We start from the raw sequence: 110755 nt of genomic DNA, 5'->3' as shown, positions 1-110755 counted from the left end.
GAACACGCACCGAGCGCTGGGTGACGGCGAAGACGTCGGTCATCTCGGCGGGCAGGTCGCCGGCGATGACGTCCTGGTAGTGCTCGGGCATGATGCGCAGCTCCGGCTCGTCCTCGTACTCGGTGGTGATGGTGGTGTCCGGGCCCATCTTGGCGCCGGGGAAGCAAGAGGCGTTCTCCAGAGCGCTCTCGCCCTCGTCGGGCTGGAAGGCGACGACGTAGACCAGGGCCTCGACGTTGGAGGCGGCGCGGGCGGCGCGGGTGATGATCGCGCCGGCGTAGGAGTGGCCGACCAGGACGACTGGGCCGTCCACGGACTTCGCGACGGTGGCGGTGGCGGTGTACCGGGCGTCGGACTCCAGGCCGCGCAGCGGGTTCGACACGGCGAGGGCGGTGTAGCCCTGTGCCTGGAGCTTGGCGACGCGGGACGCGCCGAGCACCGTGATGCGCAGGCCTGCGCCGCTTCGCCGCAACGGCTCTTCACTGCCCCGCAGTACGAGGCCCGCTTCCGACGTGAGCAGCGCGCAGCGGCTGTGCAGCCGTCGCTACCGCGCCCTGACCATGCCGGATTCCCACGCCCAGGCGGCGATCTCGACCCGGTTACGGGCGTCGATCTTCTGCTGGATGCTGGCCAGGTGGGTCTTCACGGTGGACAGGGACACCACCAGTTGCGCGCAGATCTCCTGGTTGGTGCGGCCCACCGCGACCAACCGGGCCACGTCCAGTTCCCGCTGGGTCAGCGGGCAGGCGACATCCGGCTCGGGTCGTGTGGAGGACAGTTCCCTCAACAGCCGGACGGTGACGGCCGGGGAGACCAGCGCATCCCCCCGGGCGGCGGCCCGCACCGCCTCGATCAGCAGACTGGGCGGAGCGTCCTTCAGCAGGAAGCCGCACGCCCCGTTGCGCAACGCGGTGTGCACGTAGTCGTCCTGGTCGAAAGTGGTGATCACGACCACCCGCATAGGGGTGTGGGCCCCGGGTCCTGCCAGCACTCGGGTGACGTCCAGGCCGTCCAATTTGGGCATCCTGATGTCGACCAGGCACACGTCCGGCCGCAGCCGGCGGGCGAGTTCCACGCAGGCGGCGCCGTCGGCGGCCTCGCCGACCACTTCGATACCGGGCTGGGCGTCGAGGATCAGCCGGAAGCCCATGCGGACCATTTCCTGGTCGTCCGCGATCAGTACGCGGATCGCCGTATCGCTCACGCCGGTGATCCTGCCACGGCGGCCAGCCCCGGGAAGTCGGCGGTCACGCGCCAACCACCGTCGTCGGTCGGTACGGCGGTCAGCGCGCCTTCCACCGCTTCGACGCGTTCGCGCAGACCGACCAGTCCGAAGCCGCCGCGTCCGCCGACCGGGACGGCATGGCGTGCGGCCGACGCCGTGTTGTGCACCTCGACCCGCAGCCGCGACCCGTCGACGTCGACCCGTACGGCCACCGCGGCGTCGGGCGCGTGCCGGCGCACGTTGGTCAGGGCCTCCTGCACGACCCGGTGTACGGAGGTCTCCACCTCGGGGGCGAGCCGCACCTCGCGGGCCGCCGCGGCCACGTGCAGCTGGACGTCCGCGTGGTCCGCGCCGAACGCGGAGACCAGACGGGCGAGTTCGCTCCACACCTGCCCCGGCCGGATGCTGTCGCGGTCGTCCTCGCGCAGGACCCGCACCAGACGGCGCATCGAGTCCAGCGCCTCCGACCCGGACCGGGTGATGTTCTCCAGCAGCGGCCCGACCTGTTCCGGTGCCGTGTGCTGGAGGGTGAGCGCCGCGTTCGCCTGAACGATGATGCCGGTGACGTGGTGCGCGACGAAGTCGTGCAGGTCGTGGGCGAGTTCCAGACGCTGGCCCTGGCGCACAGCGGCGATGTCGCGGGCCCGCTGCTCCTCCAACAGCCGCGCGCGCAGCCCCCAGGCGAGAGCCAGGCCGACGGCGAGCGTCATCAGCAGGGACCAGCCGATGGCGACCTGGCTGTTCGTCGTCGCCCAGCGCAGCGGGATCGCGATGACCGCGACGGCGAGTCCGGCCGTGACGGCCGTCGCCGTTCCCGGACGGGGTACCGTGCGCACCGCGCGGGACAGCAGCACCAGCAGGACGACGCCCTCCAGCAAGCCCCAGGTGCCGGCGCCGTCCGACCCCGCGAACACGCCGATCCACACCGTGAGGACCAGGGAGCCACCGGCGGCGAGCGCGCCACGCGCTTGCGTGCTCGGCCGACGGCCGGGCCACAGCAGCGCCGCGCAGGCAAGCGGACCGGACACGATCGGCAGCCAGCTCGTCCAACGGTAATGGGGCGCCCGGCCGGCGAACACGTCCAGCAGTCCCACCGCGAGGAAAAGGGTCCAACCGGCGGCGATCAGCACGCGGCGGAACAGCGGAGTCTCGGAGTACACGGCCGCCAGGATACGGAAGCGGCGCTTCCCCTCGCTCTCGGCCGAATGGCCGATCTCCGGCCCTCACAACCGGCCGTCCGGCCGAGCCCACCCGGTGCCGTACGCCCCGATCGTGGACGGCATGCACCCGATGATCACCGTTGCCTCCGGGGAGTCCACCCGATGAACACCACCTCCGCCGTCCTGACCGGCACCGGACTGTTCAAGTCCTACGGCATGGCCCGCGCCTTGGCCGGCGTCGACATCGACGTGACGTCCGACCAGTCGCTGGCCGTCATGGGGCCGTCCGGCTCCGGCAAGTCCACCCTGCTGCACTGCCTGGCCGGCATCGAGCGGCCCGACTCCGGGGAGGTGCTCCTGGACAGCAAGCGGATCGACCAGCTTCGCGAACCCGCCCGCAGCGAGCTGCGCCGCACCGCGTTCGGCTTCGTCTTCCAGTCCGGCCAGCTGTTGCCGGAACTGCCCGCCGACGAGAACGTGGCTCTGCCACTGATGCTCGGCGGCACGCCGCGCCGGGCGGCCGTCGAGCAAGCCCGGCAGTGGTTCGGTCCTCTGGGCCTCACGGGCCTGGAGGACCGGCGCCCCGGGCAGCTGTCCGGAGGCCAGGCGCAGCGGGTGGCCATCGCACGGGCCCTGGTGGGGCGTCCGAAGGTGATCTTCGCCGATGAGCCGACCGGCGCGTTGGACCAGGCCACCGGCATGGAGGTGATCCGCTTGCTGGTGGAGGTCAGCCGCAGCCAGGGCGCTGCCTTGGTGGTCGTCACCCACGACGCGAACGTGGCCCGCTGGTGCGATCGCACGGTGGAGGTCCGAGATGGCCGGCTGGCCGGAGATCAAGGTGCGGCTCAGGCCGGGACCGACGCGAAGGCGGGGTTCCGGCGATGAGGGCTCTGGACCGCACCACATGGGCGCTGGCCTGGCGGCTCACCCGGGCCGGTGGCCGCACCGGCCTGCTCGCGACGGGGCTCGCGGTCGCGGCGGCGGCCGTGTCCACCGCCCTGCTGCTGCTCTGCGTCGCGATGAACCTGGGCTTCCAGCACCGCGAGGACCGTACCGACTGGCGCAACCCGGTGAAGTCCTCCCGCCCGGTAGCTGTCCAGGCGACGGGAACGACCTTCCATCGGGGCGAGCCGGTGACTGTCGTAGACGTCGCGCCGCTGCCCGGACGCACCGCCCCCACTCCGCCCGGCCTCGCCCGCTTCCCCGCTCCCGGCGAGCTCTGGGTCTCCCCCGCGCTCGGCGCCCTACTCGACCGGCTGCCCGCCGACCGCCACCCGGTCCCTGGCACGCCCACCGGAACACTGGGCCGCGCGGCGCTCGCGCACCCCGACGAACTCGTCGCCGTGATCGGACACCGCTCCACCGACCCGGAAGTCACCGCCCCTCGCGAGCCCGATCCGCGCCGGACAGGCGACGTCGCCTCCCCCACCCGCATCGCATCCTTCACCGGCGCGCCCCTGAAGGGCGGCATGAGGGGCATGTACACGCTTCTTGCCCGGCTCGCCACCATCCTCGTGGTCGTACCGCTGCTGGTACTGGGGGCTTCCGCCGCGCGGCTGTCGGTCTCCCGCCGTGACCAACGCCTCGCCGCGCTGCGCCTGATCGGCGCCACTCCGGGCCGTACAGCCGGAATGACGGCTGCCGAGGCCCTGCTCACCGGAACGGCCGGGGCGCTGTTCGGTGCCGTGGGATACGCCGTGCTGCTGCTCGCGGCGGCGAGCCTGCCCATCGCGGGCGGCTCCTGGTACCCGGCCGACCTCTGGATCGGCGGCCCGCTGCTGCTGGCAATGTTGGGCGGGGTGGTCGTGCTGGTCGTGGTCAGCGCGCTCGCCGGTCTCCGTCAGGTGGTCGTCGGCCCGCTGGGCGTGGCACGCCGCTCCCGCAGCCGTGGAGCGAGCGCCGTGCGGGCTCTCGTCTTCGTGGCCGTCGTCGGCGTGTACGGCTGGATCACCAAGAAGCACGGGAGCAACGGCGTCGTCGCGCTGTCCGCGTTTGCCGCGGTCTTCCTCGCGCTGGCCGTGATCGGGCCGTGGGCTGTCCGGCTGCTCGGCAGGATCGTCACCACTGTGGCCAAGCGGCCGGCGACACTGCTTGCCGGCCGCCGCCTCCTGGACGATCCGAAGGCCGCCTGGCGGATCGTCTCCGGACTCACCCTGGCCGGTTTCGTCGCCGGATTCTTCGCCCTGCTCACCATGGACAGCACTCTCCCGTTCGGACGACCCGACCGGCTCGCCCTCGCCGTCCCGGAACACCACGTCACGCAGGTGCGGACCCTGGCCGCACAGCGCTTGCACGCCGCCGGGGTGACCGCGGTGATGGGTGTGGACGACGACCCGGTGGCCCAGGGCTCCGTCGACAGCCGTCAGGTCACCGCCACCGTCTTCGGCGGCCCTACCGCATTGGACCGCGCCCGCACCGCGCTGACCGGCCTGCTACCCGACCAGTACCCCGTCACCAGCACCGACGTGAACTGGTCCGAGAACCGGTTCACCCGGGACTTCGACACCATCACCCAAGTGGTACTCGTGGTGACCTTCACGGTCGCCATCACCTCGGCCGGGATCACCGCAGCCGCCGCAGTCCTGGACCGCCGCCGCACCTACGCCCTGCTGCACCTGGCCGGAACCCCACTGCGCGTCCTGGACGCCGCCCGCAACCGCGAGATGCTCATCCCGGTCACCGTGCTGGCCGGCGGGGCCGTCGCGGCCGGGCTGCTGTGCGGGGGTTCGATGATGGTGGCCGGCGGCGACTCGTCGTTCGACGCACACGGCGCGATCGTTCTCGCGGTGTGTTGCGCCGCCGGGGTCGGCGGGATCCTGGCGGCCGGCGGGCTGAGCCGCCCCCTGCTGCGGGCGGCTACCCGGCAGGCGGGTGCTCGGGGCGAGTGACGCGGTGAGGGCCGGTCCGATGCGGACCGGCCTCGTCCACGCACCCGGATCGTTGACAACGCTCCACCTGTCCTCCCCCCGGACAGGTGGAGAACGCACCGTCAGCGATGGAGGACGCAGCTGATCCTCACGCCGGAAAGGGGAGTTCACAGACTCTTGACCGATTGCGATCACGCGTCCACAGTCAGGTCGCCAGGCAGTTCCACCGGCGCCGGTCAGCTGGTGGGTCTTCTCCGGCCGAAAGGAATGTCACGTGGCAGCACCCGCTCCGCATGGTGTGCCGAGCAGCCCCGAAGCCAGTTCGATACCGCCCGCGCTGGCCGAGCCGCTACGGAACGATCTCGAGGCCGTTGCGGACGAGGTGGTGCAGGCGATACTCGAGCACGTTCCCGAGTATGCCGGGCCCTCCACACGGAAACTCCGAGCCGTCGCCGTCGAGGCGCTGACACACTTCGTCGACCTGATCGCCGACCCCCAGAGTCAAGGTGACGCCGTCTCCGCGAGGTACCGATCATTGGGACGGGCCATGGCCGAAGGGGACCGCAGCCTGGATGCACTGCAGTCCGCGCTGCGTGTAGGGGGGATGCAGGCCTGGCGCCGACTGAGCCGCACGGCGGAGGGGCTGGGGCTGGGCTCGGCGGTGGTTTCCGCTCTTGGCGACCTGGCGTTGCACACAGCGCACGAAGTGGCGGAGGCGGCAGCCCGGGGATATGCCGAGGAACAACTGCGCAGCTCCGACCAGTTGGAGCGAAACCGACGCCGTCTGATCGGCCTGCTGCTGGGCGACGGTCCGGTGTCACCGGAAGCCGTGCACGACGTGGCGCACGCCGCACGCTGGCCGGTCCCCCGGCAGGTCGCGGTGGTCGCACTCGCGTCGTCGCCGGACATACGGGAGGAGACGTGGCCACTGACCGCCTCTGACATCCTGGTGGACATGGAGTCCCGGCCACGCCGCATGCTGGTGCCGGATCCGCACAACCAGAGCCACCTTGCCGGGCGGGCTGTCGCACTGGCCGTACGCGACCGCCCGGCCGCGATCGGCCCCACGGTGTCCCTGACCCAGGCGGCACGGTCCTTGCTGTGGGCCACGCGCGCGCTCGGGCTGATGGGCCGTGGGATTCTGCCCCGGCAGGGAGTCGTGCGCTGTGTGGACCACCTGTCGACGCTACTGCTGCACAGCGACGAGCCACTGCTCGGCGAACTGCGGTCGCATGTGCTCGCTCCGTTGGACACAGTCTCGGCAGGACAGCGCTCACGGCACGCCGAGACGCTGCTGGCGTGGCTGCTCAGCGGCAGCAACGTGCCTGACGTGGCCGCCCGTCTCCACCTCCACCCGCAAACGGTCCGCTACCGCCTGCGCCGGCTCAAGCAGCTCTTCGGTGACGCGCTGGACGAACCGGACACCCGCCTCGACCTCATCCTGGCCCTGCGCGCCGAATCACTACGTGAGCCGGACTCGTCCGGTCGGTGAGTCCCGAGTCGGTCTCTGTCCCTTGCCGCGTATCGCGGTTTCCGCACGCCTTCGTCCCTAAGAACTCCGAACAAAAGTGGAGCTCTTAGGCATGTCCGAAAGTGGCGGTGTCGTTGGTCTGTTCGTGATGCGTCGTCATGAGCTGACCGATGAGCCGTGGGCGGTGATCGAGTGCTTGCTCCGCCTCGGATGGGCCGGCCGGTGCGGGATCGCCGCCGGGTGGTCAACCGCATCCTGTGGAAACTTTCGACCGGGGCGGTCTGGCGGGACCTGACCAAGCGTTATGGGCCGTGGAAGACGGTCTACGAACACTTCCGTCGCCGGTGGTCGGACGGCACCTGAGACCGGCTCTTGCCCCAGGTCCAGCAGCACTGCGCTTCCGTGGGCGCCGTGGACTGGACGGTCGTGTGTGTCGACTCCACGGCTGTGCGGGCCCACCAGCATGCCGCGGGGCCCGAAGAGGTGCCTCTATGGCCTTCGTCAAGCTGTAGCCGGGGTGGGCTATCGACGGCTTCGTCCAGGCGTACCTCAGGATGCGGGACGTTGCCCAGGCGAACCCCAACGACGCCGGGCGCAAGGCCCTCGCCGACACGTCGACCATGTGCGTCGGCGAGGCACTCATCCACCACGGTTTCGCCCGAACAGCGCGTGGACGACCAGCGGGAAGTCCGTCGCCGAGATCATCGCCGCCGCACCGTCCGCCCAGGCCGTCCTCGACGAGCAGCGCATCGGGACGCTCACGTCGGCCGGCCCGGCCCGGGTGGCCACCGGCATCCAGGACGACGTCCTTCCGCACGTCCAGGCCCGCCAACTGGCCGTGGATTGCTGCCGCAAGGGCGGCAGCGTCACCTACACAGCCGTCAACCTGCCCAACCTCGGCGACAAGCTCCTCACCGACCACCTCGCTCCGCTCATCACCGGCCAGGGACCGCGATCTCCTGGCTCACCGATCGCATGGAGGGCAGACCGACCACGTCCAACTGCTCGACGACGCCCTTCCAGCACTGATGCTGATCGAGCCATCCAGCGGCCCTCGCCATACGTAAACAGCCAAGCCGCCCGCCTGCGGAAAGATGCACGCGGCGGGCGGCCAACCGGCTTGAATGAGATCGGTGCACAAGTGATCGACTACCTCGTCAGCCGGAAACCTCCAGGGCCGGATGCGTCCGCATCAACGGCCGGGGTGCAGGCCGAGCCAGCCCGGCGACGGCGCACCGCTCACCTCTCCCACGTAAAGGGTGAGTTGCTGCTTGAAGCACTCGACGAGGGCACGGTCGGCCATGAAGTGCTCGAAGCCGCCGAGGTGGGCGTTGGGGTAGTCCCAGATGTGCCGGTAGCCCGTGGGTGGGGGCACGTCGGTGCGGACGGACCACATATAGAAGTCGGACTGAGTCTGCTTCGACAGCCACCAGTTCAGGTACAGCTTGGCTGCGGCCGGGTGCTCGGCGTCCTTGAAGATGGCTGCGCGCTGGGCCCAGGCCATGAACGGGTCGCGCTCGGGGAGCACGAAGCGGGTCTTCATACCGTCGGCCGGGGTGAGCATGCCGTCCGTGCCGAGTGCGACGGCGGCGGTGCCGGCCTCGACCCGGTCGGCGGGTTCCTGCGTGCCTCGTACCCAGGCCACGTCCTGGGCGGCGAACCGGCGCAGCCAGTCCCAGCCGTACTTGTCGATGATGAGCTTGTAGAGGTACAGCACCGCGTCGTCGTCGTTCGGGAAGGTGGAGACGATCTTCCCTTTGAGACGCCGGTCCAGGAGGTCGCGAGCAGTGGTCGGCACCTGCTTGGCGCCTACCTTGTCGATGTTGTAGATGGTGGAGAAGGCATCGACGAAGATGCCGGTCCACGCGCCGTCGGGGTCCTTGAAGGCAGGGTGGACGCGGGAGAAGCCGGCAGGCCTGTAGGGCAGCAGGACACCATCGTGCTTCCAGCGGGGGAAGTCCTGAAGGGTCTGCAGCTGGACGACGTCGGGTACGAGGGTGCCGGTGGTGAGCTGGTTGTCGATGCGGGCGTCGTGCAACTTGCTGTAGTCCACGACGATGTTGAGTGTGATGCCGGGGAACGCCTTCTCGAAGGTGGCCTTGTTGCCGTCCTGCTGGGTGGCGGTGTCCCCGCCGGCGTACACGGTGAGCGTGCCGCCCTCCGCCTTCGCCTCGCGGTACAGCTGGTCCAGGCTCTTGTTCTCCTCACGCGTGCCGGCCCGGCGGCCTGAGGTCTGCTGGGTCGTCGCGAAACCGCTCGCTCCTCCGAGTGCGAGAGCGGCGGAGGCGACCGAACCTCCCACCAGTACCTGACGTCGTGCCATCGGCATTGCCATGTTCCTTTCTGAGACGGTGCTGCGAACGGGGGGCAGTCGGCTGCATCGGCAAGCACGAGACGAGCGGCGACCAGGGAAGCTCAGGGCTGCCCCGCTGCCCGCGTGCTCTGCCGGTCAGTACGCGAGAGTGATGCGGCGACGAATGGCGGTGCTCTTCTCGGCCTCGTCGACGAGGGCTACGGCGTAGTCCTCGGCGCTGATGAAACTGGTGCCGTCATCGGCGGTCAGCAGGTCGTCGCCGCCGAGGCGGAAGGTGCCGGTGCGCTCTCCGGGGGCGATCTCGTCGGCCGGGGACACGTAGGTCCAGTCGAGATCGGTCGCCTCGGCGCGCAGCAGGCGCAGCACCTCGCGTTGGGCCAGCGACTCGGCCTTGTGCATCGCCGGGAAGTCCGGGGTGTCGACCCGGTCCCGGCCTGAGGCCGTCTTCAGGCTGCCTGCGCCGCCGACGACCACCAGGCGGCGAACGGCAGCGGTGCGCAGCCCATCGGTGAGGGACCGGTATGTCGCCAGCAGCGGGGTGGCCGGGTCGGAGCCGTCGCGGGGCGGGGAGACAGCGGATATGACGACGTCGTGTCCGGCGGCGGCCCGGGCCACCTCGTCCGCCACGGAGGCGTCGAGGGCGAGGGCCGCGAGCTCCGGGCGGCCGGGCAGCGCGTGCGCGCTGCCCGAGCGGGTGGCGGCGGTGACCTCGTGGCCGCGGCTGAGCGCCTCCGCAGCGATGCGGGAGCCGATCATGCCGGTGGCGCCGATCAGGAGGATCTTCACAGGTGACTCCGTAGATGCTTGTGCGTTTCGTATTCGTTGAGTGGTCAGCGCTGGACGGAGAACGTGGCCTTCGCCTGCTCCACCGACTCCTGCAGCACGCGCACCTGCCCGGCGGCGCCCTTGTATGCGCCGGTGCTTCCCGAGATGGCGAACCTCTCGTCGAAGACGGGGCCGGTGGTGGACAGCCTGACCGTGCGGGACGTGGTGATCTTTCCGTCGGGCAGCTCGTAGACGAAGGTCAGCAGTTCGGAGGTGCGCGGCTTGGCGTCGGTGGATACGCCGACGAAGCTGCTGGTGCCGAGTTCGCCGCCTGCGGGGGTGGTGAGGTCGCCGGTGCCGATGAGCTGGTCGCCGAGGGCGGGGGCGACGTCGACCATGTTGATCGCGGTGCCCCTCTCGATGGCCCTGATGGTGAGCGCGAGGTGCGGGTGCGAGGCCGGGGCGGCGTCCGCGAGGTGCGGGTGCGAGGCCGGGGCGGCGTCCGCGGCGGCGGGGCCCAGGGCCAGGCCGACGGCGAACACACCGGCCATGGCGACGACAGCGAAGACGGAGAGGAGGGGCTTGCGCATGATCGGCTCCGCAGAGGTGGCTGCACACAAGGGAGATTTATCTGCTGGCGCAGACAATATATTGCAACGGCAGCTTCTTCTGTGCGTGACTATCTGCCACCCTGGGGAGGTGAACGAGGAACTGCTGAACGATGACGACGTAACGCTCTACGGGCTGTTCGTCGAGGCCTACACCCGCCTCAAGCCGCTGGTGCACAGCGATCTGGGTTTGCCGGAGACCTGGTTCGAGGTGTTGCTGCGGCTGGGGCGAACCCCCGAACGCCGCCTCCGCATGACCGAGTTGGCTGAGGCCGTGTCCTTCAGCTCGGGCGGCTTCACGCGGCTCGCCGACCGCATGGCGAAGGAGGGGCTGATCCGCCGCGACCCCGACCCGGTCGATCGACGGGCCGCACTCGCCGTACTGACCGACAAGGGCGCCGAGGCGCTGGACCGCGCCATGAACAAGCACGTGACCCAGCTGCGCACGCACGTCTCCGGGCCGCTCTCTCTTGAGGATCGCCAGCACCTGGAGCGCGCTCTGCGCACTCTGCGCGACGCCTCGAGCCCTGCGGGGCCGCTGGAAGAAGGATCTCGCTGACCCGTCACCTGCTTGAGACGACGGGCCTCGTGCAGTGGACAAGCGCGACGAGGCGCCTTCGTCCTGCGCATCGGAGAGGCCACTGATCGGCTGCAGCAGGTTGACGCTAAGGGCTGTCCCCAATCCCTGGTGGATCAGCGTGCGGCGTCAGATGCGGTGCATCGCAAGGCGGAGGGACCTCCGCCTACTGGATGTATGCGGACGTTCCGACAACGCGGCGAGGTGCCGTAGCTGTCGACGCCCGCCAGGGATTACGGGACAGCCCTTAGACGCGTTCGAACTTCCAAGTGACGCTGGTGGCGTCAGCCTTGAGGACGGTGACCGGTATGGAGAGGTCCTTGCCGTCACCTTCTCTTGCAGTGCAGATCACCTTGACGCCGGCCACCGCCTTGAGATCCGGGCACTTCACGACGGACGTGTCACCGCCGATCCACGGCAGCGGACTGTACTTCGACGAGGTACGGCCTGCGACGATGTCTCCGCTGAGCGCCTTGTGGCCGTCCACGGTCACGGTGGTGGACGTGTCGAGCCCAGTGGTCGACTCCGTACCGCTCACGGCACAGGTGAGGGCCCCGCCGCCCACAGCCACCGCTGCCACCGCGACGCCGGCGACGATCAAAGGTTTGTGTTCCATGGAGTGCTCCTGGTGAGGACAGACGGTTGCGGCACCCAATCTCGCCCCGCACAAGGGGAGCCGGCCTCGGCCGAACGGCCGGTTGCAACGGCTCACCGCACGCATTCCTCGGCCGGATGGCCGACCACTGAAACCGAAGGGCGTGTGGCCGGCGAGCTCACGGCCGCGCCGCCACCCGCCCGTTCGGGTGAGCGTCACGTGGGCCGACCAGCGCATGCCGGTCGGCCCCCATGTTCACGCCCACCTCTTGGAGGTCAGGCGGTGTTGAGGGTGAGCCCGTAGTGCCTCAGGGCGTCGTCCAGGGGCTGGAAGTGGGAAGATCCAGGAGCGTTGACGCTCCCGTTGCAGCGCTGGCTCGAGGGGCCTCCGGAAGTCATGCCCTGGGCCTGATCGCCCGAGATGTAGGCGCCGCCACTGTCACATCCTTGCGTGCACACCGAGGAGCTGGCCAGGCCGGTGACAACAGTGTTCGGCCCGCCGTCGGGTGCGGCCCTGCCACCCCCCACCTCCGGCCCCGACCCGGAGACCTGGAACCGTCGCGCGGCGGCCGCGTGCGCGCGCCGCATCCGTTCCCGGTCACCGCGCTCCGTCGGCGCGGTGAACACCGCCTCGTGTACCGCCGGTTCCACCGTCACACCCCCTCCGTCACGGCACCGGCCTCAAGGCGCCCAACGGGGCGGGGCAGGAGCGCGTCACGCCCAGGCCACTGGAACACCAGACGGCAGTGCTCCTTGTCCAGGACATCCCCGGCGGGCAGCAGATCGTCGGGCGTCCCGGCCGGGTGGACGGTCAGGCCGGGATCGGCGTGCTTGTCGTTGTCGTCGGCGCGCACGTGGCGGTCCCAGGCCCGGACCGTGGCCGCGAGCTGCTCGGCGAGCTCGGGGCCCTGCTCGCCGAAGGCGTGGGCAACCCACTCCCACTGCTTGTCCTCGGGGCGTTCGCCGTGCTGGGTCTGGACGGGGATGAGGTAGGCGAGCGAGGCGTCGCCGACGATCGCGGGGGCGTCACGGTCCTTCCCGATGACGGTCACCCCTTCGGCCGGGGCCTGGTGAGCGGCCAGCCTGCAGAAGGCAGCCGGCAGGGTGGTGGCCGCGTACAGCTGCAGGGAGCCGAAGTAGGAGTTCGCCCCCATCGTCACGCCGGTGGCGAGCTCGTGCCGCGGCCCGCGCAGCGCCTCCTCCAGGCCCGTCGTGTCGGCGGCGGCGCCGTGCTCGAAGCGGAGCGTCAGCCCGCCGTCGAGAAGGGAGGCGACCGGGATGGTGCGGGCCTGCCGTCCCTGGTCGCGGACGAATCCGCAGTAGGTGAAGTGACGAGCGTGCAGTACCTGGCCGCGCCGCTCGAAGGTGACTGCCCTGCTGTAGCCGCCGATCTCCAGCGGCAGGACCAGGCGTCCGCCTTCGGCCAGCTGCCGGCGCCAGGCCGGGGCGATGTCCCAGCAGCTGTAGGTGATCACGCCGGCGTCGAAGCCGCCGCGGGGCACGCGATGGGCGGGTGCGCCGAGGGCGGCGTCGGCTTCGACCACGGTGACCCGTCCGCTGCCGGCCTCCGTGAGGAAGGCGCGGGTGCGGCGCACGACCCACGGGTCGATGTCGACCGTGACCACACCGCCGTCGGGGGCGGTGACGTGAGCGATCAGCTCCGCGTTGTAGCCGCCGGAACCCGCCTCGAACACGATCGCGCCCCGCTTGAGGTGGAGGTGCTCGATCATGTCGGCCTGGAGCCAGGCCGCGGACACCGAGCTGATCGCCGTCCCGGTCTCGTCGCGGCGGGTGATGACGGCGCGGTCGCCGCCGTCGTACGCGTCCCCGAGGTTCGCCTCCGGGGCGAAGCGGTGGCGGGGCACGGTCCGCAGCGCCTGCTGGACCGGCTCGGACCGGGCCCAGCCGCCGTCGATCACCGCCTGGGCCATCGTCCGGCGCAGCCGGACCGCCTCGGCCGGCTCACCCGGCACGGGCGGCCGCTCGGCAGCGAGGGGGTAGGAGATCACAGACGGCAGGTCCCGGATGACGCCGGGCCATACGGCATCCAGCGCGGCCGCGGCGGGGACGAAGATGTCGCCGACACGGGCGAGAGCGTGCGGGTCGAAGAACTCCCAGCGGTCGAACTTGTCCTCCTCCGGGTCGGCCACGGTGCCCGTCCACGCGGTGATGCGGACGACGGCGGTGAGCCGAGGGATGCCGTGGCTGTCGTCGATCAGCATCGTCACGACGTGCGCGTCCGCCTCCTCGGCGAGCAGGCCGGTCTCTTCGGCGAGTTCGCGGACGGCCGCGGCGGCGAAGCCCTCCGGGCCGCGGGTCTTGCCGCCGGGCAGTTCGAGCACGCCGCGTCGGGAGCGGCCGAGCAGGACCCGGCCGGCGTCGTCGGTGACGACCGCGAGGGCGCCGGTCAGCGCGTGGGCGGTGGTCGGCCGCTTCTCGACAGCCCTCGTGTCGGCGTGGCAGAGGCCGCGCAGGACCAGGACGGCCAAGCCGTCCGCGTCCAGCCGCTCCACCGTCTCCCATCCAGCGGCGAGCACGGCCATCTCGTCCTCGTCCAAGGCGATGCCGCGCCGCTCCTCGGGCGTGGTCTCCGCCACCGGCGTGATGACGACGAGAGCGCCGCCGTCGCGCAGCCGCTCACCCAGCCCGTGAAGGACGCGCCCCCTGTCCTGCACGAACGGGTACATCAGGCGCATGACCACCAGGTCGTACCCCTCTTCGTGCAGCGGAGCGGGGTCGTCGCGCTCGATGTCGAGGTGCAGCCAGCGCACGCCCTCGACGTCGGGGTGCTCCTCGCGGGCCCGGGCGATCGCACTGTCGGCGAAGTCGCACGCGTCCACGGTGTAGCCGAGCGATGCGAGGCAGGCGGCCAGCTCCCCGGTGCCGCAGCCCACGTCGAGCGCCCGCCCGCCTCCCTCGGGGGCGGGGGTGTACTCGGCGAGCAGGGCCCGCTCGCGCTCCCCGACCTGCCGGAATCCCCTTCCGTCGCTGTAGTGCTTCTCCCACTGGTCACGGGCGGTGTACGTCAACGTGCTGCTCCTCGTACGTAGGTGTGTGGTCGTCAGGGGCGTTGTACGGCGCGGAGCCGGGCCAGGGTGCGCCGGCCGTGCTCCACGAGCTCGGGGTCGCCGTGGGCTGTGCCGTAGGAGATGCCGGAGACGGAATCCAGGACAGACAGGGCCGCAAGCCGGGCCTCCTCCTCAGGGGTGAAGGGGCGGCCGTAGCCGTCCATCGTGGCCCGCAGAAGGTCGGGGCGGCCGTGCCAGGCATCGGACAGCCGCACGAAGTCCCTGATCGCCGGGCCTTCCTCCGACCGCTCGAAATCGATCACGTAGAGGGCATCGGCGGCTTCGTCCCATCGCAGGTTGCGCAGCTGAAGATCTCCATGTGTGGGGACCGCCTCCAGGGCGGGCAAGCCGGCGGCCTTCTCGGCAGTGGCGCGGATGAAGTCCTCGTCCCCAGGCGCAAGGTAGGCGCGGGCGCCGTCCAGGTGCCGCTCCAGCTTCCCGAGGGGCAGGGAGCCGGCGGCCGGGCGCGGTGGGGCGCTGGAGTGGATGGCGGCTGTGAGCTGCCCGATGCGGTGGAAAATGCGCTGCTGGTGCTCGGGCGGGTGGACGGCGCCGTGCAGGGACCGGCCTCCCACCGCGGAGAGTACGACGGCTCGCAGCCGCTCGTCAGCGGCCACCAGCCGGGGCGCGGCCGCGCCGAGGGAGGGCACCCAGCCTCGGAGCGCGCCGACTTCGCGCTGATGGAAACGGTCATTCTGGTGGATCTTGATGTACCAGATGCCGCCCTCGGCACCGTGCGCCCGCCAGACGCGGCTCTCCTCGCGAGCGCAAGAGACGTCCGTCCACGCGGTGATCCGCCCTACCGCCTGCTCGGCGAAGGCGCGCACCTCCTCGGGGACGGTGCTGGGGCTGCCGGGGTCGGGGACCAGGACCGTTCGGTCGGCGTCCGGGACGTAGGCGATCGGGTCGCCGGGCTCCTGGAAGTGCACGGCCATCCGCGCACCGGCCCGGTAGGCGTCCAGTCCGGCCCGGCAGTACGCGACCATAGGCTCCGGCAGGTTGTCCAACACGAACCACCCCATGGCGTCGCACACCCGAGGTTCCATGACCTGCGGGATGCCCTGCCAGCGCTTCACCTCGAAGAACACCCCGAGGCGGGCGTCGCCGGCGGGGGAACGGTGATGCACGGTGACGGCTGCGCGGACGTCGGCAGGATCGACGACGACGCCGGCCTCTTCCCGGGTCTCGCGCACCAGTGCCGTGACCATGTCCTCCCACGGGCCGTCCAGGTGACCACTGACCAGATGCCAGCATCCCGCCGCGTACACGTCGCCGGCTCGGCGGGACAGCAGCACCTCGGGGTGCCCGGCCGCGCCGTCGCGCAGGGCGATCAGGTGGACGTCGAGCGGCTCGGTGTGCCGCTGGTTGCCAGTCACACGGCACCTCCGGGCCGGCGGGCGAGCAGCACCGTGAACTCTGCGTCCTCCTGCAGGACGCCGCCGTGCGCATGGCCCCGGAGGAGGCCGAGCGCCTCGGCCTCGAACTCCTGGTGCCGGCCGGCGAACAGGGCGGGGCGGGCACAGCTCGTGGTGCGCAGGTAGCGGACGACGTCCTCGGGTGTCCAGGCGCGGGCGACGGGGAAGCGGTACCCAGCCACGTCGCTGAACGCCGAGCCGGCGAGGTCGTCCTCGTAGGAGCGGCCCGGCCCGGCGTACGTGCCGCGGGTGCCCGCGCGACGCTCCTGTCCGAGGTAGGTCTGGATCAACTCCCGAAGCGCGGCGGTCCATTGTGATGCGTGGGTCCACAGGCTGCCGTCTCCCATGATCGCCACGACGGCGTTCGGCGCGGCCACCCGATCGGCCATGTCGAGGACCTCGGAGCGGGCCATCCAGTGGAAGGACCGGCAACTGGAGATCAAGGTGGGTGCTCGGCCAGGTGCGCTGGGGGTGAAGGTGTGCGCTTCGCCGGTGAAGGCGCTCACCGAGCAGGGTCCGCGGACCGGTTCGAGGGCGGTGAGGGCCCTCTCGGGCATGTGCCGGTTCACGTCGACCAGGTGGACGTGAACCAGTCGGGGCAGGACGGGCAGCAGCGCGCGGGGCACCTGGGCGGTGCCGGTTCCCAGATCGAGCTGGACGGGGCCGGGTACAGCGTGCTGGGTGGCGGCCAAGAGGTGGATCGCGGCGTCGGGCAGGCCGGGACGGTAGCGGCCGTAGTCGGCGGCCTCGGACCCGAACAGGGCCTCGTCCGAGACCGCTGCGGAGGCCGGCTGGTGGGGGCGGGTCATCGTGAATCTCCGGGAGTGCGTGGGAGTTGCCAGGCCAGGGCGCTATTCGGGCTGGCGGCGCGCTGGACGTCGTCGGTGCCGAGGTGGATCCGGTAGGCGGCCGGTTCACCGGCCGCCCGCCAACGGGCGGCGGTGTCCTGGATCTCCGCCCAGACGTCCCGGGGGCCGCAGGTCGCAACGTCCCACTGGCGGGGGCCGGCGGCCCGCACGCGCATCCACGACCCGCACTCGGGCGCGCCGATCGCAAGGTCCTCGGCCCCGAAGTGGCGCACCAGCCCGGGGTGCAGGGCGTCGAGGGCCAGCCACATGCCGCGCGCCGTGTCCGCCGGCGGCGCGACCTGGGTGCGCTGCGTCGGCCCGTCGGCCGTGGTGATCGTGTCGCGGAAGGAGGCGGTCAGGAACAGCCGGTCGAAGCCGGCAGCGGCGCGGTGTCCGACCTCGACCGCGCGCAACTCCGCCTCCACGGTCCCGTCCGGTCGTTTGTCGATCACGACCAGGCCCGGCCATGACGGCGACGACGTCCCGAGCGTCATCAGGGCGCGGCCGCCCGGCGCCAGCTGTTCCACCAGGGCAGTCGGGACGCGGCGGACGGCGAAGGTGACGAAGACCCGGTCGTACGGGCCGGTGTCGGGCCGGCCTGTGGTTCCGTCCCCGGTCGCCGCGGTCGGCTGGTAGCCGAGTGCAGACAGGCGCTCCCGTGCGGCTGCGGTGACGTGCGGGTCGATGTCGACGGTGACGACCCGGTCGTGGCCGCACACGAAGGACGCCACCGCCGCGGTCACCCCGGCGCCGGTCCCGACGTCCAGCACGCGCTGCCCGGGTCGCAGGTCCAGGAGCTGGAGCAGGTCCGCGGTCATGCCCATCGCGCTCGACATCGCAGTCATGGCGCCGCCGCGCCGCGACCCGGTCGTACGGCCGAGGATCGGTTCGCCGTCGTGCTGGATCGCGACGCTGTCCCCGCTGTGCAGCCGCTCCAGCAGCTCGTCCCGGTCCGCCGGGCGGGTCCAGTCCAGCAGATCCCAGCGCGGCGGAGTCTCGTCCGGGGCGCTGCGTCGCACGTACGCCTGGGGCATAAGGACCTGGCGCGGCAGTGCGAGCAGGGCCTCGCGCACCGGCCCGGGGCGCAGCTCACCGCTCTCCTCGAGCCGGGCGACCATCGCCGCCCGGGCGTCCGCGGCCCCGGGGGTGTCGCCGGCGGGCGGGTGCTGCGGGGGCAGGAAGGGCGCGGCGGACTGGGCGTGTTCGCTGCGTCCGGTGCAGTCCAGGGGCTCGAAGGGGGCGGGCACGGCAGGCGTCACCGCGGTGTCGTTCGGCACCTTGTTCATGTGGTGTCTCCTCCGGGCGGGCGGTGGTGACGGTCGTCTTCCGTACGTGCGGGTGCGGCAACGGCCGGCGGGGCCGTCCGCGGTACGGGCGGCGACGGCACGGGATCGCCGCTCGTCCGGGGCGCGGCGGGCGGCTGGTCCGGCATGTGCCGCAGCGCGCGCAGCGGAGAGCTGGCGAGGACCACGAGGGGGACGAGCAGCAAGACGGTCCCGGCGGTCAGGGTGGGCCGCACCCCGATCCACGTGCCCAGGCCGCCGGCGAACAGAGCGGCCACGGGGCGGGCGACGGCCGTCAGCCACGTGCTCACGGCCTGCATCCGCGCCTGCATCCCGGCCGTGGTGATGATCTGACGAATCGACCGCTGGGTAGTGCCTGCGGAGCCGGCGCAGGCGAGCTGCAGGAACAGCGCCGCTCCGATCGTGATCTGCCAGCGAAGGCCGGGAGAGGCGAGCAGCAGCGGGAGCTGGGTCAGCGGGGTGACCGCGAGCGCGGTCAGCATCATCGGCCCCGGCCCCCACCGGTGGGCGAGCGCCGGGGCGGTCAGTGCCCCGGCGGCCGCGCCCAGGGCGCCCAGGCCAAGAAGCACACCGAAGGCGGTCGCGCTCACCGCGAGCGTCCGCAGCAGGTACAGGGCCCACAGGGTGTTGAGCAGCCCGAGCGCGAGGGAGGTGCTGGCGTTGACCAGTGTCAGGGTCCGCAGCCGTTCATCGCCGTGCACGTAGCGCAGGCCCTCGCCGATCTCCTCTCGCAACCGGCGGGCCTTCGGGCGATGCGGGGCGGGTTCGCGGGCCTGGATGCGGGCGGTGCATCCGGCGCTGATCAGGAAGGAGACGACGTCGCCGAGCAGGGCCCGGGCGGGGCCGAGCACCGCGGTCAGCGCGGCGCCGAGGTGGCTTCCGGCGGTCGCGGCGATCGCGAACAGCGCGCCCACCCGACTGTTGCTCCGCTGGATCAAGGACCGGTCGACGAGGCTGGGAAGGAGGCTGATGGCCGCCGCGTCGTGCAGCACGCTCGCCGCTCCCTGCACCATGGCGACGATCATGAGTTGCGTCAGGGTCAGCGTGCCCAGCGCGGCCGCCACCGGCACCGTGGTGAGCACGGCGGCGCTGACCAGGTCACCGGTGATCATCTGCCGGCGCTTGGAGTACCGGTCGGCGAGCGCGCCGGCGTGCAGGGCGAGCAGCGCGGGAGGGAGCTGTCCGAGGAATGTCAGCCACGCGACCTGGGCGGTTGTGGCGTCCAGGTGGAGCACGGCCAGCACTGGCAGCGCCATTTGGGTGATCGAGCTTCCGGCCACGCTCGCGGTCTGGCCGGTCAGGTACCGGCGGAAGTCGCGGTGCCGCCACAGCGAGTCACCGGAGGGCGCGGGTGTGGCGGGGGGCTCAGCGCAGGACGTCACGGAGCACCTCCTCGGCTTCGTCCAGGCGCTCCCACAGCACGTCCGCGGCCTCGTGCCGGGCGCTCCCGTACGCCTCCAGCGCCGGGGTGACCGAGGCAGGGTCGTCCAGTGGCTCGGACAGGGGATAGACCGAGCAGGCCAGGTACCCGGCGGCGACGCGCGGCACGGCAAGGAGATCCTCGGCCGCCAGCTCCGGGTTCGCCGCACGGTAGGCGTCAACGGCGCGGGCCAGACCGGGAATCCATTCGTCCGGGCGGGCCAGCACGGTGCGCGGGTCCAGCACGATCCGGCCGAGCTCCCACGCGGCGCTGCGATGCCCCGGGGGCCGGAAGTCGATCACCGCGGCGACCGCCTCGCCGCGCAGCAACAGGTTGGGGGACGCGAGGTCCCCGTGCACGATCTGCGCCGTCAGCGTGGCCGGCAGCTTCTCCAGGCGGGCCGCCACCTCGGGAAGGGCGGCAAGACGCCGCGCCGCGGTGCGGTGCGCCCAGGCGGCGAAGCCTTCCGGGGCAGGCGGCACGGCGGCCCACCGTGCGAGGAGTTCCTCCAGCCGCCGCCCGGCCCGCGCGACATCGCACACCTCGCGGGCCGCCACCGGACGCGGCGGTCCGACAGGGTGGCGGGCCAAGGCCCGGTGCAGTCGGCCGACGGCCCCACCGACCGCATCCCACCGGCCGCCGGACAGCCCGCCCTCGGCCGTCTCCGCCCCCGCGACGTACTCCGTCACGGACACCGACAGCCCGCCGGCCGATGCGATCACCTCGCCCGTCACCGTCCGCCGCACGGCTGGCACCGGAACCCCGCCCGCCCTGGCCGCCTCGCCCAGGGCCAAGGCCTGCCGCTCGTCGTCCGTGTCGGTCCCACGGGGGTACGCCTTCACGAACCACCGCCGGCCCCCGCGGTCCTCGGCGACGTAGTTGCGGGTCGCCGTTCCCGCCGGACCCTCGCTGACCGCAGTCGGCGTGATCCGGTACAGCAGCGCCAGGATCCCGGCCACGACCATGACGTCGGACTCGCAGCTCATCCCCGCACCCCCGACAGTGCCGGCCTGCGGACGGACGGGGCTCGCCGCCCGTTCCCGACAGGTGTGCTCACCCTGCTCACCAGCCCGACTGGGAGTAGAGGCGACCTTCAGAGATCGCGGCGACGGCCGTTCGGGTGTAGGGGACGATCCGGTCCGGCAGATCATGCCGCGGCCACCACTTCCAGGCCAGGCACTTGTCGGGCTCAAGGACCTTCGGTTCCCCCTCCCACCGGCGGGCCTTGAAGACCAGTTGCATCAACGGAAGCGCGCCGAGGGTGTCGACGACGTGGACGACGTGCGCCAGTTCCACGTCCATGGGGTCGATGACGAGACCGGCCTCCTCCCTCGCCTCGCGGACCAGGCAGGCGAGGGCGGACTCCTGCTCACACCGACCGGCGAGGTAGTGCCAGGTGCCGCCCGCGTACTTCGAATCGGGGTGACGCAGCCCGAGAAGCACCCGGCCTTCGGCGTCTTCGAGGTGGAGGTGGACTCCGATGCCGTTCAGAACCGTCCGGCTGCCCCCGTCCCACACGGCGGGAACCACGTCCTGCTTGTCGTCCGGAGGGTTCTCGACCGTGTGCCGGCGGATCAGGTCCCGCGTGGCGGGGCTCAGGCGCAGCCGGTCCAGGTCACCGGGGGCGAACCACCGCAACAGCACACCCTCGTGCAGCCGGAGCCGGTCGGGGTTCCCGCGCCAGCGGCCGGTGAAGACCCGGACGGGGACGCTGAGGCCGTCGATGCTGGTGGCGGCCTCCACTGCGTAGGGCTTCAGGTCCTCGAGGCGGAGATCGGGCACCTCCTCGGACAGTTCCCGCAGCAGCGTGCCCTCCAGGCTCTGGTCATCGTGCGAGCGGCCGCCTCCGAGGAGGGCGAACGCCCCCGACTGCCAAATGACGCCGGGCTTGTGGTCGCGCAGATGGAGCAGGTAGCGGCCGTGCCCGTCGTGGATGAGCGCGGAAGCGTTCACCGGCTCGGGCCGGCCGTCCAGCCGTGCCGCGAGGAGTTTCGCGCGCAGTGTCGGCGAGGTGACCTCCGTCTGCGGGAGCCACCGAGCGCCGGACACCTCCTCGGCCTTGAGCGCGATCGCGGGCGGCTCCTCGCCGGCGAGGTAGAAGACGTAGCGGAAGTCGTAGTGGCGGTGGGCCAGTTCCCCTTTCGCCGGGTTGGCGTCGACGTCGTGGACGTCGATGTCGATCGGAGACCCGAGCAGTTGCCGGGTCAGGCACAGGGAGCCCGGCACGATCCCGGCTTCCTCCGACACCTCGCGCAGCGCCGCGGCGAGCAGTGTGCGGTCGCGAGGCTCGATGTGACCGCCGGGGGTGAGCACGAGGCCACCGGTGGCCCGGTGCCGGATGTGCAGGACCCGGCCCTGCCGGTCGATGACGACCGCGCTGCACGTGACGTGCGCGGGCAGGGTCGTCCGGGCGGTCGCGTCGTCGGGCCTGTCCAGCGCGGCAAGCAGTCCGGCCAGGCCGTCACGCTCGCCGGGGTGGCGGCCGAGGTACGTCTCGACGGTCTTACGGATCGAGGTGGAGCTGGGGGGCATGAGCGTCGTCTCGCCTTCGACGTAGGGGGCGGGTGCTGCGGGGCCAGGTCGGGGTCGCGTGGCTGGGTCAGCTCGCCGTCTCGTGATCGGGCGCTTGGCACCGCGGGAGTTGGGCGCGGCCTTCGGCAGGCACCCGACCCCAGCGCACCCTCGTACGACCGACGCCAATGAGTTCCCTCTCGTGGACGTGGTGGTGGCGTCGCCGTGTTCAACGACGCCGAGCGATTTCGAGCACCTGTTCCTTCCGGACGGGTTGTGCACCCCGTGATTCAGCGGGTTTCCGAAGGTGCACGGTGCACCGACCCTTGCAGCGCAAGGGCACGCGGCTCGGGGAGAGTTGGCCGAAACGCCGACGTTCGGGCGTTGCGGCGGTCGGCTGTCGGCTGTCGGCTGTCTTCGCCGCCGCCGGCGGCCTGTGGCCCTCCTCGCCGCCGCTGCCCGATGACGAGGCCGCGCGACGCCGCCGGCTGGCCGTGTCGTTCTCCATCGTCGTCAGGACGACGTTCCTCGACGACTTGTTGCAGCAGGCCTCCGCGTCCGGGGTCCGGCAGGTCGTGCTGCTGGGTGCCGGCATGGACAGTCGGGCCTTCCGGATGGACTGGCCCGAGGGCACCCGGCTCTTCGAGGTCGACACCGCCGCTCCACTGGACTTCAAGGCTTCGGTGCTGCGCCAAGAGCGGGCCGTCGCACGCTGCGAGCGGATCACCGTCGCGGTGGATCCGCGGGAGGACTGGCCAAGCGCGCTGGTCGCCGCAGGGCACGACCCGGCGGTGCCGACCGTGTGGATCGCCGAAGGACTGCTGATCCATCTGCCCGAGGACGCGGTGGAACTGCTGCTGGCCCGGATCAACGCGCAGTCGGCGGCAGGCAGTTGGATGGGGCTGACGTTGGGCTCGCGCGGCGTGATCGAGCGCTTCGGCGTGGACGTCGTGCAGGCAGGCGCTGACTTCGAGGTCTCCTGGACACAACGGCTACTACCGCGGACTCAAGCACGGCCTGGGCCTGGACCACTTCGAAGGCCGGTCCTGGCCCGGCTGGCACCACCACGTCACCCTCGTGACCGCCGCCCACGCCTTCCTCACCGAACAGCGCCTTGCCCCAAAAGCACCCGCACCGGTCTGGTGCTGGACCGGTGTCTGCAACACCTGCCACCAACTCCTGCCCGGCGGGTCACACTCAAGGCCAAGATCCAGACAGACCTGACGGAGTCCTACTGGGGCCTGTTGCGAAAGCGGATCAAGGCCGTGGATGATTCCGGAGTCTGACATTGGGGGGCGACATGCGATTCACCGATGGCCCGAGCGTGCACTGTGATGTTCATGTCGAGGCAGACGTGCCGCGGGTCTGGGAGCTGGTGACCGACATTCGGCTGCCTGCTCTGCTCAGTCCGGAGCTGCAGCGCGTCGCTTGGCTCGATGGCGCGGAAGGGCCTTCGGTTGGTGCCTGCTTCGAGGGCTACAACTATCATCAGCAACTCGGCGAGTGGCGAACCGTCTCCCGTGTGGTCGAGCTGGACGAACAGCGGGTGTTCGCCTGGGTCGTCACGGATGTGGACGGCCGATACGGAGAACCGACGTTGGATCCGGCGAAATCCATGGCGTCCTGGTGTTACGAACTCGAGGCCGAGGGCGGCGGGACCCAGCTTCGGCAGTCGGCTCTCATCGGGCCGGGCCGCAGTGGAGTCACGCTCGCACTCGAGCGCTGGCCGAACCGGATGGAGGAGATCATCACCTTCCGGAAGAAGGAACTGCGCGCCGGAATGGAGGCCACCCTTCGCGGCATCAAGGCGCTTGCTGAGAGCGGCAGTTGAAGATCTGTTGCGGCTCGAGATCCCTTCGATCGTGCGGATGGAGGGGTTCATCGCCTGCCCGCTCAGCAGGACGTACCGCTTCTTCTTCACGACGGTCAGGTTGCGGGTGGCGGGGTCGGTCTCCGGGAAGCGGATCTTCGCCTGGGCTGTTTCGTAGGTCTGCTGCTTGCGGGTCAGGTCGCCGATCACGATGACGTCGGGGTCGCGGTCGGCGACGGTCTCCCAGCTGATCTGGGGCCATTCGTCGTGGGTGTCGGCGAAGGCGTTCTTCGCGTCGACCGCGCGGGTGATGACACCGGGCGCGCCGCAGCAGCCGGCGAGGTAGGGCGACTGGGAGTTGGTGAACCAGTACGAGCAGTAGCGACGTGGGGTCGTCGGTGGTTCCGCGGAGCTGGCATGCGGCCTGGGCAGGGCCGAGGACACAGGTCATGCCGTTGCCGTGGAAGGTCCACCGCGTTCTTGAAGAACTTGCCGCGCAGCAGCCAAAGCCCCTTGTCGGCCTGGTGGGTCACGCGCGGCGAGGCAGCAAGGCGAACGCGCTCTCCGCGATCGAGGTCAGGCGGTCGGGACTGTGGCCGTACGCGCCTACGACATCGGTCCCGCGGATGATGGTCAGCAGAAGGTACGCGAGGTCGTCGGGATCCGCGTCGGGGTCGATGTCGCCGTTGCGCTGCGCCGCTCGCACACAATCGGCCACCGCCGTCGCGACCACGGAGAAGCAGTCGTTGGCCAGGCGTTTCACCTCGGGGTCGGAGGCGCCGATCTCCAGGGCCATCTTGGCGGCGAAGCAGGCCGCCGCCGTCCGGTCAGAGGCGGGGGGTACGTCGGCGGCGAGTGGCACGCCGTGGACGGCGCGGAGCAGGTATGCGTGCAGTCGTTCCATGGCGCCCTCGTCCGGTCCGGCGAGCGCCTGCCGCGGACCCTGCCCCAGTCGGGCGAAGTAGCCGGCCATCGCCTGCAGCAGCACGCCGTGCTTGCCGTCGAACGCGCCGTAGAGGCTGCCGCGGCCCAGGCCGGTGGCGGCGCTGATGTCGTCGACGCTCGTGCCGTTGTAGCCCGAGGCGCGGAACTGCCGCTCGGCGGCATGGAGGACGTGGTCGCGGTCGAAGCTTCGTGGTCGGGCCATACAAAGAAGGTAAAGCCGACCCACCCTTCTTGACAACTCAGTACAGAACTGCCTAAGTTCCGGACTGTTCAGTAAACAACCAATCCTGGGCTTGCCGGACAGGCTCGGTCCGGGCTTGCAGGACCGGTGCGGACCGTGTCGACCTGCGCACAGGCGACCCCGCACAGCGCCCGGCGAAGTCATGACCACAACCGAAGGAACCACCATGCAGACAGCTCCCCCAGTGGCCCTCGTGACGGGCGCCTCCTCCGGGATCGGGCGGGCGGCGGCGCTCGCCCTCGTGGGCGCCGGCTTCGCGGTGGTCGGCACGAGCCGCAACGCGGCGAACGCCGAGCCGCTCGCCGGGGTGACGTTCCTCGATCTCGACGTGACCGGCGACGAGTCCGTCCGCTCCCTGGTCGAGGAGGTGATCGAGCGGTTCGGCCGGATCGACGTCCTGGTCAACAACGCAGGCGTGGGCGCGGTCGGCGCCGGCGAGGAGAGCTCGATCAACCAGGCCAAGGAGGTCTTCGACGTCAACGTCTTCGGCGTGATGCGGATGGCGAACGCAGTGATACCCCACATGCGCGCCCAAGGCAGTGGCCGCGTGGTCAACGTCTCCTCGGTACTCGGCCTGATCCCGGCCCCCTTCATGACTGTCTACGCCGCCACCAAGCATGCGGTCGAGGGTTACTCCGAGTCCGTCGACCACGAGCTTCGCGAGCACGGCGTTCGGATGCTGCTGGTCGAGCCGGCTTACACAAGCACGAGTTTCGAGGCGAGCAGCATGGCACCCGACTCGCCCCTGCCGATCTACGCCGCACAGCGGGAGGTCTCCCGAGACGTGCTGGCCACGGCCGTGCGCAACGCCGACGCCCCGGACGTCGTCGCGAGGGTGATCGTCGCGGCCGCCACCGAATCCAAGCCCAAGCTCCGGTACACCGCCGGCTCGATGGCCAAACGCGTCAGCGTCCTGCGCCGGATCGTGCCCTCGCGCGCCTTCGACAGACAGATCCGCAAGCTCAACCGACTGGCCGGCTGATCTCGCAGTACGGGGCGGCGCCCAAGGAGACGCACATGTCCAAAACCAGAGACACCGAAGCCAGCATGAGCATCTCTCGTCCGACCGCCTTCCTTGCCGAGCTCGGCCGCCGCGGCCGTCACGTCGTCGCACCCTGGCTTCGCGGTTGCGCGCCGCCCCCGACCGCGGGGCCGTTCGGCTTCGCACCCCTCACCAGCGACGTGCTCGCACTGAGGGCGATGCGCCGCCTGTCTCAGCCGATCGCGGTGCCCCTGCTGCAGCTTTACGGTGCCGACGGCGGCTGCTTCCTGTCCCCGCAGGTCGACGACCGACATCGGTTCGCCGCCCCGCACGCGCTGGAGGTCGTCCCCGACGTCGGTCACTTCCTGCACATCGAGGCCCCCGAGGCGATCGCGGAACGGATCACGGCATGGGCCGAGTACGGGATCACTCGACCCTCACGGCGAGACGCGGTCTTCTGCTGTTCGCCTCGGCGAGGACTTCGCTGACATCTGCGGGCCCGAAACCATCGAGCGGTTCGGGCCGTTGCCCGGCGACATGCTCACAGAACGGGCGCCGTGGCGGTGGGTGATGTACGTGACCGTCGCCTTCGCGGCCCCCGCCCTGATCGGTGCATCGCTGCTGCCCACCAAGCCCGTGATCACCAAAGAAGCCCAGGCCCTTCAATCCCGGCATCGTCGTGGTGAGCGAGGGCCGACCTGCCGTACTTGACAACTCAGTACAGAACCGCCTAGGTTCCTGACTGTTCAGTACACAATGGTCCTGAGCTCACCGGACAGGGTGCGTGCACGCCTGGCCCGATGGAGAGCAACCCATGCCGTTGCACTCCTCCGCGCCGCCCGGCATGGCGACGCCTTCCAGGCCCGGCAAGGCCCGGTCTGATCCTCGCGATCCTGGCGACGGCGAGCTTCATCGCCGGACTGGATCTGTACATCACGCACGTCGGGCTGTCCTCGGCGCGGGGCACTTCCTGCACCTCGAACAGCCCAAGACGGTCGCCGACCACATCCTGGGCTTCCTGAACAGCTGGCCCCCTCCCATCACCCAGAACTCGAAGGGTTGACCGAACCATGACTGACAAGGAAAGGCAGGAGGCCATGGCTGTGACGACTCCTCCGTACGCGAGCGACGCACTGGCCGAGGGGACCGTCGACGCGGTGGTGATCGGCGGGGGCGCCGCGGGGCTGAACGGTGCACTGATCCTGGCCCGCTCCCGCCGCTCGGTCGTCGTGATCGACAGCGGCTCCCCGCGCAACGCGCCCGCGGAGGCCGTGCACGGCCTCATCGCCCTGGACGGCACCCCGCCGCCCGAGATCCTTCGACGGGGCCGGGAGCAGGTGCGCCAGTACGGCGGACGCGTCGTGTTCGGCGAGGTGGTCTCGGCTGAGCCCGCCGCCCCGTCGGCGGACGGGGACCTGCGGTTCACCGTCACCCTGGCCGACGGCCGCCGCATCACCGCCCGCCGCATCCTGGTGGCCACCGGCCTCACGGATGTGCTGCCGCAGGTGCCCGGGCTCGCCGAGCACTGGGGGCACAGTGTGGTGCACTGCCCGTACTGCCACGGCTGGGAGGTGCGCGATGAGCCCGTCGGCATCCTCGCCACCGGCGCGGCCTCCATCGGCCACGCGTATCTGTTCCGTCAGCTGACCGGAGACCTGACCTACTTCACCCACGGCACCGACCTGGACGAGGAGAGCCGCGCCCGCTTCGCCGCCCGCGGCATCCGCGTCATCGACACCCCGGTCACCGAGGTCGTCGACGACGAGGACGGTGCCCTCGCCGGAGTGCGCCTGGCCGACGGCCAGGTCGTGGCCCGCCGCGTCCTGGCCGTCGGCCCGCGGATGCAGGCCCGAACCCGGGGCCTGGAAGGTCTGGGCCTGCCGGTGCAGGACCTGCCGAACATGGGCCGCGGTTTCGCCTCCGGCATCGCCGGCGCCACCGAGGTGCCGGGCGTGTGGGTGGCCGGCAACGTCACCGATCCGGTCGCTCAGGTCGGGGCCTCCGCGGCGGCCGGCGCACTGGCCGGCGCCGACATCAACAAGATGCTGGCCATCGCGGACACCGACGCGGCCCTCCAGGAGATCGCCGAGACAAGCTCCAATGCGGCCACACGATGATCTCGAAGCCCTGAGATCTCAGCCCGTCGCCCGCTCGCCTCACGGGCGATCAAGTGATTCCACTCGTCCGCCCCGTCCCCCTCAGGAGCTACTGATGCCCTTCCTTGCGAACACCCCCGTGGAAAAAATGCCCGGGCCTTACGCGCGGCGCTGGTGGGCGCTGCTCGTGCTGTGTCTGAGCCTGCTGATCACGGTGATGGCGAACACGTCGCTGATCGTCGCCGCCCCCGACATGACCACCGACCTGGGCCTGAGCAGCAGTGATCTGCAGTGGGTCGTCGACAGCTACACCGTTCCGTACGCGGCGCTGATGCTGGTGCTGGGCGCGATCGGCGACAAGTACAGCCGACGTGGCGCGCTGGTGCTGGGTCTGCTGATCTTCGCCGGCGGTTCGGTGATGGGGAGCATGGTCGACGAGACCTCGCTGGTCATCCCGGCCCGCGCGATCATGGGTGTCGGTGCCGCGGTCGTGATGCCGGCCACGCTGTCCCTGGTGGTCGCGACCTTCCCCCGGAGCGAGCGAGCCAAGGCCATCACCGCCTGGGCCGCGACCTCCGGGGTGGCGGTGGCCGTCGGCCCGCTGGTCTCCGGCTGGCTGCTCGAGGACCACGCCTGGGGCTCGACCTTCCTGATCAACGTGCCCATCGCGCTCGTCGCCGTGTTCGGCGCGCTCGCCCTGGTACCGCCGTCCAAGGCGGAGGGCATGGGCCGGATCGACTACGTCGGTGGTCTGCTGTCGATCGTCTCCGTCGGCTCCCTGATCTACGCCGCCATCGAGGGCCCGCACTCCGGCTGGGGCGTCGGCCCCGTCACCGCCGCCGTGGTCGCCGGTGTCGGCCTGGTCGCCTTCGTCGCCTGGGAGCTGCGGCACCCGCACCCGATGCTGAACGTCCGGATGTTCGCGCTGCGGCCCTTCACCGGCTCGATGCTCGCGGTGCTGTTCTTCTTCTTCGGTATGTTCGCCGTGATCTACTACGCGACGCAGTTCCTGCAGTTCGTCCTCGGCTACGGCGCCCTGGACACGGGTGTACGGCTGCTGCCGCTGGGCGGTGCGGTGTTCCTCGGGTCCGCGGTGACCGGGATGCTCACCCCGAAGCTGGGGGTGAAGGTGATGGTCGTGACCGGCATGACCGTCGGCACGGCGGGCATGTTCCTGCTCACCCAGATCGACAAGGGGTCGACGTACGGGGACTTCCTGGCGCCGCTGATGATGCTGGGCCTCGCGCTCGGACTGAGCATCTCCCCGGCAACCGACACGATCATGGGCTCCTTCCCCGAGTCCGAGCTGGGCGTCGGCGGCGGTGTCAACGACACCGCGCTGGAGCTGGGCGGGGCGCTGGGCATCGCGGTGCTGGGCTCGCTGCTGGGCACGGCCTACCGGGACGAGCTGACCGACCTGGTGGGCAACCGGCTCCCGGCGGAGGCGATGGAGACCGCCAAGGACTCGGTCGGCGCCGGCCTGGCCGTCGCGCAGCGGGTCGCGCAGGATCCCTCCGCCGGGCCCCAGCAGGCCCAGGCCGCCGTGGACGCCGTCCACCAGGCCTTCGCCCACGGCGTCGCCCAGACCAGCCTCATCGGCGGGATCGTCATGGCCGCCGGAACACTGATCGTCCTCGCGGTCCTGCCGGGCCGGCGCGGGTTCGCGAAGAAGGACGCCGAGCCGGGGGCCGCGACGGCGGCGAGCGAGCCGGCGACCGCGCGGGAGCACACCGGGTCCACCCGCTAGATCGCCGACATGGCGTCCACCGGATCGCCGGGGACGCGTCCGCCGGAGCGACGGGCACCGCCCCGCCGGATCGCCCGCCAGGCGCGTCGGCCAGGAGCCCGGCGACGCGAGACGCGCAGGGCGCGGGCGTGGTCCACGGCCACGCGGATCCTCAGCCGGAACACCTCACCGTCCTCGGCCCTTGGGGCCGCCCCGGGGCTGTGCCAACGGTCCGCCCCGAGCTCGCCGCAGGTCAGAGGGGGGAATGCTGTGCACCACCAGCAGACGAAAAGTGCACTGGGGACCCCACCACTCGATCAGCTGCCCAGGCAACCTCGGTTGCAACGGAGCCCCGGGCCTTCTCACCCATGTGACCTAGAGGACCACGCATGCCCACACAGATCATGTGACCGACTGCGAGTCGATCACGCCGGACGGCGGGTCCGACTCTGCTCCGGCGGTCAGCGGTCGAGCAGGTCGCGGAATCCGGTGATCAGGGCCCGCAGCCCGAGGTCGAAGGCCAGCGTGGCGCGGCTGCGGTCGGCGGGGGCCTGGTCGAGTACGGCGCTGAGGTGCGGAGCCGTGTCGCGAGCGACGTCGGAGACCATCACGGGCGGCGCCACCAGATCGAGGGCGGAGCCGAGAACGAAGCTCTCCAGTGCGGTGATCAGCGGCATGACCTCCTTCGCGGCGAAGCCGGCGTCCAGCAGCAGCTCAGCGACCTTCTCGTACATCGCGTGCATGAAGGGTTCGGCGAGCGGGGCGGTGGCGAGCAGGGGGACCGCCCCTGGGTGGGCGGCGAAGGCGGCGAGGTAGGAACGGGCCCATCCCTCCAGGGCCTTGTCCCAGGGCTGTGACCAGTCCTGGTCGTCTCCGGTGGTCACGGCCAGTTCCTCGCGCATCAGCGAGATGATGTCTTCGCGGCCGGCGACGTGGTGGTAGAGCGCGGAGGGGGCGACTCCCAGGGCTTTGGCCAGGGCCGGGATGGAGAGGGCGCCCTTCTCGTCGGCCAGGCGCAGTGCCGCGGCACCGATGCGCCCGCGGTCCAGCAGGGGTGTACGCGGCCGTCCCACGGTGGCTCCTCGTCTTCGTGCGCCATGACCCAGAAATTACCGAATGGCATTCAGTAAAACTCTTCCCAGTCGGCTGAGCGGCGCCTACATTACCGGAAACCGAATGCCTTTCAGTTAGGCAGTCGGCCGAAGGAAGGGCACCGCCACACGTCATGCACGCCGACATCGTCTTCACCGGAGGGACCGTCCGGACGGGGGCCGCAGATGACCCCGTCCACGAGGCCCTTGCCGTCACCGGCGGCCGCATCACCGCCCTCGGCGCGCAGGCGCTGTCCGCCCGGGGACCGCGTACCGCCGTCGTCGACCTGGCCGGCGGAGCCCTGCTGCCGTCGTTCGGCGACGGACATGTACACCCGGTGATGGGAGGTCTGGGGCTGGCCGGCGTTCCGGTCCGGGGCCGGACGAGCGTCGAGGCGATCGTCGAGGCCGTACGAGACTGGGCCGCCGAACACCCGGAGACGGAGTGGATCACCGGTGACGGCTTCGACCCGTGGCTCGCCCTCGACGGCCGGTTCGACGCCCGGTGGCTGGACGCCGCCGTACCCGACCGTCCCGTCGTCCTGCGCACCATGGACCACCACACCGCCTGGGTGAACAGCGAGGCTCTGCGCCGGGCCGGTCACACCGCCACGACCCCGGATCCGGCGGGCGGGGAGATCCTGCGCAGGGACGGATCCTCCGAGCCGCTGGGCACCCTGCGCGAGTTCGGGGCCCTCGGCCCGGTACTCGCCCTGATTCCCACGGCGTCCCACGAGGTACAGGTAGCGGCACTGCGCGAAGCCGCCGCCCGGTTCGCCGCAGCCGGCGTGACCTGGGTTCAGGACGCCTGGGTCGAACCGCACCAGGCCGACGTCTGGGTCACCGCCGCGACCACCGAGCCGGGGCTTCCCCTACGAGCCGACCTCGCCTTCATCCTGGAACCCGACGGCTGGCGCGAGCGCATCCTCCGGTTCACGGCGGACCGGGACAAGGTGGAGAGCTCCGCACCCGGGCTGCTGACCGCGCGGACCGTGAAGTTCTTCGCCGACGGCGTCATCGAGTCCGGCACCGCCGCCCTCCTCGAGCCCTACACCGACTGCCCGCACTCGCACGGCATCGCCAACTGGGACCCCCGGGAGCTGGCCGAGGCCGTCACCGCCGTCGACGCCCTCGGCTTCCGCGCGCACCTCCACGCCATCGGCGACGGCGGAGTCCGGGGCGCCCTGGACGCGATCGAGGCCGCTGCCCGCGCCAACGGCGCCCGCGACCGCCGTCCGGTCATCGCCCACGCCCAGCTGATCCACCCCGCCGACCTGGCCCGGTTCGCCGCACTCGGCGTGGTCGCCAACCTCCAGCCGCTGTGGGCCCAGCCCGACCCTCTGATGACCGAGCTGACCCTGCCGAGGATCGGCCCGGAACGCGGCGGGCGGCAGTACCAGATCGCCGCCCTGCTCGCCTCCGGCGCACGGCTCTCGTTCGGCAGCGACTGGCCGGTCACCGCCCATGAACCACTGCGGGGCATCGCCACCGCCGTGACCCGTCAGACGCCCGGGGGTGTTCCCGAGGGCGGCTGGTTCCCCGAGGAGCGGATCGACGTCGACACCGCTCTCGCCGCCTACTCCGCAGGATGCGCCTACCAGGCGTTCGAGGAGGAGGAATGGGGCGCGCTGCGTCCCGGAATGCGCGCTGACCTGGTGCATCTCGCCGCCGACCCGGCCGGGACCGCCCCGGGTGACCTCGCGCATCTCCCCGTCCTGGGTACCTGGCTCGCCGGCCGGCGTACTCACGATGTCGCCACCCCCCGCAGCACGCGTGCCGGGAGACGATAGACGTACGTCGTTTCACGACCGGTCCGCGTCTCCCGGACGTTCCACCCGCTCCCCGACCACCCACACCACGCGGAGACCTCCATGGCCGAGCCCCTCGTCCCCATCGCTCCCCAGCAGCTCCCACCGGCCGCAGACGCCGATCAGGGCCACCTTCAGCGCGGCAGACTCGGCGTCGCCGACGTCGTCTTCTTCGTCGTCGCCGCGGCCGCCCCGCTCACGGTGATGGCCGGCGTCGCTCCTCTCGCCATCCTCTTCGGCGGCATCGGCGCCCCGGTCGCCTACCTCGCCATCGGCGTGCTGCTGGTCCTCTTCGCGGTCGGCTTCACCGCGATGACGCCGTACATCCGCAACGCCGGCGCCTTCTACTCGTACATAGCCCGAGGCCTCGGACGTCCGGCAGGACTGGGGGCGGCGCTGCTCGCTGTCTTCTCGTACAACTCCCTCCAGATCGGCATGTTCGGCGCCTTCGGCTTTTTCGCCTCCACCACCGCGAACGACCTCCTCGGCGTCGACCTGCCCTGGCCGGTGTACGCCTTCGCCGGGATCGCGGTCGTCTGGTTCCTGGGCTTTCGCTCCATCAACCTCGGCGCCAAGGTCCTGGCCGCCCTGCTGATCGCGGAGACCGCCATCCTGGTGCTGCTCGCCGGCTCGGTCCTGGTCAAGGGCGGCGCGAGCGGGCTGAGCTTCGACTCCTTCGCCCCCTCGAACGTGTTCGTCTCCGGGATGAGCGGGCCGCTCGGCCTCGCCGTCGCCGCGTTCATCGGCTTCGAGGCCACCGCCATCTACCGCGAGGAGGCCCGCGAACCCGACCGCACCGTGCCCCGCGCCACCTACCTCGCGATCGGCTTCCTCGGCCTCTTCTACGCCTTCATCGCCTGGATCATCGTGCAGGCGTTCGGCAGCGACCAGGCCGTCGCCGTCGCCGCGAAGAACCCGGCGGAGATGTTCTTCACCGCCATGACCCAGTACGTCGGCGGCTGGGCGACCGACGTCCAGCGCGTCCTGATCGTCACCAGCGTGCTCGCCGCCCTCCTCGCCTTCCACAACGCCATCACCCGCTACGTCTACGCTCTTTCCGTCGAGAGTGTCGGCCCCGCGGCGCTGGGCCGGGTGCACTCTCGGCACGGCTCGCCGTGGGTGGCCGGCATCGCCCAGAGCGTCCTGGCGGTCGTGGTGGTCGCCGTCTTCGCCGTCATCGGCGTCGACCCCTACACCAAGTTCTTCCTGTGGGTGAACACTCCCGGTGTGGTCGGCGTCCTCGTCCTGCAGGCGCTGGCAGCCTTCGCGGTGGTCGCCTTCTTCCGCCGCAACCGCGCCGAGCACGGTGAGGGACGCCTGCGCACCCTCCTCGCGCCCGCCGCGGCCGGCGTCCTTCTCACCGCTGTCACCGTGCTGGTCTGCAAGCGCCTGGACCTGTTCACCGGTGCCGGCCCGACCGTCAACTGGTCACTGGTCGCGCTCACCCCGGCGGTGTTCCTGGCCGGCATGGGTCTGGCCGCACGCATCCGCCGCACCCGGCCCGACGTCTACACCAAGCTCGCCACGACCGACGTCGACGCTGCCTGATTCCCCGGTGCCCGGCGGTGCCGCCTCCCGGCCCGAGTCGCTGGGCGCGGTACCGCCCCGCGCCGGTACACCCGACCACGAGACGGTCCACGCAGAAGGTGCACGACCATGCCCCTCGGCCGCAGCAGGAAGGGGCGGGGGTCAGAGGGTGGGTTCGGCGGCGTAGGTGAAGGATCCGGTGGCGGTGCCGCCGGGGGTGGTGACGGTGATGTCGAAGGTCCCTTCCTGGCCGCTGGGCGGGGAGGTGGCGAGGAGCGTGGTGTCGGAGACGGTGGTGAAGGCGGCAGGAGCGCCGTTGAAGGTGACCTGGTCGGCTGCGGCCAGCCCGGTGCCGGTGATGGTGACTTCGGTGCCGCCGGCGGTGGGTCCCGTGCTGGGGCTGACGCCGGTGACGGTGGGTGTGCCGAGGTAGGTGTAGAGCAGGCCCTCGGCGCGGCCGCCGGGGGTGATCACGGTGATGGTGACGCCGCCCGACACCGGGGCCCCGACTCCGGCCGGTGTCCTGACGTCCAGTTCCGTGTCCGAGACCTTCTGGATGACGGCTCGGCGGGGCCCGAAGTACACGTCGATGGCTCCGGCCAGGTTGCGGCCGGTGATGATGATCTCCTGGTCGCTGCCGGCGACGGGGCCTGCGGCGGGGCTGATGCCGGTGAGGGCGGGGACGGGGCGGTAGTAGAAGGTGCCGAGGGTTCCGGTGCCGCCCGGGGTGGTGACCGTCACGGGGACGGCGCCGCTTCCTGCGGGGGCGGTGACGGTCAGCGAGGTGTCCGTGTTGGCGGTGACGGTGGCCGGAGCGGTGCCGAAGCGGACGGAGCTCGCGTTGGCCAGGTGGTGGCCGGTGATCGTCACCCGGGTGCCGCCGGCCGTGGATCCCTGGTCGGGGATCACGGTCGTCGCCATGACGCCCACGCTGCCCGAAGCGTTGTCGGTCACGTAGGCGTAGGTCCCGCTCGGGGTGAACGCGATGCAGGTGGGGCCGTCGCCCACGTCGATGTTCTCCACGACCGTGTGGGTGGCGGTGTCGATCACGCTCACCGTGTCCGGCTCGAAGTTCGCCACGAAGGCGTGGGCGCCGTCGGGACTCACCGTCACCAGGCGCGGCTGGGAGCTGACGCCGACGGTCGCCGTCACCGTGTTCGTAGCGGTGTCGATGACGCTCACCGTGGAGTCGCCGACGTTGGTGACGTAGACGTGAGCCCCGTCGGGCGCGGCGTTGACCAGGATGGGGTTGGGGCCGACGGGGACAGTGCCGGTCACGGTGTCGGTGGCGGTGTCGATCACGCTGACCGTGTTGGAGAAGAGAGACGCGACGTACACCCGCGTCCCGTCCGGCGTGACGGCCAGACCGATCGGCGCGCCTGCGACCGGGACGGTGCCGGTGACGGTGTTGGTGGCGGTGTCGACCACACTCACCAGGTTCGCGTTCTGCACGGACACATAGGCGTGGGCGCCGTCCGGGGTCACCCCCACCACCGACGCCCCCGCCCCGACGGCGATGTTCGCGACGATGGTGTTCGAGGAGGTGTCGATCACGCTGAGCAGACCGTCGGTGTTGACGGTCACGTACACCCGCGTGCCGTCCGGGCCGGCCGCCAGGAAGACCGGGTCTGCGCCGGTGGGGATGGTGTGGGTGACGGTGTCGGTGGCAGTGTCGATCACACTCACCGTGTTCGAGGCCCGGTTGGCCACGTAGGCGCGGGTCCCGTCGGGCGTGAGAGCGATGCCCTGGGGCCCGCTCCCGACCGGAATCGTGGTTCCTGACCCGAACACGGCAGCACTGAGTACGAGACCGCGCGCCTTGGCAGGCTGTGAAGGTAGCGACGTCGAGGTGACCATGACACTCCCTGAGGCAGGCGGGAGAGTTCCTCCCGCACGGAAATGTCTGCTCCACCGGATGGGCCAACCGTGAGCAGCGCCCGGCCGGACCGGGCGGTGAGTTGTACACGCGTACAGGCGAAATACCCATACGGAGATGCACTTCAACGTGTGCGAAAAATGTCAGATTTTCTGACGTCCATTCAATCGTGTATGGGGAGCCGGCCCTTCGGGGAACCGGTGCGCCGTGTCGATGCCGTGCAGGTGCGGGTCTTCATTCGCCCGCAGGGTGGCGGGTGTCAGGGGCGGTGACCACCCCAGGGCTCCTGGTCGACGAAGCGGCCCGCGGGCTGGGCGAAGGATGGCGGCGTAGCGGCTCGGTCGCGGCACGAGATCAGATGTTCTCTTGGCGTCCCGGCCACGTAGTGCCCCGCGTTGCCGTGAGCCGGCGAGCGCCCGCGGGCATCGACTTCGGCATGGTGCACCGCATGGGGCGCGGCACGAAGGCCGACCTCTCTCCTGTATCCGCACTGAGAGAAAAGTCCTTCACGCAGAGGGGAGTTGAGTAGGCGTACTCATTCCCCGCGCCCGGTGCGCGGCCAGTATGGGTGCACGGCGCCGTCGAGAGCGCCGGTGTGATCCAGCTGAGCTTGGCAGGGGAATCTTTCATGTCACGTCGCGTCGTTTTGTCCGTGGCTGCCGGGGTCGTCGTCCTCCTAGGTGCCGGTGCCTTCGCCCTCGCCTACGCCGGGGACCAGCCTCCGGCGCTGGCGCACAGCACGGCCCGCTACGCCGCTCCCGACGGCGACCGCGACGGCTCGTTGACCTTCACCACTGACGTCACGACGTCCTCCGACGTCAAGAGCGTGAAGGTGCTGGCCTGGCCGGCGAACTCGTCCTTCGCGAAGAAGGGACTGACTGCCAAGGACATGACCGCCGCCGAGTCGGCCGTCTGCAAGCCGTCGGGCGGGGACACCGAGCGGTGCACCTATAAGGTCGCCGTCACCAGCGCCGATGCCGACGGGTCCCCGCAGGGTCTGTGGCACGTGGCCGTCCTGGCCACCGGAAAGGACGGCGGCACGACGCTGGACACCAAGGCGGCCGACTTCACGGTGGTGTGACCCAGACGTGCGGGTGAGTGGCGATCGCTCCGCGCCCCTCGAAGAACCTTCTTGAGGGGCCGTCATACCCTGGATGCCGTCACAAGCCATTCTCAGGAATTCCGTACCGGCGGCGTTGGTGACAGCCCTGCCCGCGCCATCGTTGAGGATCTCGCCGATCGCGACGCGCAGCTCCTCGCCGGAGGCCTTCTTCATGCCGATGGTGAGGAAGTCACCGTTGGCGCTGCGCACCACCGCCTTGTCGCCGGCGGTCGAGACGACAGGGGTGGCGACCCGGAGATCTCCGTGGACGGCCGATCTGAAGCCGTCCTTCAGGAACGCGGCGACCGCGGCGTCGCCGCTCTCGAGAGCAGCGACGGCCTCTCTTCGCAGACCCTTGCCCGCACGGTCCAGGCTACGGACGATCGCGACGCGGTTGTCCCCCACGGTCTGCCTCGGCGCCGTCTCGGGCGAGGAAGGTCCGGATGTCGGCGTCCGCCCCCACAAAGCACCTCGGCGGCGGCCTTGATGCCCTGCCACCGGTCAGCCGCGCCCTGACGACCTCGGCGCGCCTGGTGTCCGGCAGTGGCACCGGTTCTGGTGCCGCGCCTACTGCAGTGGCGGCGGCCGTGGGGAGGAGCGTCAAGGGCGTGGAGGCCACGGCGGCGGAGGCGGCGAGCGCGCCGAGCATGCGGCGACGGCTCCCGAAGATTGTCCGCAGCGGAGAGTTGTCCTCGTGCGAGCTGGTGACAGGACATGCCGCATCGCACCGGCAGGGCGGTTCCGGGCGCTCTCGAAAGGTGGAGTGCCGACGGACGTGAAGTGGTCAACGGTCGGGAGTACTTGCAGTTCGTCCCATGGCAACTGCCCTAGCGGGGTGGATCAATTAAGTAGGTACCTTCTTTAACACGTACTTCCAGCAAGCACACTGATGGACCATCAGAATCTTCTTTGCAGGAGCTTCACCAATCTTCGTGCAACCTTTATGGAGTGTGACGGAGGTCACGAGTGGAGCGTGGTGATTGCCACAGTGTGCACGGATTTACGCGCTCGACCTAAGGATGGCTTCGTGTTTGCATGATGAAGAGGATGGTGATCACCGGGGCGAGGACTTCTCGCTTTGGGGCGTAGGGAGGCCTCTTCCCGGGGGAGTTGGAACGCACCCCGGCAGAGCGATGCCGATAAGGCATTCCTGTGCACCCGAAAGAGCGAGACCAGTGACGAATGTCCGGCGTCAGAGACGGACTTGGGGATGCAATGAAGCTACGGCAATACCTCCGCCGGACGCGGTCACTCGGCCCTGTGGACCTCCACCGGCACCGGCATCAACGCACCGGTCAAGGCCTGGGACTCCGGCACCGGGTTCTGGACCTGGGCCCGGACCAAGGTCGCCTGACCACGCGTATATCGCACCGGCACAGTGAAGACGTGGTCCCGCGCGGACTGCGAGTCCTCACGGGACGCCACACCGGGTGCTCGGGACCACGCCTCCACTGAACTCATCACCACCGACGACACCGGAAACCTGGAAGCCCGCACCCCGTACACCAGGCTGCCAGGTCCGGCGGTACGACACCCCCGCGCGCCCGCCGGACACACAGATGGCCTCTCGTGGACACCACGTGTCGGAGTGGACAGCGGTGGGCGCGCGCGGACCCGGAGCGACGCGAGCACAGGCTCGCCGAGCTCAGATCCGCCAAGCAGCACCCTCACCGGCGCCTCGGCTCCGTCCCTGCGGGGGCCCGTCGAGTGCGTGAGTCACACGTCTCCCACCTAGGAAACCAAGGTCATGCGACACCTCAGAGACCATCGCCTCGCCCCCTTCACCAGAGCATTAACCACACGCCTTGCCGCACCACTGGTCGCCGCGCTGCTCGCGCTGAGCGCCACCCCCGCGAACGCCCTCTCCGGCACCGCCGCGGTCGACGGCACGCTCGCGTTCACCACCCGCCTTGAGATCGGCGACGGCCAGAAGGCCTGCTCCGCCGCCCTGGTACACCCGTACTGGCTGCTCACCGCCACCAGCTGTTTTGCCGACAACCCGGACGCGAGCCTCGCCATACCCACCGGCGCGCCCAAGCTCAAGACCACCGCGACCATCGGCCGCACCGACCTCACGACCTCCGGCGGCGAGACCCGCACCGTCGTGGAACTCGTCGCACACCCGTCACGGGACGCCGTCCTGGCGCGGCTCAGCCGCCCCGTCACCACCATCACGCCCGTGAGTCTGGCCGCCGCCGCGGCCACGCCCGGCGAAAGGCTGACGGTGGCCGGCTACGGCCGCACCGCCACCGAATGGGCTCCGGCGCGCCTGCACAGCGGCACCTTCGCCGTCGACTCGGTCGCAGCGGAGACGGTCGCCACCACCGGCGAGAACGGCGCGAGCGTCTGTATGGGCGACACCGGCGGCCCGGCCGTGCGCCTGGCCGGCGGCAAAGCCGAACTGGTCGCCGTCAGCAGCAGATCCTGGCAGGGAGGCTGCTTCGGCGCCGATCCGGCCGTGACCCAGACCGGCGCGGTCAGCACCCGTGTGGACGACCTGCGCTCCTGGGTCGGCTCCACTGTCGCCGTTCCCGCTGCGGCCGCAGCGGGTGCCTGGCGTGCTTACGGCAACACAAACCCGATCACTTCCAGCTCCAGCACGTGGCGTTGCGCCGGCAGTAAGACGATCGCCACCGGCGTGATCGCGCAGGCCTGTGCGATCAGGTCGTCCAGCGGAAGCGGGGTCCAGGCAGCGGTGATCGTGCGCAACAACCAGTCCAGCCTCTATGGCGCGGAAGCGGGTATGGATCTGTATACCGCCTCGGGCACGCACTTGGGCGATTGGAAGTGCCCGTCCTCGGGGGTCGGGGCGAACTCCTGGTCGGTCTGCTTCGGAACAACCCTCGCAGAGAGCAGCCAGGTGAACTCGTTCGGGGCGCTGAACGGCACCTATCTCGGCCTCTCGTCGAATGTCTGAACCGAGGCCGATCGCCCCGAGGGGCTGAGGACTCGTCCAGCAGGTGATGGCTGAGTCTCCTTCCCCTGTGTTGAGGGTGAGTTGGACAGGTCAGGGGATGGCGATGTGACAGAGCCCCCGGTCGTAGGCGGTGTTGACTCCACTCGACACCGTCGACACCCCGGGGGCTCTGCCGGTTCCGTTTCCTTCCACGCTTCGAGGTGTCGAATGAGCTGGTTGAGCACGTCTTTCGGCTCAACTATGCCCGAAGGCGTTGCATGTGCCGCGTCGGAAGTTGAGCTGATCCAAGCCGACACCTGCTCACAGTCCGGGCGATTCAGCCGCTTCTCGCCTCCGGGCGGGAGGGGCCCTTTCGTCACGCCCGGACATCTGGCGCGCGTCGAACACGGGTGGACCACGTTCTGGGCGTCGGCCCCGTGAACCGCAGACTTCCGCAGTGCCGGCCACGACTGGCTCTGACAAAGGCGTCGGAGGTGGCGGTGGGTGATCAGGCAGACGGCGGGTCCGAGGAAGCCGCGGTCGGCCGGCAGCGCGTCCGGTCGTCGGCGGGGTCTGCCGACCCGGCCCGCGACGGCCGGGATCTTGTCCAGCAGGGGCAGCGGCTAGGTGACGTCGTTGCGGTTTCCGCCGGTCAGCGACACCGCGAGCGGGATGTTCTACCCGTCGACGATGAGGTGGTGCGTGCTGCCCGGCCGTGCTCGGTCGACCGGGCTGGGCCCGCTTTTGGGCCCCTGCGGGCAGCCCTGACCTGGGAGGAGTCGATCACCGCCATCGACCAGTCCAGCTTGTCCTTCGACCGCAGCTTCTCCAGCAGCAGCACATGCAGTTGGTCCCAGACGCCGGCTGCGTTCCAGGCGGCCAGGCGCCGCCGGCAGGTCATGCCCGAACCGAAGCCCAGCTCCTGGGGCAGGTACTCCCACTGGATCCCGGTGCGCAGGACGAACAGGATCCCGCCCAGCGCCTGCCGGTCCGGCAGGTCTGCCCTCGACGAGCTTCGGTGCCGGCGCGGGCAGCGACGGCTCGATCAGCGACCACAGCCCAAGGGTCACCCCCCGGCTCCGGCACGCCGGCCGTACGTCGCGGGGTCCACCGGCCGCTGTGCCTTCGGCAGGCCCTCGACCACCAGCCGGTAGGAGTCGGTGACCAGCTCCTCGACCAGGCCGCGGTCGAGGGCGCCGCCGCCGTGCAGGGTGATCCAGTGCTTCTTGTTCATGTGGTAGCCGGGAGTGATTTCCGCGTACTGCTCCCGCAGCACGGCCGACTCGTCGGGGGCGGACTTGAGGATCACCATCGGCTCCCCGGTCACCTCTGTGACCAGCATGAACACTTTGCCGCGCACCTTGTGCACGTCCCACTCGGGGCCGAAAGGACGCTCCAGCCCGGAGCCGGGCAGTCCCTCGGCGTACTCGGCGGCCAGCCGCTGTACTTCTGCGCCGTCCATGACGCGTGTCTCCTTCCTCCTCCGCTGCGGACCCTGCCTCGTGGTCAGGACGCGACCGCCTCGGTCGCGGTCTGGGCGAACGCCCAGTTGGAGTGCACGATCCGCCACTCGCCGTCGATCAGCCGGTACGCCTCCGTGGCGTTCCAGGCCCGCAGCTGCCGCTCCGTGCCGCCGTCGTCGAGCACGTAGGTGTTGAGGTTGTAGGCCAGGACCGCGAAGTCGCCGCCGTCGCCGACGTGCACGACGGGGTGCAGATACTCGCTGCGCACGATCTGCGGGTTCGAGTAGAGCGCCTCGATGTGGGCGATCACCTGGTCGCGACCCACGATCACGTCCTTCAGGATCGGGTCGAAGTAGCTGATCTCCTCGGCGTAGTTGTCGAGGTAGCCGCGGTTGTCACCGGCGCTCCACCGCTCGTTGAAGGCCTTCTCCAGCTCCAGAACGGTGGCGCCGATCGCTGCCTTGTCGAAGCTCATACGTGTCCCTTCGTGGACGCCCGGCGGTCGAGTCCGTCGGCACGTGTGCACTTCCGGTACCGGTCGGCACCGGAGGCCCGCCGTCGCGGGCCTGAGAACCACTTTGTCCCGGGGTTGTCCGGTTGGGACGCTAAACTGCGGACACATGATGGTCATCGACGGACAGAGTGCCGCGGACGAGACCACCGGCCCCGCCGAGGGCCCGGCACCCGCCCCGCTGTACGGCTTCCAGCCGCCGGCCGGAACCCCGTACAGCCTGGAGGTCACCACGATCGAGGACTTCCACGCCGATCACGACGACTGGCCGTGGAACCCGCCACGGCCGGGCCGGGCCACCTTCCACTACCTGATCCTCGTGACGTCCGGCGTCCTGAAGCACGACGTCGACCACATCACCCACACCGTCACCCCCGGCAAATGGCTCTGGGTACGCCCAGGACACACCCAGTGCTGGCACCCGCCCTCCACCGCGACCGGCCCCTTCATCCTCTTCGAGCCGGACGTCCTGGACGCCGGCACCGCCCGCCTGCTCACCCCCGCCACCGCGCACGACGCACCGGCCGTCCTCACCCCGCACCCGGACGACGCCCCCTGGGCCGAACGCACCGCCCATCAACTCCTCGACGAGCACCGAGCCCTGGGACGGCGCCCCCTCGACCTCCACCACGCACTGCGCCGCAACCTCCTCCAGGCCCTCCTGCTGCGCCTCGCCCACAGTCCCGGCGCCCCGGCCACCCTCTCGCCCACCACCCGCCGCGCAGCACTCCACCAGCGTTTCCTCGACGCCCTGGAACTCCACTTCCGCGAACGGCACCACGTGGACGACTACGCCCGGCTCCTCGGCTGCTCGGTGCGCACCCTCACCCGCGCCGCCCAGGACGCCGGCCGCCCCGGCGCCCGCCAGGTGATCGACGAACGCCGCCTCCTCGAAGCCCGCCGCCTGCTCGGACCCGCAGGCTGGACCGCCCGCGCCGTCGCCGCCCACCTGAACTTCCCCGACCCCGCCGACTTCGGCCGCTTCTTCCGCCACCACACCGGCATCACCCCCGCCGCCTGGGCGGTACAGGCAGAACACCGGAAAAGCAGCCCCAGCCTGGGTCTTTGACCGTCGTACGGCGGTGATGTCCTCGACTCGACGGTCGATCCGGTAGGTGTCCAGAGTCCCGTCGAGGTCACGAACGCCTTGCGCGCCGCAGCCCGGACGGCCGTAGCGAGGTCGGGCACGAGAGCGGCCAGGGCCTCGACGGCCTCGGTCACACACCGGTGGACCGTGCTGGTGCCGACGCCATGTCGTATCGAGCTCCAGACGCCGGGCAGTCCGCAGAGGGGACAGGCTCCCGCATCAACTCACCTCATGATCAGCCGGGTTGGAAGGGCCCCAGTGCGTCAGCGGATGCCGGCCAGCAGCACCAGTTTCAGCAGGCCTGCGGATTCACGGCTGAGCGTCTGTCCGGCCTGGAGCCGACGGTGCTCGTGGGCCCGGTCCAGGTTGGCCCGCTGCTCGGCGACAGTGCCCAGTCGGTGTCGGTCAGGACGGGGTGGCCGGCCTCGAGGATGCGCCGGCAGGTCCCGCGGACTGTGGTCTTCATGGGCTGGGCGGCTCGTACACTGACGAAAATGGAGGACCATACGGCCACCGGGGTCTGTGCACGTCCGGCGCCCGTCCTACGGGACTACGTCGACTCGTATGTCGGCTTCGACCTCCGCGGGCTCCCGACGGGGGTGCACTGCGGCCCGCCGAGCCGCGCGCTCAATGCGGTGATCAGCCTGTCAGATCCCCTGGAGGTGGCGGCGGGCGTCGACGACGGGTCACCGGTCACCCGATTCGGCAGCGTGGCCGGCGGTCTGATGTGCCGGTCCGTCGCGATTCACCACGACGGACGCCAGCAAGGTGTTCGAGTATCGCTGACACCGCTCGGGGCCCGGGCCGTCTACGGCATGCCGTCCGCCGAACTCGCCCACCGACTGGTCCCACTTGACGAGCTTCTCGGAGCCCTTGCCGTCGAGCTGGTCGACCGGCTCCGATCGGCGACAACATGGGCGGCGCGGTTCACCGCGCTGGACGAATTGCTCCTCCGAGCTGTCGGCCGTGGCGCCTGCGGCGACCATGTGCGCTTGGTGCGCCCCGAGGTAGCCGAGGCATGGCGCCGCCTCGTCGCCGCGCGGGGCTGCGTCCAGGTGGGTGCGGTCGCCGCGGAACTCGGCTGGAGCCGCCGGTACCTCACCGAGCGGTTTCGCGGTGAGGTGGGCCTGTCGCCGAAGACCTTCGCCCGAGTCCTGCGCTTCGAGCACGCGCACGAACTGGCGGCGGCGCAGTACCCGCTCCCATGGGGCGAAGTGGCAACCGTCTCCGGCTATGCCGACCAGGCCCATCTCGTCCGGGACTGGCGCGAGTTCACAAGCCGATCGCCGACGGCCTGGCGTCGCGGCGAAGTCCTCCTCGGAGCCGGGTAGCCGGCTTCCGTCTGCCCTTCGCGTCGGCTTCTCTTCCCTTTTCTTCAAGACCGCCCGATCGCTGTCGTGGACGATCGTCGGCATGAGACTCGTCAACCACGAACGCAATGCCATGGACCTGCGGACCACTCCCGTGCACCTCGGACTGGGATCGAGAGCGAAGCCCGTCGAGGGCTTCACCTGGGACCCGGAGGTGCTCCAGGCCTACAGCGCCGCGGTCGCGGCGGACGGCGCCGAGGGCCGGATGGTGATGATCTTCGACGGCGACGGGCCCGGCGACCATTGGGAGAGCCACCCTGCAGGCGACGAACTGGTCGTCTGCCTCAGCGGGTCCGTGACGGTCACTCGCGACGTGGACGGGGTGCCCGACCGCGTTCTGCTCGGGCCGGGCGAGGCCACCATCAACCCGGCCGGGGTATGGCACGTGGTCGACATGGAGGGGCCGACGTCCATCATGGCCGTCACTGCGACCCTCGGCACCGACCACCGTCCTCGGACCGACGCCCGCCCGACCGAACGCGTCGGTGCGCCCAGCCCGGAGGAAGCGCCGTGACGACACGCATCGCGTGCCTCGGCGACAGCCTCACCCGCGCGCAGTTCAGCGTCGACTACCTGGATCTTCTCGGACGACGCCACCCTCCCGGTGACGTGCGGCTTGCCCGTTTCGGCGCCAACGGCGACTTCGCCCACAACCTCTTGCAGCGCCTCGATGCTGTCGTCACGAACCCACCCGATGTGATCACCGTGTTGATCGGGACCAACGACGCCCGAGCGAGCCTTGCCGGCTACCCCGTCGAGCAGGCCATGAAGCGCAAACTACTCCCCCGTCGCCCGTCGGCCGGCTGGTTCCAGCAGTGCCTGGGAGCCGTCGTCGCGCGGCTGCGAGCGGAGACCGACGCGACGATCGGTCTGCTGTCGCTGCCGGTACTCGGCCAACAACCCGACGGAGCAGCGGCACAGGCATCGCAGGCGTACAGCGGGATGATCGCCGAGGTCGCCGCCGCCAACGAGGTGGCCTACCTTCCGCTGCACGAACGCCAGATCGAGGAACTGCGCCAAGCGGACCCGCCGCCGATTCCGTACCGGGAGGCGACGCCCGCAGCGGTCGTCGGCGTCCTCGTCCAGCACGCGGTGCTGCGCCGCAGCCTCGACACGATCTCGCGGCGGCGAGGTCTCGTGCTCACGACCGACCACATCCACCAGAACAGCCGCGGCGCCGCCCTCATCGCTGAGGTCATCGACGCCGGTCTGCTGACCCCGACGGCGGCCCGCGGTCCGAGCCCCGCTCGCGGCACACGGCATGGGCCTACCTGAACGAGATCCAACCGGTGCTGCCGGAGTGGTCCAGCCTCTACGACCACCTGCGGGAAGTCACCCGACAGGACATCAGCACCGCCCGGGACGCCGTCACCGGCAAACAGCGCGAGAGTGATATCGATGAGAAGACCGCGATCCGCTAGGCGGACTCGGCACGGCAGCTCCTCCAGATCGACTTCGAAACCGGCCGCACCGGCTGACGCCGTCCGCGACCATCAGCACCGTCGCTCGGGAAGGCGTGCACTCGGACCCTGACGACATGTCAGCAGCGCCGGTTACCAAGTAGTGCCGGCGGGCTCCTCGATGGTGGTGTTGATGCGGTTGAAGAAGTTGGTGAGGCTGATCATCAGGATGATCGCGGAGAGCTGCTCCTGATCGAAGTGGTCGGCGGCCTCGTTCCACAACTCGTCGGGGACGGCCTTCCCGGAGCGGTCGGCGATCCGGGTGGCGGCCTCGGTCAGGGCCAGGGCGGCGCGTTCCTCGTCGGTGAAGAACGGGACCTCGCGCCAGGCGGCCACGGCGTGGAGACGTTCATCGGTCTCGCCGTGCTTCTTCGCGCCCGCCACACCGGCGAACACGCAGGCGCTGCAGCCGTTGATCTGGCTGGCCCGCAGGTGGACCAGCTCCAGGATCTGCGGAGAGGCGCCGCCCTGGTACATGGCCTTGTAGATGTTCTGGATGCCCTTCATGGCGTCCGGCAGGACGAGAGCGGGGTTCTTCATACGGGCAGTGGTGGTGATCGCGGGATTCATCTGATGCTCTCCTGGTGATCCGTTAGCGTCTGTCACTGGACCGACGGATCCGGACGCGGGGGTGTGACAGGTGAGCGAAGATTTTTTTCTGGCCGACCGTTTCGAGGCGGAGCGGTCCGGGCTGCGGGCGGTGGCCTACCGGATGCTGGGATCGCTCGCCGAGGCGGATGACGCCGTCCAGGAGACCTGGCTCAAGCTCAGCCGCGCTGACGTGAGCGACGTGAAGAACCTTGGGGCCTGGCTCACCACGGTCGTCGGCCGGACATGCCTGGACATGCTGCGCTCGCGTACCTCTCGACGCGAGGATCCGCTGCCCGAGCAGGACGGGTCGATCCGGCTGCCGGACCCGGTGGTCACCGCGCTGGCCCGCGTCGACCCCGAGCAGGAGATCCTGATCGCGGACTCGGTGGGCATTGCACTCATGATTGTTCTGGAGACCCTCTCCCCGGCCGAGCGACTCGCCTTCGTCCTGCACGACATGTTCGACGTGCCCTTCGACGACATCGCCCCCGTCCTCGGCCGGACCACGGCCTCCACCCGGCAGCTCGCCAGCCGCGCGCGCCGCCGGGTTCAGGGCGCCGCCCCGGCGGCCGACACGGACATCGCCCGCAAGCGCGGTGTCGTGGACGCCTTCCTGACCGCTTCCCGCGGCGGCGACTTCGAGGCGCTCCTGGCCGTCCTCGACCCCGACGTGGTCGCGCGCTCCGACGGCGGCACGCTCGTCCCGAGCATCCTGCGGCGCGGCGCGGCCGACGTGGCATCCCAGGCGATCGCTTTTGCCCGCTTCGCGGCGGACGCACGCCTTGTCCTGGTCAACGGCACACCCGGCGTCGTCTCGTTCGCCGAGGGCCGACCGCTGTCCGTCATGTCCTTCACCATCTGGGACGGCCGCATCACCGGGCTCGACATCCTCAGCGATCCTGACCGTCTGACCACGCTCGGCCTGACCACCTGACCGAAGCCGGCCACCCTCAGGAGGCGGACGCTGGGAAGACGGCTGATCGCCCGGACGCTCACGCACCCTGGAGCGGCCTCTGGAGACCCCCGCGACTTCACCACGACCCCACGGGCCCGCCCTCTGACATCAGGGCATCGGACCTTCGGGTTCCAGCCGAAGTGCCTTCAGTTCTTGCGAACTCGCGGGGGTCCTGGCCCTGTTCTCGTACAGCTACGGCCAGGTGGCGTGTACGACAATCTGCGGCAGCGCCGGAAGGGCGGGACGGCGTGACGATCGAACCGGTGACCGAAGTCGGGAGTGGGGGCGCACTTCGGTTGCCGCGCGCCAGGGTCGTGCCTCTGTCTGCCCCGCGCGCGTCGTACGGCACGGCGGTCGAGCGGTACCTCACCGGCGCGGGCATAGCAAAGTCCTCCGCGTGGATCTACCGGATCTCCCTCACAACGTGGGGATGAATGCTCGCCGGGGCGCGAAGCCGCCCGTCTTCCCCGTCGCAGCGATCGGCGACCCGGCCCTGTGGGAGGTCTGGCGGCGGCGCGGGCTGACGAGACGGACGCCGACACCGTCAACCGCGAACTGTCCATCGCTCGAAGGCGCGGACGGCTGCGCTCAGTTCGGCACGGGGGGCGGCCGGAGAGGTCTGGGCGACCGCGTCCAGGAGTTCTCCGACGCCGACGTCCTGCACCCCCCACTGGAGAGGGGCCCTGTCGATGGGTGGTCAGCGCCAGTAGTCGTTGGCGGCGGCGATGGTGGCGAACTCGGTGGCGACCACTTGGCCTATGGCGATGAGGGAGTCGGGGTTCTCCGCGTACACCGGGCGCAGGCGCGTGCGGACCTCGGCGTCGGGCTGAGTCGCCTTGATGACGAGACGGGCCATCTTGAGGGCGAGTTCGCGGCCCTCCTGCGGCGTGGCGGTCTTCAAAGAGTTGTGGGGAACGAGTTCCATGACGATGCTCCTGCGGGGTGGGAATAGGGGTTGCGGCCGATCGGCCGTGATGGGAGTGGCGGTGCTGTCACGTGCGGTCTCCCCCTTCGGGAGAGGAGCCTCGCGCTGTGAGCTGGGGGCGGTCAGCGTCCGGGTACGGGGAGGTCGCCCTCTACGTACTGGGCGCGTCCGTCAGCGAACGACCAGTCTTCGGGACCGTTTTCGAAGTAGCTGATGAAGAGGTCCTTGCCGTCGACGCCGGCGTCTGCGAGCTGGGCGGCGAGCGTCTTGTAGAGGTGCTGCTTGTCCTCGGTGCTGCGGCCGCGCTGGGTGAAGATGTGAACGATGACGGTGCCGGTGCCGGTGCGTCGGAAACCGAGTCCGGCGTCCTCGGCGATCATCTCGTCCGGGTCGTGCTGGGTGATGATCTGGAAGCGGTCGCGCTCGGGGATCTTCAGGACGTCGATGAGGGACTTCTGAACGGCGTCGGCGATGGCCTTGACGGCCTCGGGGCTGCGGCCGCGGATGAGGTCGATGCGTACGAGGGGCATGGGGAAGCTCCTTCGAGGTGGGGTCAGGACGTGATGTGGGGTCAGGACTTGAGGGGGAGCCAGGTGCCGTGGTCGGCGATGGCCAGGACGGAGGTGAGGCCCGCGTCGTCGAAGGCGTGCGCGATGGCATCGCGGCCCTCTGTGAAGTGGGCCCAGCCGTCGCAGTGGACGGGGATGACCACCGGGGCGGAGAGGATCGCGGCGGCTGCGGCGGCGCGGACGCTGTCGAGACTGACAGGGCGTTCGCGGAACTTGCCCGAGACGCGGGCGGCACCGGCGTGGAGGATGGCCACGTCGATGTCGGGGATGCGGCGGGCGATCTCGGTGACGGTGCGGATGGAGGCGTTGTCGCCGCTGATGTAGACGGTGGGGAGGCCGTCGCCGGTGAGAACGAATCCGGTGACCTGACAGTTGATCTCGCCGTCCGGGTCGCGCTCGCCGTCCTCGGGGCCGTGGACGGCCGGCACGGCGGTGACGGTCAGCTCGCCGCCGTCCGGGCGTCTGAGGCCGTGGGTGTCCCAGGCGGCCAGGCCTTTCGCCGGGGAGTTGAGGCGTTTGGCGCCGCCGGTCGTGGTGAGCAGCAGCGGGGCGGTCAGGGCGAAGGCGCGGCCGCGGTCGTCGAAGTTGTCCGCGTGGTTGTCATGGCTGACCAGGACCAGGTCGACGTCCGCGAACCGGTCCTCGGTGACGGCGGGGCCCTCGGTCTTGGTCAGGTAGCCGTACGACTGCGGGGTGTCGAAGGTCGGGTCGGAGACGATCCGCAGCCCGCCGAGGTCGAGGACGGTCGTGGGGCCGCCGACCACCATGGCCGAGCCGTCATGACGGGGAAGAAGGGGGGATCGCGATCCCATGGTGCCGGGCTCCTAGGTTCGGGCAGGAGGAGGGAGCGGTGCCGGGGGGCCGGCCGCTCTGAGTCCCTCCGCCCTCGACCGTAGGAAGAGGGGGCGGTCAGCGGAAATGCCGCTCTGGTCGAAGCTATGCCTCACTTGCATGGACGCAGGTCGCGGCCGCGTCCAGAGCCGCTTCGAGGAAGCGGCGCAGCAGCGCGGACCCCGTGCCGGACTCGGGGCGATAGGCGAGGCGGACCGGGCTGGGCGGCGCGTCGGTCACCGGCAGGAAACGCAGCGCGGGATGCTGAATGCGGCGCTCGGCGACCTCGGGGACGATGCCGATTCCGCGCCCCGCGGCCACCGATTCGATCCACTCGTCGAAGTTCGCGGTCTCCACATACCGCCGGGGCCCGCCCCCGTCCGGCCAGCACCAGGGGCCGGTCGTGCCGCTGACCGTGTTGACGACCAGCGTCCACTCGTGGGCGTCCTGCCAGCGCAGAGCCTCTGCGGGAGGGTTGCGGGAGGCGTCCGGACCGTCGCCCGGGCGTTCTTCGCGGGCGTGGACGGCGACGCGCCGCTCGTCGTACAGGCGGGCCATCCGTAGGGTGGCTGCGACAGGCTTGCCGCCGCGTACCAGGGCGACGTCGACTGTCTGGCGGTCGAGGGCGTCGAGCGGGTCGTCGCAGCGGACCAGTTCCACCCGCGCGTCGGTGGCGCGCTCGAAGCCGGCGATGGCGCGCTGGGCCCAGGGGTCGGGCAGCAACCAGCTGAACCCGAGCCGGACGACGGACTCACGGCGCGCCGCCGCCACGGCCGCGTCGAACGCGGCGAGGGTCCGCTCGGCGTGGACGAGGAACTGGGCGCCCGTGTCGGTGAGCGCGACGCCACGGGAAGAGCGGTCGAGCAGGCGCACTCCGAGGCCCGTCTCCAGCTGGGCGACGGTGCGGCTGAGCGCAGGCTGAGTGATCAGCAGTTCCTCGGCGGCCCGGGTGAACGAGCGGTGCCGGGCCACGGCGGCGAACGCCCGCAGGTGCCGCAGCTCGACACCGGACGCGGTCGCGCGGCCGGAGGTCGTCATCACTGCCTCGCACTATGCCTGGAGAACATGAATGCAGCGTAACCGGCATGTTCCTCCGTCGCGTACACCACCCAGCGGGCGGCAGCGGCCTGCTGTCTGCGCTGCCATGAACGCCCCTGCGCCCCGCGCACCCAGACCACGTGTCCGCCATGTGGTGGAACGTCGTCGGGCGCAGCCAGGACCACATCACCCAGGCTCGGGACGACGGGAAGAGCGGGCACCAGGCGGTCACGGGCGAACCGCGCTCCGCCGGTCGGAAGCTGCTCCGGCCGTGTGGACCACCGTGGACGCGGCGCGGTCCGTCCCCTTGCTGTGGTCCGCCGCCCAGGCTGCGGCGGCGACCACGAAGCCGGCGGCGACGAGGGCGGCACCGACGAGGTTCGGGGAGGTCAGCCCGAACCCGGCCGCGATGGCCGCCCCGCCGAGGTAGGCGCCGGCGGCGTTGGCGAGGTTGAACGCGGCCTGCATGGCCGCGGAGGCGAGGGTGGGTCCGTTTCCGGCCTTCTCCATCACCAGGGTCTGCACGGTCGGCACCATCGCGAAGCCGAAGAATCCGACCGCGAGAGCCGTCAGCGCCGCCGCCCACTGCGTATGCGCGGTCACGGAGAACAGCGCCAGCACCGCCGCGAGCAGCAGGAACGCCGCGCAGATGCTCGGCCGCAGCGCGCGGTCGGCGGCGTACCCGCCGGCGATGTTGCCCAGCGTCATGCCGACGCCGAAGAGCGCGAGGATCAGCGGCACTGCGGAGTCCGAGAACCCGGCGACGTCCGTCAGCATCGGCGCGATGTAGGAGTAGCAGGCGAAGAAGCCGCCGCAGCCGACGACCACCGTCGCCAGCGCCAGCCACAGCTGGCCGCTGCGGAACGCGCTCAGTTCGCTGCGCAGCCCGCCCTGCGGACGCGGTCCCAGACATGCTGCGACGCCTGCGCGAACCCGCCGACCACGAGATCACCGACCTCGCCCGCTGGTTCACCGTCCTTGCGTTCCTCTCCCTGCTGCCCGACACCGCCGAGCAGCACGCGGTCCTGCGCCGCCGTCTGGCGTTCCTCGAGGCACCGTCGAGCTTCTTCTACGAGGACGAAGAGCCCGTCCGCGCCGAGCAGACCGACGACCCCTACCGGCGCGGCATGCTCCTCATCGCCCGCGCCATCACCCGATCCGAACTCGACTGGCTGCACGAGACGTTGGGAGACACCTCCAGCGAGGAGGCATGACATAGCTGCTTTCGATCGCATCTGTTGCAGCGATCGTGGGAGGGGGCGCTCGTGGCCGAGCTGATGTCGTTCCGGCGGGAAGCGGACGGGGAGGACGTCGAGCTGTCCGGCTCGTGCTGTCGCAGGCGGTCTCGTACCTGTCCTGGCGGGACATGACGCACCACGAGTTCGAGGCGCTCGTCCGAAAGGTGTTGGGCGTGCAGGACGCCGAGTCGATCGCCTGGCGCGAGCGGATCGACCTGGTGCGCTACCGCGTCTTCGAGGGCGGGCTGCTGAGCCTGCTGCTCGTGTTCCCCTCCCCCCCCGAACGCCACCGCGCTCTTGTGCCAGGCGGTGTCGGCCGTCATCGGCCCTGTCTCCTCATGCGGTGGGCAGCTGGGGCAGCCCGCACCCCGGGGTGGAAGCGCCCGGGGCGGGGCTCGGTGCGGTGGTGAGGTGTCCGTCAGCCGAGGGGGTTGGTGTTGTCGCGCAGGGTGGCCAGGGCCGGCGCGTACATGCGGGCCTTGATGGTGCCGAGGGTGTCGCCGGCCTTGTCCACCTGAGCCTGGGCGATCTCGATCGCGGTGGAGCGCACGGCATCCTCACCGACCGCCTGGTCGACGATGCCGACAGCCGCGGCGTCGACGCCGCCGTAGCGGCGGGCGGTGAGCATGGCCTCGTACGCAGTCTGCGGGGCCAGCCGGGACTGGATGAGGGCGGCCATGCCGGGCGCGAAGGGGATGCTGATCTCCGCTTCGGGCAGACACCAGTAGCCGCGGTCGGAGCGCATGACGCGGAAGTCGTGGGCGAGGGAGAACATCGCGCCGGCAGCGAAGGTGTGCCCCTGCAGCGCGGCCACCGTGACGACCGGCAGCGACAGCATCCGAGCGAACAGCTCATGGACGGAGACGACGTAATCCTGCTGCTGGTCGGCGTGGGCGAACAGCCACTTCAGATCGAGCCCATTGGAGTAGAACTTGCCGGTGGCGGCGGTGACCAGGGCGCGGGGGCCTTCCGCCTTCTCCACCTCGTCGAGCGCGGCGTTGACGGCGGTGAGCCAGTCGGGGTGGAAGCGGTTCTCACCGTCTCCGAGGTCGAGGACGAAGACGCTGTCCTGACGGTCGAGCGAGGGCATGGCGACTCCTTCGAGGTATGCAGGTGGAGCGACTGGGCGGCTGCGGGCTACGGCCTGGGGCCGGATTCAGTACCGCGGCGCAGGGCGTGGAGGAGCAGATCGTGGATCTCGGCGGCGGCGGCCTCGATCGGGGCGGTGCTCTGTTCGGCCCGGCACATGATCACCGCGCCTTCGACCGCGGCGATGATGAAGGCACCGAGCCTGCGGCTGCGTTCCTCGCTCAGACCGTGCCGCACGAGGAGGGCCGCCAGGGCCTCCTGCCAACGGGCGAAGACCGCGGCGGCGGAACGGGCGAGCTGGGGCGCATCGTCATTGGTCTCCACAGCCACCGCCACGATCGGACAGCCGGCCCGAAAGCCGCTCTCCACCAGCCGGTCACGCCACAGCAGGAAGAACGCGTCGACGGCCGCCACCGGATCGTCCGCCTGCATGGCGGCGTCGATCAGCCCCGCGATGAAGTCCCCCGACCGTGCCACCGCCTCGTCGATGAGCTGCGCCCGGCCGCCAGGGAAGTGGTGATACACCGAGCCCCGAGGAGCTCCGCTGTGAGCGAGCACCTGGTCGATGCTGGTTGCGCTCGCACCGTGCTCACGCAGCAGAGCGGCAGCACTGAGAATCATCCGGTCACGGCTGTCACTCCTGCGCGGGCTCATCCGCTCCCGACCTTCCCTCATGGCCATACGGCCCACCAAGCGATCTACTCGCCGGTAACTTATGGGGTATGGCATAGAACATGCAAGAGGAGCGGCGGGCGGTCGTTGAATCCGTTGCGGTGGCACCGCTCGGCCGAGATGCGCGCCGGCTGTGGCGGTACCCCTGAGCACACTCGGCTCACACGGTGCACTTGGGAGAGAACCGCCGGCGGGGTGGCGGTCGGGACTGGGCGACAGCCCCCGTTACGCCATGCTCGGCACCGTCCGTCTGCACACCCGCGCTCTCGCCGGATGAGGGAGGCGGGCTGCACCGCACGCGGCCGTACCCCAGGGCTCACCGCTGATCAACATCAAGGTGACCGCACCGGCCGGTCGGCGAGGCCGAATCAGCCGGCCCTGGGTGCGCAGCGCATGCCGGCGAGGGCGGGGGCGGGTACTGCTGTGCCGATGGGCCGTGTTCATCGCAGGCCTCCTCCGGCCTGCCCGGATGTCCGACGTCCGCCGAGCAGGCCCCCGATGAGTCGACGTCCCGGGCGCGACGGCAAGGCGAGTGCAGGGGCCTTGTCAGCGAATGACGTCGAAGACGTTCTTCTGCAGGCCGTTGGCGTAGGCCTCGTGCTCGATCAGCTTGAGCTTCTGGGTGTCCTTGTCCGTGGCGCTGAACAGGCGCTTGCCCGCGCCGAGCAGGAGCGGGAAGACAAGCAGGTGGTAGCGGTCGATCAGGCCGGCGTCCGAGAGGGCCTGGTTCAAGGACGCGCTGCCGTGGACGATGATCGGGCCGCCCTCGGTCTCCTTCAGCGCGGCGACCTCGTCGAGCGAGCGCAGGATCGTCGTCTCGCCCCAGTTCGACACCAGCTTGTCCTCGGTGAGGGTGGTGGAGACGACGTACTTCGGCATCACCTTGTAGTCGGCGAAGTCGGCCATCTCCGGCCACACCGGGCTGAACGCTTCGTAGCTGGTCCGGCCCAGCAGTACGGCGGTGGCCTCGTGCTGCTCGCGACCCTTGATGTCGAACGCTTCGGGGAGGAACGCGATGTCCTTGAAGGTCCACCCGGAGTTCCGGTAGCCGGGCTCACCGCCGGGGCCCTCCACGACACCGTCGAGCGAGATGAAAGCGGAGCTGATCAGAGTACGCATCTGGGGTTTCCCTCGGTGTCTCGTGTCCGGCTCTCATCGAACCGGCCCGGTCTGGCCTGCGGCCCGCAACGCGCTTGCTGCCGCCGATGATCACCGTAGCCATTGGACTTTCAAAAAACAACCAGTCGCTTGTAAGTCAAAACCATCCGGGTAGGCTCGTCAGCATGACAACGAAACGGAGCTACAACGACGCATGCGGGACAGGCCACGCCCTCGACCTCGTCGGCGAGCGCTGGGCACTCCTGGTGGTCCGCGAGCTACTGCTGGGCCCCAAGCGGTACGGCCAACTGCGCACAGACCTGCCCGGCATCAGCACCAACGTGCTCGCCCAGCGCCTCGCCGAGCTGGAGGCCTCCGGCATCATTCACAAACGCCGTCTCCCGGCCCCCGCCGCCGCAGAGGCCTACGAGCTCACTGACTGGGGCCTCGAACTCGAACCCGTCGTACGGGCACTGGGCCGCTGGGCGGTGCGCTCACCGGCCCACGACCGCACCGCCCACCTGAGCGCCACCTCGTTCATCCTCTCCCTTCGCACCAACTTCGACCCCGGTCGAGGCCAGGGCGTGCACGGACGGTACGAGCTTCACCTCGGCGACGAGGTCTTCCGCGTCCTCATCGCCGACGGCACCTTGCATGCCGAGCGTGGCTACCAACAGCAGCCGGAAGCCGTCATCACCGCACGGCCCTCCGCGCTCGCGCGCGTCGTGTACGGCGGACGGCATCTGGCCGACGCGGTCGCTGCGGGGGACGTCCGCGTCGAAGGCGACACCACCTCCGTCGCACGCCTGACCGCCGTGCTCAGCCTTCCCGCCCCTGCCTTCTGACTACGGGATACCACCGGCGACGCTGCCGGAGTGCGGTAGCCGTGGGTCTTGCCTGGACGGTGGTTGAGTTCGTGGGCGATGGCGTCCAGGTCGGCTTGGCTGAACGTGCGGAGGTCGGCGCCCGTGACGAGGTACTGCCGAAGCAGCCGGTTGATGTTCTCGTCGGTATCGCGCTGCCACGGGCTCCGAGGCTTGCAGAGGTAGATCGGCATCCTGGTCTCGGTGGTGATGGACTGATGCTCAGCGATCTCCCGGCCTGCGTGTCAGCGCCATCCCCTCGGTGCACCGCGGGCTCCTCATCCGCTGCCAGCCCCTCGACGGCACCCAGGGCATCCCGGTCGTCCGGGCCCAGCGCAAGGCCGTCCCCGTGCGCTGCTCCATCGACGCCGCTTAGGGGGCGACGGCCTGCGCGACCGGTCCCGGCACGGCGACCGCGAGGGTCACCACACCTGCGAGGGTGGGGAGCACCCCCCACCTGACCGACTTGGGCAGCAATGCGTACTCCTTCGGTGTCCGGCTCCACGCCGGAAGCTGATGGTTCAGCAACTGGGTGGGCGACGAGCAGGCTCGGACCGCGCTCGGCCGCTCGAGGCGGGTGCTCAGAGGCTGGCGCGCAGGTGGCTGACCGTGACGAAGTGGTAGCCGCGGGCGGTGAGGGTGCGCAGGATCTGCGGGACCGCGGCGACGGAGGTGGGGTGGATGTCATGCATCAGGACGACGCTGTTGCGCTGCGCCTTGCCGATGACTATCCGGGCGACCTTGGCGGCGTCGGGGTACCTCCAGTCCTCGGTGTCCACGTCCCAGAGCACCGGGGAGAGGCTGGTGGCCGACCGGACCGTCGAGTCGACGGCGCCGTAGGGCGGGCGGAAGAGGGTGGGCTCCCTGCCGGTGGCGGCCTTGATGGCGGCGCTGGTGCGGTTGAGTTGGGAGGCGATCTGCTCGGGGGTGAGCTTGGTGAGGTCGGGGTGGTTCCAGGAGTGGTTGCCGACCTCGTGTCCGGCGCGGGCCTCGGCGCGTACCAGGTCGGGGTGGGCGGCGACGTTCTGGCCGACGGTGAAGAAGGTGGCGCGCGCCTTGTACCGGGCCAGGTGGTCCAGCAGGGCCGCGGTCTCGGGAACCGACGGTCCGTCGTCGAAGGTCAGCGCGATGCAGGTGACCTTCTTGCAGTCGGTGTCGTCGTCGCCGGAGGCGGTGTGGGTGGGGGCGGCCGGGCCGGGGGTGCTCGTAGCGCCCAGGGCGAGCGAACGGCTGGGGGCCATGGTCTGCCGCTGGGCGCGCTTGCCGAACGCGGAAAGCCAGGGGGTGACCGTCTTCTGGGAGAGGGCCACCATGTAGGTTCCGGCGGGTGGGGCGCCCACCTCACCGCGGTCGAAGCTCACCTGCAGCCCACCGTCGGCGGTGAAAGCCATGTCGTCCAGAGCGGTGACGCGCGAGGCCGGGTCGGAGAGCGTGCCGTCGAAGGTGGTCGTGTCGAAGCCTTCGCGCCCCTTGAGCTCGTCCTTCAAGGTCGAGATGAAGGCGTCCCGGGAGTCGTCGGCGATGAGTCCGAGAGCGGTGCCGTAGTCGCCCGCGTCGCCGTCGTACCAGTACGCCTTGGTCGACAGCCCGGACCCGGCGGCACTGCCGTCCTGTGTGGTGAGCCGGACGCCGAGTACATCGCCGGAAGCCACCAGGAACCTGTGGCTGACGTTGAGCTCGCCGACTGAGCCGTCACGGCACGCCCCCTCGCGGAATGTGGCCAGGCGCTGCTCCACGTCCTTCTTCATCGCGGCCGTCATCGTCTCCGCACCGGGCACGTCCGGATAGCTGGTGGCGAAGGGGCAGGAGCGCTGCTCGCTGCTGTTGCTGACGATCCGCAGGCCCTTGATCTTCGATGGATCGACGCCGCGGACGGGCGAGGGGGATTCGGCAGCGGATCGTGGCGGGCCGGCGGCTCCCGGCTCCGGGGAACCGGGGGAACAGGCCGTTGTGATCGAGAGTGTGCCGAGCAGCAGAAGCGAGGGCAGCAGGGTGTGAGTGCGCATGGGTGACCAGAACCTGGGGGAAGGGGAGGGCGGACGCCGTCGGCGGCGCCGCGGTCGTTCTGGTCACGAGCGTCCAGGTCAGAGGCGTTTTTCAGCGACCCTCGACGCCACTGTGAAAAATCCGGTCCTGGTGACCGGCCGCGTCAGCTGCCTGTGGGGCAGACGCTTTCGTACGGCGCGTCGGGGACGTAGGTCCGCCATTGCGCTGGGGTCAGTCCGCCGCCGGCTCGCGCGCAGACGGTGTTCACGATCTGGTCCGGGGCGACAGGGAAACGCAGGAGCGGCACGTGGGGGCTGCTGGCGTAGACCGTGCTGCCGTCCTCGTCGAAGGCAAGGGAGTGGATCTCGTCGCCGGGCGTGGGCAGGTCCGTCCCGAGAAGCTGATGTCCCTCGGTGTCCCACAGCCTCAGCGTCCCGTTCGCGCCGCCCACCGCGAGTGTGCCGCCGTCGGAGGAGAAGGCGAGCGCCCCCACTGCCTCCGGTTCGCCCTGGGTGACCGTGTCGGAGGTACCGGTCAGTGCGCCGGTGCGGTCTCGGATCGCGCCGTCCCAAAGGGTGACGTGCCCGGTGGAATCGCCGACGGCGAGTTCGGCGCCGTCGGAGCTGAAAGCGAGCGAGGTGACCTGGCGGCCGTCGGCGAGCGCGCGTCCACTGACCCTTGCGGCCCCTGGATCGATGTACTGATCGTCGGAGCTCACGAGCAGACCTCCGTCCGGTCGCCCGGCCAGTGCCTTCCCGGAGAAGCCACCCACGGTCCTCGATCGCCGGTGGTCGCGGGTGTTCCAGACCTCCGTCGTGGAGCCGCCGGCGGTGGAGCGGACGGCCAGCAGGGTGCGGCCGCCGGGTCCCAGGGCGAGGGCCGTGGCAGGGCGGTCGGCCGCGCCGGAGGTGTCGAAGACCGCACGGATACGGTGTGTCCGTACGTCCCACACGGTGAAGCGCAGCCGCGATGAGCCGTGAGAGGACACGGTGTCGGCGAGGGCCAGAGCGCGGCCGTCCGGACTGAAGGCCGACAGCGGAACGTCCTCGTCGGAGATGCTCGGCAGCGGGCCGAGCTTGGCGTGCGCGAGGACCATGCCCGTGCGCGTGGCTCGCAGTTCGAAGCGGTAGTCGGCGCCGGAACGCGTGACGGTGGCCAGGGCGGTGCCGTCCGGGCTGAGCACGCTCGCGTCGGTCGGTGTGTTGTGCCACCGCGGGGTGAGACGGGCGGTCAGGTCAAGGGTGTGAACCGTGGCGCCGTCGAGGTAGCGCAGGAGGTCGGGCTTTCCCTGGTCCCACGTCAGCCCGGTGGCCTCGTCCTTGGACATCGGCCGGTCGAAGACCTGGGTCCCGCCGTTGGCCAGTCGCCAGACGGCGAGTTCGTGGTCGTCCGCCGTGGCCAGGAACTCTCCGTCGGCGGAGAGCGCTGCCTGTGTGAAGCCGCTGCTCCCGGCACTGGCGAAGTCGGCGAGCGTGCGTCCGCTGCGGACGTCCCAGACAAGGGCCCGCGTGCCGTAGACGGCGGCCAGTCGCCTGCCGTCCGCGCTGAACCGCAGCAGGCGGGATCCGTCGTCCGCACCGGTACCGGTTCCGCAGACGGTCCTGTCCGCCTTCTCCCAGGCTCCCGGCAGCCGCTTGCGGCCGGCGGTGTCCCACAGCTGGGGTGGCCCGTCGGCGGGACAGAGGGCGAGCGCACGTCCGCCGGGGCCGACCGCCGCCGAGGAGAGCGTGCGAGCGAGGGCTGTGGTGAACGTGACCTGGCCGTCGTCCGTCCGGTGCAAGGCGGCTGCGCCCGGGCCGTCCAGCGGTCCGGTGAGGTACGTCTTCCCGTCCGACGAGCTGTCCCATAGTGACGCATCGCCCAGCTCGGCCTCGGATCTGCCTTCCGGAAGGTTCCACAGGCTGCCTCCCCCGTCCGACCCGAAGACGTCGAGGAACCGGGAGTCGGGCCCGACATCGGCCACCTCCGTACCGCTCGGCAGGCGGTAGGCGGCGGTGACCTTGTGGTCGGTCACATTCCGAGCGGTGACCGTGGTGCCCTCTACGCTGAGCAGCGTCCGGCCGCCGTCGGAAAGGAAGCGCCGGACGTCCCTTCCGGCCAGCGGGTCGGTGAAAGCGTCGCGTTCCGGCTGTGCCAGGGCCCCCAGGAGCGCCGAGCGGGACTCGGTGAGCGGGGCCAGCTTCCATGCCGTCACCCCGAGCAGGGCGGCGGTGCGCGGATCGGTGGGGCGCAGACTGCCGGCCATGGTGGCCAGGCGGCGAGCCGTGGCTTTGGCGGATTCCTCCCGGCTCACCTCATTGCGCTGCCAGGCGACCAGGCCGGCGGTCAGCGCCAGGACGAGGAACACGGACAAGGCGATGGTCAGCGAACGCGTCCGACGTGCGGTGCGTGTCTTGGCCTCCCGCTCGGCGTTCTGAGCGGCGAGGGAGGCCGTGAGAAAGTCCCGTTCCAGAGGGGTGAGGTCGTCGTTCGGCTGATGGACGAACAGTTCCGCGGCCCCGGCCAGCCTCGCGCCCCGGTACAGAGCTCCGGGATCACGCGCCAATTCCTCCCAGCCACGAGCCGCCTCACCGAGTCGGCTCTGTGCGCGCAGCCTTTCCCGGCTCTCCTCGATCCAACCGGCCAGACGCGGCCAGCCGGTGATCAGCGCCTCGTGGGACAGCTCCACCATGTCGCCGTCCGAGGTGACCAGACGGGCGGCGACAAGACGCTCCAGCACGTCCTGCGCACCGCTGCCGAGCTCGGCGCGCGACGCGGGACGACGTGTGTCGGCCGTGCCGTCGCCAGGAGCGATCAGCCTCAACAGGATGCGCCGGGCTATACGGCTCTGCTCCAGCGACAGCCGGCCATAGGCCTCCTCGGCGGTGGCGGCGATCGCGCCTCGCACTCCGCCCGCCTCCTCGTACGCCGCCAGGGTCAGCAGGCGGCCACGCCGACGGTGCCAGGTCTCCATCAAGGCATGAGAGAGCATGGGCAGCGCGCCCGGCCGGTCGACGACCTCGTCGATGATCCGGGCGGTGAGGGCGCGCTCCACGTTCAGTCCGGCGGCGGCGGCCGGGCCGGTGATCGCTTCGCGCAGCTCGTCCCGGCTCATCGGCCCGACCAGCAGGCCGGCCCGGCTGACGGCCGTGGCCAGCTCACGGTGTTCGGCGCAGTGGCCGTAGAAGTCGCCGCGGACCGCGACCACCACCCGCAGTCCGCTGTCCGGCCGCCGGGCCGCGAGCAGCAGGTCGAGGAACCGGTCGCGTTCAGCACGGTCGTGGCACAGGGTGAACAGTTCCTCGAACTGGTCGACGATCACCCAGGTCTCCCCGTCGCCGTCGCGCGGCACCAGTGCCTCGGCGTGCGTGCGCGCGGGCAGTTCCCCCGGGGTGAGCACGCGAATCACCGCAGGCCGCTCCGCCCCCGCCGCCCGCCGCAGGCTCGGAATCAGTCCCGCTCGAAGCAGTGACGACTTGCCGCTGCCGGACGGCCCGAACACCGCGGCGAACCGGTGCTCGCGCACCAGCTCCACCAGTTCGGCGAGGGGCGTCTCCCGGCCGAAGAACAGCTCGCTGTCGTCCGGCTCGAACCGCGTCAGCCCCCGGTACGGCGGCTTCTCGTCCGGCATGGGCGCCCGGGCCTCGGCGTCCGCCTCCCGCCAGCGGCGCTCCCACTCGTCCGGGTCCGCGCCCAGCGCTTCGGTGTACGCCCGCACCACCGCCAGGGACGGCAGCTGATCACCGGCTGCGGCCTGGGACATCGCGGTGATGGAGTAGCCCGCCCGCGCGGCCATCTCCCGGTACGGCGGCTTCCCCGCCTTCTCACGGAGAAGCCGCAGTTCGTGCGCGAGCCGCTGCACGGGACCGGCGTCAGGATCGACCGGCTTCTCACGTCGTCCCAACGGGAGCACCTTTCACACGCATCAGGCGGTCAAGCTACTTTTTTCACTCCGTCCCCCGCAATCCCGTCCGATCCGTGACGCTGCCCACGGGACACGTCGGCCCACCGTCCGACTCATCGGACATCTCTTCGGTCTCCTGACATGGTTGCCGCGCTCGTCACCGATCCCGGAGCGGTTCAGTTCGCCGCGGCGAATCGTTCGTGCTCGCGGACGACGACGGGTTCGGCACGTTCAAATCTTTGGCGAGTCGGGGCACGAGCCGGAAGCGGGCGGTGTGGTGTGTCATGATCGGCCACCTGTCAAGCAGGTGTTGTCCCGAGCCGGGCGAGCAGCCCCTCGGCAGCCCTCCACCGCCCATACGTCGGGCAGCCGCGTGGCGCGGCGGGCGTCCGTGATGACGTCACCCGCGCTGCCGGGTCCGGGAGTAGTGGCGCCTTGCGCGGTCCCGGTTGCCGCAGTCATCCGAACTGCACCAGCGGCGGGTTCCGCTGCGGGAGCGGTCGAGGAAGAACCAGCCGCAGCCAGGGCCCGCGCAGCGCCGGATGCGGCCCAGGCCGTCCCCGCCCAGCAGGTCCTCGGTCAGCAGCGCCAGTGCGTGACGGAGGTCGCCGAGGCGGTCCGTGCCGGACTGCCACCGCAGAGGGAAGGCGGGGGGCAGCGTGGCGTCCTCGCGGGCCAGTACCAGGCTCCGGCGCAGCGCCTCCCACTCCTCGGCAGGGGGAGCCTCGTCGTCCACGAGGGCGTCAAGGACCGGCCAGAGGGTGGCCCGCAGGCTCATGAGCGCAGCGGTCGCGGCTTTCGCGGGCGCAGAGTCCGCGGGTTCCTCCCGGAGCAGCGCCTCGGCGCGATCGGCGCCGAGCAGTCCGCAGGCGACGGCCCAGCACACCCACGCCTCGGCGCCCTGGACGCGGTCGGCCGTGCGGGCGGGGTCCAGGCGCCAGGCGACGGTGTTGGCGAAGTCGAGTACCGGGTGGCCGCCCACGAGTGCCACGCCGGAGTCGTGAGGGCTTCCCGATGCGGCCGGGGCGCGATGAACCGCCTGCTTGCTCGTCACGTTCTCAGTCTATCCATTCTTCTAACAGTCATAAGTATTTTTGCTTGTTAGACTCGACGTCATGGGCAGCCTCCGATCAGCGAAAGCCGCCGTCTCGCCGCGTGCGAGCTTCCTCTCCGGGCTCAAGACCGGGTCCGGACTGGCGGCCGCTTCCTTTCTTCTCGCCGTCAGCTTCGGTGCGATCAGCACCTCGCAGGGCTGGGGACATCTCGCGCCGGTGATCTGCTCGATGGTCGTCTTCTCCGGGTCCGCCCAGTTCGCCTTGCTGGCGGCTCTGGGCTCCGGCGGCGGGATCGCCGGCGCCGTGACGTCCGCGGCACTGATCAACAGCCGATTCATCCCCATGGGCATCGCCGTCGCCGGTGATCTGCGCGGTGGCGGCTTCCGGCGTGCGCTCGAAGGCCAGGCGGTGGTCGACGGATCATGGGCCGCCGCCCATCTCGGGGCCGGCCGGTTCGACAGGCACCTGCTCTTCGGCGCCACCGCCATCCAGTGGCCTGCCTGGGTCGCCGGCACCGCGCTGGGGTCCGTGGTCTCTCCCGACCCCGAACTCCTGCACCGGCTGGGTCTGGACGTCCTCACACCGGCGCTGTTCGTCGCGCTGCTCTTCGAGGAGGTCCGCCGGGAACGGGTCAACCGGCTGCCGGCCCTGCTCGGCGCCGTGCTCGCGGCCGGCCTCATCGTCTTCCTGCCGGCCGGTCCCGCCCTGGTGGGCGCGGCACTCGCGGCCCTCGTCGCCCTCTTCAGGGCACCCGCCTCGCCACCCGCCCGGCCCGAAGGGGCCGAAGGGGCCGAAGGGGCCGAAGGGGCCGAAGGGGCAGACAGGGCTGAAGTGGCCGGCGATGCCGTGCGCCCCGTCCATTCCGACGAACAGGCCGCACCATGACCCTCTGGCTCACCATCGGCGCCGTCGCCGCCCTGAGCTTCTCCTGCAAGGCCTTCGGCCCCGCCCTCATCGGCGGACGCGCACTGCCCCCACGAGCACTGTCGGTGATCGCCCTCACGGCCCCCGCCCTGCTCGCCGGCTTCATCGTCGTGGACGTACTGGGCTCCCGCTGGAGCGCCGTGGACCTCACAGTGATCGCGGGACTCGCGGTCGTCCCGCTGCTCCTCTGGCGTCGGGCCCCACTCCCGTTGGCCCTGGCGGCCGCCGTCGCCGTGACGGCACTCCTGCGCATCTAGGATCGGCGCGGCGCTCGCAAGCGCCTCGGGACGGCTCACAGCCGCGACCCCGAGGAGGCGCAGGGGGCAGGAATGAGCGCGGCGCCCCTTTTCCTGGGCGGGCCACCCTCGCCTGGCTGCCAACCACAGGGCGTGTCGCCCTTCCGAGGCCCGTTGGCTCCGGTGCGCCCGGGCCGACCTGCGGCACCTGTTCACGTACCTGCCGGAGCAGCCCAACTACTGTCGCCGACGCAGGCGTTCCTCGCCACGGCAGAGGCGACGTTATTCCGAAGAAACGCGAAACTCGAATTCGGGACGGTCCCACGGCACGGCGGGTGGGTTCGCGAGCACGGTCCCGATCCGCACTGCCCCTGCGCGGTGGTAGAAGTCCTCGGCGGGAACATGCGACACGACCCTGACACGGTCGAGCCCGGCGGCACGGGCCTCGGACTGCATGTGCTCGACGAGCAGCCGTCCGATACCGCGTCCTTGCACTTCGTCGGCGACGAACAACAGGTCGAGCTCCGGTGGCGTGAGGACGAGCGAGTAGAACCCGAGGACCCGGCCTCCCTGCTCGTCGCCGCCGACGGCCACAAAGGCGCGGTGGGCCTCGATGTAATCAGGACCGACCCGGTAGCCCGCGACCGCAGCTGCGTACTTACCCGCGTAGGCGCCTGAGCCACGCACGAGCCGCGTGAGCCGTTTGGCATCCCGCGCGGCGGCCCTCCGTATCGTGATCGCCTGGCTGATCGGGGAAGTGCGTGAACTCATCGGGAGAGTATTTCGCACCGGGAAGTGCCTTCGTGCCGCAGGTCGGCTGGTCGGACAGGCGCTCCCGGGAACGGCGAACCCGCTGCGCAGGAGCCGGAGAGCTGAGCGGAGCCGACCGCACCCGCTGTGGCACCAGTCCCCCGGTACGGCAGCAGGGCCCGGACCGAGAGTCGCGGTCCGGGCCCTGTCCCGTGCGGTGCGGCCTCGCGGCGGCGGTGCGTCAGCTCTGTGCGGTGTCGTCGCCCGTCTGCCCGTCGCCCTCGGCTGTGCCTGCCTTCTCGCGCATCTTGCGCACCAGCTCCGCCTTCTGGTCGGCGGCGCCCTGGCGGTCGAGGTTGCGGTACGGACCGTTGTTCTGCCGTTCGGCGCGGGACAGCTTCTTGCGCTGGCCGCCGCCCATGCCCACGGGATTGTTGATGTTCTTGCTCACGGGTTCTCCCGGAATGAAGTGAAGTGATCTACGGATTCATCGGTGGGGGACGGGCGCGGCGACGTCGAAGGACGTCAGCAGGGGCCCATCACGCTCTCACTCGTAAATCGGTGTCTGGAAGAACATGACCATGACGTTACCCCGTTCCGCAGGCCCCGCACACCAGGTTTTCGCCGTTCCGGCGTCGGCCGGCCCTTCGGCGAGCGCCCGGTGCCAGCCGTTTCCGTCCGGGCATCTTCGTGATCACCACCGAAGACAGCCGCACACCCGCCACCGGCGACCCCGTGATCCGTCCACGACGGACGCCGGAAGATTCACTCTCTTGCCCTCAACCGCACTTGAGGTCATACGGTCTTCGCATGACCTGCACGGAGTGCGGGCTCCACGCTGCTCAAGCACTCGGAGGGGACACTCCCATGACGGCCCAGCAGATCTCCGACGCCGAACTCGCCGGACAGCCCGCCGCGTACTGGACCGGTGTCGCTCACGAGGCACTCATCGCGTACACCCGGGCCCGGCAGGCCGAAAAGGGCTACACCCAGCCCCAGTTCTGGCTGCTGCGCAACCTGTCGGTGAACGACATCTCGCCCGACGGCGACGGGATGACTCTGCCCGAGCTGCGGCAGGCCATGACCTCCTACATCCGTCCCGAGGACGACCTGGCGGCGGAGGCCGAGGTGCTTGTGGAACGCGGCTGGCTGACCCGGGACGCCGAGGACCGGCTGTGGCTCACCGCGGAAGGGGAACAGGCTCGCGTCGACCTGGCGCGCAACGCCCCCGCCATCCGCGCCGTTCTCCACGAGGGCATCGACGACGCGGACTACGTCACCACGGTGAAGGTGCTCCAGCGGCTGATCCGCAACGCGGGCGGGACGGTTGCCTGACAGGCCGCGCGCCCGGGGCTAAGAGCTCCGGACAAAAGTGGAGTCCGATCAGCTCGCGGTGTCTGGTGCGTGCGATCGCAAGGCGCCGGAAGCTCCTCGTAGCGGAGCTACCAGGGGCTTTCGGCAACGCGGCGAGCGTGCGTGCCAGGCGCCGCGAGCCGGGCTCCACTTTTGTCCGGAGCTCTAAGCGGGAGATGCCGATCAGGGCCGGCAGCTGGCCGCAGTGATCGGTCTCCTTCGGGCGAGGAGCCGCAGGCGCTATGACGACCGCCTCGGAGGCGAGCCTTCGACAGGCCCGACCGTCAACAGGGGCCGGAAGTGACCGGCGGGGTAAGGCTCTCCGACAGGGACTCCCTCGGCTTCGACCCACGCGTGAGCCGAGAAGGGATTCGTACGGACGCCCGTGCACCAGGTGGGCCAGGTACCTCGCGCCCGGCACAGGAGAGCGGTGGCCACCGAGCGCTGCAGGCACGCCTGCCCTGCGCAGCGCAGGCTCACCGCGACCACGGCTGTGCGTGCTGCCGCAGCCTCGGCCGCCGTGGCCGGGTCGGCGCGGCGGCGGGCGAACTCCAGCACCACGCGCAATGTGGCCGGCGAGAGCCTGCTGAGGATCCGGGCGGCGGCCACGGCCAGGAGGGGAACCGTTCGACGGTGCGGCGGCAGGCGGTCACGGCGGGACAGCGCCACGGGGATGCTCATCGGTTCTCCCGCAGCAGATCCGCCGACCGCAGGGAATCCAGCAAAGCCGCGACGTCGTCACGAGCGCGCGTCGTGGGAACAGCGTGCTCGGAAGCGAGGGTCTGAGCCGCCTGCTCGCAGGTCTCACCGCCGATCAGGCTGCGGAGCACCGAAAGCCCTGTTCCGTTCAACTGCCAATAGCGGCCTGTCCGTTCATGGAGGAGTACGGCTCCGTCGTCTGTTTCGGCCACGGATACCTGCGGATTCAGGGAGAATGTGATGCTCACGTCCGTCGGTGTCACCTTTCGTGGGCGAGGCGGCGTGCGGCACGGAACCAGGTTTCGCAGCCGAGAAGGTGCTCGATTGCGAATTTCCTGGTCAGATCGGCTTGCGGAGTCAGCAGCTGAGCGCGGACGACGTCTGCTGAGATCAGGCCGGCCTTGGCGAGTTCGGAGTCCGCGAACAGTTCCAGGAGTCCGTCGAGGCTGCGGTTGAGCCCGGTGCGCAGATCCTCGTCGAATGAGCCCTTGGTGGTCCGCGCGCGAACGCGTTCGGGCAGGATGTCCCGCATCGCCGAAGCGAGCAGGGGCTTGTACTCCCACGGCGTGCAACGGTCGTGCATACGGACAGCCAGAGCCGCTTCCACGACGCGGTCGTCGAGGTAGGGCAGATGCAGTCGGATCCCCGCTGTGTCGAAAAGGCGGGCGAACTGCCGATATGCCGGCGCGGTCGCCCGCAGGGCCACCAGGAACTGGTGCTGGCCACGATCGGCGGCGAAGGGGTGCGCGGCGTCAGCGGCCTTCCGCAGCTCCGATCTGGCCACGTCGACCGAGTCTCCCGTCACCCAGGCCGGGGCGCGTAACGGCATCAGACCCCAGCCCAGTGGCGGGTGTCTGGGGGCCGGGGCCGGGTCGGTGAGGGAATCGGCCTGGTCTCGCCACCAGTCCCGTACCGAATCCGCGCGACTGAGTTCCGCGAGCGTTTCGCGCAACGGCCAGCGGTTGAGGGCCTGGTAGCCGCGCAGGTGACGCAGTGCGAGAGCGGGGTGCCGACGTGACAGCCGATGCAGATAGCCGGGGAGCCTGCCGAACAGTTCGTCCGCGCCGTGCCCCGCCAAGTGCGCCCGCGAGCCTCGACCGGCGAGAAGGCCGGCTGTGTGCTTCATGCGCGCCAGCGTCCGGGTGAAGAGGTACGGCTGTTCCGTGTCCGCGAGGTCCGCCGGGTGCGCGAACAAGGCGGGCAGTTCCCGCTGGTCCACGACCATGTGGGAAGCCTGCTGGAGCAGAGCCGCCGAATGTGTTGCGAACTCCGCGTCGTCATTGCCCAGGTCTGCCTCGCGCCATCGGAAAGTGAGCAGCTCGGGAGCGCTTTGGGCGGCGAGGAAGCACAGTGCGGTGGAGTCCATGCCACCGGACAGGTCGGCGCTCAGTCCGTGCCGGCCGGAGGTGCGGCCGCGCACGGCGTCCGACAGTGCGGCATGTACCGTCGGCGCGCCCTCCTCCAGTCCCAGTTCGGGCTCCGGGGCCTGCCACCAGCGGACTTCCCGGGCGCGGCCTTCCGCCATGACCAGGCAGTGGTCATCGGGGACCGCGGAGATCCCGGACCAGACGCTCGCGGTGCCCAGCGGAGCAGGCACCAGGCCGCCGGTCGCCAATCGCGTCGCCAGCACCCCCTCGTCCACGCCGGCGCCGGTCAGCAGTGCCAGGGTGTCGGGGCGGTCGGACGCCACGGCATGCCCATCGACCCGGGTGTGGAAGACCTGGCGCAGGCCGGTGATGGCGCCGCGGACACTCGTTCCGTCCGGGGAGGCGACGATCAGGTGGCAGCTGCCGGGCAGTTGCCCGGCCAGGGCTCCGACATCGGACTGCGAACGTACGTGTCCGGCCAGCCGAGTGAGCCGTGCGGTGGTGACCGGGCAGTGTCCGATCACCACCACCCGTACCGAGCCCGCCTCGGCCCGCACCATTTCGTCCGACCCCCACTGGCCCACCAGCCAGGGCCTGCCCGACGGGTGGGTGACGACCTGTGGTGAGTCGTAGACCCAGGTGGGGTCTGTCGGGCATCCGTCGGGCAGAACGACGAACCCGGTGCTCATGTCACTTCGTCCGAATGGGCCGGTCGACTACCAGCCCTGACGGGCGAGGAAGTCGGAGTGGTCACTGCCGAAGCCGAGCGTGTCCTCCGAGAACTCCCCCACGGCCGTCAGCGCGGGCGGTTCGTAGCTCCGGGAATCCGACGGCTCCTCGCGCTGCTGCTGGTTCTCCATCGTTCTCTCCTTCCATACGGGCCCCGTACGAGGCCGCCGGGCGCGGAGCACCCGGAGTTCGAGGTTGTTTCCGTGCCGCTTGTGCTCGGGTGTCCGGGCAGGTGTCGCCGTCGACGGAGTGTCACCGTGATGAGGAGATCGGTCGCATTTCTTCGCCCCTGTCGCATTCGGATTCCACAGCGGCGCTGTGGGAAGCCTCGGATACACCGCTTCCGGACCCGATGCGATGCCATGCCAACGGGTAGTGCAATCACGCAGATTGAGCTGACGACATCAATGGGGATGGTGAAAAGGCGCGACACCCGACAAGCTCTGTCCTGCCCCCGTCGGGCAGCACGGCATCGCGCTCCGCCGTGACCCGCCCGTTCTTCTTTCGATCAAGAGAGTCACATACGTAAGATCCGCACACAACCGTGGGAGCGTCGGATGGCCGAATACCTCCTCAAGGTTTCTTAATCGCTCCGCCTGGAAGAGCCGCCTCCGACCGCTGCTCAATGCCGTGGAGAAAGTCATGACCGCGCCGGCCGCGCGAAGGGCGCTCAGCGGCTCCCGGGCCCCTTAGAGCTGACCCTCCCGATGCCGAGCGTCGTCTCGCGGGGCAGCATTCCCGAGCCGATGACCTCCAGCCAGAAGGGGCCGAGGAGATCGGCGAGCCGCGCGGTGTCCTCGATGCCGAGCGCGTGCCAGGGGGCGGCGGCCAGTTCGTCGGTGCGGCGCTCGACCTCTGCGCGCAGGGCGTGGCCCGCGTCGGTCGCGGTACCGTCGACGGCCGACAGCCCCCGTGCGACGAGCCGTTCGCGGGCGGCCGCCCACTCGGGCTCGCTCCAGCCGCGGCTGCCGAAGACCTCGGCCGGCGCCGCGCCGATCGCGGCGAAGGACACCAGGGCCTCCACCGAGTCGAGTCCCGCGGTCAGCAGGGCGGCGAGGTGACCGTCGCCGCGGTGCTCCCGCAGGATCGTCGAGGCTTGCCACAGCACGAGGTGGGGCTCCCGGGGCCAGGGCAGCGCGGCGTTGGCGGCGGCGAGCGGGCGGCCTTCGGTGTGCGCGGCCTCGGCCGCCCGGCGGGCGAGCGCGGCCGCCTCGGCGAGGTCGGGAGCGCCCGTCCGCTCACCGAGGAGCGCGCGGTACGCCCGGTCGACGCCGCGCGTCCGGGCCGCGAGGACCTTGTCGGGTGCGGCGACGTCCCAGGCGGCGGGGATGTGCTCGGCGACCATACGCGGACTGAAACTGTAGAAGGCGGAGGCCACTTGACGGAATCCGGGCGCCCCGAGCGGCGCCGCCCGCAAGGCGAAGTAGCTCGGCCAGCGCTCGGTGGTGTCGTAACCGAGCGCTGTCACCTCTTCGCAGACCTCGGGGGCGTAGTAGAGGACTGCGTGCAGAGGCTCCAGCAGGTGCCACATCTGCCGTACGCGTCCGTTGTCGTTGCTCATGCGGCGATCCCTCTTCCCGTGGCCCATATATCTTGACACCGACTAGATTCCCTTCGGCGGCCGAACTTGTCAACGTCTAGATTGCGCGTAACCTGCTGGGCATGACCGCTGAACGCGCCTACCATCACGGCGACCTACGACGGGCCGTGCTCACCGCGGCCCTCGACGTCATCTCCGCCGAAGGGCCGGCGGCCCTGTCCCTGCGCGACCTGGCACGCCGCGCAGGCGTGTCCCACGCCGCGCCCGCGCACCACTTCAAGGACCGCGCGGGCCTGCTCACCGCCATCGCGGCCGAGGGCTACGGCCTCCTGTCCGACGCGCTCGGCGAGGCGGAGGACCTGCGCGGCCTGGGCGTCCGGTACGTGCACTTCGCCACCACCCACCCGGCGCACTTCCAGGTCATGTTCCGTCCCGAGCTCCTGCGCCCGGACGACCCCGAACTCCTCGCGGCGCGCGAGCGGACGCGTAGCCGGCTCCGTGCGGCGGTGGAGGGCTACGCCGACGACCCGGCCATCGCTTTCATGGCCGCCTGGTCGATGGCCCACGGCTTCGCGACACTGCTGCTCTCCCGCAACCTGGACGGCCCACTGGACGGGCGGGACCCTGAGGAGACCTTCCGGGCGCTGACGTACGAGATGTTCCGGAGCGCCGAGAAACCCCCGGCCGGCTGACCGCACCGGCGCCATCGTGACCGAGGCGGCAGTGCGGCAGGGCGGGGGCAGCTCTCGATCATCCGGTGCGTTGCCGATCCGCCGTGATCGCCATGCCGCCTGCTGCCGGTTCCGACGAGCCCGGGACGGGTGGTTCGGGTTCGGGCAGTTCCTGCTCCGTCCAGATGCATTTGCCGTCGTGGAGGTAGCGGGCGCCCCAGCGCTGGGAAAGGGCGGCCACCAACTGCAGGCCGCGTCCGCCCTCGTCGGTGAACGTGGCGCGCCGGATGCGGGGCGTGGTGAGGCTGCCGTCGTAGACCTCGCAGACCAGTGAACTGCTGCGCAGCAGACGCAGGCGGATGGGCCCCTTGCCGTGTCTGATGACGTTGCCGACCAGCTCGCTGACGATCAGTTCGGTGGTCATCAGACAGTCGTCCAGTCCCCAGACGGCGAGCTGTTTGCGGGCGTACTCGCGGGCCTGACCGGCCGCGGAGGGATGTTCCGGAAGGTTCCAGGACGCGATGTCCTCGGGGGCGGTGGACCGTGTGTGGGCGATGAGCAGCGCCGTGTCGTCGCTGGTCTGCTCCGCGTCGGGCAGCAGGGCCGAGATGACGAGGTCGCACAGGCGTTCCAGGCGCCGTTCCGCGTCGTCGTCGCGGCGCCCGGCCGGCCCAGCGGGTTCGTCCGGGAAGTACGTCGTTCGCGTCACCGCGTGCGCCAGGGTCCGCTGGAGTTGCGCCAGGCCCTGGTCGATGTCACGCGTGGGCGATTCGACCAGCCCGTCGGTGTAGAAGACCAGCAGGCTCTCCTCCGGCAGGTGCAGCTCGTGGAGCTTGAACGGGGGCACGGCCGCGCCCAGTGGCGGGTCGGCCGCGAGTTCGGGGCAGCGCACCGCGCCGTCGGGGGCGACGACGACCGGCGGGGGGTGGCCGGCCAGGGAGAAGGAGCAGGTGCGGGTGACCGGGTCGAAGACGGCGTACAGGCAGGTGATGTAGCAGTCCTCGCCGAGGTCGCTCGTCAGCTCGTTGAGGTGGTAGAGCAGCTCGTCGGGGGCCATCTCCAGGTCGGCGAGAGTGCGTACGGCGGTGCGGAGGCGGCCCATGGTGGCGGCCTCGGAGATGCCGTGTCCCATGACGTCGCCGATCACCATGGCGACGCGCTCGGCGGACAGCGGGATCACGTCGTACCAGTCGCCGCCCACCTTCTCGCCCTTGCCGGCGGGCAGATACCGGGCCGCGGCGCGGACGGCGGCCAGACGCGGCAACGCCCTGGGCAGCAGGTCGCGTTGGAGCTCCTGCGCGCGTGCGTGTTCCACGTCGTACAGGCGGGCCCGCTCCAGGGCCTGGGCGAGCAGTCCGCTCAGGGCGAGGATCAGGTTCCGCTCCTCGTCGCCGAAGGAACGCGGTTGGGTGAACGAGATGACGCAGCATCCGATGGGGCGCCCCGAGGCGATCAGGGGCGCGAAGACCCACGCGTTCTTCGGCGACGCGTCCGCGAGGAACTTCGCCTTCGGGTAGAGCCTGAGGTACTCGGCCTGGGATTCGACGAAGCGGGGTGTGCCGGTGCGGAGCACGGCGGCGACCGCGGGGCTGGCGGACAGGGGGGAGAGCCGTGTGCCGACCACGTCGATGAAGCTCTGGGGGTAGCCGACGCAGCCGATCAGGCGCAGCCGGTCGTCGTCGAGGGCCTGCACGAGCAGTCCGTCGGCGCCCAGGGCGGGCAGGACCCGCTCCTCGACGACCCGCACCACGTCCGCGGCGGTGACGGCCTTGGCCAGCGCGGCGGTGACCTCGCTCATCCGGACGGGACGCTCGGCCGGGCCTCTCCCGGCGGCCTCGGCGGCCGTGGCCTCGAACGCGTCCACCATGGGATCCGTGACCTCGGACAGGTGGATCGCCAGGCCGCCGCCCCGGGACGCGGGGACCAGCCGCACGTGGTGGAGACGCTGATCGGCCGGCGAGTGGGCGAGGAAACTGACCGGCTGCCCCTCGGCGACCGCCCGTCGGCACGGTCCTTCCAGTCCGGGCAGGCGGCCGGCCGGCCCCTTCCACAGGACGCTGCCCACCAGCGGCGCGCATCCGTCGCCGAGCAGTCGTTCGGCTTCTGCGTCGGCGAAGACGATCCGCCAGTCGTCGCCGACCGTCAGCAGGGCCTCCGGCGTGCCGTCGGGCGTGCTGAGGTCGGAGGAGGTCTCCAGGCGCGCGGCGACCCATGCCGCGAGGGTCCGCAGGAGGGAGCGCTGCGTCGGGTCCGGTCCCCCGGGGCCCGCCGTGAGGACGGACAGCGCCCCGACCGGCCCGTCGGGGCCGGGCAGCGGCACCGCGGCCGTGCCGTGAGCCCCGGTGACCGCGCTGTCCCCGGCCGCCCAGACGTACGCGTCGCCGCGCACCGCACGCGCGGGCGGGGTCTGCGCGTCCAGCCGCAGCTCCGCCCACGCCTCGACGCTGGAAGCCTCGAGTCCGCTGACGGCCACCAGCCGCAGCCGGTCGGCACTGCGCCAGTGCGCCAGCGCTCCCAGCCCGTCCACGCACGCCGTCGCCTGCCGCAGGGCCAGCCTCAGCGTCTGCGACCTGGACAGCTCCTCGTTGGCGGGCATCTCGCCTCCTGCCGATCGCGGCTCCCGGCTGCCCTGCCGACCTGCGGCAGCTGTGCAGGCATCACGCGACCTGACCACGCTATGAACGCAAATAGGCTAGTACGGTCATATTCGGTATGTCGCGATCGCATCGGTGCTCCCCGAGGAGCGAGCGGGCCAGGCGAAGCCGCCGCCGACGGGAAACGGCTCGTCGGCCACGGTCGCGGAGGTCGCCCGGTCAGCGCTCGTGACGTCCCATGCAGGTGGGACGCGCCGGAAGCCGGCGTCGGCCGCGAGCCCGCCGACCCGGGTCAGGCGACCCGTACGTCACGCGGTCCAGGTCGCCGTACTGGCCATGCGGTCGGCGAGACCGAGGAAGAGCCGGATCGACATGGACATGCCTCGGAAGCCGGGGCTCGTACGCCGAACCGGCCGGTGCGATCGGTCACCATGGCGGCATGGACGTACCTGGACTGCTCGAAGCGGCCGGACTTCTGGTCCCGGAGGGAGCCGCCACCGAGAACTCGATCACTGTGAACGACGTCTGGGAGTACCTGGCTCACGACGAGTGGGAGGTCGCTCTCGGTCTGCTGGAGGAACTCGGGGACGACCGTCCGCTGCCTGCGGCCTTCTGGCAGTCGCTCGCCGACGCGGCCGAGCGGCTCCGGCTGGAGCGGAGCGCGGCCTGGTGCCGTTGGCGCTGCTCCGAGACACATCACGGCGTGGTACGAGCGGAGTTGACGCTCCGGCCGGCCGGCTCGACGTTTCGCAAGAGGCCCGTTCCCGGCCCCGGCGTGCTGCGGCCCATGTGGGACATCGGGCGCCGACTGCCCACCGGGGAGGCGTCGCTGCACATCGGCGGCCTCTGGGTGGAGTACACGCCCTCCCTGGAGCTCGGTGAACGAGCCGCGGTCCGCATCGTCCCCCTGACGCCCTCGCAGTGGACGGACGTCCGCATCGGCCAGGAGATCGCCATGCACGAAGACCGAGCGGTGGCCGCCACCGCCGTCGTTCTGGAGGTCCGGCCGCCGACGGTCGCCGTGGCGGGCGGCTGACGGCCGCGGCGGCCCCCCGCGCACCGAGCGGAGACCGCGGAATACCGCACCGCCGGTGCTGGTTGTCGGGCGCGAAGGAGGTCAAGCGTGGACACGACATACGAGGCGGCGTACGAGTCCGGGTACTACGCCCACGGGACGCAGGCCGAGCGGTGGGAGCGGGCGCAGTTGTTCTTCGCGGCGAAGGAGTACACCGCCGCCGCACGCGTCCTTGCGGGGCTGGTGGAGGAGGCCCCGGAGCAGACCGGGCCTCGGCTGCTGCTGGCCCGCGCCTACTACCACTCGGCCCAACTGCGCCGCGCCGAGACCGAGTTGCGCGCCATCGTCGAGCGTGACCCGGTGGAGGGGTACGCCCGGCTGATGCTGGGCCGCACCCTGGAGCGGCAGGGGCGGCACGCTGAGGCGCGACCGCATCTGCGTCTCGCCTCGGCGCTGGCGGGCGACTTCCCGGAGGTCTGACATACGTGAGGGCGGCCCGGCGGTGACCTCCACCGCCGGGCCGCCGGGCGTTCGCGGGCGCCTCAGACCGCCGTCCGCCGCCCCCGCCGGTGTGCGATCTCGCCGAGGGCCACGTCCACGACGAGGAACGCGGCCAGCGGTATCCCGAGCAGCGGCACGAAGTAGCCGAGCGCGGCGATCACCGCCATCAGCGGGACGAGGACGTACGGCGGGACCTGCGCCCACGCGCCGCGCGGGATCGGCCGGCCGAAGGAGTTGCCCCGGCCGCGCTGCCACCACATGCGGTATCCCCAGACGATGAGGAGGATCAGCGCCAGCGCGAGCAGCATCAGGGCGATCTGGTTGACCAGGCCGAACAGCACCCCGGTGTGCAGGTCGATGCCCCAGCGCGTCAGCTTGGCGAGGACGGGGTGGTCCTCGAACCTCAGCACGTCGGTGACCTCGCCGCTCGCCGGGTCGACCGCGACGGCGTCCTGCTTCGTGGGCCAGCTGCGCTGCACCTGCCTGACGACGTACGCCGAGCCGGCGTCCGCGGGCGGCACGATCTCCACAGGGTCGCCCAGGCCCTCGGCGCGGGCTGCGGCCAGGACCTTGTCGAGGCCGATCCCGTGTTCGCCGTTCCCGCCGTCGCCGCCGGCGGCGTCATGGCCGGCGTGGTCGCCGCCGCTCGCCGCCGCCGAGATGGACGGGGTGGCGCCGCCGAGCGAGGAGCGCAGGTCGTCGATGCTCGCGCCCGCGTACTGCGACCAGGTCAGACCGGTCGCGGACAGGAAGAGGAAGCCGGCCGCGGTCCACGCGCCGACCGTGCCGTGCAGCCCCAGGGTGCGGCGACGGCCGCTCGTGCCGCGGACCTTGCGCAGGGCACGGCGGCGGGAGAACCACAGCACCAGGCCGCCGCCCGCGATCACCCACAGCCAGCTGGCGGCGAACTCGCTGTAGAGGCGGCCGTTCTCACCGAGGTGCAGGTCGCGGTGGAACTCGTCGATCCAGGTGCGCAGCGGCAACGCGCCGGTCGAGCCGTACTGTTCGAGGCCGCCGCGCACCTCGGCGGTGTAGGGGTCGACGAACACGGCGAAGGTGTGGGTGGCGGCGACGCCCTCGACGCCGGAGAGCATGACGCGGGTGGTGGCGTCGTCCTCCGGGGAGGGCCGCACCGCCGTGACCGTGCCCTCGGGGTACGCCGTGCGGGCGGCGGCCACCTGCTCGGAGATCGGCCGCTCGGCCTCACCGGCCGGCACGGTCAGCTCGTGGGCGTAGACGAGCTTCTCGGCCTGGAACGCGCCCGCGTACAGAAAGCCGGTGACGGCAGCGACGAGCAGGAAGGGGGCGACGAACACACCGGCGTAGAAGTGCAGTCGGAGCACCAGGGGGCGCAACGGAGCCCACGGGCCGGGCGACTTGGGCGTGGGCACCGACGGCTTGGGGGCCTCGTCCGTGGTTTTCGGGGGTGCGGTGGACATCGGCGGGCTTCTCCGGGGTCGAGGGCGGGTTCGCGGGGAACGGTCGGCGAGGCGGTCGGCAGGTACGCCGTCGGCCGTGACGCACCAGTGGTCGGACCGGGGCCGCGTGAAGTTCCCGCACATCGAAGTGACCTGCGTCACAAGGGAGTCGGGCCGTGGCATGCTGGTTCGATGTCATCTCCCAGCGCCCGCGCTCCCCTTGCCGAGCGGGTCGAGGAACTCCTCGCCCCGGGCGGCCCGTTGCCCATCGTCGCGGCCGGCGACCCGGTCCTGCGCGCCGGCGCCGAGCGCTACGACGGTCAGCTCGGCCCCGCGCTGCTGGCCCGCTTCGTGGAGGCCCTGCGGGTCACCATGCACGCGGCGCCCGGGGTGGGCCTGGCCGCGCCGCAGGTGGGGGTGGGGCTGCGGATCGCGGTGATCGAGGATCCGGCGCCGGTGCCCGAGGAGGTGCGGGTGGCCCGGGGCCGGGTGCCGCAGCCGTTCCGGGTGCTGGTCAATCCGTCGTACGAGCCGGTCGGGAGCGTCCGCGCCGCGTTCTACGAGGGCTGTCTCAGCGTGCCGGGCTGGCAGGCCGTGGTGGCCCGGCCCGCCGAGGTGCGGCTGACGGGCGCGGACGGGAACGGCCGGCCGCTGGACGAGGTGTTCGGTGGGTGGCCCGCCCGTATCGTCCAGCACGAGACGGACCACCTCGACGGCGTGCTCTACCTCGACCGGGCAGAGACGCGCTCGCTCGCCGCCAACGAGACGGTGCTGGAGCGCTGGGCGCAGCCCACGCCGGAGAAGGCGGCACGGGAGCTGGGCTTCGACCTGCCCTGAGGACCCGTCAGGGGAGCTCAGGCGTCCCGGAAGGCCTCCAGCAGGCGCAGCCACACCTCGCTGATCGTCGGATAGGACGGTACGGCGTGCCACAGCCGGGAGAGGGGGACCTGTCCGGCGACCGCGATCGTGGCCGAGTGGATCAGCTCGCCGACGCCGGGTCCGACGAAGGTCACCCCGCGCAGGATCTCGCGTTCCAGGTCGACGACCATGCGGGCGCGGCCCTTGTAGCCGTCGGCGTACAGGCCCGCCCCGGCCACGGAGGAGAACTCGACGTCGACGGCGCGCACGCGGTGGCCGGCCTGTTCCGCCTCCGCGAGCGAGAGGCCCACCGCGGCGGCCTCGGGGTCGGTGAAGACGACCTGCGGTACGGCGTGGTGGTCGGCGGTGGCGGTGTGCGGTCCCCACGGTTCGCCGTCCTGGCCGGAGCCCGCGCCGGGCGCTCCCCCGGCGCGGGCCGCGATGGCGGCGCCGGCGATCCGGGCCTGGTACTTGCCCTGGTGGGTCAGGAGGGCACGGTGGTTGACGTCGCCGACGGCGTAGAGCCAGTCGGTGCCGGTGACGCGCAGACTGTCGTCGACGGACAGCCATGAGCCGGGTTCCAGGCCGACCGTGTCGAGGCCGAGGTCGTCGGTGCGCGGCGCGCGGCCGGTCGCGAAGAGGATCTCGTCGGCCTCGAAGCGGTCGCCCCGGTCGGTGACGGCGACGACGACGCCGTCCTGTCGGGTGACCTGCTCCACCGAGGCGCCCGTGCGCAGGTCGACGCCGGCTTCGGTGAGCGCCTCGGCGACGAGCTCGCCCGCGAAGGGCTCCATGCGGGGCAGCAGGCCCTTGCCGCGGACCAGGACGGTGACCTCGGAGCCGAGGGCGCGCCAGGCGGTGGCCATCTCGACGGCGACGACTCCGCCGCCGACGACGATCAGGCGGGCGGGCGCGGTCTTCGCGCTGGTGGCCTCCCTGCTGGTCCAGGGCCGGACGTCCGCGAGGCCGGGCAGCCGGGGCAGCAGGGCGCGTGTGCCGGTGCACACCGCGACGGCGTGCCGGGCGGTCAGGGTCCGCTCGCCGCCGTCGGGCGAGGTGACCGTGACCGTGCGTTCTCCGGAGAGGCGGCCGTGGCCGCGGTACAGGTCGGCGCCGATGCCGTCCAGCCAGGCGACCTGGCCGTCGTCCTTCCAGCCGGAGGTCTCCTGGTCACGGTGGGCGAGGACCGCCGCGGTGTCGAGGGGGCCGTGCACCAGGTGTGCGAGGCCGGGCACGCGTCGGGCGTCGGCGCGGGCGATGACCGGCCGCAGCAGGGCCTTGCTGGGCATGCAGGCCCAGTACGAGCACTCGCCGCCGACGAGTTCGCTCTCGACGACCGCGGTGGTGAGGCCGGCCGCGCGCGTGCGGTCGGCGACGTTCTCCCCCACGGGTCCGGCCCCGAGCACAACCACGTCGTACAGGTTGGTTTCCGTTTCCGTCATGGGGTCAGTCTGGTGGGTGGTGTGCGAGGTGGCCACACGGGTAGGGGCGCGGAATATCCGACCGGCCGGCCGCGTTGTGCGGGCGGCTTCACCCCATGTCAGGACGCACCCTGGCAGAAGACACCGGGAAGAGGTAACACGCATGAGCAGCACCGTGGAGCTCACCAAGGAGAACTTCGACCAGACGGTCCTGGACAACGACTTCGTCCTGATCGACTTCTGGGCGACCTGGTGCGGGCCGTGCCGTCAGTTCGCTCCGGTCTACGAGCAGGCCGCCGAGGAGAACCCGGACCTGGTGTTCGGCAAGGTGGACACCGAGGCGCAGCCGGAGCTGGCGGCGGCGTTCGGCATCCAGTCGATCCCGACGCTGATGATCGTCCGGGATCGGGTCGCGGTGTTCGCGCAGCCGGGCGCGCTGCCCGAGTCCGCCCTCACGGACGTCATCGGGCAGGCCCGTGAGCTGGACATGGACGAGGTCCGCAAGTCGATCGAGGAGCAGCAGGCCGCGCCCGACGGCCAGTGACCTCGGGACGGCCGCCCCTCGCAAGGGGTGCGGCGGCCGCCCCGTGCCGCCCTCGGGCCCGCGCCGTCTACCGGAACGCCCCGTCTAGAAGGGGTACGGCGCCACGTCGCCGCGTACCGTCGTCCAGCGCACGTCGGTGAAGGCCTCCAGGTTGGCCTCGCCGCCGAAGCGGGCGCCGGTGCCGGAGGCGGCGATCCCGCCGAAGGGCGCGACGGCCTCGTCGTTCACGGTCTGGTCGTTGATGTGCACGATGCCGGTCGGGATGCGCTCGGCGAGGTCGAGTCCGCGGGCGGCGTCCCTGGTGACTATGCCCAGGGAGAGTCCGTAGGAACTGGCCGCGGCCAGGGCGGCGGCCTCGTCGGGGGTGCTGAAGGCGCGCACCGGGGCGACGGGGCCGAAGACCTCCTCCGCGTAGGCGGGGGTGTGGTCGTCGACGCCGGCGAGGACGGTCGGGCGGTAGAAGCGGTCCTCGTGCGTGCCGCCCGCGGCGAGCTTGGCTCCGGCGGCGGTGCTGGCCTCCACCAGGCCGTGGACCTTGGCGAGTTGGCCGTCGTCGATGAGCGGACCGAGGTGGACGTGCGCGCGGTGCGGGTCGCCGACGGCGAGCGACTCCGCCTTCGCGGCGAGCCGTTCGACGTACTCCTCGTAGAGCGAGGCGTGCACGAGGTGACGGCCGGTGGTCATGCAGATCTGGCCCTGGTGGAAGAAGGAGCCCCAGGCGGCGGTGGAGATCACCGCGTCGAGGTCGGCGTCCTCCAGCACGACCAGGGCGGAGTTGCCGCCGAGTTCGAGGTGGGCGCGCTTGAGGTGGCGGCCGGCGGCCTCGCCGACCGCGCGGCCGGCCGCGGTGGAGCCGGTGAAGGAGATCACGGGGACGAGCGGGTCGGCGACCAGGGCCGCCCCTGTCTCCGCGCCGCCGGGCAGGACGTGCAGCAGTCCTTCGGGCAGTCCGGCCTCGGCGAAGACGGCGGCCAGGGAGAGGCCGCCGCAGACGGCGGTGCGCGGGTCGGGCTTCAGCACGACGGCGTTGCCGAGCGCGAGGGCGGGCGCGACGGAGCGGATGGACAGGATCAGCGGCGCGTTGAACGGGGAGATCACACCGACGACGCCGACCGGGACCCGCCGGGTGTACGACAGCCGGGGCGCCTCGCTGGGCAGCACCTGGCCGGCCGGGCGGGAGGCGAGGGCGGCGGCCTCGTAGCACTCCTGGGCGGCGACGTGGAGTTCGAAGTCGGCCTTGCCGGGGACTGATCCGGACTCGCGCACGATCCACTCGCGCAGTTCCCCGGCGTGCGCGGTGAACAGGTCGCCCGCCTTGCGCAGCACGCCGGCGCGGACGAAGTGCGGCAGACGGGCCCACTCGGCCTGGGCGGCGCGCGCGGCCTCGGTGGCCGGGGCGACGTCCGCGGCGTCGGCCAGGGAGACCGTGCCGAGGGCGTCGCCGGTGGCGGGCTCGGTGACGGTGTGCCGGGGGCCGGACAGCGCGTGGGGCTGCCAGGACGTGGGGTCGAGCAACGGCATGAGGGCTCTCCGATCAGTGACCCGCGGGACTCACTCGGGGAGCGGAAGTCCCGTGTAGTTCGCCGCCTGTTCGGCGGCCGCGTGGCGGGATGAGGTGATCCGGCGCAGCCGTGCGAGCTGCATCCGGTGGTCGAACGCATCCCAATCTGGTTGAGCGTGCAACATCCTAGTCATGGGCGGGACAAGTGCGTTGCCTGCCGTACGCGTTCCGGACACGGGCGCGGTCGCGTCGACGGCCGAGCCGCGACCGGGTCCGCACCGCGGGCGTCGTCGGCGTACACGCGCGGCGTCCGTGGGTCAGGTGGAGTCGCGGTGCACCACCGTGGCTTCAAGCAGTTCGTGCGACTCGGGCGCCGCGCCGGGGTTGCGGACGGCCCGGTCGACCAGATGGGCGAGGTCCCGTCCGGAGGGCAGCGCGATCCGGACGGTGCTGAGCCGGGGACGCAGCAGCCGGCCGAGCATCAGGTCGTCGGCGCCGATGAGCGCGGTGTCCTCAGGAACGCGAACGCCCTCGTCCTGAAGTGCGCGCATCAGCAGCATGGCGTACTCGTCGTTGTAGGCGTAGACCCCGTCGAGGCCGAGGGAGGACCAGCGGGCGGCGAGCGCCGCCGCCGACTCCTCGGTGTGCGCGAGGGGCAGCTCGATCACGGTGGCGTCGGTGCCCTCGAGCGCCTCCCGGGCGCCGCGGAGCCGTGGCTGGGAGAACATCTCCAGGCCGCGTTCCCTGGGGACGACCACGCCGATGCGGCGTCGGCCGCGGGCATGGAGGTGCCGGGCGGCGCTGCGGCCGACGCCCGCGTGGTCCAGCAGCAGCGCGTGGGCGCCGGCGACGGCCTCGGAGCCGACGGTGACGACGGCCCGGGCGCCGGAGCGCTTGAGCACGGCCACGCCCTCGGGGCCGAGCCCGGGGCCCGGAACCAGCACGGCGACCGGCCGCAGCTCGGCCCAGGCGCGGGCGGCGTCGTCACCGCGCAGCCCGCCGGCGCCGTACTGGACGACGATGTAGTCCAGCCTGCTGAGCGCGCCCTGGAAGTCGTGCACGAACTGGCTGTAGAGGGGGCCCGCCGGGACGGGCGGGGCGGGCATGAGGACCATGCGGCTGTGCCCGGCGCGCAGACTGCGGGCGGCCGCGTGCGGCACGTACCCGAGATCCTTGGCGGCCTGGTGGACGCGGCGGCGGGTGGGTTCGCTGATCCGTACGGCGCTGGTGTTGTTCAGCACGTAGGAGACGGTCGCGCGGGAGACGCCGGCCAGGCGGGCCACGTCGGCGCTCGTGGGTACGGAGCCCGGCGCCGGCGATCCCGGCACGGGCGTGTTCGGTAATTGCACCATGACGTAGCGCATTTTGACAGAAGCGGTCACTCCGCGACCCGGCGGGTCCGTATCGGGCGCCCGCCGGACTCCCCGTGCGGGGACGGAGTCTGACGTACGGTCAGCTCTTGGCGACCCGATCGACCAGGTCGCTCCAGCCGGCCTCCAGCCGCTCCTGCGACATCGCGCACTGGCGGGTCAGGTGGTGGATCAGGACCGGGTTGAGGTAGCCCAGCAGCGTGTGGGCGAGGAGTTCGGCGTCGGCGCCCGGGACGGCCTGCCTGAGCAGCAGCACCACATGACCGTGGTGCAGCCGGCGCACTCCCACCGAGTACCTGCGCTCCGCGCCGGGCTCGGCGGCCAGCTGGAGGTCCAGCTCGTCGGCCGCGCGCCGCAGCATGGCCACGCCGAACGCGCGCAGCCGCTCCACCGGCGGCGCGCCGGGGCCCAGCGGCGGGGGGCCGGCGAGGAAGGCGGCCTGGAACTTCCGCTCGGAGTGGTCCAGGAGAGCCGTCAGCAGTCCGGTCCGGTCGCCGAAACGCCGGAAGACGGTCCCCTTGCCGACGTTCGCCGCGGCGGCCACGGCCTCCATGGTCACCGCGGCGGCGCCGTGCTCGGCGATGAGCCGGGCGGCCGCGTCCAGCAGCCGGGCCCGGTTGCGGGCCGCGTCGGCGCGCAGACAGGGCTCGTCCTCGGCCGGTCCGAGCTGCAGCAACTCGGGCTCGCCGGCGATCTCCTCGGGACTGGGGAAGGGGGGCAGAGCGGCGGACATGAATTCAGCGTAAAGCACCGGGAATGAAACTGGACCGCGGTCCGGTTAAGGTGGTACAACGATAAACGGACCCCGGTCCGGATCGTTACGGCAATGTTTCAGCCTCTGGGAGAGTCAGTCATGTCTGTTCGCATCCTCGCGCTCGTCGGCAGCCTCCGTGCCGGTTCGACCAACCGCCAGCTCGCCGAGGCGGCCGCCAAGCTCGCTCCCGAGGGAGCCGAGGTCGACCTCTACGAGGGCCTGGCCGAGATCCCCTTCTACAACGAGGACATCGACGTCGAGGGCAGCGTCCCCGCCGCGGCCGCCAGGCTGCGCGAGGCCGCCCAGGCCGCCGACGCCTTCCTGCTCTTCTCGCCGGAGTACAACGGCACCATCCCGGCCGTCCTGAAGAACGCGATCGACTGGCTGTCCCGCCCCTACGGCGCCGGCGCCTTCGGCGGCAAGCCCGCCGCCGTGGTCGGCACCGCCTTCGGCCAGTTCGGCGGCGTCTGGGCACAGGACGAGGCCCGCAAGTCCGTGGGCATCGCCGGCGCCCGGGTCATCGAGGACCTCAAGCTCTCCATCCCCGGCTCGCTGACCCGCTTCGCGGAGACCCACCCGGCGGACGACGCCGAGGTCGCCGCGCAGCTGACCGAGGTCGTCGCCCGTCTGCACGGCCACGCGGGCGAGGTCGCGGCCGCCTGAACGGCGTGACGGCGCCTCGTCGCCGCGGAAGGGGCCCGGGAACGTCTCCGGGCCCCTTTCCGATGCGGCGACCGATGCCTAAGGGCTGCCGCGCCGCCGGCCGCCTCCCCCGTCGACGCGGCTAAGGGCTGTCCCGTAATCCCTGGTGGATCGGCGTGCGGCGTCAGATGCGGTGCATCGCAAGGCGGAGGGACGTCCGCATACTGGATGGATGCGGACGTTCCGACAACGCGGCGAGGTGCCGTAGCTGTCGTCGCACGCCCGCCAGGGATTACGGGACAGCCCTTAGGCGACCGGGTTCCCTGCCTCACCCGCGGCTTCCCGCGTCCCGCCCGCGCCCGCAGCCGCCTCCTGCCGCTTCGCGGCCCTCAGGCTGGTGACGGTCGTGACGGCGAGGACCAGCACGATGAAACCGAGCGAGAAGGGGATGCCGATCTCGGGAACGTGCACCCCGGACTCGTGCAGCGCGTGCAGCACCAGCTTCACACCGATGAAGCCCAGGATGATCGACAGGCCGTAGCTGAGGTGGACCAGCTTCTTCAGCAGGCCGCCGATGAGGAAGTACAGCTGGCGCAGACCCATCAGCGCGAACGCGTTGGCCGTGAACACGATGTACGGGTCCTCGGTGAGACCGTAGATCGCGGGGATGGAGTCCAGCGCGAACAGGACGTCCGTGGAACCGATCGCCAGCATCACGACCAGCATCGGGGTCATGACCCGCTTGCCGTTCTGCTCGATCCACAGCTTGGTGCCGTGGTACCGGTCTGCCACGCCGAAGCGCCGCTCGACGGCTTTCAGCAGCTTGTTCTCCTCGTACTCCTCCTCGTGACCCCCCTTGCGGGCGTCCTCGACGAGTTTCCAGGCCGTCCAGATCAGGAAGGCGCCGAAGAGGTAGAACACCCAGGAGAAGGCGGAGATGATCGCCGCGCCGGCCGCGATGAAGACGGCGCGCAGCACCAGCGCCATCACCACGCCCACCATGAGCACCCGCTGCTGGTACTGCGAGGGCACCGCGAACTTGCCCATGATGAGGACGAAGACGAAGAGGTTGTCCACGCTCAGCGACTTCTCCGTGACATACCCGGCGAAGAACTCCCCGGTGGGCCGTCCGCCGCCGAAGACGAACAGGCCGACGCCGAACAGACCGGCCAGCACGATCCAGACGACCGTCCAGGTCCCGGCCTCCTTGACCGACACGTCGTGGGGTTTCCTGCCGATGAGGAAGTCGACGGCGACGAGCGCGCACAGGGCGACCACGGTCAGCAGCCAGACGTTGAGGGAAACGTTCACGGGGCGGTACTCCTGGGGGCCGGTGCGAGGCTGCACATCGTGGTCGAGCACCGACGCCGGTTCCACCGCGCCGAGGTGAACAGACGGTCAAGCCTTCGTGTGCCGCGTGGGGCGTTCCGCCTCCCCCCGCCAGACGTTACCGTTCGGTAGACAACGCGCTCCCGGAGGTGTCCCGCTATGACGCTCGACCGTTCCGCAGGCCTGGTGGAGACCGCACGCGCGCTGGCCGCCGGCGAGGTGACGTCCCGCACGCTGGTCGAGCGGACGCTGGCGCGGATCGAGTCCACCCAGGACACCCTGAACGCGTTCCGGATCGTCCGCACCAAGGCCGCGCTCGCCGAAGCCGAGGCGGCCGACCGGGAGTTGGCCGACGGAGTCCGCAAACCACTGCTCGGGGTGCCGGTCGCGGTGAAGGACGACATGGACGTGGCGGGCGAGCCGACCGCCTTCGGCTGCGGAGGCGAGCACCCGGCGGTCGCCGAGGACGGAGAGGCGGTACGGCGGCTGCGCGCGGCCGGCGCGATCATCGTCGGCAAGACCAACACGTGCGAGCTGGGGCAGTGGCCGTTCACCGAGGGCCCGGCCTTCGGCGCGACCCGCAACCCGTGGAGCACCGGACACACCCCGGGCGGCTCCTCCGGCGGTTCGGCGGCGGCCGTGGCGGCGGGGCTGGTGCCGGCCGCGCTCGGCTCGGACGGGGCCGGCTCGGTCCGCATCCCGGCCTCCTGGACCCATCTCGTCGGCGTCAAACCGCAGCGCGGGCGCATCTCCACCTGGCCGCGCGGCGAGCCCTTCCAGGGCATCACCGTCAACGGCACCCTGGCCCGGACCGTGGCCGACGCGGCCCTCCTCCTGGACGCGGCGAGCGGCAACCACGAGCACGACCCGCACCGGCCGCCCGCCGTCGACGCCTACGCCGCGGTGGGCCGCGATCCCGGCCGGCTGCGCGTCGCGCTGGCGCTGAAGCCGCCGTTCACCGCGGTGCCGGCCCGGCTGCGTCCCGAGGTCCGCGCCCGCGTCGTCGAACTCGCCGAGAAACTGGCGGAGTCGGGGCACACCGTCGAGGAGGCCGACCCGCCGTACGGGCAGATCGGGCTGGCCTTCGTGCCACGGGCGACCGCGGGGATCGCCGAGTTCGTCACCGAGTCGCCCTTCCCCGCCCTGCTCGACCGGCGCACCCACGGAGCCGCCCGGCTGGGCCGGCTCCTCGGCGGCGCGCCTCTGCGGGCGGCGCGGCGCGCGGAGGCGGTCCTGCACCGCCGTATCGGCGGCTTCTTCGACCGGTACGACGTCGTCCTCGCGCCGACCACCGCCGCGCCGCCCCTGCGGATCGGGGCCATGGCGCGGCTGAGCGGCTTCGCCACCGACCGCGCGATGATCGCCGCGTGCCCGTACGCCTGGCCGTGGAACGTGCTGGGCTGGCCCGGCGTGAACGTGCCGGCGGGCTTCACGCCGGGCGGGCTGCCGGTCGGGGCGCAGCTCCTCGGCCCGGCGAACAGCGAACCTCTGCTGCTGTCGCTCGCCGCGCAGTTGGAGGCGCAGCTGCGCTGGCACGAGCTGTGGCCGCCACATCCGGAGCCGGAACCGGCCGTGAACGTCACGGCCGGATGACCACGTTCCGCCCGTACGCTGGCCGTATGGACGACGCGTCGATGGTCGGGCTGATGGGGCGGGTCACCGGGACGGTCGGACCGGGCCTGGTGGGCGAGGTGATCGTCCGTGTGCGCGGCGGCGCCGAGCACTTCCTCGCCCATCCGGCGAACGGCACCGGCCGCATCGCGCCGGGCACGGTGGTGATGGTCGTGGAGTATCTGCCGCCGAGGACCGTCTACGTCACGCAGGCGTACGAAGGCTGAGCCGTCCGCCGCGCGTTCGGGCAAGGCGGTCGTCAAGACTGCGACAAGGATCCGTCAGCGGCTTCATAACGGGCTCGCGCAGGCGCACACTCCCTTCGTTCGGCGCTGACAGGGCGCCATCCGAAGGGGGCGAATGCCGATGTTCATCGGCGTCGTGGCAGGGGCGGCGGTCGTCGCCGTCCTCGTGCTGATCGGTCTGTTCAAGATGATGTGGCGGGTCGCGGAACCCAACGAGGCACTCGTCATCTCCGGCTCCACCCACCGTACGGAGGGGCTGGAGGCGGGCATGGGATTCCGGATCGTCACCGGCCGGGGCACGCTGGTGGTGCCCGGCGTGCAGGTGGTGCGCAAGCTCTCGCTGGACCTCAACGAGACGGAACTGCACGTGGACTGCGTGACACACCAGGGCATCCCGCTCAAGGTGCGCGGCGTGGTCATCTTCAAGGTGGGCGACGACTTCGTGTCGATCGCCAACGCGGCGCGGCGGTTTTTGGACCAGCAGAAGCTGATGTCGGAGCGGGTGCACAACGTGTTCGCCGGTCATCTGCGGTCCATCGTCGGCGGGTTGACGGTCGAGGACATGATCCGCGACCGGGAGAAGCTCACCGGGCAGACGCGGGCCGCGTGCGGCACCGAGATGGAGAAGCTGGGTCTGATCGTGGACTCGCTGCAGATCCACGAGATCGAGGACCCGACCGGGTACATCCAGAACCTGGCGATGCCGCACGCGGCGGCCGTGCAGCGGGACGCGCGCATCGCGCAGGCGGAGGCCAACCGGCTGGCCACGGAGGCGGAGCAGCAGGCGTCCGCGCGGATGGCGGAGGCCACCCGGGACAGTGAGATCCTCCAGGCCGGCTACCAGGCCCAGCGGGACAAGGCTGCCGCGGCGGCCCGGCAGGCGGGGCCGCTCGCCGAGGCGGGCGCCCGCCAGGAGGTCGTCGTCCAGGAGACCCGGGTCGCCGAGCTGGAGGCGCACCGGCGCGAGCAGCAGCTCCAGGCGGACGTCCGCAAGCCCGCGGACGCGCAGGCGTACGAGAAGCGGACGCTGGCCGAGGCCGAGCGCGACGCCCGGATCTCGGCGGCGCAGGCCAAGGCGAGGGAGACGGAGCTGGCGGCCGCGGCGGAGGCGACGCGGGTCAAGGCGGCCGCGGGCGCGGAGGCCGAGGCGACGAAGTCGCGGGGCGCGGCGACGGCGGCGGCGACCCGGGCCACCGGTGAGGCCGAGGCCGCCGCCGCTCAGGCCAAGGGGCTCGCGCAGGCGGAGGCGGCCCGGGCGAAGGGCCTCGCGGAGGCGGAGGCGATCAAGGCGCGCGCCGCCGCACTCGCGGAGAACCAGGAGGCCGTCGTCGCGCAGCAACTCGCCGAGAACTGGCCGGAGATCGTGCGCGCGGGCGCGTCCGCCTTCGGCAGCGTGGACAACATGGTGCTGCTCAACGGGGCCGACGGCATGGCCGAGTTGTTCGCCAAGGCGCTCACGATGGGCGGGACCGGGCTGGGGCTGGCGCGTCAGCTGCTGGCCTCCATGAACCAGCCCGGGACGGCCGCGCAGACGGCCTCCCTCAACGGCGTTCCCACGCCGCCGGCCCCGCCGGCCGGGCAGAAGGTGCCGGTGGACGGGGTGTGACGCCTCGCGCCACGGGGGCCGCCCGCAGCCCTTAGGGTGCCCCCGTGACCGCCTTCACCGATGAGAACGTCCCCGGCCGCTTCGGGCCCTCCGCGACCGTCGAGGCCGACCCCCGTGAGGTCGGCCGGGTGCGCACCGAGTACTCCCCCGCGCACGACGGCGACCCCGATCCCGGCGAGATCGTCTGGACGTGGGTGCCCTACGAGGAGAACGACGGGCGGGGCAAGGACCGTCCGGTGCTCGTCGTCGCCCGCGAGGCGGCCGGGACGTTCCTCGCCGTGCAGTTGTCGAGCAGGCGTCATGACGGGGACCGGGAGTGGGTGCCGATCGGGAGCGGGCCGTGGGACCGGTCCGGACGCGAGTCGTGGGTGGACGTCGATCGGGTGCTGCGCCTGCACGAGGACGGCATGCGCCGCGAGGCGTGCGCCCTGGACCGCATGCGGTTCGGCCTGGTCCGCCACCGCCTCCACGAACGCTACGGCTGGACCTGAAACGCCCGGTCGAAGGCGCCCAGCACGCGCTGACCGGGCGTGCGGTCCAGCACGGCGAACACGACGTGGCCGAAGGCCCGCTCGAACCGGCCGCCGGGGCCCAGCAGTGTCCGAAAGGCGGCGGCCACCCGCGCGGGGTCGTTGCGGAACACCCCGCAGCCCCAGGCGCCGAGGACGAGCCGGTCGTAGCCGTACGCCGCGGCCGTCTCCAGCACCCGCTCGGCCCGCACGGCCAGCGCCCCCGGCAGTTCCCCGGCCCGCTCCGGCTCCGTCCGCTGCACCACCCCGGCGTTCGGCGCGGCGGCGGCGAGGAAGCCCACGGCGCGGGGCGCGTCCAGGAGCCGGCCCCGGTCGTCCCGGAAGACGGGCACCGCCGGCGCGTGAATCACCCGGTCGGAGTAGAACGGGTCCCGGTGCGCCCGGTGGTGGTCGTAGAACCCGCGGGCCTGGAGCAGACACGTGTGGAGTGCGGAGGCCCGGCACAGGGCTTCCTCCTGCGCCTGGGCGCCGTTGAGGTAGCCGCCGCCGGGATTGCGGGCCGAGGCGAAGTCGAGCACGGCGACGGACGCGCCCGTGCCGTCCGCCTTGTCCGCCCCGTCCGCCCCGTCCGCCAGACGGCAAGCGGCCTGCAGACTGCTCTCGCCGGTGACCTCGACGAGCGGCCGCGGGGCTCCCGCGGCCGTCAGGGCGGAGGCGGGGAGCGGGACCGGGCCAGGGCCCGTCATCCGGGTCCCGGCCCGCGCGGCCTCGACAGCCGCCGCGAGCGTCACCTCGCGTCCGTCGGACGCGCGGTAGGAGCCCGCCGCGACGATCTCCTCCGTCTCACGCGCGATGCCGCGCAGCCGCGCGCTCATGGCGCCACCCCCGTGGACGCCACAGCCGCGGGCCGCGCGGCCGCCCGCGCCCCGCCCCTCTCCCCCGTCGTGCTCATGCACGCATCGTCAGCGATGCTTGACGGGCGGTGCAACCGGGTTTTCCGGGCAGGAGAACACCTCGACGACAAAGGCGCGAACGCCCCGGAAACAACATGGAAGCAGAGGTTCCCAGTCCCCGATGCACCGATGTGCACCCTTGTGCGAATGAGCCTGAGGGTTTTGGGTGGGACGAGTGATGCCGGTCGGACCTACACCGACGCCCGACCGGTGGCATGGTGGAATCTCAGGAGGATCCCTACATGTCCGACATATCAAGCGCCGCTTCCGTGGGCGACTGTACGCAGCCCCTCGGGCCCCGTACGCCGCTCACCGAAGCGGAGGTCGAGGCCCTGGTGAGGGGCATCTGCTTCAAGACCGGACCGCCCCGCACGCTCGGGGTGGAACTCGAATGGCTCGTCCACGACGCGCGTGAGCCTCGGCTCCCCGTCACCCCCGAACGACTCGAAGCGGCCTACGCCGCACTGCGCCCCCTGCCCCTCCGCTCGGCGCTCACCGTCGAGCCCGGCGGCCAGCTGGAGCTCAGCTCGCAGCCCGCCGCCTCCCTGACCGAGTGCGTGACCGGCCTCCGCGCCGACCTGGACGCCGTCCGCGCGGTCCTGCGCCGGGAGGGTCTGGCCCTCGCCGGGCTCGGCACCGACCCCTGGCACCCGCCCCGCAGATTCCTGCACGAACCCCGCTACGACGCGCTGGAGACCTGCCTGGACCGCACCGGCCCGGCCGGCCGGGCCATGATGTGCTCCTCCGCCTCCGTCCAGGTCTGTCTGGACGCCGGCCACGAGGAGCCCGGCCCGCTGGGACACGGACGGCGCTGGCTGCTGGCCCACACCCTGGGCGCGGTCCTGGTCGCCGCGTTCGCCAACTCCCCGCTCCTCGACGGCGTCCCCACCGGCTGGCGCTCCACCCGGCAGCTGCTGTGGACGCGGATCGGCCCCGGCCGGGCGGGCGCCCCCGACCTGGACGCCGAGCCGCGCGCGGCCTGGGCCCGGCATGTGCTGGACGCCCCGGTGATGTGCGTACGGCGCGAGGACGGCCCCTGGGAGGTGCCCGACGGGCTGACGTTCCGGGAGTGGATCCGGACGGGGTCGCCCACCCGGGCGGACCTCGACTACCACCTGTCCACGCTGTTCCCGCCGGTCCGCCCGCGCGGTCACCTGGAGCTGCGCATGATCGACGCACAGCCCGGCGACGACGGCTGGATCGTGCCGGTGGCGGTGACGGCGGCCCTCTTCGACGACCCGGAGGCCGCCGAGAGCGCCTACCGCGCGGTGAAGCCGCTGGCGGAGCGGGGGATGTCGATGCGCGCCCCGCACAACCCGCTGTGGACCGACGCGGCCCGCGACGGGCTGGCCGACCCGGAGCTGCGGGAGGCCGCGGTCGCCTGCTTCACGGCGGCCCTGGAGGCGCTGCCCCGGCTCGGCGCGGCGGACGCCGTCCTGGACGCCGTCGCCGCGCACCTGGACCGCCACGTCCTGCGCGGCCGCTGCCCCGCCGACGACCAGCTCGACCTACTGCGCGGCACGGCTCGCGCCCACGGGAAGGACACCCTCGCATGACCGCCCCGGCCTCCCAGCCCCCCGCGCCCCAGTCCCCCGCACCCCGGGCCTTTGACGGCGAGGCGCTGCGCGAGCGGGCGCTGACCACCCTCGTCGCGGCCCGCGAGCGCACCACGCTCCTGACCACCTGCGTGGAGGACCCCGACCTCACCGCCCAGCACTCCCCGCTGATGTCCCCGCTGGTGTGGGACCTCGCCCACATCGGCAACCAGGAGGAGCTGTGGCTGCTGCGCGCGGTGGCCGGCCGCGACGCCATGCGCCCGGAGATCGACGGCCTGTACGACGCCTTCGAGCACCCGCGCTCCGAACGGCCCTCGCTGCCCCTGCTGCCGCCCGCCGAGGCCCGCGCGTACGCGGCCGAGGTCCGCGGCCGGGCCCTGGACGTGCTGGAGTCGGCCGACTTCCACGGCACCCGGCTGACCGAGGCGGGCTTCGCCTTCGGCATGATCGCCCAGCACGAACAGCAGCACGACGAGACGATGCTGATCACCCATCAGCTGCGCACCGGCCCGACGGCCCTGACCGCCCCCGACCCGGACCCGGCCCCACTGTTCACCGGGCCTGCCGAGGTCCTCGTCCCCGGCGGCCCGTTCACCATGGGCGCAGCCGCCGAGCCCTGGGCGCTGGACAACGAACTGCCCGCACACGAAAGGGAGGTGGCGTCGTTCCACATCGACACCACCCCGGTGACGAACGCCGCCTACCAGGCGTTCATCGAGGACGGCGGCTACGACGACGAGCGCTGGTGGGCGCCGCGTGGCTGGGCCCATGTGCGCGCCCACTCCCTGCGGGCCCCGCTGTTCTGGCGCCGTGACGGGAAGCAGTGGCTGCGCCGCCGCTTCGGCGTCACCGAGGTCGTCCCGCCCGACGAGCCGGTGCTGCACGTGTGCTGGTACGAGGCCGACGCCTACGCCCGCTGGGCCGGGCGCCGGCTGCCCACCGAGGCCGAGTGGGAGAAGGCGGCCCGCCACGACCCCGCGACGGGCGGCTCCATGCGCTACCCGTGGGGGGACGCCGACCCGGGGCCCGAGCACGCCAACCTGGGCCAGCGGCACCTGCGCCCGGCTCCCGCCGGCAGTTACCCGGAGGGCGAGTCCCCGCTCGGCGTACGGCAGTTGATCGGGGACGTGTGGGAGTGGACGGCGAGCGACTTCCAGCCGTACCCGGGTTTCCGGGCGTTCCCGTACAAGGAGTACTCGGAGGTGTTCTTCGGCCCCGACCACAAGGTGCTGCGCGGCGGTTCCTTCGCCGTGGACCCGGTGGCCTGCCGGGGCACGTTCCGCAACTGGGACCATCCGATCCGGCGGCAGATCTTCGCCGGCTTCCGCACGGCCCGCTCGGGGGATCTCTGATGTGCCGTCACATGGCCTGCGTGGGTGAGGAGTCACCGCTCGGCGCACTCCTCGTGGACCCTCCGCACGCTCTCTACCGGCAGTCCTGGGCACCCCGGCGGCAGCGGCACGGCACGGTCAACGCCGACGGTTTCGGCGTGGGCTGGTACGCGGAGGGCGATCCGGCGCCCGCCCGCTACCGCCGGGCCGGACCGATCTGGGCGGACCTGTCCTTCGCCGACCTGGCGCGCGTCGTGCGCAGCCGGGCGCTGCTGGCCGCCGTGCGCGACGCGACGTTGTCCGGCGCCGACGCTGAGGCCGCCGCGGCCCCGTTCGCCGCCGGGCCCTGGCTGTTCAGCCACAACGGGGCGGTCGCCGGCTGGCCGGGGTCCCTGGCCCCGCTGGTGCGGACCCTGCCGGCGGCGGACGTGCTGTCGATGGAGGCCCGCAACGACTCGGCGTTCGTGTGGGCGCTGGTCCTCGCCCGGCTGCGCGCCGGGGACACCGGGGCCCAGGCGCTCGGCGACACCGTGCAGGAGGTCGCCGCGGCGGCGCCCGGCTCCCGCCTCAACCTGCTGCTCACCGACGGCCGCACGATCACCGCGACGGCCTGGGGCGACACCCTCTGGTACCTGAAGGCGCCCGGCCGCACGGTCGTCGCCTCCGAGCCCCACGACGACGATCCGCACTGGCAGGAGGTCCCTGACCGGACCCTGCTCGCGGCGACCCGCACCGAGGTCCTGCTCACCCCGCTGAAGGACCCTGGCGCGGACGCGGCGACCGCACCATCCGAGGAGGCCGGCACGTGAGCCCGTTCCAGATCACCCGCACCCTGCCGAAGGACGCCACCGGCGCGGCCCTGCGCGCCGACGTACTGAGCGGCCTGACCGCCACCCCCAAGACCCTGCCTCCGAAGTGGTTCTACGACGCGCACGGCAGCGAACTCTTCGAGAAGATCACCGAGTTGCCCGAGTACTACCCCACCCGCGCCGAGCGGGAGATCCTTCTCGACCGCGCGGGTGAGATCGCCGCCGCGTCCGGGGCCCGCACGCTGGTCGAACTGGGCTCGGGTTCCTCGGAGAAGACCCGCCATGTGATCGACGCGCTGACGGGCCTGCGCGCCTACGTGCCCGTCGACGTCAGCGAGAGCGCCCTCACCGGGGCGGGCGAGGCGCTGGTCGCCGAGCGGCCGGACCTTCAAGTCCACGCCCTCATCGCCGACTTCACCGCACCGCTGACGCTGCCGGACACCCCCGGCCCGCGTCTGCTGGCGTTCCTCGGCGGCACCATCGGCAACCTCCTTCCCGGCGAGCGGGCCGCGTTCCTGGACTCGGTGCGCGCGCTGCTGGCGCCGGGGGACGCGCTGCTGCTCGGCACCGACCTCGTCAAGGACGAGGAGGTGCTGGTCCGGGCGTACGACGACGCGGCCGGGGTGACGGCCGCCTTCGACAAGAACGTCCTGAGCGTCGTCAACCGCGAACTGGGCGCCGACTTCGACCCGGACGCCTTCGCGCATGTGGCCCTATGGGACGCGGAGAACGAGTGGATCGAGATGCGTCTGCGCTCGCTCGCCGAGCAGACCGTGAAGATCCACGCGCTGGACCTGGCCGTGGACTTCGCGGCCGGCGAGGAACTGCGCACGGAGGTGTCGGCGAAGTTCCGGGAGGACGGAGTGCGGTCCGAACTGCGCTCCGCCGGAATGGAGTTGACCCACTGGTGGACCGACCGCGAGGCACGCTTCGCGCTGTCGCTCAGCGTGGTGCGCTGAGCGACAGCACGGCGAGCGGCCGGCGAGGGCAGCCGGCGGCGGTCAGCGCGGTGCCGCGGGCGGTTCGGCGGCGGCCGCCGTCGAGCCGTTCGCGGCCTGCGGAGCGGCCGGCGCCTGGGGGTTGTCCGGGGTCTGGGGCCCGGCCCCGGGCCCCGGCTCCTGCGGTGCGGCCGGGGCGAGCCGGCCGTCGTCGCCCGCCCCGTCCAGGCAGTCGACGAAGTCGACGAAGTCGGACCGCTCCATGGCCCCTTCGGCGATCACGAACTCGTTCTCCGGGTGGCTGCGCAGCACACACATGTCGTAGCGGGCGACCGTCGGGACGGTGCCCTGCTCCCCGGTCGACCGGTACTCGTGACGGCCGACCAACTGGCAGGACTCGTAGCGCACCAGCGGGCCCCGCGGTCCCACCGTGTAGCGGTGGGCGCGGACTTCGGGGGAGAAGGCCTTGAAGGCGAGGCCGGTGTCGTCGCAGTCACTGAAGTGGACGGTGCCGCCGCGCCACGCGCTGTCGATGATCCGCACGTCCGGGTTGCGCACCTCGAAGCGGATGTCCTGGGCGTGGAACCGCTGCACCGAGTCATGGTGCCCGGCGACGGGGAAGCGGAAGAACGTGCTGGCGGTGCCGTACTCCGCGGTGGGGCGCGGGCGGGTGCCGGTGATGATGTACGAGCCGCCCCGGCACGTGATGGACCCGCCGTAGGGGAACTCCAGGAAGTTGCCCCACTCGTACTCCACCTTCATGTCGGTGAACCAGTAGTTGAGGAACTGGTCCTGGACGTTGGGGTCCGTCTGGCCGCGCCCGGTGACCCCGGAGTAGAGGAACGCCTTGCGGTAGGCGCCGCCGACACGGCACGCCTCCCACCGCATCTCGGAGTTGGTGTTGGTGCCGTCCAGGGCGATGCCGTACTCCCACTCCCCCATCCACTCGCACTCGGTGAACCGGTAGTCCTGCGCCTGCCCGGTGGAGTGGGAGTTGAAGAAGGACGCGCCCGGCGTCGCCGAGCGGAACTGCATGCGTTCGAAGGAGACGTTCGACCAGATGTCGTCGTTGCGGCACAGATAGGAGCCGGGCCCCTGGACGGGACGGAAGACGAGCGTGGTCATGCGTTTGCCCGCCCCCGAGAAGCGCAGGCCGCTGGCAGGGCCGAGCGGGGGCGCGCCGTCCATCAGGGCGTGCGGGCGGGTGATGAGGTACTCGCCCGCCGGGATCTCGATCACGACACGCCCCACCCCGCGGGTGATCCGGGCGGCCGCGACGGCGTAGGCGGTCATGAACGCCGCGCTGTCGTCGGTGCGTCCGTCGCCGACCGCTCCGAGGTCGGTCACGCTGATCACGCGGGCGGCCCGGACGGCGGCGGGGACTTCCCGCCCGATGCCGACGAGGTCGGGCGGCGCCCCGGGGCGGTGGCCCGGTCCGGCTGCGGCCGAGGCGCTGGTGGCGGTGAGGGCCGTCGCGGCCACGACCGACGCCCCGCCACGCAGAAGTTGCCGACGGCTGACAGGGAACATCCCGTCTCCCCGTTCTGCCATAATTGCCTTCTTTCCAGCGGTTTGGTGACAAAGGTGGGAAATGACCGAGTTTGCTGAGGTGCTCAGACATCTGTCGGCGGCGCAGAAGCCCGCGAAGGGGGTCTCGCTCTACACCCGGTTCGTCAACCGTCCGGCCGGCCGGGTGCTGGCCGCACTGGCCTACCGGGCGGGGGCCACGCCCAATCAACTGACCGTTCTCAGCGCCCTGTTCACCTTCCCGGCCCTGGCCGCGGTGGCCCTCGTGCCGCCCGGGCCGACGATGGCGGTCTGCGTCTGTGCGGCCCTGGTCGTGGGGTTCTTCCTGGACTCGGCGGACGGTCAGCTCGCTCGCGGACAACGCTCGGGAAGCCCGGCGGGCGAGTGGCTCGACCATGTCCTGGACTGCATCAAGATCGTCGCCCTGCACCTGGTGGTGCTGGTGTCGTTCTACCGCTTCTTCGCGCTGCCCGACCCCGTCTTCCTGCTGGCGCCGATGCTCTTCGAGCTCGCGGCGGTGGTGATCTTCTTCGGCGGGATCCTGACGGAGAAGCTCAAGAAGCGGAGCCCCGGGCCGGGACCGGCGCCTTCGCCCCGGGCGCTGCGCTCCGTGCTGCTGCTGCCGGTCGACTACGGACTGACGTGCCTGGCGTTCCTATTCCTGGGTCGTCAGGACGTCTTCCTTGCGGTGTACTGCGCTCTGCTGCTCGCCCATGTGGTGTTCATGGCCGCCTTTCTCGTGAAGTGGTTCCGGGAACTGCACTGAGGGAAGGGCCGGCGGCTCGTGCGCGGAGAGCAGTTTCAGCGCTCCGCGCAGCAGGGTGCTGGAGGTGTGCGCGGTGTACGGGAAGTAGACGACCTCCACTCCGACCTGCGCGAAACGGCGCTCGTACTCCTCCCACTTGGGCGTCCCCTGCCAGTCGTCGCCCTTGAAGATGACGTGGAAGCCGAGCCGCTTCCACGTCTTCAGCTTGTCGACCTCGGACTCCACGACGACCTCGTCGACGTAGCGCACGCTGCGGACGATGTCGACGCGCTCGGCGAGCGGGACGACCGGGACCTTGCCCTTGAGCCGCACGGTCAGGTCGTCGGAGGTGACCCCCGCGACCAGGCGGTCGCAGTGCCGGCGGGCCTCCCGCAGGATGTTGAGGTGCCCGATGTGGAAGAGGTCGTAGACGCCGGGCGCGAATCCGATGCGTGTCATCGGGTCTCACCGGCCTCGTCCGCGACGGCCGGCTCACCCGGTGCGGACGCCTCGTCCTGCGTGGCGGTCTCGTCCGGGGCGTTCTGCGACGGGCCTGCCGCCGCCCGCTGCGCGGGCTTGGGCGCGGTCGCGGACACCGTGCGGGACTTGGCCGAGGTGTTCGTGCCGTCCGTCACCTCGATCGTGTACTTGTGGGCGGCGCCGTCGCCGACCGTGTCGGTGTAGGTCAGCCGCGGCCGGTCCCAGTAGGTGGAGGCCTGCGTCTTGCGGCCGACGAGCTTGCCGTCCCGGTAGACGCGGTACGTCAGCGAGGCGTCGTCCCGGTCCCACGCGGTGAGCCAGGTGAGGGTGATCCGGCCGGGGTCGATGTCGGACACGGCGAGGTTGGGGACCGCCGGCGCGCCGGTGTCACGGGAGCCGAAGCGGGCGATGCCCTGCTGCGGCTTGTCGTTGACCCGGGTGAACTCGCCGCCGACCCACAGGTGGCCCTTCGACACCGCCAGGGCGCGCGGGCCGACCTGCTCGCCGAGGCCGTCGTTGGTGTCGGGGAACCAGTGCAGGATGCGCCGGTCGTTCAGCGACTGGGCGAGCAGGTGCTGACGGTCGCCGCGCTCGGGGAAGCCGCCCGGCGTCGCGTTGCAGTCGTGCGCGTGGGAGGCACTGAAGAGGATGCCCTTCCAGGGCATCAGAGCCTGGGTCGCGCCGCGGCAGGTGTCCTTCCACACCATGGTGCCGTTGGCGAGGAGTCCCGCGATCCGGCCGTCGAAGATGCCCGGTCCGTGGCCCTCGGCGCCCACGTAGAAGCGGGTCTTGTCGCGGGCGATCGCCTTCACCGACGACTGGTAGGGGAACCAGCCCGGGTAGGCGAGCAGCGTCTTGCCGGTGGCGGCGTCCAGGGCGACCAGCGAGCGGGCGGGCCGGCCGTTGACGGACTCGAAGTCGCCGCCGACGAAGATCCGGCCGTGCGAGGTCGCGGCCGACAGCGCGCGCACCGGCTGGTCGATCTGGGCCTTGAAGGGCAGCAGCGCGCCCTTGGTGGTGACGGCCGCGATCCGGTTCCTGACCTCGTTGTTGACGCGTCCGAAGTCGCCGCCGAGGTAGACCGTGCGGTCGGTGGCGTCGATGGCGCGCACCGTGGCCGACACCGCCGGCCGGAAGTCCTTGCGCAGGCCGCAGCCCGCCGTGTTGAAGGCCACGGCGCTGTTCGCCTCCGTGGAGCCGACCTTGTTGAAGGAGCCGCCGACATACAGCACCTTGCTGTCGGGGGAGACCTTCATGGCCCGCACGGTGCGGCCGAGGCCGGTGAACTGGGGGGCGCAGGGCAGGAGTCGGCCGGTCCTGGAGTCGAACGCGGCGAAGTTGTGGCGGGGCACCTCGCCCTGGCCGGGCGCGGATCCCGGCGGGCGCACCGAGTCGAAGGTTCCGCCGACGTAGACGACACCGTTCGCGGCGGCCATCGACCAGACGATGCCGTCGGTCTGCCAGGTGTCCAGCAGGTCGGCGGAGACCGGGGGCGTGATGTCGGCGGCCACGGCGAGGGAGACGTCCAGCAGCGCGGTGGTGCAGGCGAGGACCGTGACGGCGGCGGCCCGGTTGACCGGTTTCGTACGGAGCTTTCTCAGGTGCAAGGGGAACCCCGGATGGCAGTGGTGTGAGTGGTACGAGGGGAACGGCGCCGCTGGGTCCGTCCGGACGGTGCGACCGTGTCCGGTCTCATGCGGCGCGGCGGCGCAGCACTCCGACCAGTTCGCTCACCCTCAGCGACGTCCGATAACGCCACAAAGTAGTAGCAAATACACACATTCCCAAGACCATCCCCACGGCGAGTCCTGACGGGGTGTCACCTGCCGCCATCCGTCCGGTGCCCGCGGCCACGGAGACGACCATTCCGATGACGACGGCGTTGGTGTAGCCGCCGTCCACGGTGGTGAAGCCCAGCCTGCGGCGGACGAGCACGGCGGCCGTCACGTTCTCCACGACGATGGCCGCGCCCCAGGACACGGCGGCGCCGAGCACGCCCCAGGCCGGCACGGCGAGCAGGCCGACGGCGAGCTGCACGCCGAACGCCGCGGCGGTGACGGCCAGATGCCAGGTGCTGCGGCCCGCCATCAGCAGCACGGTCTGGGCGTTGCCGACCGCCACGTTGACCATGGAGGCGGCGCACAGCACCGCCAGGGCGGGCGCGCCGACGGCGAACTCCGGCCCGAAGACGGACAGTACGGTGCGGGGGAAGCCGGCCACGAGCAGGAACAGGGGCCAGGAGAAGAGGACGATCCAGCCGGTGGAGACGCGGTGCAGATGCTGCGCCTCGGCCACGTCGTCGACGGCGAGCAACCGGCTGATCTCGGGGGCGACGGCGAGCCGGACGGCGAGCTGGACGAGGGTGCAGGCGGTGACGACGCGTCCGATGGCGGTGTACACCCCGGCCTCGTCGGCGGTGGTCATGGCCGACAGCAGCAGCACGCCGACCCAGACGGCGCTGATGTCGAAGACGGAGGAGACCGCGCGGGGCGCGGCGAAACCCCAGAAGGCCCGCCAGGACACCGTGGCCCGGGGGCCGGTGCGGGGCGGCGGGGCGGGGTGGGCGGCGCGGCAGCGGCGCAGGGTGACCCAGGCGGCCGCGAAGCCCGCCAGGGTGGGCAGCAGCCAGGCGGCGGCCAGGGAGAGCAGCCCGGGCGCGAGGAAGGCCACGGGGACGGCGAGCAGCATGCGCAGCACCGGTTTGCCGATCTGCTCCACGCCGACGAAGGGCACCACGGTGCCGTAGCCGCGGGTGGCGCCGAGCAGGATCATGCCGACGGTGGCGGCCGGCAGGAAGAGGCCGAACAGGCGCATCAGGGCCACGGCGTCCGCCGGGGAGAGGTCGGGCAGCAGCGTGGTGGCGACCGTGGGCGAGAGCACCAGCGGGACGGCGGCCGCGGTGGAGGCCACGGCCGCCGGCAGGACGGCCGTGCGCAGCAGCGCGCCCACCGAGCGGCCGTCGTCGACGGCCAGGTCACGGGGGATGAAGCGGACGAGCCCGGTGTCGGCGCCGAGCTTGCAGGTGTTGCTGAGGATGGTGAACAGGGCGACGCCGGCGAAGACGGCTCCCGCCCCGCTCGCCCCGACGGCCCGGGTGATCAGGCCGACGAGGAGGAAGGAGAAGACGGCGTTGCCGAGGGAGCCGGCCATCCCCCACCATCCGCCCCGGGCGGCCGCGGCCACCCCGCTCGGGGCCGTGGCCCCGGAGCGGGCGGTCGCGGTCGCTTCGGGGGCGGTCATCGGCGGGAGGCCGTGAGCGCGCCGTCCTGTGCGGGGAGTTCCATGGAGGAGGCGTCGACGGGCGACGCGGGGGCGTACTTCGGGCGGCGGCGCAGGACGCGCAGCCGCCGGTGCGTGCGACCGGCGTCGAGGACGGCGCCGAGGAGCCGTCCGCCGGAGCACTCGACCAGTTCCTGCACCTGCTTGAGCTCGTCGCGGCGGGTGCGGTCGAGGTTGACGACGACGATGACGCCGTCGACGCGCTGGGCGATGGCGAGTGCGTCGGCCTGGGCGAGGAAGGGACCGGCGACGACGACGGTCGAGGAGTCGGGCTCGGTGAGGCGGCCGGACTCGGCCGTGGTGATCCGCCGGGTGCGCGGCGAGGTGACGCCGCTGGAGGAGAAGGCGAGCCGGCCGGCGACGTCGGTGTCGACGAGGACGCTCCCGGCGGGCAGGAACGCCTCCTCCAGGGTGGGCGCCTCGTAGGGCATCAGCGGCAGGTGGCCGGCGAGGCCGGAGGTGTCGGGGGCGGCGTCCAGCAGCAGCACGTCGTCGCCGTTCTCGGCGAGGGCGGCGGCCAGGTTGGCGCCCACCTCCTCGACGGCGCCGCCGCGCCGGGGCGACACGACGAGGACCTGGCCGGGGCCGGAGTGGCCGCCTTGCTGCCGCAGCCGGAAGGCCAGGGCCCGGTAGGCCTCGGTGCGGGCGCCGCCGGAGCGGCCGACGGTCAGCAGCGCGTCGTTGCCCGCGTCGCCGGAGGGCAGGATGCCGAGGACCGGGGCGCGCAGGGCGGCCTGCACCTCGCCCACCGACCGGACGCGGGTGTCCAGTGCGGAGCGCACCCAGGCGAGCACGATGCCGAGAAGGAGACCGCAGGCCAGCCCGAGTCCGAGCAGGGTCCGCAGACCGGGCCCGGCGGGCATGACCGGGACGGCGGCCCGGCGGACGACGTCGCCGCCGTCGGTGTCGCGGGAGCGGATGTCCAGGACGCGCTTTTGCAGGTTGTAGAGCTGGTTCTGGGCGGCGGGCTTGGCCGTCGCCTTGTCCAGCTGCTCCTTCGCCAGCCGCTGGTTCAGCACGGCGATCTGCTGGTCCAGGGCCTCGGTGGCGCGTTGCACGGTGGCCTCGTTGCGCGACTTGCGGTCGGCGAGGTAGGCCTCGGCGAACGCGTTGGCTCCGCGTGCCGCGCGCTCGGGGGCGCGGGCGGTGAACTCGAAGCGCAGCACCTGGGACTTCTGCGGGTTGGTGACCCGCAGCCGGGCGCCGAGCGTGCCGGCGTCGCTCGCGGACCGGCCCAGGACGCGGGCGGCACGCTGGGCGACGGCCGCGCTGGACGCGATCCGCTGCTCGGTGCTCATGCTGACCTGGTTGTCCGCGGAGACGCCGACCGAGCCGAAGGGGTCGGCGGTCGAGCGTACGAGGACCTCGCTGGTGGAGGAGTAGGTGTGGGCGCGTTCCATGGACAGGGCCGCGCCGCCGGCCAGTCCCAGGAGGACGCCCAGCGAGATCAGGCCTCGGTGGCGCAGGAGCCGGCGCAGTTGGTCGCGTAGCTGGTCCGGCTCGTCGTACCGGTCGTCGAGATGGATGGGGCCGGTCACGGGTGCCCTCCTGTTCCGGGGATCGATGCTTGACGGATGGGTGCGCTCGGCACCGCCGATGAGGGAAGCCGGGATGCCCGGGCGGTGGGGGTGCTGATGAGCAGCGGGATGACCACCAGCAGCGTCAGCGGGCCCGCGATGCCGAGCAGGCTGCCGCGCAGGAAGACCATCTGGTAGAAGGCGAAGGCCGGGATCAGCAGCGCGGCGACGGTGCCCCGCCGCTCGCGCAGCCGGTGACGGATGTCGTCCACCCGGCGTCCGGCCGCGCCGAACAGGCAGAACACGATCACCACCGCGAGCGGGCCGCCCCACAGGTAGCTCTCGACCCACAGGGGGGCGGAGAGGTTGAGGAAGTCGTATCCCGCGTACTCCGCCAGCGTCTTGCCGGTGTCGTCCGGCTTCCCGGGCCACATCGAGCGGGGGACCATGAACAGGGGCGGGCCGAGCACGTCCTGGGGGGAGAAGCCGTACTCCCCCGCGTAGTCGAGGCCGGTCTGCACCTGCTGGAAGGCGTCGTAGTCGCCGTTGCCGGTGAACTGCTCGGCGAGGGAGACGACGGCGACCTCCTCGCGGTCGCTGTAGCGGAAGTAGTCGCTGTAGGGGAAGACGAACAGCAGGGCGGCGAGCAGACCGGCCGCGGTGACGCGGAAGGCGCGCAGCCGCGTCAGTTCGGGGACGGTGAACACCAGGGCGAGCACGACCATGCCGGCCCAGAACCGGGGTTTGCTGATGGGGTTGTTGACGACGACGTTGAGCGCGATCAGCGCCGGCAGCAGCAGCCAGCGCACACCGCGCAGCCACCGGTCGCCGCCGGGGGCGCGCGGGATGCGCAGCAGTCCGAGCAGCGCCCAGAAGGCGGGCACGGACAGCGACCAGCTGATCAGGGACTGCATGAAGGCGTCCTGTCCGGCGCTCGCGGCGCCGACCTCGGTGATCGCCTGGCGGCTGGTGAAGTAGGCGGCCAGCCGGCCGGGTTGGGCCGAGATCAGCAGGACCGCGCCGACGAGGGCGAGCGCGCACAGCGTCAGCAGCCGCCAGGGGGCGATCCGGCGGGAGAGCACGCGTTCCAGGAGTCCCGGCGGGACGGGGACCGGGCGGGCGGCCAGGTTCTTCTCCCGCCGGGCGGCGAAGGAGGTGCCCGCACTGTAGGCGAGGAGACCGAGTTCGACGACGGCCACGGCGGCGACGGCGGTGCGCTCGCCGCTGCGGTAGGGCCAGGGGTAGACGTCGGCGGCGAGCATCGCCACCGGTGCGAGACCGAGCCAGATGTAGGCGAAGACCCAGAAGCCGAAGGCGACGAGTCGCACCGTGGGCGCGGTGAGCACCCGGGCGAGCGCGCCGCCGGCGTGGACCACGACGACGGCTTGGAGGGCGAGGGCGACCGACATCCGCGCGGGCTGCGCCTGGAGGATCAGCCCCGGCAGCAGCACGGTCAGCACCACGGCCCAGAGGGAGACCGCAGCCACACTGCGGACGCGAGCGTCCTGCATCCCGACCTCTCTGCCGAGCGAGTATTCAGGCTGAAACATCACTGAAAGATATATAGCGCCCATACCTCGCTATTCCGCCCAGGCGCGCACGAGACATCCACTTCGGCGCGGTTGTCCCCGAACAGAGTCATCGGGTGATTGCGGGCGCTCCGGCGGCGCGCCAATTGTCTAAAATCATGACAAATCTGCATAACTTATCGCGCAGGTGTCACCGCCTGATCACCCATCACATCCCGGTGTCCTCAAAGGAGTTGCGCGCATGAGCAAGCAGGTCGACGTCGTCGTCGCCGGAGGCGGCGGATTCATCGGTGGTCATCTCGTGAGCGATCTCCTCGCCCAGGGGCTGACCGTCCGCTCCGTCGACATCAAGCCCCGCCACGAGTGGTACCAGGCCCACGAGGGCGCCGAGAACACGGTCGCCGACCTGTCGCTCCTCGACAGCGCGCGCGCCGCCGTCGAGGGCGCCCGCACGGTGTACATGCTGGCCGCCGACATGGGCGGCATGGGCTTCATCGAGAACAACAAGGCCGCCTGCATGATGTCGGTGCTCACCAGCACCCATATGCTCCAGGCCGCGCACGAGGCCGGTGTGGAGCGCTACTTCTACTCCTCCTCCGCCTGCGTGTACGCCGCCGCCAAGCAGACCGACCCGAACCTCACCGCGCTGCGCGAGGAGGACGCCTACCCGGCGCAGCCGGAGGACGGCTACGGCTGGGAGAAGCTGTTCTCCGAGCGGATGTGCCGCCACTACACGGAGGACTTCGGCTTCGTCACCCGTGTGGCCCGCTACCACAACGTCTACGGCCCGCACGGCACCTGGACGGGCGGCCGGGAGAAGGCGCCGGCCGCGGTGTGCCGCAAGGTGGCCGAGGCGGCCGTCTCCGGGGAGCACCGGCTGGAGATCTGGGGCGACGGACAGCAGAGCCGTTCCTTCATGTACATCGACGACTGCGTCCACGGCAGCCAGATGATCCTCAACGGCGACAGCGGCGTCCCGGTCAACCTCGGCTCGTCGGAACTGGTGACGATCAATCAGCTCGTCGACATCGTCGAGGAGATCGCCGGCGTCCGCTGCGAGCGCACCTACCGGCTCGACGCCCCGCAGGGCGTGCGCGGCCGCAACTCCGACAACACCCTGATCCGCGAGATCCACGGCTGGGAACCGTCCGTGACCCTCGCCGACGGCCTGGAGAAGACCTACGCCTGGGTCTACGACCAGGTCAAGCGCTCCCACCAGTGACGCGCGCCGACACCGACGAGAAAGGCGGCGGAGAAAAGCCGATGAGGATCCTCGTCCACGACTACAGCGGCCATCCGTTCCAGGCCCAGCTGAGCCGGGAGCTGGCGCGCCGCGGTCACGACGTCGTCCACTCGACGTGCACGGCGTACGTCTCGGGGAAGGGCGACCTCGTCTCGGACACCCCGGGCCTGCGCTTCGTCACCATCGGCGACGGCACGGCGCTGCGCAAGCAGGCCTACTTCCGCCGGCTGCGCCAGGAGACCCTGCTCGGTTTCGAACTGGCGCGTCAGGTGCGGCGCGAGAAGCCTGATGTGGCGATGCTGTCCAACCTGCCCATCCCGGTGCTGGTGACGGCGGCGGCGGTGCTGCGGCGGATGGGCGTCCCGTGGGTGCTGTGGCACCAGGACGTGACGGCGGTGGCGCTGCGCAACTTCGCCGCCGCCGACGTCGCACGGGCGATGGGCGTGGCCGCGCGGGTCTTCGGGGCGGGCGAGAAGTGGGCGGCGCGCCGGGCGGCGGCGATCGTGGTGATCGCCGATTCGTTCGTGCGGGTCCACGAGGAGTGGGGCACCGCCGGCAAGGTCACCGTCATCCCCAACTGGGCGCCGCTGGACGAGATCGTCCCGGTGGAGCGGGCCAACGCCTGGTCCGCCGAACACGGCCTCGACGGGGTGCGCACGGTGCTGTACTCGGGGACGCTGGGTCTCAAGCACAACCCGGTGCTGCTGGTGCGGCTGGCCGAGCGGCTGCGGGAGGAGGGCACACCGGTGCGGCTGGTCGTCGTCAACGACGGCCCGGCGGTGCCCGTTCTCCGGGAGGCCGCCGCCGCCCGCGGCGTGGAGCTGACCCTGCTGCCCTTCCAGCCCTACGCGCGGCTGCCCGAGGTGCTGGGCTCGGGCGACGTGCTGGTCGTGCTGCTGGCGGCGGACGCCGGCGAGTTCTCCGTGCCGTCCAAGACGCTGTCGTACCTGTGCGCCGGGCGGCCGGTGCTCGGTCTGATGCCCGCCGACAACCTGGCCGCGCACCTGCTGCGGCAGGCGGGCTCGGCGGTGTTCGCGCCGGAGGAGTCCTCGCTCGACGACGCCTGCGCCTGGGTGCGGGACGTCCTGGCCGATCCGGCACGGGCCGAGGCGCTGGGCAAGGAGAGCCGCGCCCTCGCCGAGCGGGAGTTCGCCCTGGAGGACTGCGCGTCCCGCTTCGAGGACATCCTCCGCTCGGTGCACCTCACTTCGGCGCGCTGAACCGGCCGCGCGCGATCGGGCTGCCGGCCCCTCACGGACCTGGGACGGACCTGAGGGGCCGGCAGCCCGCGTGTGTCACCGGCGTCGCGGCCGGTCGCCGTAGACGCCTTCGAGGCGGTCCACCACGGCACGGATGGAGAAGACCTCGTCGATCGCGCGGCGGCCGGCGTCCGCCAGACGGCGGCGCAGGTCCTCGTCGAGGAGCAGCGCGGCCACCGCGTCGGCCAGTGACTCGGGGCTGCCGTCGGTGACCAACGCGGCCTCACGGCGCTCCAGTTCGGCGGCGATCCCGCTGCTGTCCGTGCATACGACGGGAGTTCCCTCGGCGAGGGCCTCGAGCACCGTCATGGGAAACGGCTCGTGCACGCTCGGCAGGACGTAGACGGCCGCCGCGCGGTAGGCCTCGATCGCCGCGGCGTGGTCGAGCGCGCCGCCGTAGGTGACGACGTCGGTCAACCCCCGTTCCGCGATGAGCCTGTTCACGACCGGGAGCGAGCCCTCGTCCGCGCCGTGGAGCGTGAAGCGGGCCTCGGGGACCTCCTTGTGGACCAGGGCGGCCATCTCGACGAACGCCTCGGGGCGTTTACGGGGGTGCAGCCGGGCGAGGAAGATCACCCGGTGCCCCTCCCGGGGACGCCGTGCGGCCTCGTCGGCCGAGGTGCGCAGTCCGTTGGGCAGGGACAGCAGCGGAGGCCCGTCCGGTCCCAACACCTCGCCCAGAGCCCGCCGTTCACGGTCGGTCAGCACCAGACAGCAGCGGGCGCGGCGCAGCAACGGCACGTAGAGGCGGTCGAAGAGCCGTGCGGCGCGGCCGGCGCGCGGCTCGACCATGCCGTGGGTCTGGGCGACGAAGTCGGCGCGCCGCAGCCGGGCCACGGCGAGCGCGGCGAGGGAGACGAGGTCGCGTCCGGTGTGCAGGTGGACCGTGTCGGCGCGGCCCACGGCCCGCCACAGGTCGCGCACCAGCAGCGGGTGCATCATGCCGAGCAGCCCTCGGCTCGGTACGAGGGAGCGGGCCGGGCGGGAGACGAAGGGGACGGCGCCGATGTGCGAGGCGGCGCGCTCGCGGCCCCGCCACAGCGAGACCAGCGTGACGTCGTGGCCGCGGGCGGCGCACTCCTGGAGCTGTGCGACGGCCACGCTCGTGGGGCCGCCGAAGGCCCCGTCGTCGCTGACCAGGGTGACCACGTGGACGAGCCTCATGACGCGACCCCCTCGACGGGGGCGGAGGCAGCGGTCGCGGAGGAGGCGGCGGCGAGGACCGAACCGGGGGCGAGGTCACGGTGGGCGACCGCGCCGGCGCCCACCACCGCGCCCCGGCCGACCGTGACGCCGCGCAGCACGACCGCCCGGGCGGCGACCCAGCTGCCCGGCTCCAGCCGCACGGGCCGGTTGTCGAACTCGAAGGTGGCCGAGCGGCGCAGATGGCTTCCGGTGCACAGCAGCGCGCCCTGCGAGACGCAGCAGTCGCTGCCGATGGTGACCGGTTCGAGGTTGAGGATCCAGGCGTCCTCGCCGATCCACACGTCGTCGCCGACGTTCAGTTTCCACGGCCAGTGGATCCGCACCCCCCGGCGGATCAGCACCCGCTCCCCGACCCGGGCGCCGAAGGCGCGCAGCAGGCGCGGCCGCCAGCGGGCCGGGAACCACCACTTGGTGAAGAGCAGATGGGAGGCGGCGTACCAGGCGGCCTGGTACGCCGTCGGGCGCCCCTTGTCGTATCCGGCGCCGGTGAAGCCGCGCAGTGAGCGCGGCGCGGGTGGCTCGGTGTGTGCCATGACGGTGTCCCTTTCCGGGGGCCCAAGACGTCCACGTCCGCGATCCTTCACGCCCCCCGGGAGGGATCACCCGCGATGGCCGCGTGTTGGCGGCAGACTTGCCCGGATGGCGGATGTGGCCCCGGCGGGGCCACATCCGGCTTTCAGTAGGCGCCCTGGCCGTCCAGCACGGCGCGCAGGGTGCGGGCCATGACGTTCATGTCCCCGGACAGCGACCAGTTGTCGACGTAGCGCAGGTCGAGGGCGACCGTCTCGCGCCAGGAGAGGTCCGAGCGTCCGCTCACCTGCCACAGACCGGTGAGCCCCGGCTTGATGCTCAGCCGGCGCATCTCGACGTTGTTGTACTTGACGACCTCCTCGGGCAACGGCGGGCGGGGGCCGACCAGGGACATGTGGCCGAAGAGGATGTTGAACAGCTGGGGCAGCTCGTCCAGCGAGTAGCGGCGCAGCACCCGCCCGACGGGGGTGACGCGGGGGTCGCGGCGCATCTTGAACATGTGCCCGTCGTTCTCGTTCTCCGCCTCCAGACCGATCTTGAGGCGGTCCGCGTCGACGACCATCGTGCGGAACTTCCACATGGGGAACGGCTCGGTGTTCCGGCCGACGCGGGTCTGCCGGTAGAGGACCGGGCCGGGCGAGCCGAGCCGGACGGCGAGCGCCAGCACGACGAGCAGCGGCGAGAGCAGGGCGATCAGCGCGAGTGCGCCCAGCCGGTCGACGGCCGACTTCATCACGGTGTGCACGCCGCCGCGCGGGGGCGGGGCGATGTGCAGCAAAGTGAGTCCCGCGGCCGAGGTGAGCCGCACGCGCCGGCGGGCGACCTCGACGATGCCGGGGAGGACCATCAGGGAGCGCCCCTGGTCGTGCAGCATCCAGGACAGCCGGCGTACGCGCTCGCCGGACATGTGCCGGCCCGGCGCCACGAAGACCAGGTCGGCCGCCAGCTCGTCGGCCGCCGCGAGGACGACCGCGGCGTCCGCGTCGGGCGTCTCGGGGGCCTCGCAGGGCAGCCGTACGCACACCGGCACGCCGGAGCGGACCTCGCCGTCGCCGACCGGGCAGGCCCCGACGATCACGTACTCGTGGTCGGTGCGCTGGGCGAGCTGCTCGACCACGGCGTCGATCGTCGGGGCCTCGCCGACGACGACCACATGGCGCAGGGCGCGGGCGTCCCGGCGGGCGGCGAGCAGATGACGGTGGATCACCTTCTGACAGACGCCGGTGAGGACGAGCGCGGGGATCAGCGCCGTGAACGCCTCGGCGGGCACGCTGCCCAGTCCGCAGACCACACGGAGTGTCGCCAGGGCGCCGACCAGGACGAGCCAGTCCCGTATCACCGCCCTGAGGCCGCCTCCGTCGCCCCAGGCCGCAGGGGTGTACCGCTTGCTCACCACCCCGATGAACGGCCACAGCAGGGCCGCGGCGGCCGCGAGGCGCAGCGGGTGGGGCTCCTGGACCTCCACGATCGTCGCGGCGACCGGCAGCGCCGCGCCGAGGAAGTCCACGCAGACCGAGAGGGGGACGTACCAGCGCGCCCGTGTCTCCTCCCGGTGGACGGGGCGGGGCGCCACAGGTACCGGCGCCTGCCGGGACATCGCGATTCTGAATCGCCGCATGGTCTCCTTCAAACCCCCAGTCACGGAGAGCGGGTGGGAGCGCGCGGACCGTCGACGCGCGCAGTCGCACCCTGACATCGTGATCCTTATATCATCCGATACATAGGAATATCGGGCTTTAAGGACCTCACTCTGCGTGGCTGACGCGAAGGGCCGACGTCTCGCGCTCCCGGGCGACTTGGGGCACGGTGGTGACAGCCGCAGTCGCACTCGCAGTCGTCGAGAGGAGCACCCGATGTCGAACCACACCTACCGGGTCACGGAGATCGTCGGCACATCGCCGGACGGCGTGGACCAGGCGATCCGCAACGGGGTCACCCGGGCCTCGCAGACCCTGCGCAACCTGGACTGGTTCGAGGTGACCCAGGTGCGGGGGCAGATCGAGGACGGCGACATCGCCCACTGGCAGGTGGGACTGAAGCTCGGCTTCCGCCTGGAGGGCTCGGACTGACGCCCGGGGCGGGGCGGCTCAGGTGCGCCCCTCCCGCTCCTGCGCCACACGCAGCGTCACCGAGGGGAGCGTCCAGCGGGCCCGGACGACGGCGAAGCCGGCCCGTTCGGCGTCGTCGCACACCAGCTCGTCGTCGTCCACCAGGAACCGCACCTCGCGGTCGCGGCCCAGCCTGCGCAGAACGTCCAGCTTGGTACGGCGGGCGGGCCGGCGGTCGTCGTTGCGCCGCATGAACAGGCGTCCGTCCGGCAGCCCCTCCCGGGCCAGCCACTCCAGCGTGTCCCGCCGGCAGCGCTCGGGCCGGCCGGTGAGATAGACGACCTCGCACTCCCGCGCGCTCTCCACCGCCAGCGCGACCCCCTGAGGGATCGGCGGGTCCTGCGGCGCGGCCGCGAAGAAGGCGTTCCAGTCACGCGGCCGGCGCTCCAGGAACCGCTGCCGGTGGGAGGTGTCGGCGAGGGTGTTGTCCAGATCGAACACGGCGAGCGGCCGGTCACTGCTGTCGGTCACCCCACCACCCTAAGCCGGGCTCCACTTCTGTTCGGAGCTCTAGGGCGTGTTTCGAAAGTAGCGTCGTCCGCCCGGAGGGCGGGGCTCGCGGCGGCTGGTGCGTGCGATCGCAAGGCGGAGGGTCGCCCTCGTACTGGGCGTACGAGGGCGATCCCGACAACGCGGCGAGCGCGCGTGCCAGGCGTCGCGAGCCA

The 110755-nt window shown here is 71.5% G+C and carries 98 protein-coding genes and 11 pseudogenes (1 of these 109 cut by a window edge); 47 read left to right on the top strand and 62 right to left on the bottom strand.

Annotated features, from left to right (window positions below):
• From ACIRS4_RS28475 to ACIRS4_RS28465, 3 genes and pseudogenes are all read right to left on the bottom strand, one after another.
• Positions 1-382: pseudogene (locus tag ACIRS4_RS28475) on the bottom strand (alpha/beta fold hydrolase) (its annotated part extends 17 nt beyond the left edge of the window); the annotation flags it as partial.
• A 162-nt stretch (positions 383-544) separates the two neighbouring features.
• Positions 545-1204, bottom strand: coding sequence for a response regulator (locus tag ACIRS4_RS28470; protein ID WP_404201419.1), 660 nt, complete (start codon positions 1202-1204; stop codon positions 545-547).
• Positions 1201-2385: a sensor histidine kinase gene (locus tag ACIRS4_RS28465; RefSeq protein ID WP_404201417.1), complete on the bottom strand. Its 1185-nt coding sequence runs from the start codon at positions 2383-2385 to the stop codon at positions 1201-1203. The genes ACIRS4_RS28470 and ACIRS4_RS28465 overlap by 4 nt, the downstream gene beginning before the upstream one ends.
• 162 nt (positions 2386-2547) lie before the next feature.
• Here ACIRS4_RS28465 and ACIRS4_RS28460 point away from each other — a divergent pair, with 162 nt between their 5' ends.
• The 5 genes and pseudogenes from ACIRS4_RS28460 to ACIRS4_RS28440 form a co-directional block, all read left to right on the top strand.
• Positions 2548-3270, top strand: a complete 723-nt coding sequence (locus ACIRS4_RS28460; RefSeq protein ID WP_404201416.1) for an ABC transporter ATP-binding protein — start codon at positions 2548-2550, stop codon at positions 3268-3270.
• A complete protein-coding gene (locus ACIRS4_RS28455) occupies positions 3267-5273 on the top strand; it encodes an FtsX-like permease family protein (RefSeq protein ID WP_404201414.1) in 2007 nt (668 codons plus the stop codon). Before ACIRS4_RS28460 ends, ACIRS4_RS28455 begins: the two co-directional genes overlap by 4 nt.
• A gap of 253 nt (positions 5274-5526) precedes the next feature.
• Positions 5527-6744 (top strand): PucR family transcriptional regulator, encoded by a 1218-nt coding sequence (locus ACIRS4_RS28450; protein WP_404201412.1) that lies wholly within the window; start codon positions 5527-5529, stop codon positions 6742-6744.
• Between the two features lie 91 nt (positions 6745-6835).
• Positions 6836-7254 (top strand): annotated as a pseudogene (locus ACIRS4_RS28445) (transposase); the annotation flags it as partial.
• Positions 7242-7752, top strand: a pseudogene (locus tag ACIRS4_RS28440) (lipase family protein); the annotation flags it as partial. The pseudogenes ACIRS4_RS28445 and ACIRS4_RS28440, both read left to right, overlap by 13 nt.
• A 163-nt stretch (positions 7753-7915) precedes the next feature.
• Here ACIRS4_RS28440 and ACIRS4_RS28435 read toward each other — a convergent pair.
• The 3 genes from ACIRS4_RS28435 to ACIRS4_RS28425 form a co-directional block, all read right to left on the bottom strand.
• The gene (locus ACIRS4_RS28435; protein ID WP_404201410.1) at positions 7916-9052 is read right to left on the bottom strand and encodes an ABC transporter substrate-binding protein; all 1137 of its coding nucleotides are present in this window, start codon (positions 9050-9052) and stop codon (positions 7916-7918) included.
• 120 nt (positions 9053-9172) lie between these two features.
• Complete coding sequence (locus ACIRS4_RS28430) at positions 9173-9823, bottom strand: NAD(P)-dependent oxidoreductase (protein WP_404201408.1); 651 nt, start codon at positions 9821-9823, stop codon at positions 9173-9175.
• Between the two features lie 44 nt (positions 9824-9867).
• Positions 9868-10392, bottom strand: a complete 525-nt coding sequence (locus ACIRS4_RS28425; RefSeq protein WP_404201406.1) for a hypothetical protein — start codon at positions 10390-10392, stop codon at positions 9868-9870.
• Positions 10393-10501: 109 nt separating this feature from the next.
• Here ACIRS4_RS28425 and ACIRS4_RS28420 point away from each other — a divergent pair, with 109 nt between their 5' ends.
• On the top strand, positions 10502-10969 hold the full coding sequence (locus ACIRS4_RS28420; RefSeq protein ID WP_404201404.1) for a MarR family winged helix-turn-helix transcriptional regulator: 468 nt from the start codon (positions 10502-10504) through the stop codon (positions 10967-10969).
• A gap of 265 nt (positions 10970-11234) precedes the next feature.
• On the opposite strand, the gene ACIRS4_RS28415 is transcribed toward ACIRS4_RS28420, so the two are convergent.
• The 9 genes and pseudogenes from ACIRS4_RS28415 to ACIRS4_RS28375 all read right to left on the bottom strand — a co-directional run bounded on the left by ACIRS4_RS28415 (position 11235) and on the right by ACIRS4_RS28375 (position 22168).
• The gene (locus ACIRS4_RS28415) at positions 11235-11603 is read right to left on the bottom strand and encodes a hypothetical protein (protein WP_404201402.1); all 369 of its coding nucleotides are present in this window, start codon (positions 11601-11603) and stop codon (positions 11235-11237) included.
• A 254-nt stretch (positions 11604-11857) separates the two neighbouring features.
• Positions 11858-12085 (bottom strand): annotated as a pseudogene (locus tag ACIRS4_RS28410) (S1 family peptidase); the annotation flags it as partial.
• A gap of 149 nt (positions 12086-12234) precedes the next feature.
• Complete coding sequence (gene fxlM, locus ACIRS4_RS28405; RefSeq protein WP_404201400.1) at positions 12235-14610, bottom strand: methyltransferase, FxLD system; 2376 nt, start codon at positions 14608-14610, stop codon at positions 12235-12237.
• 32 nt (positions 14611-14642) lie between these two features.
• Positions 14643-16025 (bottom strand): phosphotransferase, encoded by a 1383-nt coding sequence (locus ACIRS4_RS28400; protein ID WP_404201398.1) that lies wholly within the window; start codon positions 16023-16025, stop codon positions 14643-14645.
• Complete coding sequence (locus ACIRS4_RS28395) at positions 16022-16873, bottom strand: methyltransferase (RefSeq protein ID WP_404201396.1); 852 nt, start codon at positions 16871-16873, stop codon at positions 16022-16024. Before ACIRS4_RS28395 ends, ACIRS4_RS28400 begins: the two co-directional genes overlap by 4 nt.
• Positions 16870-18198: a methyltransferase domain-containing protein gene (locus tag ACIRS4_RS28390; RefSeq protein WP_404201394.1), complete on the bottom strand. Its 1329-nt coding sequence runs from the start codon at positions 18196-18198 to the stop codon at positions 16870-16872. Before ACIRS4_RS28390 ends, ACIRS4_RS28395 begins: the two co-directional genes overlap by 4 nt.
• Positions 18195-19598 carry an MFS transporter gene (locus tag ACIRS4_RS28385; RefSeq protein WP_404201392.1) on the bottom strand — a complete coding sequence of 468 codons (1404 nt, stop codon included), beginning with the start codon at positions 19596-19598 and terminating at the stop codon, positions 18195-18197. Before ACIRS4_RS28385 ends, ACIRS4_RS28390 begins: the two co-directional genes overlap by 4 nt.
• Positions 19582-20622: a phosphotransferase enzyme family protein gene (locus ACIRS4_RS28380; RefSeq protein WP_404201390.1), complete on the bottom strand. Its 1041-nt coding sequence runs from the start codon at positions 20620-20622 to the stop codon at positions 19582-19584. The genes ACIRS4_RS28385 and ACIRS4_RS28380 overlap by 17 nt, the downstream gene beginning before the upstream one ends.
• 76 nt (positions 20623-20698) lie before the next feature.
• Positions 20699-22168, bottom strand: a complete 1470-nt coding sequence (locus ACIRS4_RS28375) for an NUDIX domain-containing protein (RefSeq protein WP_404201388.1) — start codon at positions 22166-22168, stop codon at positions 20699-20701.
• A 383-nt stretch (positions 22169-22551) separates the two neighbouring features.
• On the opposite strand from ACIRS4_RS28375, the pseudogene ACIRS4_RS28370 reads away from it, so the two are divergent.
• The 3 genes and pseudogenes from ACIRS4_RS28370 to ACIRS4_RS28360 form a co-directional block, all read left to right on the top strand.
• Positions 22552-23112, top strand: a pseudogene (locus ACIRS4_RS28370) (SAM-dependent methyltransferase); the annotation flags it as partial.
• A gap of 31 nt (positions 23113-23143) precedes the next feature.
• Positions 23144-23371: pseudogene (locus tag ACIRS4_RS28365) on the top strand (hypothetical protein); the annotation flags it as partial.
• A 76-nt stretch (positions 23372-23447) separates the two neighbouring features.
• Positions 23448-23978 (top strand): SRPBCC family protein, encoded by a 531-nt coding sequence (locus tag ACIRS4_RS28360; protein ID WP_404201466.1) that lies wholly within the window; start codon positions 23448-23450, stop codon positions 23976-23978.
• 18 nt (positions 23979-23996) lie between these two features.
• Here the strand turns inward: ACIRS4_RS28360 and ACIRS4_RS28355 are convergent.
• Positions 23997-24329 (bottom strand): annotated as a pseudogene (locus ACIRS4_RS28355) (ABC transporter substrate-binding protein); the annotation flags it as partial.
• Between the two features lie 157 nt (positions 24330-24486).
• The gene (locus ACIRS4_RS28350) at positions 24487-25104 is read right to left on the bottom strand and encodes a TetR/AcrR family transcriptional regulator (RefSeq protein WP_404201386.1); all 618 of its coding nucleotides are present in this window, start codon (positions 25102-25104) and stop codon (positions 24487-24489) included.
• 205 nt (positions 25105-25309) lie between these two features.
• Between ACIRS4_RS28350 and ACIRS4_RS28345 the strand changes: the two genes are divergently transcribed.
• The 4 genes from ACIRS4_RS28345 (at position 25310) to ACIRS4_RS28330 (ending at position 29968) form a co-directional block, all read left to right on the top strand.
• Positions 25310-26125, top strand: coding sequence for an oxidoreductase (locus ACIRS4_RS28345; protein WP_404201384.1), 816 nt, complete (start codon positions 25310-25312; stop codon positions 26123-26125).
• Between the two features lie 35 nt (positions 26126-26160).
• On the top strand, positions 26161-26613 hold the full coding sequence (locus ACIRS4_RS28340) for an alpha/beta fold hydrolase (protein ID WP_404201382.1): 453 nt from the start codon (positions 26161-26163) through the stop codon (positions 26611-26613).
• Between the two features lie 609 nt (positions 26614-27222).
• Positions 27223-28242 carry an NAD(P)/FAD-dependent oxidoreductase gene (locus ACIRS4_RS28335; protein ID WP_404201464.1) on the top strand — a complete coding sequence of 340 codons (1020 nt, stop codon included), beginning with the start codon at positions 27223-27225 and terminating at the stop codon, positions 28240-28242.
• A 94-nt stretch (positions 28243-28336) separates the two neighbouring features.
• A complete protein-coding gene (locus ACIRS4_RS28330) occupies positions 28337-29968 on the top strand; it encodes an MFS transporter (protein WP_404201380.1) in 1632 nt (543 codons plus the stop codon).
• On the opposite strand, the gene ACIRS4_RS28325 is transcribed toward ACIRS4_RS28330, so the two are convergent.
• Together ACIRS4_RS28325 and ACIRS4_RS28320 are read right to left on the bottom strand one after the other, a co-directional pair.
• Complete coding sequence (locus ACIRS4_RS28325) at positions 29965-30132, bottom strand: hypothetical protein (RefSeq protein WP_404201378.1); 168 nt, start codon at positions 30130-30132, stop codon at positions 29965-29967. The genes ACIRS4_RS28330 and ACIRS4_RS28325 overlap by 4 nt on opposite strands.
• Positions 30133-30408: 276 nt before the next feature.
• On the bottom strand, positions 30409-31020 hold the full coding sequence (locus ACIRS4_RS28320) for a TetR/AcrR family transcriptional regulator (protein WP_404201376.1): 612 nt from the start codon (positions 31018-31020) through the stop codon (positions 30409-30411).
• A gap of 152 nt (positions 31021-31172) precedes the next feature.
• Here ACIRS4_RS28320 and ACIRS4_RS28315 point away from each other — a divergent pair, with 152 nt between their 5' ends.
• Together ACIRS4_RS28315 and ACIRS4_RS28310 are read left to right on the top strand one after the other, a co-directional pair.
• Complete coding sequence (locus ACIRS4_RS28315; protein ID WP_404201374.1) at positions 31173-32828, top strand: amidohydrolase; 1656 nt, start codon at positions 31173-31175, stop codon at positions 32826-32828.
• Positions 32829-32909: 81 nt separating this feature from the next.
• A complete protein-coding gene (locus ACIRS4_RS28310; RefSeq protein ID WP_404201372.1) occupies positions 32910-34394 on the top strand; it encodes an APC family permease in 1485 nt (494 codons plus the stop codon).
• 141 nt (positions 34395-34535) lie between these two features.
• Here the strand turns inward: ACIRS4_RS28310 and ACIRS4_RS28305 are convergent, their stop codons facing one another.
• Entirely contained in the window at positions 34536-36230 is a 1695-nt protein-coding gene (locus ACIRS4_RS28305) for an IPT/TIG domain-containing protein (RefSeq protein WP_404201370.1), read from the bottom strand.
• Positions 36231-36877: 647 nt separating this feature from the next.
• On the opposite strand from ACIRS4_RS28305, the gene ACIRS4_RS28300 reads away from it, so the two are divergent.
• On the top strand, positions 36878-37330 hold the full coding sequence (locus ACIRS4_RS28300; protein ID WP_404201368.1) for a DUF5707 domain-containing protein: 453 nt from the start codon (positions 36878-36880) through the stop codon (positions 37328-37330).
• Positions 37331-37678: 348 nt separating this feature from the next.
• Here the strand turns inward: ACIRS4_RS28300 and ACIRS4_RS28295 are convergent.
• Positions 37679-37756 (bottom strand): annotated as a pseudogene (locus ACIRS4_RS28295) (hypothetical protein); the annotation flags it as partial.
• Between the two features lie 1342 nt (positions 37757-39098).
• Between ACIRS4_RS28295 and ACIRS4_RS28290 the strand changes: the two are divergent.
• A complete protein-coding gene (locus ACIRS4_RS28290; protein WP_404201366.1) occupies positions 39099-40268 on the top strand; it encodes a S1 family peptidase in 1170 nt (389 codons plus the stop codon).
• 509 nt (positions 40269-40777) lie between these two features.
• On the opposite strand, the pseudogene ACIRS4_RS28285 reads toward ACIRS4_RS28290, so the two are convergent.
• The 3 genes and pseudogenes from ACIRS4_RS28285 to ACIRS4_RS28275 all read right to left on the bottom strand — a co-directional run.
• A pseudogene (locus tag ACIRS4_RS28285) lies at positions 40778-41317 on the bottom strand (IS5 family transposase); the annotation flags it as partial.
• Complete coding sequence (locus tag ACIRS4_RS28280) at positions 41314-41709, bottom strand: MmcQ/YjbR family DNA-binding protein (RefSeq protein ID WP_404201364.1); 396 nt, start codon at positions 41707-41709, stop codon at positions 41314-41316. The pseudogene ACIRS4_RS28285 and the gene ACIRS4_RS28280, both read right to left, overlap by 4 nt.
• 44 nt (positions 41710-41753) lie before the next feature.
• Positions 41754-42185, bottom strand: coding sequence for a YybH family protein (locus ACIRS4_RS28275; protein WP_404201362.1), 432 nt, complete (start codon positions 42183-42185; stop codon positions 41754-41756).
• 145 nt (positions 42186-42330) lie between these two features.
• Between ACIRS4_RS28275 and ACIRS4_RS28270 the strand changes: the two genes are divergently transcribed.
• From ACIRS4_RS28270 to ACIRS4_RS28250, 5 genes are all read left to right on the top strand, one after another.
• A complete protein-coding gene (locus ACIRS4_RS28270) occupies positions 42331-43290 on the top strand; it encodes a helix-turn-helix domain-containing protein (RefSeq protein WP_404201360.1) in 960 nt (319 codons plus the stop codon).
• A gap of 512 nt (positions 43291-43802) precedes the next feature.
• Positions 43803-44639 carry a helix-turn-helix domain-containing protein gene (locus tag ACIRS4_RS28265; RefSeq protein ID WP_404201358.1) on the top strand — a complete coding sequence of 279 codons (837 nt, stop codon included), beginning with the start codon at positions 43803-43805 and terminating at the stop codon, positions 44637-44639.
• Between the two features lie 82 nt (positions 44640-44721).
• A complete protein-coding gene (locus tag ACIRS4_RS28260) occupies positions 44722-45192 on the top strand; it encodes a cupin domain-containing protein (RefSeq protein ID WP_404201356.1) in 471 nt (156 codons plus the stop codon).
• Positions 45189-45953 carry an SGNH/GDSL hydrolase family protein gene (locus ACIRS4_RS28255; RefSeq protein WP_404201354.1) on the top strand — a complete coding sequence of 255 codons (765 nt, stop codon included), beginning with the start codon at positions 45189-45191 and terminating at the stop codon, positions 45951-45953. Before ACIRS4_RS28260 ends, ACIRS4_RS28255 begins: the two co-directional genes overlap by 4 nt.
• A gap of 14 nt (positions 45954-45967) precedes the next feature.
• Positions 45968-46099, top strand: coding sequence for a hypothetical protein (locus ACIRS4_RS28250; protein WP_404201352.1), 132 nt, complete (start codon positions 45968-45970; stop codon positions 46097-46099).
• A 132-nt stretch (positions 46100-46231) separates the two neighbouring features.
• On the opposite strand, the gene ACIRS4_RS28245 is transcribed toward ACIRS4_RS28250, so the two are convergent.
• Complete coding sequence (locus ACIRS4_RS28245) at positions 46232-46708, bottom strand: carboxymuconolactone decarboxylase family protein (RefSeq protein WP_404201350.1); 477 nt, start codon at positions 46706-46708, stop codon at positions 46232-46234.
• Between the two features lie 70 nt (positions 46709-46778).
• On the opposite strand from ACIRS4_RS28245, the gene ACIRS4_RS28240 reads away from it, so the two are divergent.
• On the top strand, positions 46779-47663 hold the full coding sequence (locus ACIRS4_RS28240) for a sigma-70 family RNA polymerase sigma factor (RefSeq protein ID WP_404201348.1): 885 nt from the start codon (positions 46779-46781) through the stop codon (positions 47661-47663).
• A gap of 718 nt (positions 47664-48381) precedes the next feature.
• On the opposite strand, the gene ACIRS4_RS28235 is transcribed toward ACIRS4_RS28240, so the two are convergent.
• From ACIRS4_RS28235 to ACIRS4_RS28215, 5 genes are all read right to left on the bottom strand, one after another.
• Complete coding sequence (locus ACIRS4_RS28235; protein ID WP_404201346.1) at positions 48382-48609, bottom strand: hexameric tyrosine-coordinated heme protein; 228 nt, start codon at positions 48607-48609, stop codon at positions 48382-48384.
• Positions 48610-48731: 122 nt separating this feature from the next.
• Positions 48732-49139, bottom strand: coding sequence for a tautomerase family protein (locus ACIRS4_RS28230; RefSeq protein ID WP_404201344.1), 408 nt, complete (start codon positions 49137-49139; stop codon positions 48732-48734).
• Positions 49140-49180: 41 nt separating this feature from the next.
• Entirely contained in the window at positions 49181-49990 is an 810-nt protein-coding gene (locus ACIRS4_RS28225; protein ID WP_404201342.1) for an MBL fold metallo-hydrolase, read from the bottom strand.
• Between the two features lie 124 nt (positions 49991-50114).
• Positions 50115-51047, bottom strand: a complete 933-nt coding sequence (locus ACIRS4_RS28220; protein WP_404201462.1) for a LysR family transcriptional regulator — start codon at positions 51045-51047, stop codon at positions 50115-50117.
• A gap of 228 nt (positions 51048-51275) precedes the next feature.
• Entirely contained in the window at positions 51276-51920 is a 645-nt protein-coding gene (locus tag ACIRS4_RS28215; protein ID WP_404201461.1) for an MFS transporter, read from the bottom strand.
• 38 nt (positions 51921-51958) lie between these two features.
• On the opposite strand from ACIRS4_RS28215, the gene ACIRS4_RS28210 reads away from it, so the two are divergent.
• Positions 51959-52261 (top strand): hypothetical protein, encoded by a 303-nt coding sequence (locus ACIRS4_RS28210; protein WP_404201340.1) that lies wholly within the window; start codon positions 51959-51961, stop codon positions 52259-52261.
• Positions 52262-52413: 152 nt separating this feature from the next.
• Positions 52414-52695 carry a hypothetical protein gene (locus tag ACIRS4_RS28205; RefSeq protein ID WP_404201338.1) on the top strand — a complete coding sequence of 94 codons (282 nt, stop codon included), beginning with the start codon at positions 52414-52416 and terminating at the stop codon, positions 52693-52695.
• A gap of 8 nt (positions 52696-52703) precedes the next feature.
• On the opposite strand, the gene ACIRS4_RS28200 is transcribed toward ACIRS4_RS28205, so the two are convergent.
• The 3 genes from ACIRS4_RS28200 to ACIRS4_RS28190 all read right to left on the bottom strand — a co-directional run bounded on the left by ACIRS4_RS28200 (position 52704) and on the right by ACIRS4_RS28190 (position 55165).
• The gene (locus ACIRS4_RS28200; RefSeq protein WP_404201336.1) at positions 52704-53375 is read right to left on the bottom strand and encodes an enoyl-CoA hydratase-related protein; all 672 of its coding nucleotides are present in this window, start codon (positions 53373-53375) and stop codon (positions 52704-52706) included.
• A gap of 47 nt (positions 53376-53422) precedes the next feature.
• Positions 53423-53995, bottom strand: a complete 573-nt coding sequence (locus ACIRS4_RS28195) for a TetR/AcrR family transcriptional regulator (RefSeq protein WP_404201334.1) — start codon at positions 53993-53995, stop codon at positions 53423-53425.
• 597 nt (positions 53996-54592) lie between these two features.
• Entirely contained in the window at positions 54593-55165 is a 573-nt protein-coding gene (locus tag ACIRS4_RS28190) for a dihydrofolate reductase family protein (protein WP_404201332.1), read from the bottom strand.
• A gap of 164 nt (positions 55166-55329) precedes the next feature.
• On the opposite strand from ACIRS4_RS28190, the gene ACIRS4_RS28185 reads away from it, so the two are divergent.
• Positions 55330-55989 (top strand): winged helix-turn-helix transcriptional regulator, encoded by a 660-nt coding sequence (locus ACIRS4_RS28185; RefSeq protein WP_404201330.1) that lies wholly within the window; start codon positions 55330-55332, stop codon positions 55987-55989.
• A 599-nt stretch (positions 55990-56588) separates the two neighbouring features.
• On the opposite strand, the gene ACIRS4_RS28180 is transcribed toward ACIRS4_RS28185, so the two are convergent.
• From ACIRS4_RS28180 to ACIRS4_RS28170, 3 genes are all read right to left on the bottom strand, one after another.
• The gene (locus ACIRS4_RS28180; protein ID WP_404201328.1) at positions 56589-58013 is read right to left on the bottom strand and encodes a polysaccharide deacetylase family protein; all 1425 of its coding nucleotides are present in this window, start codon (positions 58011-58013) and stop codon (positions 56589-56591) included.
• 143 nt (positions 58014-58156) lie between these two features.
• Positions 58157-61885 carry a helix-turn-helix domain-containing protein gene (locus ACIRS4_RS28175; protein ID WP_404201326.1) on the bottom strand — a complete coding sequence of 1243 codons (3729 nt, stop codon included), beginning with the start codon at positions 61883-61885 and terminating at the stop codon, positions 58157-58159.
• Positions 61886-62276: 391 nt separating this feature from the next.
• Positions 62277-62930 carry a CGNR zinc finger domain-containing protein gene (locus tag ACIRS4_RS28170; RefSeq protein ID WP_404201324.1) on the bottom strand — a complete coding sequence of 218 codons (654 nt, stop codon included), beginning with the start codon at positions 62928-62930 and terminating at the stop codon, positions 62277-62279.
• A 61-nt stretch (positions 62931-62991) separates the two neighbouring features.
• Here ACIRS4_RS28170 and ACIRS4_RS28165 point away from each other — a divergent pair, with 61 nt between their 5' ends.
• Positions 62992-63816, top strand: coding sequence for an AzlC family ABC transporter permease (locus ACIRS4_RS28165; RefSeq protein WP_404201322.1), 825 nt, complete (start codon positions 62992-62994; stop codon positions 63814-63816).
• Positions 63813-64112, top strand: a complete 300-nt coding sequence (locus tag ACIRS4_RS28160; RefSeq protein ID WP_404201320.1) for an AzlD domain-containing protein — start codon at positions 63813-63815, stop codon at positions 64110-64112. The genes ACIRS4_RS28165 and ACIRS4_RS28160 overlap by 4 nt, the downstream gene beginning before the upstream one ends.
• A gap of 261 nt (positions 64113-64373) precedes the next feature.
• Here ACIRS4_RS28160 and ACIRS4_RS28155 read toward each other — a convergent pair whose 3' ends face one another.
• Positions 64374-64862 carry a GNAT family N-acetyltransferase gene (locus ACIRS4_RS28155; RefSeq protein ID WP_404201318.1) on the bottom strand — a complete coding sequence of 163 codons (489 nt, stop codon included), beginning with the start codon at positions 64860-64862 and terminating at the stop codon, positions 64374-64376.
• A 220-nt stretch (positions 64863-65082) separates the two neighbouring features.
• The gene (locus ACIRS4_RS28150; protein ID WP_404201316.1) at positions 65083-65292 is read right to left on the bottom strand and encodes a DUF6243 family protein; all 210 of its coding nucleotides are present in this window, start codon (positions 65290-65292) and stop codon (positions 65083-65085) included.
• Positions 65293-65708: 416 nt separating this feature from the next.
• Here ACIRS4_RS28150 and ACIRS4_RS28145 point away from each other — a divergent pair, with 416 nt between their 5' ends.
• The gene (locus ACIRS4_RS28145; protein WP_404201314.1) at positions 65709-66176 is read left to right on the top strand and encodes a MarR family transcriptional regulator; all 468 of its coding nucleotides are present in this window, start codon (positions 65709-65711) and stop codon (positions 66174-66176) included.
• Positions 66177-66434: 258 nt separating this feature from the next.
• On the opposite strand, the gene ACIRS4_RS28140 is transcribed toward ACIRS4_RS28145, so the two are convergent.
• From ACIRS4_RS28140 to ACIRS4_RS28120, 5 genes are all read right to left on the bottom strand, one after another.
• Complete coding sequence (locus tag ACIRS4_RS28140) at positions 66435-66875, bottom strand: lasso peptide biosynthesis B2 protein (RefSeq protein WP_404201312.1); 441 nt, start codon at positions 66873-66875, stop codon at positions 66435-66437.
• Entirely contained in the window at positions 66872-67141 is a 270-nt protein-coding gene (locus ACIRS4_RS28135) for a lasso peptide biosynthesis PqqD family chaperone (RefSeq protein ID WP_404201310.1), read from the bottom strand. Before ACIRS4_RS28135 ends, ACIRS4_RS28140 begins: the two co-directional genes overlap by 4 nt.
• A gap of 11 nt (positions 67142-67152) precedes the next feature.
• Positions 67153-68949, bottom strand: coding sequence for an asparagine synthase-related protein (locus ACIRS4_RS28130; RefSeq protein ID WP_404201308.1), 1797 nt, complete (start codon positions 68947-68949; stop codon positions 67153-67155).
• 27 nt (positions 68950-68976) lie between these two features.
• On the bottom strand, positions 68977-69120 hold the full coding sequence (locus ACIRS4_RS28125) for a lasso RiPP family leader peptide-containing protein (protein ID WP_404201306.1): 144 nt from the start codon (positions 69118-69120) through the stop codon (positions 68977-68979).
• A 539-nt stretch (positions 69121-69659) separates the two neighbouring features.
• Complete coding sequence (locus ACIRS4_RS28120) at positions 69660-70550, bottom strand: hypothetical protein (protein ID WP_404201304.1); 891 nt, start codon at positions 70548-70550, stop codon at positions 69660-69662.
• A gap of 101 nt (positions 70551-70651) precedes the next feature.
• Between ACIRS4_RS28120 and ACIRS4_RS28115 the strand changes: the two genes are divergently transcribed.
• The gene (locus tag ACIRS4_RS28115; RefSeq protein WP_404201302.1) at positions 70652-71221 is read left to right on the top strand and encodes a TetR/AcrR family transcriptional regulator; all 570 of its coding nucleotides are present in this window, start codon (positions 70652-70654) and stop codon (positions 71219-71221) included.
• Positions 71222-71279: 58 nt separating this feature from the next.
• Here the strand turns inward: ACIRS4_RS28115 and ACIRS4_RS28110 are convergent, their stop codons facing one another.
• On the bottom strand, positions 71280-73796 hold the full coding sequence (locus tag ACIRS4_RS28110) for a SpoIIE family protein phosphatase (RefSeq protein WP_404201300.1): 2517 nt from the start codon (positions 73794-73796) through the stop codon (positions 71280-71282).
• A gap of 437 nt (positions 73797-74233) precedes the next feature.
• Between ACIRS4_RS28110 and ACIRS4_RS28105 the strand changes: the two genes are divergently transcribed.
• Together ACIRS4_RS28105 and ACIRS4_RS28100 are read left to right on the top strand one after the other, a co-directional pair.
• Positions 74234-74830 (top strand): hypothetical protein, encoded by a 597-nt coding sequence (locus ACIRS4_RS28105; protein WP_404201298.1) that lies wholly within the window; start codon positions 74234-74236, stop codon positions 74828-74830.
• An 87-nt stretch (positions 74831-74917) separates the two neighbouring features.
• On the top strand, positions 74918-75289 hold the full coding sequence (locus ACIRS4_RS28100; protein WP_404201296.1) for a tetratricopeptide repeat protein: 372 nt from the start codon (positions 74918-74920) through the stop codon (positions 75287-75289).
• Between the two features lie 62 nt (positions 75290-75351).
• Here ACIRS4_RS28100 and ACIRS4_RS28095 read toward each other — a convergent pair whose 3' ends face one another.
• Positions 75352-76749 carry a PepSY-associated TM helix domain-containing protein gene (locus ACIRS4_RS28095; protein ID WP_404201294.1) on the bottom strand — a complete coding sequence of 466 codons (1398 nt, stop codon included), beginning with the start codon at positions 76747-76749 and terminating at the stop codon, positions 75352-75354.
• Positions 76750-76920: 171 nt separating this feature from the next.
• Between ACIRS4_RS28095 and ACIRS4_RS28090 the strand changes: the two genes are divergently transcribed.
• Positions 76921-77565 carry a peptide deformylase gene (locus ACIRS4_RS28090; RefSeq protein WP_404201292.1) on the top strand — a complete coding sequence of 215 codons (645 nt, stop codon included), beginning with the start codon at positions 76921-76923 and terminating at the stop codon, positions 77563-77565.
• Between the two features lie 17 nt (positions 77566-77582).
• Here ACIRS4_RS28090 and ACIRS4_RS28085 read toward each other — a convergent pair whose 3' ends face one another.
• Entirely contained in the window at positions 77583-79028 is a 1446-nt protein-coding gene (locus ACIRS4_RS28085) for a dihydrolipoyl dehydrogenase family protein (RefSeq protein ID WP_404201290.1), read from the bottom strand.
• Here ACIRS4_RS28085 and trxA point away from each other — a divergent pair.
• Positions 79027-79551 carry a thioredoxin gene (trxA, locus tag ACIRS4_RS28080; RefSeq protein WP_404201289.1) on the top strand — a complete coding sequence of 175 codons (525 nt, stop codon included), beginning with the start codon at positions 79027-79029 and terminating at the stop codon, positions 79549-79551. The two genes, ACIRS4_RS28085 and trxA, sit on opposite strands and share 2 nt — an antisense overlap.
• 84 nt (positions 79552-79635) lie before the next feature.
• Here trxA and ACIRS4_RS28075 read toward each other — a convergent pair whose 3' ends face one another.
• From ACIRS4_RS28075 to ACIRS4_RS28060, 4 genes and pseudogenes are all read right to left on the bottom strand, one after another.
• Positions 79636-81072, bottom strand: coding sequence for an aldehyde dehydrogenase family protein (locus ACIRS4_RS28075; protein ID WP_404201287.1), 1437 nt, complete (start codon positions 81070-81072; stop codon positions 79636-79638).
• Between the two features lie 30 nt (positions 81073-81102).
• Positions 81103-81287, bottom strand: a pseudogene (locus tag ACIRS4_RS28070) (4-hydroxybenzoate 3-monooxygenase); the annotation flags it as partial.
• Positions 81288-81369: 82 nt separating this feature from the next.
• Positions 81370-82416 carry a LacI family DNA-binding transcriptional regulator gene (locus tag ACIRS4_RS28065; protein WP_404201459.1) on the bottom strand — a complete coding sequence of 349 codons (1047 nt, stop codon included), beginning with the start codon at positions 82414-82416 and terminating at the stop codon, positions 81370-81372.
• 88 nt (positions 82417-82504) lie between these two features.
• Positions 82505-83155, bottom strand: a complete 651-nt coding sequence (locus ACIRS4_RS28060; protein WP_404201285.1) for a TetR/AcrR family transcriptional regulator — start codon at positions 83153-83155, stop codon at positions 82505-82507.
• A gap of 120 nt (positions 83156-83275) precedes the next feature.
• On the opposite strand from ACIRS4_RS28060, the gene ACIRS4_RS28055 reads away from it, so the two are divergent.
• A complete protein-coding gene (locus ACIRS4_RS28055; protein ID WP_404201283.1) occupies positions 83276-83839 on the top strand; it encodes an NAD(P)H-dependent oxidoreductase in 564 nt (187 codons plus the stop codon).
• Positions 83840-84124: 285 nt separating this feature from the next.
• Here the strand turns inward: ACIRS4_RS28055 and ACIRS4_RS28050 are convergent, their stop codons facing one another.
• On the bottom strand, positions 84125-85129 hold the full coding sequence (locus ACIRS4_RS28050) for a TerC family protein (RefSeq protein WP_404201281.1): 1005 nt from the start codon (positions 85127-85129) through the stop codon (positions 84125-84127).
• Positions 85130-85306: 177 nt separating this feature from the next.
• Here ACIRS4_RS28050 and ACIRS4_RS28045 point away from each other — a divergent pair, with 177 nt between their 5' ends.
• The 4 genes from ACIRS4_RS28045 (at position 85307) to ACIRS4_RS28030 (ending at position 89100) form a co-directional block, all read left to right on the top strand.
• Entirely contained in the window at positions 85307-86740 is a 1434-nt protein-coding gene (locus ACIRS4_RS28045) for an amidase (protein ID WP_404201279.1), read from the top strand.
• 26 nt (positions 86741-86766) lie between these two features.
• The gene (locus tag ACIRS4_RS28040) at positions 86767-86985 is read left to right on the top strand and encodes a hypothetical protein (protein WP_404201277.1); all 219 of its coding nucleotides are present in this window, start codon (positions 86767-86769) and stop codon (positions 86983-86985) included.
• A 133-nt stretch (positions 86986-87118) separates the two neighbouring features.
• Positions 87119-88609, top strand: a complete 1491-nt coding sequence (locus ACIRS4_RS28035) for an SPFH domain-containing protein (protein ID WP_404201275.1) — start codon at positions 87119-87121, stop codon at positions 88607-88609.
• A 44-nt stretch (positions 88610-88653) separates the two neighbouring features.
• The gene (locus tag ACIRS4_RS28030; protein WP_404201273.1) at positions 88654-89100 is read left to right on the top strand and encodes a type II toxin-antitoxin system PemK/MazF family toxin; all 447 of its coding nucleotides are present in this window, start codon (positions 88654-88656) and stop codon (positions 89098-89100) included.
• Here ACIRS4_RS28030 and ACIRS4_RS28025 read toward each other — a convergent pair.
• Positions 89085-89954 (bottom strand): TIGR02452 family protein, encoded by an 870-nt coding sequence (locus ACIRS4_RS28025; RefSeq protein ID WP_404201271.1) that lies wholly within the window; start codon positions 89952-89954, stop codon positions 89085-89087. The genes ACIRS4_RS28030 and ACIRS4_RS28025 overlap by 16 nt on opposite strands.
• 320 nt (positions 89955-90274) lie before the next feature.
• Here ACIRS4_RS28025 and egtA point away from each other — a divergent pair, with 320 nt between their 5' ends.
• From egtA to egtD, 4 genes are read left to right on the top strand one after another with little or no spacing between them, the layout of a single operon-like run.
• A complete protein-coding gene (egtA, locus tag ACIRS4_RS28020; protein ID WP_404201269.1) occupies positions 90275-91588 on the top strand; it encodes an ergothioneine biosynthesis glutamate--cysteine ligase EgtA in 1314 nt (437 codons plus the stop codon).
• A complete protein-coding gene (egtB, locus tag ACIRS4_RS28015) occupies positions 91585-92940 on the top strand; it encodes an ergothioneine biosynthesis protein EgtB (protein WP_404201267.1) in 1356 nt (451 codons plus the stop codon). Before egtA ends, egtB begins: the two co-directional genes overlap by 4 nt.
• Positions 92940-93728, top strand: a complete 789-nt coding sequence (egtC, locus tag ACIRS4_RS28010; RefSeq protein WP_404201265.1) for an ergothioneine biosynthesis protein EgtC — start codon at positions 92940-92942, stop codon at positions 93726-93728. Before egtB ends, egtC begins: the two co-directional genes overlap by 1 nt.
• Complete coding sequence (gene egtD / locus ACIRS4_RS28005; RefSeq protein ID WP_404201263.1) at positions 93725-94687, top strand: L-histidine N(alpha)-methyltransferase; 963 nt, start codon at positions 93725-93727, stop codon at positions 94685-94687. The genes egtC and egtD overlap by 4 nt, the downstream gene beginning before the upstream one ends.
• 42 nt (positions 94688-94729) lie before the next feature.
• On the opposite strand, the gene ACIRS4_RS28000 is transcribed toward egtD, so the two are convergent.
• Entirely contained in the window at positions 94730-96217 is a 1488-nt protein-coding gene (locus ACIRS4_RS28000; protein ID WP_404201261.1) for a glycosyl hydrolase family 28-related protein, read from the bottom strand.
• Between the two features lie 40 nt (positions 96218-96257).
• Between ACIRS4_RS28000 and ACIRS4_RS27995 the strand changes: the two genes are divergently transcribed.
• Positions 96258-96959: a CDP-alcohol phosphatidyltransferase family protein gene (locus tag ACIRS4_RS27995; RefSeq protein ID WP_404201259.1), complete on the top strand. Its 702-nt coding sequence runs from the start codon at positions 96258-96260 to the stop codon at positions 96957-96959.
• A gap of 6 nt (positions 96960-96965) precedes the next feature.
• Here the strand turns inward: ACIRS4_RS27995 and ACIRS4_RS27990 are convergent.
• From ACIRS4_RS27990 to ACIRS4_RS27970, 5 genes and pseudogenes are all read right to left on the bottom strand, one after another.
• Positions 96966-97397 (bottom strand): annotated as a pseudogene (locus tag ACIRS4_RS27990) (adenylyltransferase/cytidyltransferase family protein); the annotation flags it as partial.
• Entirely contained in the window at positions 97394-99025 is a 1632-nt protein-coding gene (locus ACIRS4_RS27985) for a fibronectin type III domain-containing protein (RefSeq protein WP_404201257.1), read from the bottom strand. The pseudogene ACIRS4_RS27990 and the gene ACIRS4_RS27985, both read right to left, overlap by 4 nt.
• Positions 99026-99110: 85 nt before the next feature.
• The gene (locus ACIRS4_RS27980) at positions 99111-100658 is read right to left on the bottom strand and encodes a lipopolysaccharide biosynthesis protein (protein ID WP_404201255.1); all 1548 of its coding nucleotides are present in this window, start codon (positions 100656-100658) and stop codon (positions 99111-99113) included.
• Positions 100655-102235 (bottom strand): hypothetical protein, encoded by a 1581-nt coding sequence (locus ACIRS4_RS27975; RefSeq protein WP_404201253.1) that lies wholly within the window; start codon positions 102233-102235, stop codon positions 100655-100657. The genes ACIRS4_RS27980 and ACIRS4_RS27975 overlap by 4 nt, the downstream gene beginning before the upstream one ends.
• Positions 102232-103725, bottom strand: a complete 1494-nt coding sequence (locus tag ACIRS4_RS27970) for a hypothetical protein (protein ID WP_404201251.1) — start codon at positions 103723-103725, stop codon at positions 102232-102234. Before ACIRS4_RS27970 ends, ACIRS4_RS27975 begins: the two co-directional genes overlap by 4 nt.
• A gap of 259 nt (positions 103726-103984) precedes the next feature.
• Between ACIRS4_RS27970 and ACIRS4_RS27965 the strand changes: the two genes are divergently transcribed.
• Positions 103985-104965, top strand: coding sequence for an NAD-dependent epimerase/dehydratase family protein (locus ACIRS4_RS27965; protein ID WP_404201249.1), 981 nt, complete (start codon positions 103985-103987; stop codon positions 104963-104965).
• A 41-nt stretch (positions 104966-105006) separates the two neighbouring features.
• Positions 105007-106206, top strand: coding sequence for a glycosyltransferase family 4 protein (locus ACIRS4_RS27960; RefSeq protein WP_404201247.1), 1200 nt, complete (start codon positions 105007-105009; stop codon positions 106204-106206).
• 75 nt (positions 106207-106281) lie between these two features.
• Here the strand turns inward: ACIRS4_RS27960 and ACIRS4_RS27955 are convergent, their stop codons facing one another.
• From ACIRS4_RS27955 to ACIRS4_RS27945, 3 genes are all read right to left on the bottom strand, one after another.
• Positions 106282-107409 (bottom strand): glycosyltransferase, encoded by a 1128-nt coding sequence (locus tag ACIRS4_RS27955; RefSeq protein ID WP_404201245.1) that lies wholly within the window; start codon positions 107407-107409, stop codon positions 106282-106284.
• A complete protein-coding gene (locus ACIRS4_RS27950; protein ID WP_404201243.1) occupies positions 107406-107984 on the bottom strand; it encodes a DapH/DapD/GlmU-related protein in 579 nt (192 codons plus the stop codon). Before ACIRS4_RS27950 ends, ACIRS4_RS27955 begins: the two co-directional genes overlap by 4 nt.
• Positions 107985-108127: 143 nt before the next feature.
• The gene (locus ACIRS4_RS27945) at positions 108128-109600 is read right to left on the bottom strand and encodes a sugar transferase (protein ID WP_404201241.1); all 1473 of its coding nucleotides are present in this window, start codon (positions 109598-109600) and stop codon (positions 108128-108130) included.
• A 235-nt stretch (positions 109601-109835) separates the two neighbouring features.
• Between ACIRS4_RS27945 and ACIRS4_RS27940 the strand changes: the two genes are divergently transcribed.
• On the top strand, positions 109836-110051 hold the full coding sequence (locus tag ACIRS4_RS27940) for a dodecin (protein ID WP_404201239.1): 216 nt from the start codon (positions 109836-109838) through the stop codon (positions 110049-110051).
• Positions 110052-110069: 18 nt separating this feature from the next.
• Here ACIRS4_RS27940 and ACIRS4_RS27935 read toward each other — a convergent pair whose 3' ends face one another.
• A complete protein-coding gene (locus tag ACIRS4_RS27935; protein WP_404201237.1) occupies positions 110070-110561 on the bottom strand; it encodes a hypothetical protein in 492 nt (163 codons plus the stop codon).
• Positions 110562-110755: the final 194 nt, after the last annotated feature.

Origin of the sequence: Streptomyces sp. NPDC101166, from assembly GCF_044768125.1 — a bacterium.
In the GTDB taxonomy this organism is placed as follows: Bacteria; Actinomycetota; Actinomycetes; order Streptomycetales; family Streptomycetaceae; genus Streptomyces.
Note: the sequence above shows the minus strand (reverse complement) of the source record. Positions and strands in the feature narration are given on the sequence as shown.

Excerpts from the sequence above, each read along its gene's own strand:
- ACIRS4_RS28290 (WP_404201366.1), top strand. The coding sequence starts at position 39,099 with ATGCGACACCTCAGAGACCATCGCCTCGCCCCCTTCACCAGAGCATTA.
- ACIRS4_RS28055 (WP_404201283.1), top strand. The coding sequence starts at position 83,276 with ATGTCTGTTCGCATCCTCGCGCTCGTCGGCAGCCTCCGTGCCGGTTCG.
- ACIRS4_RS28040 (WP_404201277.1), top strand. The coding sequence starts at position 86,767 with ATGGACGACGCGTCGATGGTCGGGCTGATGGGGCGGGTCACCGGGACG.
- ACIRS4_RS28115 (WP_404201302.1), top strand. The coding sequence starts at position 70,652 with ATGACCGCTGAACGCGCCTACCATCACGGCGACCTACGACGGGCCGTG.
- ACIRS4_RS28155 (WP_404201318.1), bottom strand. The coding sequence starts at position 64,862 with ATGAGTTCACGCACTTCCCCGATCAGCCAGGCGATCACGATACGGAGG.
- ACIRS4_RS28035 (WP_404201275.1), top strand. The coding sequence starts at position 87,119 with ATGCCGATGTTCATCGGCGTCGTGGCAGGGGCGGCGGTCGTCGCCGTC.
- ACIRS4_RS28330 (WP_404201380.1), top strand. The coding sequence starts at position 28,337 with ATGCCCTTCCTTGCGAACACCCCCGTGGAAAAAATGCCCGGGCCTTAC.
- ACIRS4_RS28260 (WP_404201356.1), top strand. The coding sequence starts at position 44,722 with ATGAGACTCGTCAACCACGAACGCAATGCCATGGACCTGCGGACCACT.
- ACIRS4_RS28090 (WP_404201292.1), top strand. The coding sequence starts at position 76,921 with ATGTCATCTCCCAGCGCCCGCGCTCCCCTTGCCGAGCGGGTCGAGGAA.
- ACIRS4_RS27955 (WP_404201245.1), bottom strand. The coding sequence starts at position 107,409 with ATGAGGCTCGTCCACGTGGTCACCCTGGTCAGCGACGACGGGGCCTTC.
- ACIRS4_RS28345 (WP_404201384.1), top strand. The coding sequence starts at position 25,310 with ATGCAGACAGCTCCCCCAGTGGCCCTCGTGACGGGCGCCTCCTCCGGG.
- ACIRS4_RS28125 (WP_404201306.1), bottom strand. The coding sequence starts at position 69,120 with ATGGAGAACCAGCAGCAGCGCGAGGAGCCGTCGGATTCCCGGAGCTAC.
- ACIRS4_RS28060 (WP_404201285.1), bottom strand. The coding sequence starts at position 83,155 with ATGTCCGCCGCTCTGCCCCCCTTCCCCAGTCCCGAGGAGATCGCCGGC.
- ACIRS4_RS28140 (WP_404201312.1), bottom strand. The coding sequence starts at position 66,875 with ATGAGCATCCCCGTGGCGCTGTCCCGCCGTGACCGCCTGCCGCCGCAC.
- ACIRS4_RS28000 (WP_404201261.1), bottom strand. The coding sequence starts at position 96,217 with ATGGCAGAACGGGGAGACGGGATGTTCCCTGTCAGCCGTCGGCAACTT.
- ACIRS4_RS27945 (WP_404201241.1), bottom strand. The coding sequence starts at position 109,600 with ATGCGGCGATTCAGAATCGCGATGTCCCGGCAGGCGCCGGTACCTGTG.
- ACIRS4_RS28205 (WP_404201338.1), top strand. The coding sequence starts at position 52,414 with ATGACGCACCACGAGTTCGAGGCGCTCGTCCGAAAGGTGTTGGGCGTG.
- egtB (WP_404201267.1), top strand. The coding sequence starts at position 91,585 with ATGACCGCCCCGGCCTCCCAGCCCCCCGCGCCCCAGTCCCCCGCACCC.
- ACIRS4_RS28120 (WP_404201304.1), bottom strand. The coding sequence starts at position 70,550 with ATGAGCAACGACAACGGACGCGTACGGCAGATGTGGCACCTGCTGGAG.
- ACIRS4_RS28095 (WP_404201294.1), bottom strand. The coding sequence starts at position 76,749 with ATGTCCACCGCACCCCCGAAAACCACGGACGAGGCCCCCAAGCCGTCG.
- ACIRS4_RS28185 (WP_404201330.1), top strand. The coding sequence starts at position 55,330 with ATGACAACGAAACGGAGCTACAACGACGCATGCGGGACAGGCCACGCC.
- ACIRS4_RS28340 (WP_404201382.1), top strand. The coding sequence starts at position 26,161 with ATGTCCAAAACCAGAGACACCGAAGCCAGCATGAGCATCTCTCGTCCG.
- ACIRS4_RS28425 (WP_404201406.1), bottom strand. The coding sequence starts at position 10,392 with ATGCGCAAGCCCCTCCTCTCCGTCTTCGCTGTCGTCGCCATGGCCGGT.
- ACIRS4_RS28300 (WP_404201368.1), top strand. The coding sequence starts at position 36,878 with ATGTCACGTCGCGTCGTTTTGTCCGTGGCTGCCGGGGTCGTCGTCCTC.
- ACIRS4_RS28310 (WP_404201372.1), top strand. The coding sequence starts at position 32,910 with ATGGCCGAGCCCCTCGTCCCCATCGCTCCCCAGCAGCTCCCACCGGCC.
- ACIRS4_RS28360 (WP_404201466.1), top strand. The coding sequence starts at position 23,448 with ATGCGATTCACCGATGGCCCGAGCGTGCACTGTGATGTTCATGTCGAG.
- ACIRS4_RS28210 (WP_404201340.1), top strand. The coding sequence starts at position 51,959 with ATGCTGCGACGCCTGCGCGAACCCGCCGACCACGAGATCACCGACCTC.
- ACIRS4_RS28275 (WP_404201362.1), bottom strand. The coding sequence starts at position 42,185 with ATGAGCTTCGACAAGGCAGCGATCGGCGCCACCGTTCTGGAGCTGGAG.
- ACIRS4_RS28280 (WP_404201364.1), bottom strand. The coding sequence starts at position 41,709 with ATGGACGGCGCAGAAGTACAGCGGCTGGCCGCCGAGTACGCCGAGGGA.
- ACIRS4_RS28415 (WP_404201402.1), bottom strand. The coding sequence starts at position 11,603 with ATGGAACACAAACCTTTGATCGTCGCCGGCGTCGCGGTGGCAGCGGTG.
- ACIRS4_RS28225 (WP_404201342.1), bottom strand. The coding sequence starts at position 49,990 with ATGGGATCGCGATCCCCCCTTCTTCCCCGTCATGACGGCTCGGCCATG.
- ACIRS4_RS28455 (WP_404201414.1), top strand. The coding sequence starts at position 3,267 with ATGAGGGCTCTGGACCGCACCACATGGGCGCTGGCCTGGCGGCTCACC.
- ACIRS4_RS28270 (WP_404201360.1), top strand. The coding sequence starts at position 42,331 with ATGATGGTCATCGACGGACAGAGTGCCGCGGACGAGACCACCGGCCCC.
- ACIRS4_RS27950 (WP_404201243.1), bottom strand. The coding sequence starts at position 107,984 with ATGGCACACACCGAGCCACCCGCGCCGCGCTCACTGCGCGGCTTCACC.
- ACIRS4_RS28335 (WP_404201464.1), top strand. The coding sequence starts at position 27,223 with ATGGCTGTGACGACTCCTCCGTACGCGAGCGACGCACTGGCCGAGGGG.
- ACIRS4_RS28220 (WP_404201462.1), bottom strand. The coding sequence starts at position 51,047 with ATGACGACCTCCGGCCGCGCGACCGCGTCCGGTGTCGAGCTGCGGCAC.
- ACIRS4_RS28435 (WP_404201410.1), bottom strand. The coding sequence starts at position 9,052 with ATGCCGATGGCACGACGTCAGGTACTGGTGGGAGGTTCGGTCGCCTCC.
- ACIRS4_RS28045 (WP_404201279.1), top strand. The coding sequence starts at position 85,307 with ATGACGCTCGACCGTTCCGCAGGCCTGGTGGAGACCGCACGCGCGCTG.
- ACIRS4_RS27980 (WP_404201255.1), bottom strand. The coding sequence starts at position 100,658 with ATGACCGCCCCCGAAGCGACCGCGACCGCCCGCTCCGGGGCCACGGCC.
- ACIRS4_RS27965 (WP_404201249.1), top strand. The coding sequence starts at position 103,985 with ATGAGCAAGCAGGTCGACGTCGTCGTCGCCGGAGGCGGCGGATTCATC.
- ACIRS4_RS28390 (WP_404201394.1), bottom strand. The coding sequence starts at position 18,198 with ATGAACAAGGTGCCGAACGACACCGCGGTGACGCCTGCCGTGCCCGCC.
- ACIRS4_RS28380 (WP_404201390.1), bottom strand. The coding sequence starts at position 20,622 with ATGAGCTGCGAGTCCGACGTCATGGTCGTGGCCGGGATCCTGGCGCTG.
- ACIRS4_RS28315 (WP_404201374.1), top strand. The coding sequence starts at position 31,173 with ATGCACGCCGACATCGTCTTCACCGGAGGGACCGTCCGGACGGGGGCC.
- ACIRS4_RS28350 (WP_404201386.1), bottom strand. The coding sequence starts at position 25,104 with ATGGCCCGACCACGAAGCTTCGACCGCGACCACGTCCTCCATGCCGCC.
- ACIRS4_RS28085 (WP_404201290.1), bottom strand. The coding sequence starts at position 79,028 with ATGACGGAAACGGAAACCAACCTGTACGACGTGGTTGTGCTCGGGGCC.
- ACIRS4_RS28195 (WP_404201334.1), bottom strand. The coding sequence starts at position 53,995 with ATGATTCTCAGTGCTGCCGCTCTGCTGCGTGAGCACGGTGCGAGCGCA.
- ACIRS4_RS28245 (WP_404201350.1), bottom strand. The coding sequence starts at position 46,708 with ATGAATCCCGCGATCACCACCACTGCCCGTATGAAGAACCCCGCTCTC.
- ACIRS4_RS28165 (WP_404201322.1), top strand. The coding sequence starts at position 62,992 with ATGGGCAGCCTCCGATCAGCGAAAGCCGCCGTCTCGCCGCGTGCGAGC.
- ACIRS4_RS28130 (WP_404201308.1), bottom strand. The coding sequence starts at position 68,949 with ATGAGCACCGGGTTCGTCGTTCTGCCCGACGGATGCCCGACAGACCCC.
- ACIRS4_RS28305 (WP_404201370.1), bottom strand. The coding sequence starts at position 36,230 with ATGGTCACCTCGACGTCGCTACCTTCACAGCCTGCCAAGGCGCGCGGT.
- ACIRS4_RS27995 (WP_404201259.1), top strand. The coding sequence starts at position 96,258 with ATGACCGAGTTTGCTGAGGTGCTCAGACATCTGTCGGCGGCGCAGAAG.
- ACIRS4_RS28200 (WP_404201336.1), bottom strand. The coding sequence starts at position 53,375 with ATGCCCTCGCTCGACCGTCAGGACAGCGTCTTCGTCCTCGACCTCGGA.
- ACIRS4_RS27970 (WP_404201251.1), bottom strand. The coding sequence starts at position 103,725 with ATGCAGGACGCTCGCGTCCGCAGTGTGGCTGCGGTCTCCCTCTGGGCC.
- ACIRS4_RS28075 (WP_404201287.1), bottom strand. The coding sequence starts at position 81,072 with ATGCCGTTGCTCGACCCCACGTCCTGGCAGCCCCACGCGCTGTCCGGC.
- ACIRS4_RS28460 (WP_404201416.1), top strand. The coding sequence starts at position 2,548 with ATGAACACCACCTCCGCCGTCCTGACCGGCACCGGACTGTTCAAGTCC.
- ACIRS4_RS28160 (WP_404201320.1), top strand. The coding sequence starts at position 63,813 with ATGACCCTCTGGCTCACCATCGGCGCCGTCGCCGCCCTGAGCTTCTCC.
- ACIRS4_RS28145 (WP_404201314.1), top strand. The coding sequence starts at position 65,709 with ATGACGGCCCAGCAGATCTCCGACGCCGAACTCGCCGGACAGCCCGCC.
- ACIRS4_RS27940 (WP_404201239.1), top strand. The coding sequence starts at position 109,836 with ATGTCGAACCACACCTACCGGGTCACGGAGATCGTCGGCACATCGCCG.
- ACIRS4_RS28395 (WP_404201396.1), bottom strand. The coding sequence starts at position 16,873 with ATGACCCGCCCCCACCAGCCGGCCTCCGCAGCGGTCTCGGACGAGGCC.
- ACIRS4_RS27960 (WP_404201247.1), top strand. The coding sequence starts at position 105,007 with ATGAGGATCCTCGTCCACGACTACAGCGGCCATCCGTTCCAGGCCCAG.
- ACIRS4_RS28375 (WP_404201388.1), bottom strand. The coding sequence starts at position 22,168 with ATGCCCCCCAGCTCCACCTCGATCCGTAAGACCGTCGAGACGTACCTC.
- egtC (WP_404201265.1), top strand. The coding sequence starts at position 92,940 with ATGTGCCGTCACATGGCCTGCGTGGGTGAGGAGTCACCGCTCGGCGCA.
- ACIRS4_RS28230 (WP_404201344.1), bottom strand. The coding sequence starts at position 49,139 with ATGCCCCTCGTACGCATCGACCTCATCCGCGGCCGCAGCCCCGAGGCC.
- ACIRS4_RS28065 (WP_404201459.1), bottom strand. The coding sequence starts at position 82,416 with ATGCGCTACGTCATGGTGCAATTACCGAACACGCCCGTGCCGGGATCG.
- ACIRS4_RS28190 (WP_404201332.1), bottom strand. The coding sequence starts at position 55,165 with ATGCGTACTCTGATCAGCTCCGCTTTCATCTCGCTCGACGGTGTCGTG.
- ACIRS4_RS28025 (WP_404201271.1), bottom strand. The coding sequence starts at position 89,954 with ATGAGCGCGCGGCTGCGCGGCATCGCGCGTGAGACGGAGGAGATCGTC.
- trxA (WP_404201289.1), top strand. The coding sequence starts at position 79,027 with ATGGGGTCAGTCTGGTGGGTGGTGTGCGAGGTGGCCACACGGGTAGGG.
- egtA (WP_404201269.1), top strand. The coding sequence starts at position 90,275 with ATGTCCGACATATCAAGCGCCGCTTCCGTGGGCGACTGTACGCAGCCC.
- ACIRS4_RS28180 (WP_404201328.1), bottom strand. The coding sequence starts at position 58,013 with ATGCGCACTCACACCCTGCTGCCCTCGCTTCTGCTGCTCGGCACACTC.
- ACIRS4_RS28105 (WP_404201298.1), top strand. The coding sequence starts at position 74,234 with ATGGACGTACCTGGACTGCTCGAAGCGGCCGGACTTCTGGTCCCGGAG.
- ACIRS4_RS28265 (WP_404201358.1), top strand. The coding sequence starts at position 43,803 with ATGGAGGACCATACGGCCACCGGGGTCTGTGCACGTCCGGCGCCCGTC.
- ACIRS4_RS28235 (WP_404201346.1), bottom strand. The coding sequence starts at position 48,609 with ATGGAACTCGTTCCCCACAACTCTTTGAAGACCGCCACGCCGCAGGAG.
- ACIRS4_RS28110 (WP_404201300.1), bottom strand. The coding sequence starts at position 73,796 with ATGCCCGCCAACGAGGAGCTGTCCAGGTCGCAGACGCTGAGGCTGGCC.